Source organism: Roseiarcus fermentans (assembly GCF_003315135.1).
Lineage (GTDB): Bacteria > Pseudomonadota > Alphaproteobacteria > Rhizobiales > Beijerinckiaceae > Roseiarcus > Roseiarcus fermentans.
The window spans coordinates 1-97,926 of sequence record NZ_QNRK01000026.1 but is presented as its reverse complement, the minus strand read 5'-3'; the positions used below and the strand labels follow the sequence as shown (position 1 = coordinate 97,926).

The window sequence follows — 97,926 nt, the reverse complement described above, 5'->3', positions numbered from 1 at the left end:
CGGGCCACAACGCCGACCTGCTGCAGCTGCGCGCCGCCGACTACGCCTATCTCACCCCCGCCATGACGCAGGCCCAGGACGTCGCCGCGGTGCTCCTGAACGCGTCGTGCGGGTCGATCGGAACGACGATCGTCGACAGCCACGGCGACCGACTGACGCTCGCCGGGATCGGCGTCGCGGCGCTGAGCGCCAACCCGGGTCTGGTGAAGTTCGTCTGACCGTCCGCTCTGCGGCGCGCCGCCCGGCCCGAAGGGTCAGCGGCGCGCGGCTCGAAGGGCGAGCGTCGCGACGGCCTCGATCCCGGCGCCGGTCGCCCGCCGTGGCCGGCTCGACCCCGGTTCGACATCGCCGTGGTTCGGCGCTAGCCTGCCAGCGACGTCGGGGGGGTCCTTGGTCCGCACTTCGCGGGAAGCGGACAGGAACGCGCCCGACCCCATCGCACGGAGGAGGGTCTATGACCGTCGCGCTCGCCCGGTCGGAGGCCTCGCTCGAGGACCGCTGGACGAAGGAGGAAGGCTGGTTCTACATGACCGGCATGCAGGCGCTGACGCGCCTGCCGATCCAGCAGCGCCTGCGCGACATCGCCGCCGGCCTGAACACCGGGGGCTACATCTCCGGCTATCGCGGCTCGCCGATGGGCCGGTTCGACATCGAACTCTGGCGCGCCGAAGCCATCCTCCGGCGCCTCAACGTCGTCTTCCGCCCCGGTCTCAACGAGGACCTCGCCGCGACCGCGATCTGGGGCGCGCAGCATGTCGCGAGCTTTCCCGGGGCGACGGTCGAGGGGGTGTTCGGGATCTGGTACGGCAAGGGCCCCGGCGTCGACCGATCCGGGGACGCGCTGCGGCACGCCAACTTCACCGGGACCTCGGCGAAGGGGGGCGCGCTCGCGCTCGCCGGCGACGACCACGGCGCTCGATCGTCGACCGCGGTCAATTTCTCCGACACGTCGTTCGTGGCGATCGGCATGCCGGTGCTCTATCCGTCGAACACCCAGGAGCTGATTGACTTCGGCCTGCACGGGATCGCGATGTCGCGCTTCTCCGGCTGCTGGGTCGGCATGAAGATCGTGACCGACGTCGCCGAAGGCGGCGGCACCGTCTACGTCGGTCCGGACGCGCCCGCGATCGTCATCCCCGAACGGCCGACCCGCCCGCCCGGCGGCGTCAGCGCGCGGACGATCGACGCGCCGCTCATGCAGGAGGAGCGGCTCTACCAGCACAAGCTTCCCGCCGCCCTCGCCTATGCGCGCGCCAACGCCCTCGATCGGATCGTCGCGCGCCCGTCGGGGGCGCGGGTCGGCGTCGTCGCCGCCGGCAAGGCGTGGCAGGATCTGCTTCAGGCGCTCGGCGCGCTCGGGCTCGGCGAGAACGGGGCGGGGCCCGGCCTTCGGCTGCTCAAGGTCGGCATGGTGTGGCCGCTCGATCCGGCGATCGTCAGGGAATTCGCCGCAGGCCTCGACCTCGTCGTGGTGATCGAGGAGAAGCGCCCGCTGCTCGAGGACCAGATCCGCGCAATCCTCTATGGAGGCGCGAACGCGCCCCGCCTCATCGGCAAGTTTTTCGACGGGCCGACGTTCGACCCGGCCCATGGCGCGCTCGCCATCCCCAATTACGGCGAGACCTCGCCCGAACTCGTGGCCGACACGCTCGTCAGGGCGCTCCGCCTGCATGACCCGGCCTCGGCGCCCGATGCGCCGCAGGCGCGGGCGAAGCCGCTCGCGAACCGCCCGGCGCCGGTGCGGGCGCCCGGCTTCTGCGCCGGCTGCCCGCACAACCGCTCGACCCGCGTGCCCGAGGGCAGCCGCGCGCTCGCCGGGATCGGATGCCACACGATGGCGATGTTCGTCAACCCGGCGCAGACCACCACGGTCTCGCACATGGGCGGCGAGGGCGCGATGTGGCTCGGCCAGCAGCCGTTCACCGCCGAGCGCCACGTGTTCGCCAATCTCGGCGACGGCACCTACGCCCATTCCGGCCTGCTCGCGATCCGGCAGGCGGTGGCGGCGAACGTGCCGATCACCTACAAGATTCTCTACAACGGCTTCGTCTCGATGACCGGCGGACAGCCGATCGAGGGCGGCATGACGCCGGCGCAGATCCTGGCCGAGCTCGCCGCCGAAGGCGTCGGCAAATTGGCGCTGGTCGCCGACGATCCCGACCGCTATCGCGGCGTCGCGCTGCCGCAGGGCGCTCTCCTCCGGCATCGCGACCGGATGGACGAGACCCAGCGCGAATTCCGCGACCACGACGGCGTTTCGGTCATCGTCTACGACCAGCCGTGCGCCACCGAACGCCGGCGCCTGCGCAAGCGCGGCAAGTGGGCCGATCCGGCGGTCCGCACCTTCATCCACCCGGACGTGTGCGAGGGCTGCGGCGACTGCGGCAAGGTTTCCAACTGCATGGCGATCGAGCCGCTCGAAACCGAGTGGGGCCGCAAGCGGGCCATCAACCAGTCGAGCTGCAACAAGGATTTTTCCTGCGTCGAAGGATTCTGCCCGAGCTTCGTCACCGTCCACGGCGGGCGCCTGCGCAAAGCCTCGCCGACCGAGCCCGCCGCGCTGCCCCCGGTTCCCGAGCCGGCGCTGCCGGAGATGGGGGAGCGCTGGAGCGTGCTCGTCGCCGGCATCGGCGGCTCGGGCGTGGTCACGGTCAGCCAGACGCTCGCGGTCGCGGCCTGGCTCGACGGCCTCTACGCCTCGAATCTCGACCTGACCGGCCTCAGCCAGAAATACGGCGCGGTCGCCGCGCACGTCCGGTTCGCGCGGGCGCCGGAGGCGCTGCACGCGACGCGGATCGCGGCGGGCGAAGCGGATGCGCTGATCGGCTGCGACCTGATCGTGGCGGCGGGCGACGAGGCCCTGAGCAAGCTCAAGCCTTCGACCCGGGCGGTGATCGACGCCGACCTGATCCCGACTTCCGAGTTCGCCCGCAATCCGGACTGGAGCGTCGACCGCGAGGCGATGCTCGAGCGCCTGACGTCAGCGCTCGCGGCGGACCGCGCGCTCGTCCTCGACGCGCAGCGCCTGGCCAAGGCGCTGATGGGAGACCCGATCGCGGCCAATCTGTTCATGCTCGGGGCCGCCTGGCAGCGCGGGCTTCTGCCGGTCAGCCGGGCGGCGATCGAACGCGCGATCGAGCTCAACGGCGTCGCGGTCGAAGCCAACGCCCGCGCCTTCGCGTGGGGACGACGGGCGGCCCACGATCCGGCCGGCGTGGACATTCTCGCCGGCGGCGGCGCGCCCGAGCCGCAGGCGGAGGCCTCCCTCGACGCGCTGATCGCGCGGCGCGCGGCGCATGTGCTGGAAGCGCGCGGGCGCGGCGACGCCGCCCGCTATCGCGCCCTCGTCGAGCGCGTGCGGGCGCGGGAAACCGCGCTCGGGCTCGGCGAGGCCCTGACCGCCGCGGCCGCCAGCTCCTGGCACAGGCTCATCGCCGTCAAGGACGAATGGGAGGTCGCGCGGCTGTTCGCCGCGCCGGCGTTCGCGGGCGCGCTCGGGCGGACGTTCGAAGGCCCCTATCGCGTGCACGCCCACATCGGCGCCTGGCCGTTCGCGCGGCGCGACCGGCAGACCGGCGCCGTGACCAAGCGCGAGGCCGGCCCGTGGGCGCTGATGGCCTTCCGCGTCATGGCGAGGCTGCGATTCCTGCGCGGCAGCCCTCTCGACCCGTTCCGGTCGAGCGCCGAACGGACGCTCGAGCGGCGCCTGATGGCCGAGTTCGAGGGCGACGTCGAGCGCACGCTCGAGCGGCTCAGCCCCGCCAACCACGCGGCCGCGGTCCGGCTGCTCAGCGTCGCCGGGACGATCCGCGGCTACGGGCGGGTGAAGGAAGCGAGCGCCGCGGAGGCCGCGACGGCGCGTGCGGCGGCGCTCAGGCAGTTCGAGGCGGAGAAGGCGGCGATGGAGATGGCGGCATGACGGTCAGCGGCAAGACGATCGTGGTGACGGGCGCGTTCGGCGCGCTGGGAAGCGCCGTCGCCGAGGCGGCGGTGCGGCAGGGGGCGTCGCTCGCGGCGCTCGACTACGCCGCGACGCCGCCGCCGGGCCTCGCCGCCCGGCTCGGGCCCGACGCGCTGATCGTCGCCGGCGCCGACCTCGTCTCGCCCGAGGCGGCCGAGCGCGCGATGGACACGGTCGCGGCGCGGTTCGGGCGGATCGACGCGCTCCTCAACATCGCCGGCGGCTTCGTCTGGGAGACGATCGCCGACGCGCCGAACGACGGCGCCTGGGACCGGATGTTCGCGATGAACCTGAAGACGGCGCTCAACGCCGCCCGCGCCGCGCTTCCCCGCCTCAAGGCGTCGGGGGCCGGACGAATCGTCAACGTCGGCGCCGGGGCCGCCGTTCATGCCGCCTCGGGCATGGCCGCTTACGCCGCGAGCAAGGCGGCTGTGCACCGGCTGACCGAAAGCCTCGCCGACGAGCTGAAGCTCGAGGGCGTGACGGTCAACGCCGTGCTGCCCTCGACCATCGACACCGCCGCCAACCGCAAGGCGATGCCCGACGCCGACTTTTCCCGCTGGGTCGCGCCCGCCGACCTCGCCGCCGTCATGCTGTTTCTGGCGTCCGACGCGGCGAGAGCGGTGACGGGGGCGCTGATCCCGGTCACCGGGAAGGCCTGAGCAAATTCGCCCCGGAGCGCCCCACGATTGGAGGGCGCGCGTCTCGCGCGCCCGGCGGCGAGACGCCGCCGCTCGACGCGACGTTCGTTCGGCGGATTGGCGGAATCTGCTCAGCGGCGTCCGGCGAGCGCGCGCCGCGGCGGGCGGCGTTCAGGCCGCGGCGGGGCCGGCGGGGGCGAGCCCGGCGACCGCGTCGCGAACTGCGATCGCCTGATCGAGGTCGCCGTTCATCAGGGCGGCGATCATCTCGGCCGCGCCGGCGTCGACGCAGCTCGCGATCCGGCGCCGGTGATCCTGCCGGTCGACCACAACCCAGGGGCCATCCTTGATCTGAACGATTGAAAAGCGCATCGCCGTCTCCATAGTCCTGTTGCTCCGCGTTCTCCCGGGAAGCTCTCAGCAAGCGCGGCGCCATCGGAAAAGGGCCGGAAACCGAGGGGTTCGGCCCGATCGGCGTTCGGGAATGCGAAGGAGCGGCCGCGAAAGCGCCGGCCGGGCTCGCAAATCGCGATTCCGATTTTTCGATGCGCAACGACCTTGCGGCTCGGGGCGCGGCGCTGCGGGCGCTGGTCCCGCGAGGCCGCCGTCCTCGCGGGACCGGCGCGATTCCGCGTCAACGACCAGTGGCGGAGTTGTTTCCCATCGAGCGGCCGGGCGCGCCGGCGGCGATTACCCGCCTGCGCCGATGCGGTGGTATCCTGCCCCCCATGCCGATTCGCCGCCTCGATCCGCTGCTCGTCGACCGCATCGCCGCGGGCGAGGTGGTCGAGCGGCCGGCTGCGGCGATGAAGGAACTGATCGAGAACGCGCTCGACGCCGGCGCGCGCACGATCGAGGCGGCCATCGAAGCGGGCGGGCGCCGTCTGATCCGCGTCGCCGACGACGGCCGCGGCATGGACGCGGCCGACCTCGCCCTCTCGGTCGAGCGCCACGCGACCTCGAAGATCCCGGACGGCGACCTGACCGCGATCGCCACCTTCGGCTTTCGCGGCGAGGCGCTGCCGTCGATCGCCTCGGTGTCGCGGCTCGAGATCCGCACCCGGACGGCGGCGGCGGCCAATGCGCTCAAGCTCGTGGTCGAGGACGGCGGCAAGAGCGCGGTCGCCCCGTGCGCCGGTCCGGTCGGCACGCGGGTCGAGGCGCGCGATCTGTTCGCCGCGACCCCGGCGCGGCTCAAATTCCTCAAGTCCGACCGCGCCGAGGCGTCAGCCGTCGCCGACGTCGTCCGCCGCCTCGCGCTCGGGCGCCCGGACGTGCGCTTTTCGTTCGCGACCGACATCGGGGCGGGGTTCGACTGGCCGGCCTGCGGCGCGGGCGAGACGGCCCTCGCCGAACGGTTGAGGCAGGCGCTCGGGCCCGATTTCGCCGCCAATTCGCTCGAGATCGACGCCGCGCGCGAGGGCGTGCGGCTCACCGGCCGGATCGGGCTGCCGACTTTCTCACGGCCGAACGCGCTGCTCCAGTACCTGTTCGTCAACGGTCGCGCGGTGCGCGACAAGACGCTGGCGGGCGCGCTGCGCGCGGCCTATCTCGATTGCCTCTCGGCCGACCGGCATTGCGTCGCGGCCCTGTTCGTCGCATGCGCCCCCGAGACGGTCGACGTCAACGTCCACCCGGCCAAGGCCGAGGTGCGCTTCCGCGACCCCGGCCTGGTGCGCGGCCTGGTCGTCGGCGGGATCCGGCAGCGGCTCGCCGAGGCGCTGCAGCGCGCCGCGAGCACCGGCGGGTCGGCGACCGTGCTCGCCATGCGTCCGCCGGCCGGATTTCGGCCCGCGGCGCCCTCCGGCGGCTGGGACTGGCGCAATTCCGCCGCGGCCCCCGCGCTGCCTCGCGGCCCGGCCGCGGCCGCGTCGTTCGCCGAGCCGGCGCAGCGCAGTTTCGCCGCCTTCGCCGAGGCCCCGGCGGTCGCCCCCGAGGGGGCGACGCAGGCGCCCGACCCGGCGGCGCCGCTCGGGGCGGCGCGGGCGCAGGTGCACAAGGCCTATATCCTCGCCGAGACCCCCGACGGCCTCGTCATCGTCGACCAGCACGCCGCGCACGAGCGGATCGTCTACGAGGCGCTGAAACGCCAGCGCGAGGGACGGGGGGTCGAGCGGCAGGCGCTGCTGCACCCGGTCGTGGTCGACCTCGATCCGGACGAAGCCGCCCGGATCGAGGCGCACGCCGACGACCTCGCCGCGCTCGGCCTCGTCGTCGAAGGGTTCGGGGCGGGCGCGATCCTGGTGCGCGAGGCGCCGGCGATCCTGTCGCAGGACGAGCTGCCGGCGCTGGTGCGCGACCTCGCCGCCGACCTCGCCGCCGAGGACGGGGCGCAGAGCCTCGCCCGCCGGCTCGACCGCTTCCTCGCGACTTTCGCCTGCCACCACTCGGTGCGCTCGGGCCGGCCGATGAAGCCCGAGGAGATGAACGCGCTCCTGCGCCAGATGGAGGCGACGCCGGGTTCCTCCACCTGCAACCACGGCCGCCCGACCTTCGTCGAGCTGAAGCTGTCCGACATCGAGCGGCTGTTCGGGCGGCGGTAGGCGCGCCTGTTCCTCTCGCGCGGGCGGGCGAGGACAGGCTCACACGAACTTCACCAGCCCCGGATTGGCCGTGAGCGTCGCCGGGGCGACGCCGACGAGCGTTAGCCGGTCGCCGGCGCTGTCGGTGAAGCTCGCGCCGCCCGAGGCCGTCGACACGTCGCCGAGCGCCGCCGCGAGCTTCTCCGCGTCCGTCATGCCCGACTGGAGGCCGGAAAACGCCGACGCCGAGAGCTGCAGACGGTCGGCGTTCGCGCCCGACGCGGCGAAGCCCTCGATGGTGACATTGCCGGAGCCCGGGCCGATGGCGAAGGTCTCGCCGGCCGGGGCGGCGCCCGCCGCGATCGTCTCGTTGGCGTGGAAGGCGAGGCTGTCGGTCTTGCCGGCGCTCGTGATCTGCTCCGCCCCGTCGCCGCGGGTGATCGTGACCGCGGCGCCTGGCTTGCCGAACAGGTCGATCTCGTCGCTCGAGCCGCCGAGGTCGAGCGCGTCGGCGACGAGATAGCTTCCCGACCGGAAGGATGTGAAGTCCGAATAGGGGCGCCCCTGTACGTTGGCGTAGGTGGTTTCCGTCAGGGGCCAGCCGGAGGTCACGGAGAAGCCCATGTCCGCCCCGTTCGCGATCGCCGCCTGCGACTGGGCCGCGGTCACGGCGAAGTTGGCGGCGGTCAGAGGCACGCTGCTGGTGAGGATGATCTGCATGTCCGGCGTCGTGTCGCCGGCGAGCGCGACCTGGACGATCGTATCTCCATCGGCTTCGGCCTGCGTGCGAATCTCGGGCCCGGCGCCGTCGAACGCGTTCGCGCCGATGAAGGCGAAGGTCTCGGGGGCGCCGCCGGGGTTGGCGTCGACGCGGCTCAGGTCGATCACGTCCTTGGCCGGATCGAAGTTGGTGATGTAGTCGGCGGCGGCCGGCGACGAGTCGCCGGTCGCCAGATAGGTGAAGATGTCGGCGCCGGACCCGGCCCACATGTTCTGCGAGGCGTAGCCGCTGACGAAATTGGTTTCGTTCGGGCCGCCGACCATCAGCGTGTTGCGCACGTCGGCGTAGAGCGTGGTGGGGGCGGTCGCGGATGCGGCGCTGACGGCCGACCCGTCGGTCGAGGCGAGGAGGGTCGCCGTCGGCACGCCGGCCGCCTGATAGGCGGCCCATGCGTCGCTGAGGCTGGTCTGATCGGCGATCACGTTGCCGCTGACCGTCGATCCGGACATCGACCCGGGAAAGAAGGTGTAATATTTCGGTCCGACGAGATAGTTGCCGGTGATCGCGATGTCGCTGAGCGCGCCCGGACCGCTGCCGTCGACCGCCGAAATGCTGGTCGCGCCATTGAGCAGGAAGTTTCCGGTCACCGTCACGTTGCTGACGGGGCCCAGTTCGCCGGTGATGCGGATGCAGTCGTTGGTGGATCCGGTGGCGGCCGGATTCTGGCTCCAGTCGATGAAATTGTCGCTGACGGTCATCGGGCTCGTGCTGTTGGAGAGCCAGATGCCGTCCGGATGGCCGGCGGCGCCGTCGTTGCCGGCTTGCGAAAAATAATTGCCGGAGATCAGGCCGCCGCCGTCGGCCCAGACGCCGTCTCCGGCCGTGTCGAGGAATGCGTTGTCGGTGATGGTCGCCGAGCCCGTCGGACTGTTGATCACGGCGAGCAGGGAAGAGGAGGGGTCGCCCACGAACGTGCAGTGGGTCACGGTCGTGTCGGTCGTCGCCGGACTCCACGCCGTGTTGTACGCGCCGATGGCGAACGAGCCTCCGGTTCCGTCGAACGTGCAGTTCTCGATGGTGACGTCGCTCGCCACCACCACGACATTCGCGGAGCCGAAATCGTATCCGTTCAGCACCGCGCCCGCCTGTTGAACGAAGACGGTATTCTTGGACGGGTCGTAATAGAACGGCTGATTCGATGAGGTCGTGGGGATCGAACTGGGCGTCTCGAGAGACGATTCGGATTGCAGATTTCCGACCTCGGTGTCGATCCCGGGAAGGGGGGCGCCAGAATCGAGGTCGCGGAGCATGTTGATCTGTGTCGCGCTATACATGATAGTATCCCTCCTGTTGACGGCATCTCGACCGATTGATGACAGTAGTTACTGGTTGTATTAAGGGTATAAGTTGACGAGTAAATTCTCGTTAGTCCTTGTAAACATGGCCTTCGCTTCCCTGTTTGATGAACAAATCAGGCGAAAATGGTGAGAGGCGGGCGGCCTTGCAGCGGAATATTGTGGTCATCCGGAGGTCTTCGTCTTCTGCGCTCGGCCGGGAAGGGCGCGACAGGCGGGATTGGCTTCGCCGGCAAGCGGTCGTCGATACGGAGACAGGCCGGCCGTCCCAAGGCCGGGGCCCGCTTCTCCGCCGGTCCTCACTCGCCGGCGCCGCAGCGCTGACGCCGGCGCGCGTCGGCGTGTCGCCGTGGCCGTCGGCGAGAGCGGCGCCGCTCGACCTCGTCGGCGAGGCGAGAAGTGTTGTGATCCGCGCCGCCGGGGGCTATTGGCGGGACGGACTTCCTGACGCCTGAGAGGACGCGACGGTGAGCGCTGACGAGCCAAAGGTGGACGAGGCCCTGGCGATCGCGCACGGGCTGAAGCCCGACGAATATGCCCGGTTCGTCGCCCTGATCGGCCGGACGCCGACCTTCACCGAGCTCGGCATCGTCTCGGCGATGTGGAACGAGCACTGCTCCTACAAGTCGTCGCGCCTGCACCTGAAGGGGCTGCCGACCAAGGCGCCCTGGGTCGTCCAGGGCCCCGGCGAGAACGCGGGCGTGATCGACATCGGCGACGGCGACGTGTGCGTGTTCAAGATGGAGTCGCACAACCACCCGTCCTACATCGAGCCCTATCAGGGCGCGGCGACCGGGGTCGGCGGAATCCTGCGTGACGTCTTCACCATGGGCGCGCGCCCGGTCGCCTGCCTCAACTTCCTGCGCTTCGGCGCGCCGGACCATCCCAGAACCCGCCATCTGGTGGCGGGCGTGGTGGCGGGGGTGGGGGGCTACGGCAATTCCTTCGGCGTTCCGACGGTCGGCGGCTCGGTCGGCTTCGACAAGGGCTACGACGGCAACATTCTGGTTAACGCCATGGCGGTCGGCGTCGCCCGCGCCGACGGTCTGTTCTACTCGGCCGCGACGGGGATTGGCAATCCGATCGTCTATCTCGGCTCGAAGACCGGACGCGACGGCATCCACGGCGCGAGCATGGCGTCGGCCGCCTTCGAGGCCGACGCCGAGGAGAAGCGGCCGACGGTGCAGGTCGGCGACCCGTTCGCCGAGAAGCTCCTGCTCGAGGCCTGCCTCGAACTGATGGCCTCGGGCGCGGTGGTGGCGATCCAGGACATGGGCGCGGCCGGGCTGACCTCGTCGGCGGTCGAGATGGGGGCCAAGGGCGACCTCGGAATCGAGCTCGACCTCGACGCCGTGCCGTGCCGCGAAGCGGCGATGACCGCCTACGAGATGCTGCTCTCCGAGAGTCAGGAGCGCATGCTGATGGTGCTGAAGCCCGAGCTCGAGGCTCAGGCCGAAGCCATCTTCATGAAATGGGGGCTTGATTTCGCGGTCATTGGCAGGACGACCGACACGAAGCGCTTTGTCGTCCGGCGCCAGGGCGAGGTGAAGGCCGACCTGCCGATCAAGGAGCTCGGCGACCAGGCCCCGCTCTACGACCGGCCGTGGACGCCGACCGCGCCGTCGGCCGTAATCGACGGGGCGGCGATCGTCCCGCCGCTTCCGACCGACGCGGCGCTCCTGAAACTTCTCGGCTCGCCGAATTTCAGCTCCAAGCGCTGGGTCACCGAGCAATACGACTCGCTGATCCTCGGCAACACGGTGCAGGGGCCGGGCGGCGGCGCGGCGGTCATCCGCCTCGGCGACGGTCCGAAGGGCCTCGCCCTCACCACCGACTGCACCGAGCGCTATTGCGCGGCGAGCCCGCGCGAAGGCGCGAAGCAGGCGGTGGCGGAGGCCTGGCGCAATCTCATCGCCGTCGGCGCGAAGCCGCTGGCGCTGACCGACAACCTCAATTTCGGCAACCCGGAGAAGCCGCAGGCGATGGGCCAGCTCGTCGGCGCCATCGCCGGCATCGCCGATGCGGCAAAGGCGCTGGACTTCCCGATCGTGTCGGGAAACGTGTCGCTCTACAACGAGACCATCGGCGTTGGCATTCCCCCGACCCCGGCGATCGGCGGCGTGGGGCTCGTCGCCGACGTCACGAAGACGGCTTCGCCGTCCTTCAAGGGCGCGGGTCACGACATTCTTTTGATTGGCGGCGTTCCGAATTGGCTCGGACGCTCCGCGTGGCTTTCGGTCGTCGCCGGCCGAGACGACGGCGCGCCGCCTCCGGTCGATCTCGCCGCTGAGCGGCGGAACGGCGAATTCGTCGCCGGCTTGATCGCGGACGGACGCGTGACCGGGGTCCAGGATCTCTCCGACGGCGGCCTCGCCGTGGCGCTCGCCGAGATGGCGATGGCGGGGGGCGTCGGGGCGACCGTTACGCTCGACGGGCCTGAGCACGCGGTCTTCTTCGGCGAAGACCAGGGCCGCTATGTCGCGACGACGGCGCCGGAGGCGACCGACGCCGTCATGGCGGCGGCGGCGCGCGCCGGCGTGGCCGTCGCCCGCATCGGCGTGACTGGGGGCGACGCGCTCGAGATCGGAGGCTCGGCGCCGATCGCGCTTGCCGCGCTCGTCGAAACTTATGAGAGTTGGTTCCCGGGACTGATGGAGCCTGGGAAGGGGAGCCGCGAATGATTCCGTTCCTCGTCGTCAAGACCCGGACAGGGCCTTCGTATATTCGAGCGGATCGCGTGATCGCGATCCATTCGAGCGAACCGAACGAGTGCGTGGTTTTGCTGACCGACGGCGTGACGATACCGGCGCTCGAACCGGCAGAGGACATTGTCGCGCGGCTCGAGGCCGAGGCGCGTGAACAAGACGACGCGCAGTTGATCAAGGAGAACAGCAATCATGGCCATGCCCCGCGTTGAGATCGAGACGATGATAAAGGCGGCGTTCCCCGACGCGCGCGTCGAGGTGAGGGCTCTTGCCGACGACGGCGACCACTACGCCGCGACCGTCGTCTCGTCCGCCTTCAAGGGCGTGAGCAAGGTCAAGCAGCACCAGATGGTCTACGCCGCGCTCAAGGGCAAGATGGGCGGCGATCTGCACGCGCTGGCGCTGACGACGTCGGAGAGTTAGCCCGGACGGGACCGATCGTCCCTCCCGCGGTCATGGGGAGGCGCGCCCGCCCTGCCGTCGCCTTCGGCTCGCCATGACGGGGGCGTCGGGCTCGTTCATTCCGCGACGCGCCGCCTGCCGGCGGGCGACCCCGCGAGCGTCCGGAAGGTCAGCGAATAGCGCAACGCCTCGACCGCCGGGATGCTGTGCTCCCACTGCGTGCGGGCGGGACCCCGCAGGACGTAGGCCGAACGCGGCGCGAGCGTCAGCGACGCGCGCGCCCAGTCCTTGCCGGACCTTCGCCGGAAGCGGAACGTGCAGGGCGCGCGCAGCGACACGCCGACCACTTCGGCGAACGCCGCGCGGTCCCGATGCCAGCCGATCGGGGCGCCGGGGGCATATTCCGTCACGAGAAGCTGCTCGAGCGCATCCGCCTCGAGCCCGGCGAAACGGGCGGCGCTGGCCCTCGCGCCTGTGAGGAAGGCCGGGATCGGCTCCCCGCGGTTGAGGCTCGCGTCGTCGAAATCGGTGCGCCAGCCGAACGACACGACCCGCCGCTTGCCCTCGAAGCCGTGAAACTGGAACGCCTGGAACGGCAGGCGCGCGATCTCCGCGACGAGCGAGCGCTCTTCGCCCGGGTCGAGGAGGTCCGGAGCATAGCGAAACCCTTCGGGCAGGCCGGGTCCCGGCGCGAACAGGGACGGTTGCGTCATCGGCGGCGGATGTGGGGTCGGCGCGCCGGAATTCAAACCCATCGCGGCCGCGTCCGCCCCGCGCCCCCCGTGCGTCGCGGCCTCGCCCGTGCTGCCACTCCGGGCATGCCCGTATCCCGCCGCCTTGCCGCGATCCTTGCGGACGACGTCGTCGGCTACTCCCGCATGATGGGAGCGGACGAGACGGGGACGGCCGCAGCGGTGCGCGAGAGCCGCGACGCCGCCGCCGCGATCCTCTCGGCGCACGGCGGCCGGATCTTCAAGACGATGGGCGACGGGTTCCTGGTCGAATTCGGCTCGGTCGTCGCAGCCGTCGCCGCCGCGCTGGCGGTGCAGGCCGAAACGGCGCGCCGCTGCGAACGGCGGCCCGAATCGCTGCGGCTGCGGTACCGGATGGGGCTGCATCTGGGCGACGTGCTCGTCGAGGGCGACGACCTCGTCGGCGACGGGGTCAACATCGCCGCGCGGCTCGAGGGGATCGCGCCGCCGGGGGCTTGTGCATCTCGGCCGCAGCGCACGAGAACGTGCTCGGACGCCTCGACGTCGAACTGCGCGACCTCGGCGACAAAGCGCTGAAGAACATCGCCCGTCCCGTTCGCGTCTATTCCGTCTGCCCGTGCGTCGCGAAGATGCTGCTGGGCCAGGACCAGGACGCGCTGGCGTGGGGCCGCAGGGCGGTGGAGACCAACCGCGGCTATCCGATGGCGCGTTTCCACTACGCGGCGGCGCTGGCGCGTAACTCCCAAGCCGGCAGCGAATAGCGCCGTCATCGCGAGCGAAGCGAAGCGATCCAGGGCCGCTGGGCCGCTGTCGCGCCCTCTGGTCGTCCCGCCGCCCTTCCTTGCGAGCAATTTCTTCCGCAGGAAGCAAGCGGCGGCATGGATTGCTTCGTCGCTTTGCTCCTCGCAATGACGGGGTTGGGAGTTACGCTGGCGCTCTGCGGACGGACGGCCGAGGCGCGCTCGGAAGTCGCGGCCGGCTTGAGGCTCGCTCCCGACCTCACCGTCGGGCGCTACCGCGCGGACGCGCTGGCCTGCAACACGGTCTATCTCGAGCAGCGCGAGCGGATTCTCGCGGGGCTGCGGCTCGCGGGCGCGCCGGAGGGGTGAGACCCTGTCCCCGTCTGCGACGCCCTGGACGCGGGAGGCTCGCGCGCAGGTGGAGAGCGGGCTTCATTGCTACGCCGTGACCGGCCGGCCCCCGGCCCGCCCGCTCGCGACAAACCTTGAATCCGGGCGCGAAGCCGACGATATCGGGGCCGGCCGCCATCATTGGCCGGTCTCGTCCTTCTGTTCCAAAAAACGAGGTTGCCCCTTGACCGCCGACGCCAAGACCCCGACCAACGAGGCTGCGACGACGCAGAGCTTCGAGGCGGACGTGTCCCGCCTGCTCCATCTCATGGTCCACTCGGTCTATTCCGACCGGGAAATCTTTGTCCGCGAGCTCGTCTCCAACGCCGCCGACGCCTGCGAGAAGCTGCGCTACGAGGCGATCGCCGCCCCGGGGCTCATCGCCGACGGCGCGCCGTTCGCGATTGTGATCGCGCTCGACAAGGACGCCAAGACCATCACCGTCTCCGACAACGGCGTCGGCATGACGCGCGAGGACCTGACTTCGGGCCTCGGCACGATCGCCCGCTCGGGCACGAAAGCCTTTCTCGACAAGCTCGCCGCCGAGGACGCGAAAAGCGAGGCGCAGGCGCTGATCGGCCAGTTCGGCATCGGCTTCTATTCCGCCTTCATGGTCGCCGACGAGGTCGTGGTCGAGACCCGGCGCGCCGGCGCGGAAGAGGCCTGGCGCTGGTCGTCGGACGGCAAGGGCTCGTTCACCGTCTCGCCCCTCGCGCTCGACGCGGCCCCCCTGCGCGGCACGCGCGTCGTCCTCCACCTCAATCCGGAAGCGGAGGAGTTTCTGGAGCCGTGGCGGGTCGAGCGGATCATCCGCGATCATTCCGGCGCGGTCGCCGTGCCGGTCGACTTCGTCGCCAAGCCCGGCGAGGAGCCGAAGCGCGTCGCCGACGGGTCGGCGATCTGGACCAAGCCCAAATCCGAGGTGACGCCGGAGCAATACGCCGAGTTCTATCGCGGCCTCTCCGGCCAGTTCGACGAGCCGGCGCTGACGCTGCACTGGCGGGCGGAAGGGCGGCACGAATACACCGTGCTCGCCTTCATCCCCGGCTCGCGCCCGTTCGACCTGTTCGATCCGGCGCGCAAAGGGCGCAACAAGCTCTATGTCCGCCGGGTGCTGATCACCGAGGACGCCGACCTCCTGCCGGGCTGGCTGCGCTTCGTCCGTCTCGTGGTCGACAGCGCCGACCTGCCGCTGAACGTGTCGCGCGAGCTGATCCAGAAGAGCGACGCCTTCGCCGCCATCCGCAAGGGGGTGACGAGCCGGGTCGTGCAGGACCTCGGCAAGCTCGCCGAGAGCGAGCCGGAAAAATTCGGGAAGGTGTGGGAGAATTTCGGCGCGGTGATCAAGGAGGGGCTGTACGAGGACCCCGAGCGGCGCGACGGCCTGTTCAAGATCGCCCGCTTCGCCACCACCGCCCATCCCGCCGGCGGGCGCACCCTCGCCGATTACGTCGCGTCGTTGCGCGAGAACCAGACCGCGATCTACTACCTCACCGGCGACGACGCCAAGCGGCTCGCCGCCAGCCCTCAGCTCGAGGGGTTTCGCGCGCGCGGCGTGGAAGTCCTGTTGCTGTCGGACGCGGTCGATTCGTTCTGGGTGTCGACGGCGGCCGGCTTCGACGGCAAGCCGTTCAAGTCCGTGAGCCAGGGCGCGGCCGACATCAAGTCGATCGCGCTCGTCGAGGGCGCGACGCCGCCGGCCGAGGCTTCGGGCGAGGTGGCGACGTTGCTCGCCTTCATCAAGCAGACGCTCGAGGGCGAGGTCGCCGAGGTGCGCGCCTCCGATCGCCTGACCGACAGCGTCGCCTGCCTGATCGCGCCCGAGTTCGGGCCGGACCGGCAGCTGGAGAAGATGCTCGCCGCGCACGGCCGCCTCGACGAGCGCACCAAGCCCATTCTCGAGGTCAACCCGAGCCACCCGCTGACCGTGTCGCTGGCGGGAAAACTGCATGCGGGCCAGGATAAGCCGCTGATCGAGGATTCCGCCCATCTCATTCTCGACGAGGCGCGGCTGCTCGAAGGCGGCCAGGTCGAGGACCCGCCGGCTTTCGCCGCGCGCCTGCGGCGGGTGCTGGAGAAGGCGCTGGGGTGACAATCGATGTGAGCGCCCTGGCCGAGTTCCGCGAGGGCCTCGTCTCATGAGCGAACTGACCGCCGACGTCGGCTTCGACCCGATTGCCGCGCCGGCGGGCCGCGTGTTGATCCTGGGAACGCTGCCCGGCGGCGAGTCGCTGAAGCGGAAGGAATATTATGCCTTTCGCTCCAACGTCTTCTGGCGGGTGATGGAGACCCTGGTCGGCGCCGCCGCCGATTCGCCGTACGAACTTCGGCGCCGGCGCCTCTGCGCGGCCGGGATCGCTGTGTGGGACGTCTGCAAGTCGGCGAAGCGGCCGGGAAGCCTCGACGCCAGGATCGACAGATCCTCAATTGTGGCGAACGATTTCGCGGCCTTTTTCGCGTCTCATCCCGACATTCGAATCATCGGCTTCAATGGGCGGACGGCTGCCCATCTCTATCAAACAAAGGTTCTCCCCGGACTGCCGTCCGCCCTTGGATCGCTGCAGCGCGTGATCTTGCCCTCGACCAGTTCCGCCAACGCGATGCGGTTCGACGACAAGATCTTGCAATGGCGCTCGGCTCTCGCGCACTGGATCGCGCCGACCAACCCATCGTGATCGGGACGCGGCTGAGGCGGGTCATGGAGAAGGCGCTGGAGCGCGGCGGGCGAGGCCACGGGAGGGTTCCGCGGGCCGCGGGGCGGTTCGCCATCCGCGGCGTCGCGCTCCCGAGTTTGCGCGATGGCGGCAAGAGATTTACGATTTTGTTTCGACAGGATGGCTTCGATGCCGAAGACGCTGAACACCCCTTACGAGACGGACGTGATCCTGTGGTCGCAGGAGCAGGCCCGCGCGCTGCGCGAGCGGGATTACTCGCAGCTCGACATCGAGCATCTGGCTGACGAGATCGAGGACGTGGGCAAGAGCGAAAAGCGCGAGCTGGCCAGCCGCATGGCGGTCCTTCTGGGCCATCTCCTGAAGTGGCGCTTCCAGTCGGAGAAGCGGAGCGCCAGCTGGCGAAACACGATCAACCTTCAGCGCAAGCGCATTGCGCTCCTGATCAAGGGAACGCCCAGCCTCGACGCGGTCATGCGCGATCCGGATTGGCGAGAGGCCATGTGGCTCGACGCCGTCGCGCAGGCGGCGCGAGAGACGGGCATCGACGAAGGCGCCTTTCCCGAGGCCTGCCCCTGGGATCCGGCCGAGACGCTGGACGCGAGTTTCTGGCCGGACGCCTGACCGTTCCGCCCAACCGTCGGGCGAGGCGCCCCGGCCATTCGGGAATGCCGTTCCCCGTTCCGCTTCGGCTCCCGAGAGGGAGAAAAACGCGCCGGCGCCTTTCCTTTCCTGCGAAAGAGGCGGCCGGCGAAACATGGAGACCTCGATGTCCGACTCCGCCACGCTTCAGGAACTCGACGAACGGATCGCGATCGCGCGCGACAATCTCAGGGAACTCACGGAGCAGGCCGCGGCCTATTCCGGCGGGGAGGACGAGGCGCGCGCCGCCGACCGGATCGCGGCGCAACAGGAGGCGCTGGACGCGCTCCTAAAGGCGCGCGAGGCGCTGGCGAAATAGGGCGCCGGCGCCGGACGGCGCGCCGGCTCCGCCGCGGCGGCGTCGGCGGCGGCGCTCGACGAGGACGCAGCCTTCGCCCGGTCGTTCAGGCCCTTGCTCCTTGGCCCCGCCCCTGCCAAATAGGCCTCGTCCGAGGGAGACGCTCCGGTGATCGCCATTCATCCCGCCTTCGCGCGCCTGGGCGACGAGAACGCCTTCGCCGTGCTGGCGAGGGCGGCGGAATTGCAGCGCCGGGGCCGCGACGTGATCAACCTCGGCATCGGCCAACCCGACTTCAAGACGCCGCCCCATATCGTCGAGGCGGCGGTCAAGGCGTTGCGCGACGGCGAGCACGGCTACACCGACGCGACCGGCGTCGCCCCCTTGCGCGAGGCCGTCTGCGCCGATCTCGACCGCCGCCTCGGCGTCGAGGTTTCGCCCGATTGCGTGATGATCACGCCGGGCGGCAAGGTCGCCATGCACATGGCGATCCTGATGTTCGGCAGGGAGGGGGCGGAGATCGTCTATCCCGACCCCGGTTTCCCGATCTACCGCTCGATGATCGAGTTCACCGGCGCGACCGCCGTTCCGCTGCGCATGCGCGAGGACAACGGCTTCGCCTTCTCGGCCGAGGAGACGCTCGCGCTGATCACGCCGCGGACGAAACTGCTGATCCTCAACTCGCCCGCCAACCCGACCGGCGGCGTGACGCCGCCCGCCGAGATCGACAGGCTGGTCGACGGCCTCGCGGCGCATCCGGACGTCGCGATCCTGTCGGACGAAATCTACGGGCGCCTCACCTATGATGGCCTCGCGCACCGCTCGCTCCTCGCTTATCCGCAGATCCGCGACCGGCTGATCCTGCTCGACGGCTGGTCGAAGACCTACGCCATGACCGGCTGGCGGCTGGGCTATTCGGTGTGGCCGCGGCCATGGCGGGAGGTCGTGCGGAAATTCGCGGTCAATTCCTGGTCCTGCGTCAATTCGGCGGCGCAGTTCGCGGGGATCGCGGCGCTCGACGGACCGCAGGACTCGGTCGAGGCGATGCGGGCCGAGTTCGACCGGCGCCGGACAGCGGTGGTCGAGGGGCTGAACCGGCTTCCGGGGGTCACGGCGATCGCGCCGAAGGGCGCGTTCTACGCCTTTCCCAACATCGCCGGAACGGGCTGGGCGGCCAAGCCGCTGGCGTCGGCGCTGCTGGAGGAAGCGGGCGTGGCGACGATCGGCGGCCCCGATTTCGGGGTCTACGGCGAAGGCTACCTGCGCCTCTCCTACGCCGCCTCGATGGAGGCGATCGAGCGCGCGCTCATACGAATGGCCGACTTCCTCGGCCGCCCGGCTTCGGCCAATGCGAGCGGGTGACTGTTTTCCAGGGGACCATCGGAACATGCGACTCGTTTTCATCGCGGCCGCCCTTTCCATCCTGGGCGCCGCCGCAGCGCCCGCCGCCGAGACGGCGCGTCCGTCGCAAACGGCCTGCGACACCGCCCGGCTCGGCGCGCGCGATCTCGCCGAATGCCTGCGCGGGGCGGCCGAAAAGGCCGAAAGGGACCTGCGCACGACGGTCGAGGCGGCGTTCAAGTCGATCGACCAGCGTCAGGGCCTGATGTCGTCGCAGAAGGGGCGCTGGCGCCGCTCGCTGACGGAGGCGCAGTCGCTCTGGGCCGGGTGGCGCGACTCGGAATGCCAGGACGTTGCGCCGTTCGAAGCCGGCATGGCGGCCAAGGGCGGCGATCCGCGGCTCGCCTGCATCATCGACGCCGACGACGCGCGAACCGCGAGCCTCAGGGCGCGTTATCCCTGACGATTTGAGAAAGGTTACCGATGACGGCGCTCGAGGGCCTGGGCTATGCGTGCGATCCGCTGGATCGCGGCGGCTATCTGCGCGAGGACGCCGCGGCGGTGGCGCGCTTGCGCGCGCGCCCCGACGCGCGCGCCGTCGTGATCGCGCGCGACATGCCGGTTTTGCGGAAGGGCGCGGCGGGCCTCGAGCCGTTCCTGCCGCTCACGGACGCCGAGGCGCTCGGGCCCGCGCGGGTCGAGGCGTTGCTCGGGCGCCTGCCCGACGGCGCGCCGGTGTTCGCAGCCCTGCTCGCCGACGACGCGGTCGTCGAGCAGTCGGACGCGAGCGACGGCTTTCTCGACCGGCGGGTGCTCGTCGTTCCCGACCGTCATGACCTGGAACTGGTCGACCTCCGGTCGCTCGCGGCCGGCGGCCTCGTTCCGGCTCCCGAGGCGAGCGTTCTCGCCTCGGCCAAGTCGCTGCTCGCCTGGCACGCGCGGCGCAGCTTCTGCTCCAATTGCGGCGCCCGGACCGAAGTCGGCGCCGGCGGCTGGCGGCGCGAGTGCCCGGCCTGCAAGATGCAGCATTTTCCCCGCACCGATCCCGTGGTCATCATGCTGGCGACCGACGGCGACGCCTGCCTGCTCGGGCGCCAGCCGCGCTTCCCCAAGGGCATGTATTCGGCGCTGGCGGGCTTTCTCGAGCCCGGCGAGACCATCGAGCAGGCCGTCCGCCGTGAAATCATGGAGGAAGCCGGGATCGCCGGCGGCGCGGTGCGCTACTTCGCCTCGCAGCCCTGGCCGTTCCCGTCGTCGCTGATGATCGGCTGCTTCGTTCAGGCCACGAGCCGGACGGTGACGGTCGATCACGTCGAGCTCGAGGACGCGCGCTGGTTTTCGCGCGACGAGGCGCTTTCGATGCTGGAGAAGCGCCACCCGAACGGGCTCGCGGCGCCGATCCCGATGGCGATCGCGCATCACTTGCTGAAGGCGTGGGCCGTTTCCGGGTGAAGGCCAGAGAATCGGCCCCGCCCGCGTATCACTGTGTCGAGTCCGGCGCACGATCCTGAAAAAGCGACAGAAGATCGCGCCGCAAACGCCTTAGGTTTCGGTATGGCATGAAATGCTGTTTCCTATGGCGTGAGCATGGAGTGCGTCTCGTGCCGCAGGAGAGCCCCAAACGCCTCCCTCCCTCAAAGCGGCGTCGTACAGCCCTTTGCACACCTCCTCACTGTAATGCCCGCGTAGCAGGCATCTTTCGTACAATTGGTGACACGATCCCGTTCCGGCCCGCGGGTTGGCCCGCGAGTCGGTCGCCGATCCCATTGCAAGTCCAAGGATGACGATACAAGCAGCGCTTCTCATCAAATTCCCATCATAGAAATGATTTTTGCCTCGGCGGAACCCGCCAACCGGACGGCCGCGCGACCGGATATTGCTGTGGCCGTTAGTCTTCCTATGCCTCTCGGACGCGCTGTCTCGTGTCAAACCTTCCGCGACCAAGGTGGTCACGCAGAGGGAGCGCGGCCTGAAAGCCACGGGCGGCTACGTGATTTTGCTCTCGGTCGGCGAGCCGGACATCGACACGCCCGACACCATCAAGGACGCGGCGATCGCGGCCAAGGACGCGGCGATCGCGGCGCGGCGAGACCAAGTGTCCGCAGGCGGGAGCGGTTGGCCGAACTGGCAGCCGCCTCCGTTAGCTCGCGTCGTTTGAATCACCCGCCTGCCTGCCCGTTACCGGAAGGCGCCGATGAAGTCGACGAAGGCGCGCAGCGGGGCAGGCAGGTGGCGGCGACCGGGATAATAGAGGAACGGTCCCGAGAACCGTTGCCACCATGGCTCCAGCACCGGCTCCAGCGCGCCGTTGTCGAAATGGGGACGCAGCCATTCCTCGAACAACTGGATGACGCCGGCGCCGGCGACCGCCGCAGCGACCGCGATGTCGATCGCCGCCCCGGCCCTGACGCTCAGCGGACCTTTCGGCTCGACCGTCACGATCTCGCCGTCGCGCTCGAATTCCCACGGCGGCGACGCGGCGCCGGGACGCGCGCGCAGGCAGGCGTGAGCGAGCAAATCGCGCGGATGATCGGGGCGGCCGCGGCGATCGAGGTAGGCGGGCGAGGCCGCCGTCGCGTAGCGCTGCTCGCGCGGGCCGATGGGAATGGCGATCATGTCTTGTTCGAGCCGCTCCTCGTAGCGGATGCCGGCATGGCAGCCGGCGGCCAGCACGTCGACGTAGCTGTCGTCGGCGATCACCTCGAGCGCGATGTCGGGATAGGCGGCGAGGAAGGGCGGCACGATGCGCGGCAGGACGAAGCGCGCAGCGACCCCCGGCACGTTGAGCCGAAGCGTTCCCGCCGGCCGGTCGCGGAACCCGTTGACGACGTCAAGCGCCGCCTCGACGTCGCGCAGCGCGGGAACCAGTCGATCGAGGAGGCGCGCGCCGGCCTCGGTCGGCGCGACGCTGCGCGTGGTGCGATTGAGGAGTCTGACGCCGAGCCGGGTCTCGAGCCGGCTCACGGCCTCGCTGAAGCCGGAAGCGCTGCCGCCGCCGCTCCGCGCCGCCTCGCGAAAGCCGCCGGCGCGGGCAACGGCGATCAGCGCGGCGAGGTCGCTGAGGTTGTCGCCCATTGTTCGCCTCTCCGAACAGGCTGTTCCGATAAGCGCCAATTATCGCACGCCCGGCGAGTCTCTATCTAGCCCTGATCGACAGGAGACGAGCGATGACCGACATCAGCAAGGCAGGAACATTCAAGCTCGGCGACCGGACCGTGAACCGGATGGGATACGGCGCCATGCAGCTTGCGGGACCCGGCGTGTTCGGGCCGCCGAAGGATCGCGACGGCGCGATTGCGGTCTTGCGCGCGGCGGTCGAGAGCGGCGTCAACCACATCGACACCAGCGATTTCTACGGCCCCCACGTCACCAATGCGCTGATTCGCGAGGCGCTTCATCCCTATCCCGACAATCTCGTCATCGTCACCAAGATCGGCGCGCGCCGCGGCGCCGACGCCTCCTGGCTGCCGGCGATGGCGGCCGACGAACTCGCGAGCGCGGTTCACGACAATCTGCGCAACCTCGGGCTCGACGGGATCGAGGTGGTCAACCTCCGCATCATGGGCTCGGTGCACGGGCCCAGCGAAGGATCGATCGAGGCGCCGCTGACGGCGCTGGCCGAGCTGCAGCGACAGGGCCTCGTGCGCCACATCGGGCTCAGCAACGTGACGGCGACGCAGGTCGCGGAAGGGCGCAAGATCGCCGATATCGTCTGCGTGCAGAACAACTACAATGTGGTCCACCGCGAGGACGACCCGCTGATCGACGAACTCGCGGGCGCGGGGACGGCCTATGCGCCGTTCTTCCCGCTCGGCGGCTTCACGCCCCTGCAGTCGACGGCGCTCTCCGACGTGGCGCGCGCGCTCGGGGCGACGCCGATGCAGGTCGCGCTCGCCTGGCTGCTCCGCCGGGCGCCCAATATTTTGCTCATTCCCGGAACCTCGTCGCTCGGGCATCTGCGCGAAAACCTCGCGGCCGCCAGTCTCGACCTTACCGACGAGGCCGCGTCCGTCCTGGACGGGATCGCGGGCGGCGCCGCGGCGGCCTGACGCAAGGCAGGCGATCGACACGGGGCCTCTTGTCGACACGCGGCGCAAAGGCCGTTGCCGCGGGGTTTCCGCCTGACTATGCTGCAGCGCTGTCTTTCGCCAGGCTAGAAAAGGTATACGGTTCCATGGCTTTCCTCTCGGACGCGCTGTCCCGTGTCAAACCTTCCGCGACCATGGTGGTCACGCAGAAGGCGCGCGACCTGAAAGCCACGGGCCGCGACGTGATCTCGCTTTCGGTCGGCGAGCCGGACTTCGACACCCCCGACAACATCAAGCAGGCGGCGATCGAAGCGATCCGGCGCGGCGAGACCAAGTATCCGCCGGTGCTCGGCATTCCCCCCTTGCGCGAGGCGATCGCGAAAAAATTCCAGCGCGAGAACGGGCTCGACTACAAGGCCGCCGACGTGATCGTCGGCACCGGCGGCAAGCAGATTTTGTACAACGCCTTTCTGGTGTCTCTCAACAAGGGCGACGAGGTGATCATCCCGGCGCCGTTCTGGGTGAGCTATCCCGACATGGTGCTGCTCAACGGCGGCGAGCCGGTGATCGTGCCGACCCGGATCGAGGACGGCTACAAGCTCACGCCCGAGGCGCTGGAGCGGGCGATCGCGCCGCGCACCAAATGGATCATCCTCAACTCGCCCTCGAACCCGTCGGGGGCGGCCTATTCCCGCGACGAACTGAAGGCGCTGACCGACGTGCTGGTCAGGCATCCGCACGTCTGGGTGCTGTCGGACGACATGTACGAGCACCTCGTCTACGGCGACTTCGTCTTCACCACCCCGGTGCAGGTCGAGCCGTCCCTGAAGTCGCGGGCGCTCACCATGAACGGCGTGTCGAAAGCCTACGCCATGACCGGCTGGCGCATCGGCTACGCCGCAGGTCCCGCTCAGCTCATCAAGGCGATGGACATGGTGCAGGGCCAGCAGACCTCGGGCGCCTGCACGATCGCGCAATGGGCCTCGGTCGAGGCGCTCAACGGGCCGCAGGATTTCATTCCTGTCCGGCGCAAGGCCTTTGAAGAGCGGCGCGACCTGGTGGTGTCGATGCTGAACCAGGCCAGGCACGTCAAGTGCCCGAAGCCGGAAGGGGCCTTCTACGTCTATCCCTCCGTCGCCGAGGCGATCGGCCTGACCGCGCCGTCGGGGAATGTGATCAAGACCGACGAGGATTTCGTGACGGAGCTTCTTCAGGAGACCGGCGTTGCGGTGGTGCACGGCTCGGCCTTCGGCGCCGGACCGAATTTTCGCGTCTCCTATGCGACCTCGCTCGCCCAGCTCGAAGACGCCTGCAAGAAGATCCAGGCCTTTACCGGGGCGCTGCGGTAGGCGGCGAGACGGTCGCCCGGGACCGGTCGGGCGACCGGCCCCGGGCGAGGCGCTAGGGACGCTTGGCCCGCATCGTTTCGAAGAGCCCGATCGTCCAGCAGACCGGGCAGCCGCGCAGCGCGACCAGCGCAACCGCGCCCGCGGCGAGCGAGGCCCACGGATGCGAGTCCTCGCCGACCGTCGCCCAAGTCAGGAGAAGCGCGGCGACCGCCCCGCGCGCCACATGGGCGGTCATGCTTGCGCTGCCGAACAGCGAATGCTCGCGTCGCCGCAAATCGATCGTCATCGGTCCTCTCCGTCCGTCAGGTAATCGCGCAAGAGAACGCGGGCGCGCCGCAGCCTGCTCTTCGTCGCCTCACGGCCGAGCCCGATGCGGGCGGAGATTTCGCCGATGGTCATCTCCTCGAAATCCCGCAACAGGACGACTTCGCGGTGCGTCGCGGGCAGCGATTCGAGCGCGGCGACGAGATCGAGCCGCAGGTCGAGCGGGGAAACGTGGGCGAGGCGTCCGCGCTCCTCGACGTCGCCGAGCTCCTCGACGCCGCGCATCAGCATCAGAGCGGGCAACATACAGAGGCGGCCGACGATTTTCATCAGCCATGCCGCAAAGGCAGCCGGACTGCGGACGGCGCCGACCCGGCGATAGACGACGATCAGCGCCTCCTGCACGACGTCTTCGAGGGCGGACGAGCTGTGACACAGCCTGCGCGCGTAGCGGCGGATGTCCGGCCGCAATTGCCCGAGCAATTGGGTGAGCGCCTGATTGTCGCCGGCCTGGGCCGCGAGCAGCAACTCCGGGGAGACGGGCATCGCCGAGGCTTACCGGTCGCCGGGGCGCTTGCGGCCCGCGACCGCGCAGGCCGGGCAATAGCCGACCAGCCCGGTCATCGCGGTGAAGGCCCCGGCGCCGACCAGCAAAATGCCCAGCATCGACATCTTCAGTCCGATCGCTCCGCACAGCGCCATCAGGGCGCCGGCCAACAGCCGGCTCCAGCGTTCGAGTCCACCGACGTTTTTCCGATACCACATTGAAAAAGTCTCCCTCGCCTTGAGCGCCCCTCGAGCAGGAGCGTTCAGAGGTCAAGAGAGCCCGCCGGCGGCTTCGGGTTCGCGCCAGTCAGAAATTGATTCGCCGCGCACGATCCGGACCATCACCGCGGCGCCGCGGTCGTCGGAGCTGCAGCGCGCCCGGTTCGGCGGGCGTCACGCCCGCGCCCGGCTGGTCATCCACCCGGTCCGAGGCCGCGCCTCACCCCGCCGCCAGCCCCGGGATCGGCACGCCGAGCGTCTGCAGGATCAGCACGACGTTGAGCGCCAGGATCGCGACCGTCCCGGTCACGGCCGCGGCCTGCATCAGGCGCGAGTTGGCGAAGGCGCCCATGATGTCGCGCCGGCTGGTGAACACCACGACCGCGATCATCGGCGCCGGCAGGGCGAGACTCAGCGCCACCTGCGAATAGACCAGCGCATCGGTGGCGTTGACGCCGAGCGCGACGACGACGAACGCCGGGACCATGGTGATCAGCCGGCGCGCCAGCACCGGGATCTTGAAGCCGACGAAGCCCTGCATCACCATCTGGCCCGCCATCGTGCCGACGGCGGAACTCGAAATGCCCGACGCGAGCAGCGAGGTCAGGAACACCGCCGCGGCGGCCGGGCCGAGGATCGGGGTCAGGGTGGCATAGGCGGTCTCGATCTCGGCCACGTCGCTGTGGCCGGCGTGAAAGGCGCTCGCCGCCATCATCACCATCGCCATGTTGACGAGACCGGCGGCGGTCAGCGCGACGATCACCTCGATATTGGAGAAGCGGACCAGCATGCGCCGCTCGCGGTCGTCGCGCGCGGCGCCGCGCACGCTGGTCAGACCCGAATGCAGGAAGATCGCGTGCGGCATCACGGTGGCGCCGACGATGCCGACGGCGAGCGTCAGCGCCGCCGCGTCCGGCAGCTGCGGCGTCACCAGGCCGCGGCCGGCGGCGGCCCAATCCACCGGCGCGATGACGAGTTCGACGAGATAGCACAGGCCTATGGTGGCGACGAAGGCGCCGATCACCATCTCCAGCGGCCGAAAACCCCAGCGCTCGATATGAAGGATGGCGAGGGTCAGGAGCGCGACGATTCCCATGCCGATCAGCATCGGAATGTGCAGGAGCAGCGACAGGCCGACCGCGCCGCCGATGAACTCGGCGAGGTCAGTCGCCATGGCGGCGAATTCGCTGATCGCCCAGAGCGCATAGACGAGCGGCTTCGGCAGCCGGTCGCGGCACAATTCCGCGAGGTTGCGCCGCGTCACGATGCCGAGCTTGGCCGACAGCGCCTGGAACAGCATGGCGATGGCGTTGGCGATCAGCACGACCCAAAGGAGCGCGTAGCCGTAGCGCGCGCCGGCCTGGATGTTGGTCGCGAAATTGCCCGGATCCATATAGGCGATCGAGGCGATCACCGCGGGGCCGACGAACAGCAGCGCCGAGAACCGCGGGCCGCGTCCGGCCAGCGTCTCCTGGATCGCCAGGCGGGTTCGATCGGTGACGGTGTCGTTCTTCAGGGTCGCATTCGTCATTGCTTCACCGGCGGCCGTTCGCCGAAGTCAAGATGGAGTCCGGACGCCGCAGGGTCAAGGGCTCGGCAGCCCCACAGCCCTCACCCCGCCGCGAGCTGCGCCTCGAGCGCGGCGAGCGTCCGATAGCAGGGCAGCACGTCGGCGACGCTGGCGACGGGCTCGCGCCCCTCGCGGATGGCGGCGAAGAATTCCCGGTCCTGCAACTCGATGCCGTTCATCGACACGTCGACCTTGCTCACGTCGATCTTTTCCTCCTTGCCGGTGAACAGGTCGTCGTAGCGGGCGATGTAAGTCGCGCTGTCGCCGATGTAGCGGAAGAAGGTGCCGAGCGGACCGTCGTTGTTGAAAGACAGGGAGAGCGTGCAGATCGCGCCGTTCTCGGCCTTGAGCTGGATGCTCATGTCCATCGCGATGCCGAGCGTGGGATGGATCGGCCCTTCGATCGCGTTCGCCTTGACGATCGAAGAGCCCGCCTGCCAGGCGAACAGGTCGACGGTATGCGCCGCGTGGTGCCAGAGCAGGTGGTCGGTCCAGCTGCGCGGCTGGCCGAGCGCGTTCATGTTGGTGCGGCGGAAGAAGTAGGTCTGCACGTCCATCTGCTGGATATGGAATTCCCCGGCGAGGATGCGCTGGCGCACGAACTGATGGCTCGGGTTGAAGCGCCGGGTGTGGCCGACCATGGCGACGAGGCCCGTCTCTTTCTGCTTCGCCGCCACCGCCTCGGCGTCCGCGAGACGGTCGGCGAGCGGGATCTCGACCTGGACGTGCTTGCCGGCGTCGAGGCACTGGAGCGCCTGGGCGGCGTGCATCTGGGTCGGCGTGGCGAGGATCACGGCGTCGAGGCCGGGCTGCTCCAGCGTCTCGGACAGCTCGGTGGTCACGTGGCCGACGCCGTAGTGTTTCGCCGCCGCCTCGGTCTTGTCGCGCTCGCGGCCGACGAGCGAGATCACCTCGACGCCGTCGATCAGCCGGATCGCGTCGAGGTGCTTGAGGCCGAAGGCGCCCGCCCCGGCGAGCGCGACTTTGATGGTCCTGGTCATATGTGCTCCCCGAGCTGGGCGCTGTTGTAGGGCGGGGTCGGCGACCCCGCCTCGGCGCGGTCAGCGACCGCGCCCTACACGGCCTCTTCCAGAATGAGATGGCCGACGGCGGTGTTGGACGCCGGCACGTGATAGAAGCGGTGCGCGACCTTCGGCTTCGGGCCGCCGGCGACGTCCGCCATCGCGCCGCGCGCGATCAGCCACATCACCAGTTCGATCCCTTCCGAGCCCGCTTCGCGCACATAGTCGATGTTCGGCATCCGCGCGAGGCCCGCGGGATCGTCGATCAGCCGGTCGAGGAAGGCGTTGTCCCATTCCCGGTTGATCAGCCCGGCGCGCGGCCCCTGGAGTTGATGGCTCATGCCGCCGGTGCCCCACACCTGGACGTTGAGGTCCTCGGGATAGCTGCGGATCGCCCGGCCGATCGCCTGCCCGAGCGCGAAGCAGCGCGCCCCCGAGGGCGCCGGGTGCACCACCACGTTGACCGCGAACGGAATCACCTTGCACGGCCATGCGTCGACCTTGCCGAACACGCAGCTCAGCGGAACCGTGAGGCCGTGGTCGACATCGATCTCGTTGACCATGGTCAGGTCGAAGTCCTGCTGGATCACCTCCGAGGCGATGTGCGCGGCGAGCTCCGGATGGCCGACGACGGTCGGCACCGGGCGGGCGCCGTAGCCCTCGTCGGCGGGCGCGAATTCCGGGCCGGTCATGATGGCGAAGGTCGGGATCATCGCCAGGCTGAAGGCGGTGGCGTGGTCGTTGTAGACCAGCACGACGACGTCGGGCTTCTGCCGCTTCATCCAGTCCTTGTCGAAGTCGTAGCCGGCGAACACCGGCTTCCAGTAGTCCTCGTGCGTCCGGCCGAGGTCGAAGGCCGCGCCGATGGCCGGGATGTGCGAGGTGTAGAGCGAGGCGGTGATGCGGGCCATGGGTCGCTTGTCCTTGTCGGGTCAAAAGGGGAGGTCAGTCCTTCCGGGGACGCTGCGCGTCGCCGTCCTCGCCGATCCTTCGGTTGCCCTCGATCGAGCGCCCCCCCTTGATCATCATCTCGCGATAGGCCTCTTCGCTCATGCCGGTCATCGAGCCCGCCATCTGCTGAAAGCTCTTGCCGTCGGTCGCGCCGATCTTCGACAGAAAGTAGATGTTGCCGCCGAGCGCCATCATCCGGTTCAGGTCGCGGTCGATCACCGCCTGCTTCTGCGCCTCGGTGAGCTTCCAGCCGTCGAGATAGGCGCGCTCGTCGGCCTTGAACTTCGCGCGGTTCTCAGCCTTCATCAGCGACATGCAGAACTGGTTCAGCCAGTACCCCTTGCGCGCCTGCTCGGCGTCGAACACGATCGTGCCGGGGATCTCGTGAAACGCCTTGTCGAGCGCCATCGTCAGACTCCTGTTTCCTCGGGCCAGTAGAGTCGCATCGGATTGTCGACGAGAAGTCGGCGCTGCAAGTCCGCCGTCGGGGCGATCGAGGGCAGGATGTCGACCAGCAGCCCGTCGTCGGGCATGTGGTCCTTGAGATTGGGGTGCGGCCAGTCGGTGCCCCAGATCACCCGCTCGGGGAAGGTCTCCACGACCTTGCGGGCGAACGGGGCGAAGTCGCGATAGGGCCGCCGCTCGCCGTTCAGCGCCGGCGGTCCCGACACCGACAGGCGCTCGGCGCCGGACACTTTCGCCCAGACGTTGGGGTTGTCGCGCATGAATTTCAGGAACAGCGCGAAGTCCGGCCCGTCGACCGGCTTGGTCACGTCCGGCCGGCCCATGTGGTCGACGACCACGGTCGTCGGCAGGGCGGTGAAGAAGTCCCAGAGTTCCGGCAGGTCGACCGCCTCGAAATAGATCACCACGTGCCAGCCGAGCCGGGCGATCCGGCCGGCGATCTCCATCAGCTCGTCCTTGGGCGTGAAGTCGACGAGGCGCTTGACGAAGTTGAACCGGACGCCGCGCACGCCCGCGTCGTGCAGGCGCTGAAGCGCCTCGTCGGTCACGCTCCGGCGCACCGTCGCGACGCCTCGGGCGCGCCCGCCGCTCGCGAGGCAGGCGTCGACCATGGCGCTGTTGTCGGCCCCGTGGCAGGTCGCCTGCACGATCACGTTGCGGGCGAAGCCGAGATGATCGCGCAGCGCGAAGAGCTGCGCCTTGCTCGCGTCGCAGGGCGTGTATTTTCGTTCCGGCGCGTAAGCGAACTCCGCCCCGGGTCCGAACACGTGGCAGTGCGAATCGACGCTGCCCGGAGGCAGGACGAAATCGGGCCGGCTCGGGCCCTCGCACCAGTCGAGCCAGCCTCTGGTCTTTTCGAACGGCCCGCTGACGGGCTTGTCTGCCTGGGTCATGAGCGTCGCCTTCAGTCGAGGTATTTCAGGCCGGCTTTGGCGAGCGGCTCGCGCATCGCGTACATGTCGAGGCCGAGCACGCCGGAGGCGAGCTTTTCCCGCTTCTCGCCTTCGTTGGCCTCGCGCGCGGCGGCCGCGGCCGCGGTCTTCTCCGCCCATTCCCTCGGAACCACCACCACCCCGTCGTCGTCGGCGACGATGGCGTCGCCGGGATTGACGAGGGCGCCGGCGCAGACCACCGGAATGTTGACCGAGCCCAGCGTCGCCTTCACCGTCCCCTTGGCGCTCACGCACTTGCTCCACACCGGGAAGCCCATCTCGGTCAGCGTCCTCACGTCGCGCACGCCCGCGTCGATGATCAGCGCCCGGGCGCCGCGCGCCTTGAAAGAGGTCGCGAGCAGGTCGCCGAAGTAGCCGTCCGTGCATTCGGCGGTGATCGCCGCCACCACCACGTCGCCGGGCTGGATCTGTTCGGCGACGACGTGCATCATCCAGTTGTCGCCCGGGTGCAGCAGCACCGTCACCGCCGCGCCGGACACCTGGGCGCCGGGATAGATCGGGCGCATGTACGGCTGCATCAGGCCGACGCGGCCCATCGCCTCGTGGACGGTCGCGACGCCGAAGCCCGCGAGCCGGTCGACCGACGCACGGTCGGCGCGTTGAATGGCGCGTCGAACGACGCCGAGCTCAGTCATGACGCTTCTCCTTGTCGGGTCGCTTATCGACCCTGGGCCTTCAGCGCGGCGTCGAGGCGCGGATAGACGCGGCGCGCGTTGCCTTCATAGACTTTGTAGCGCTCTTCGGGCGAGAGGTTCGCGGCCGCCTCGATGTAGCGCTTCGTGTCGTCGTAGTTGTGGCCGGTCTCGGGGTCGACGCCGCGCACCGCGCCGATCATCTCGCTGGCGAACAGGATGTTGTCGACCGGAATGACCGTCGTCAGCAGGTCGATCCCCGGCTGATGGTAGACGCAGGTGTCGAAAAAGACATTCTTGAGCAGGTGCTCCCCGAGCAGCGGCTTCTTCAATTCCTGCGCCAGGCCGCGGTAGCGGCCCCAGTGATAGGGCGCAGCGCCCCCGCCGTGCGGAACGACGAACCGGAGCGTCGGAAAGTCCTTGAACAGGTCGCCCTGGATGAACTGCATCACCGCCGTGGTGTCGGCGTTGATGTAGTGCGCGCCGGTGGTGTGGAAGCAGGGGTTGCAGCTGGTCGAAACGTGAACCATCGCCGGAATGTCGTATTCGACCATTTTTTCATAGATCGGATACCAGTGTCGGTCGGTGAGCGGCGGGCTCGTCCACCAGCCGCCCGACGGGTCGGGATTGAGGTTGATGGCGACGAAGCCGTAGTCCCGGACGCACCTTTCCAGCTCGGGGATGCAGGTCTTCGGATCGACGCCCGGGCTCTGCGGCAGCATCGCCGCGCCGATGAAATTGTCGGGAAAGAGCGTTGCGACCCGATGGATCAGCTCGTTGCAGATCGCGGCCCACGTCGAGCTCACGGAAAAATCGCCGATGTGATGGGCCATGAAGCTCGCGCGGGGCGAGAAGATGGTCAGATCGGCGCCGCGCTCGCGCATGAACCGGAGCTGGTTCGTCTCGATCGAGTCCCGCAGCTCGTCGTCGCTGATCTTCAGCTCGGACGGCTTCGGCATCACGGAGGGATCCTTGATCCCCGCGATCTGCCGGTTGCGCCAGTCTTCCAGCGCCTTCGGCGCCGTCGTGTAATGCCCGTGACAGTCGATGATCATGGTCCTGGATTGCCTCGCGTGTCTCTCAAGCGTTCGTTCGGCCGGAAAGGTGGGCGAGGGACCCGCGCCCGCGTCGCCGGCGACCGCCCGAGGGTCGCCCGCAGGTTCTGGAGCGTGCAGACGCCCGGCCGCGCCGGGCGTCCGCCGCGTCGCGACCATGACGCCGAGGTCGGCCCTGCTGTCCCCCTGTGTCGCCGCACCGGATCGCGTTCCTCCCTCCGTCGGCCCCGCCGAGGCCAACGCCGGCTCGGGGTCTTGGCCCAACTGCGTGCGGCGACCCGCGAATCGGCTGTCCGGCGTTCGGCCGGCGCCGCTTCAGGTTCGCCGCATGGGTGAGAAAAATCTACCCCGGCGAGCGTCTCCGCGCCAGCGCGTTGACGCCGGGCGGGCGCCGTTCGCGCGCGCAAAGATCGGACGCCTCGCCGACGCCGAAGCCGACCCCGGCGAGGCGCGGATGGTCCGATCTTTCGCCTCCCGCGCGCCTCGAGCCGGCGGCCTCGCTGCGCTCAGACCGGCTTTACCGAGACCAGCGTGATTTCGGTGCCGGTCTGCCCCGTCGTTCCGATCTGATGGCCGTCGCTGGTGAACGACCAGGCGAGATTGTTGGCGGACAGATAGGCCGCGGAATAGTTGCCCTGGAGGAAGAGGTACGAGCTCGTCTGCGTTCCATTGCTGACGCTCAGACCGCCGTCGAGCGTCCCGAAGCTCGCATTGGCGCCGAGCGCCATATGCCCCGAGGCGTAGGCGAAGTCGCGCAGGTCGATCGAATCGCCTGCAGCGAGACCGTAGACATTGCCGTAGAAAGGCGATGTCGCGTTCGGCGCGCCGTAGTTGTCGAGGATCAGGGTCCCTCCCGAGCCGCCGCCGAAATGGACGTCGTTGTCGGCCGTGGCGGCGAATTCGACCGAACCCGACCCGTTGATGTCGGTGACGCCGCCGCCGTAGACCGCGCCCTTGGCCACGATCTTGCTGCCCGCGTCGGCGATCAGCGCCCCGGCATTGTATATGGCTGTGTCGATCGTCAACCCGGCCGCCGAGTCGGATTGGATCGTTCCGCCGTTGTTGAGGAACGTCGTGGAGGTCGTGGCGTTGAAGGGGGCCGAATTGAGCGTGAGGCCGCCCGGGCCGGTCGCGTCGATGGTCGCCCCGACGGCGTTGTTGATCGTCATGGACGCGTCTCCGATCACGCCCGAGCCCTCGATCGTGTCGCCCCTGTTGTTCAGCGTCGCGCCGTTCGTCGATGACGCGCCGGGCCCGCTGAGAATGGAATTCTCCGCGCCTCCGAGAACGATCGTTCCCCCTCCCAGTAGGGTCCAGATCTGGCCGGCCGCGATGTCGACCCCCGTGGCGGCGGTCGACCCGTTGAGGTCCACCGCCCCCGCGCCCGTCCAGTGGTCGTCAACGACGAGGGTCGAATTGTTGGCGACGGTCACGGTTCCGTTGTTGAGCACTTTGTCTTCGAGGACGTCGAGAGAATCGCCGGACGTCGTGCCGACCTTGCCGCCCGACGAGATCGACAGATAGGCTTGGTGGGAGATGGCCGCGTTGTTGTCGAGGACGACGCTCCCGGAGCCAATCGTCTCGACGACGCCGCCGCCGCTGCTGACCTGGGCGCCGTTCAGCGTCAGCGCGCCGGCGCCGCTCGCGATCAGGTAACCGGCGTTGCCGAAAGCGCCGCCGATCGTCAGGCCGCCGGCGCCGGTCGTCTCGACCGTTCCGGCGCTGTAGTCGCTCGATTCGCTGCCCGCGGCGACAGCCGAACTGTCGCCCACGATCGTCAGCCCGACGGAATCGTCCGCGTTCACGACGCCGGTCGGCGCGACATACAGTCGGAGCCACGAGTCGCCGATCGTGCCCGCTCCGTTGATCGTCGCGTAATCGCTGAGTTGTTGACCTTCGAGGTTGCTGTCGATCAGGTTTTGTGCGCTGTTGGAGAGTGTGACCGTCCCGCCGTAGACGCTGGCGCCGTTGTTGAACACTTCGAGCGTCGAACCCGCGAGCGACAGGCCGCCCGCGCCGGAGTTATAAACAGACGCGTTGAGGTTGAGCGTCGAATTGTTGGCGACGGCGATCGTCCCGGCGTTCTCGATCGTCCCGGACAGGACGTCTCCGACATAGGCGTTGTTCGCCCCGACGGCCGCCGTATTTCCGGAGGTCGTGGCGATCTTTCCGCCAGACGCGACCGTGATGACGCCGTTGAGGCTGATCCCGCCGATGTTGAGCACGGCGACGGCGCCCTTTGCGACGGTCAGCGTTCCCAGGCCCTCGACGTCGGCGTCGAGCGTCAGCGCGCCAGTCCCGGTGTCCAGCAACCGGCCGTCCTGATACAGGAGGCTCGCGATCGTGAGCCCGCCCGTCCCGGTGTTTTCGAGCAGACCCTGGTTCCCGATCGCGTTCGCGCCGGTGTTGAGGACGAGCGCGGCGGCGCCGTTGGCGTTGATCACGCCGTTGTGATCGTTCAGCAGAATGAGGCCGTTTCCGCCCGTCGCGCCGGCGCCGTTGCCGATCTGGCCCGATCCGGAAATCGTCCCGTTCTTGTTTTCCAGCGTGTTCCCGCCGCCTGTCGTCGCGCCGCCAATCTGGGCGTTGCCGGACAGCGCGACGGTCGCGCCGTTGAAGAGGCCCATCCAGGGGGCGAGAACCTGCAGTCGCGCCAGGGCGCCCGTCGAACCGATGTTCAGAGTCCCGGACCCGTTGATCTCGGCCGAGTCGCCGCTGGGGCTGCCCGCTTCGCCGAAGTTCAGCGTCGCGCCGGCGCCGACGTGGATCGTTCCGAGAAGGTAGGCATTCGAATACCAGGCCGAGGTTCCGAAAACGGTGAAGACGCCGCCGGTGAGATTGAGCGTCGCGTTCGGGTCGACCTCGAGAAAATCCACAGTCTCGTTGGTCGAACTCGTGACCGTGTAGGCCACGCCGAGCGCGGGCAGATCCGCGTCGGTCGTTGCGCCGGGAACGGCGCCGCCGCTCCAGTCGCCAGCCGTCCCGAACGGACCGCCAGCCTTGTTTTTCCAGGAAGAAAGGACGCCCATGACGTTGCCTCCGACACCCGCCGAACAGGAAACTCTTCGGCAGTGGTATTTACTGTCAACAATGGTTGCTGCGCTGGAAAAAGTCAAAGCGACTCTGGTCTGTCAACATGCGGTCTCACGACGCGCTTCCCGGGCGCGCAAAGACCCCGAATTCGCGGACTGGCGACCCTGTCCCGATCGGCGGCGGCAGGCGCCTGGCGAATCTGGCCGACGGACGCCACAAGCTTTCGCTCCCCGACTCGCAACCGGCTTTCCGGCGCCCTATATGTCGAAAAATTGACGTCACGGTCGTCGTTACGGCCGCGAGCCCCCCGAACCTCCCGGACCTTCGATGACCGCGCACGCCCCAGTCCCTCAGGTCGCCCATTTCACCCTGAAGAACGGCCTCGAGGTCGTGGTCATTCCCGACCACCGCGCCCCCGTCGTCACCCACATGGTCTGGTACCGCAACGGCGCCGCCGACGATCCGCCGGGCAAGTCCGGCATCGCCCATTTCCTCGAGCACCTGATGTTCAAGGGCACCGCAGCCCACCCGAAAGGCGAGTTCTCCGAATATGTCGCCTCGATCGGCGGACAGGAGAACGCCTTCACCGGGCCCGACTTCACCGCCTATTTCCAGCAGGTCGCCAAGGAGCACCTGAAGACGTGCATGGCGTTCGAGGCCGACCGGATGACCGGCCTCGTGCTGACCGACGACGTCGTCGCGCCCGAGCGCGACGTGGTGCTGGAAGAACGCCGGATGCATTGCGACACCGATCCCGGCGCGCAGCTCGGCGAAGCGGTGCAGGCGACGCTGTTCACCCATCACCCCTACGGCGTGCCGATCATCGGCTGGAGCCACGAGATCGAGGGCCTCGGCCGCGAGGACGCGCTCGCCTATTACCAGCGCTTCTACACGCCGGAGAACGCCATTCTCGTCGTCGCCGGCGACGCCGACCCGGCCGAGACGCTGGCGCTGGCCGAGGAGACCTACGGCAAGGTCGCCTCGCGCGGCGAACCGCCCCGGCGCGTCCGCCCGCTGGAGCCGCCGTCGGTCGCCGACCGGCTCGTCACCGTGCGCGACGAGAAGGTTCAGCAGCCGAATTGGCAGCGCCATTACCTCGTCCCGTCGTGCCGCACCGCGGCGGAAGGCGAATCGGAAGCGCTCGACGTGCTCGGCCACCTGCTCGGCGGCGGCCAGACGAGTCTCCTCTATCGCGATCTGGTGATGGAGCAGAAGCTCGCGGTCTCGTCCTGGGCCTATTACCACGGCACGGCGCTCGACCAGAGCCGGTTCATCGCCAACGCGTCGCCCGCGCCCGGCGTGAGCCTCGAGGCGCTCGACAAGGCGTTCGACCGCGTGCTGGCGAAGTTCCTGGTCGAGGGCGTGGACGAGAGCGCGCTCGAGCGGGCCAAGACCCGCCTCGTCGCCGACGCGATCTACGCCCGCGACAGCCAGTCCGACCTCGCCCGCTGGTACGGCTCCTCGCTCGCGCTCGGCCAGACGATCCGCGACGTCGAGGACTGGTCGTCGAAGATCGAGGCGGTCGACGCCGAAGCGGTGCTCGCCGTCGCGCGAAAATGGCTGGTCGGCAAGCCCGCCGTCACCGGACATCTCCTGCCGCTCGAAGCCGAGGCCGCGTAAGCGGCCCGACTGACCATCCCGTTCGGAAACGCCCCATGCAAAAGCACGCCGTCGTCTCGTCGCCCGAAACCGCCGTCAACGTGAAGCCGCTGGTCACCCCGCGCGGCCTGATCGTCTGGCTGGTCGAATCCTACGCCGTTCCTCTGGTCTCGCTCGACTTCGCCATGCGCGGCGGCGCCGCGCAGGACCCGCCGGACAAGGCCGGCCTCGCCATGCTGACCGCGAGCCTGCTCGACGAGGGCGCGGGCGATCTCGATTCGCAGGCCTTCCAGAGAGCCATGGACGAGAAGGCGGTGGAGATCAGCTTTCGCAACGACCGCGAGCACATGTCGGGGCGGATGCGCACGCTGGTGAAGAACCTCGATCGCGCCGCCGAGTTGCTGCGGCTGGCGCTGAACGCGCCGCGCTTCGACGAGGAGCCTTTCTTACGGGTGCGCGAGCACGCCAACGCGCGTCTGCGCCACGACGCCAACGATCCGGCGACGCTGGCCGCGCGCGCCTGGCGGTCGAACGCCTTCCCCGGCCATCCGTACGGCTTGCCCGCCGACGGGACGCTGGAGACGCTGGCCAAGATCGAGCGCGCCGACCTCGTGGCGGCGGCGAGGCGGGTGATCGCGCGCGACAAACTGGTGATCTCGGTGGTCGGGGCGATCGACGAAAAGGGCGCGGCGGCGCTGGTCGACCGGGTGTTCGCCGAGCTGCCGGCCGCGGGCGACCTCGAGACCGTTCCCGAGGCGCCGTTCGGCGCGCTCGGGCGGATCGACACGGTGGCGCTCGACGTGCCGCAGTCGACCATCCGTTTCGGTCGCCCCGGCCTCAAGCGCGACGATCCCGATTTCATCCCGAGCCTGGTGGCGGCGCACGTGCTCGGCGGTCACGGCAACATGACCTCGCGCCTGTTCCGCGAGGTGCGCGAGAAGCGCGGCCTCGCCTACACCGTGTTCGGCGCCTTCTACGCCCTCGACCACGGCGGCTTCTTCTACGGCGGCACCACCACCAAGAACGAGCGGGCGCGCGAGAGCTTCGACGTCGCCTCGGCCGAGATCCGCGACGTGGCGCTGAACGGGCTCGGCGAGGAGGAACTCGAGAAGGGCAAGACCTATTTGATCGGCTCCTATCCGCTGCGCTTCGACACCTCGCTCAAGATCGCGGCGCAGCTGGTGCTGATCCAGCTCGAAGGCCGCGCGCCGGACTGGCTGGTCGAGCGCAACCGCCAGATCGGCGCGGTGACCGGCGCCGACGTCCGGCGCGCCGCCGCCCGCGCCTTCGGCGACGGCTCGCTGTACACGACGGTGGTCGGCAAGCCCGAGGGGTTTTGAGGGGCAAAGCGTCCGGGGCGGCGCAGGCGGGGACGCCGTCGTTGCTGGCGACCCCGATTCGAGCCGTCGCGGAGCCCGAGGCGGGTCGTCGGGAACCGCGTGGGTCTATGCCTCCCAGTCCTCGACCCCGAGCCCCGGCACGCGCTCGAATTCCGATCGGTTCGATGTGACGAGAACGGCGCCTCGGCGACGGGCCTGCGCGGCGATCAGCTCGGCGCGTCTCGCACCTCATCGCAAGCCCATGTCCGCCGAAGAACCGGGCCTTTTCGGCGCCAGGGGGAACGCGCGCGGCTTTCCTGAGGCGCGCGCGCCTCAGCCCATCATCGCCGCGCTGGCGGCCGGGCATCGCAACCGCCACGAGACGCCCTCCTCGGCGAAGCGGTACTCGACCTCGCCGCCGAGCGCCGAGCGCACGAGGCGCTCGACCAGAATCGAGCCGAAACCGCGCGTCGCCGGCGGGCTGACCGGCGGGCCGCCGCGCTCGGTCCACTCGAGCCGGAATATCGACTCGCCGTCGCGGTTCCGCTCCAGGGCCCAGACGACGTCGATCCAGCCGGCCTCGTTCGAAAGCGCCCCGTATTTCGCCGCGTTGGTCGCCAGTTCGTGGAACGCCATGCCGAGCGTCTGCGCCGCCGAGGCGGTCACCGCCACCTCGTCGCCCTTCGCCCGCACCCGCTCGTCGAGCCCGCCGAAATGGGCGAGCTGCGACGCCAGCAGGTCCTTGACCGTCACCTCGCGCCAGTCGTGGCGGACGAGAAGGTCCTGCGCGGCGGCGATCGCCTGGAGCCGCTGCTCGAACCGTTGCAGGAAGTCGCCCGGACTGCGCGCGGCGGTCTGGCGCGCCACGCTCTGAATCAGCGCCAGCGAATTCTTGGCCCGATGGTTGATCTCGTGCAGCAGCACCTGCTGCTGCGCCTCATGGCGCTTGTGCTCGCTCATGTCGGTGACGAGGGTGATGACGTGCGACGGTCGGCCGCGCGCGTCGCGCAGCAGCGACACGTGCTTGCGCGCCCACAGGACTTCGCCGTTCTCGCGCAGGTAGCGATTGTCGATCTCGAAGGCGGACCTCTCGCCGGCGACGAGCTTCGCCATCTCGGCGATCTTCTCCGGACGGTCCTCGGGATGGAGGAATTCGGCGAACGACCGTCCGACGAGGTCCTCCGCCCGGCGACCGACCATCGCGGCGTAGGCCGGGTTGCACGACACGTAGCGTCCGTCGAGATCGGCGATGGAGATCCCGGTGGCGGCGTTCTCGAACACCCCGCGGAAGCGCGCCTCGCTTTCGGCCAGAGCCTCCTCCGCGCGCTTCCGCCCGCTGATGTCCTGGACGGTTCCGAGAAAATGGGTCACGGCGCCGTCGGGCCCGCGCTGCGGGCGATAGTTGACGACGAACGTCATCGGCCGCCCGCTGACCGGGTCGATGTCCTCGACCTCCGTTCCCTCGATCGCCTCGCCCCGGGCGAGACGCGGCTCGAGCGCGCGCAGGGTCTCGACGGTAACGTCGGACAGGACCTCCTCGGCGCGCTTGCCGATCATCTCGGCGGCGGGCTTGTGGTTGATCTCCGCCAGCCGTTCGTTGACCCGCACGAAGCGGAAGTCGCGGTCGAACAGGACGATGCCGATCGGCGCGGCATTGTAGAGCGCTTCGACCTCCCGCGCGCGGGCGCTGGCGCTGGCCTCGCTCGCCCGCAGCGCCGCCTCGGCGCGCTTGAGATCCTCGATGTCGGTATTGCTGCCGAACCATTTGCGGATCCGGCCGGATGCGTCGCGCAAGGGAACCGCCAGCGTGCGGAACCATCGGTACGCGCCGTCGTGACGGCGAATGCGGAACTCGACTGCGAGGTTCAGGCCGTTGCCGGCCGCTTCGCGCCAGCGCGTCGCGGCGCGCTCCCGGTCGTCGGGGTGCAGGCGGTCCTGCCATCCGTACCCCAGTTGCTCCGCCTCCGGCGCGCCCGTGTAGGCCAGCCACTGCGGGCTGAGGTAGTCGCAGGCGCCCGTCGAATCGCAGGTCCAGACGAGCTGGGGCAGCGATTCCGCCACCTCGCGGAAATCGATCGTCGAGAGGTCGCGCGCGACGGCGAGCGGCCGCCGCTGCGTCGTGACGTCGATATGGACGCCCTGAAGGATCGGGGATCGGTCGGTCCCCCGCTCGACGACGCCGCGGTCGTGAATGTGGCGGATCGCGCCGTCGGGCCGGACGATCCGGAACTCACGCGCGAACGGTCCGCCCGCGGCGAGCAGCGCGCGCGTCGCCAGCGCGACCGCCTGACGGTCGTCGGGATGAATGAACGCATCGAATTCCACGCCGTCGGGAAGCGCGTCGAGGCCATAAAGCCGGGCCAGCTCCTCGGACCAGATCAGACGCTGTTCCGCGAACCGCCATTGGTAAGCCCCGATCCCTGGAAGGCGTATGTTTTCGATGCATAGATTCTGGTTGAACTGCATGGCGAGCGCCCGTGACCCAGTCCAAGAGATGTAAGATACCCTGGACAAGGTCAAGACGGCGCGACACTCGATAAACACTCCTCTCCGGAGCGTCACAGTCTGGACATGCCGTGAATCGGCCGCATCCGGGACGGCGGCCCGAATGAATTTGCGCCCCGGGACCTTTTACTGCGGTCGGATGGCCGGTTGTACGAGCCGCCGCTATTGCGGCGCGGCGGTCAGCGGCTCGAGCGGACGCGCGATCGCGCCGCGGGCGACGTCGGCGGCGAAGCGCCGCAACCCTTCCGGCTCGTTGCCGTTCGGATGGACGAGGACGATCGAGCCCGGCCCTGGCTTCTGGCCGATCGCCAGCCACGCGTCGGCGCCGAGGGTGACGAGATGGAAGCGGCGGACCGTCTGCATAAGCGGGTCCGAGGACACGAGGCCGGGGAAGCGGAAGAACAGCGACGGCGTCTCGCCGTTGGCGATCAGCAGCCGTTCGGTGTCGAGAATCTCGCGCTCCGGATCGACCCGCCGGCTCAGGAGGAAGTTCGAGGCGTCGGGGATCTTGCGCCGATAGGGGTGGGTGAAGGTGTGGTTGACCCAGAGGATGGCGAGTCGTCCGGAGTCGCGCTGGTCGGTCAGCCAGCGAAAGTCGGCGCCGTGGCGCTCGAGCCACAGCCCGGAGATCGACAGCGCCACCGGAGCGTGCGGGCCGGTGGTCTCGAGCTCCGCGAAAAAACCGCGATCGAGCGGACGGGCGCTCGGGCAGAGGTCGCCGGTGACGAAGGCGCCGGCGGGCGCGCCGCGGACGAGGCCCGCGTTCTCCAGAAAGCCGCGATGGGCGATCCCCGGCGCCCCGGCCGAGGCCGCGATCGCCCGGCCCATCCGGGTCGGCGCGAGTTCGTCCTCGCTCGCGTCGCGGCAGGTCCAGCACGCCGCCCGTTCGAGCCGGGTGGTCAGCGCCTCGGGGTCGGCGAGCAGCGCCAGCCTTTCGCCGCCGACCGTGAGGGTCCGGATGGCGAAGGCGCGGCGTCCGTCCTCCGAGGAGCAGACCTGAAGCGTCGGCCGGTAGTCGCCGACGGCGGCGAGACCGCCGGGGGACGGCGCAGCCTTGACGGCGCAGTCGGCGGCCGGGGCGGCGCGGGAAAGACCAGCGAGGACGGCGAGGGCGGCGAGCAAACAGAGAAAGCGGGGCAAAGGCGGGACGCGGGTTGAGGAGCGAAGGCGGGGCAGGCTTATCGGAACCAGGCGCCGGTCGCCAGCCGACGCCGAACGCCGTTGAGACATCTCCGGCCAGGCTTTCGAGCCGGAAGGGCCTTGGCTACTCCGCCGCCTTCACGGCCGGGTTGTTCGGGTGCGCGGTCCACGGCAGCGGCGCCCGCTCGTAGGCGAGGCCGGTGCGCGGATCGACCCCCTGCGTCTGGTGGTCGAGCGTGATGCAGCCCTCGACCGGACAGACGAGCACGCACAAATTGCAGCCGACGCATTCGCTCTCGTTCACCTCGAACACCCGTCCGCCGTCGAGCTTCGCCACGATCGCCTGGTGCGAGGTGTCCTCGCACACGATGTGGCAGCGACCGCACTTGATGCAAAGATCCTGATGGATGTGGGCCTTGGCGACGTAATTGAGGTTCAGATGCTGCCAGTCGGTGATCGAGGCGACCGCGCGGCCGCGAAAATCGTCGATTCGCGCGTAGCCCTTGCGGTCCATGTAGGCGGCGAGGCCCGACGTCAGCTCCTCGACGATCCGGAATCCATAGGTCATCGCCGCGGTGCAGACCTGCACCGTGCCGGCGCCGAGCGCGATGTATTCGGCGGCGTCGCGCCACGTCGTCACCCCGCCGATCGCCGAGATCGGCAGGCCTCTGGTCACGGAGTCGCGGGCGATCTCCGCCACCATCGCGAGCGCGATCGGCTTCACCGCCGGCCCGCACATGCCGCCGTGGGTGCCCTTGCCGTCGATCGCCACGTCGGGCGTCATCCGGTCGAGATCGATCCCCATGATCGAATTGACGGTGTTGATCAGCGACACCGCGTCGGCGCCGCCCTGTTTCGCCGCCCGCGCCGGCTGGCGGATGTCGGAGATGTTGGGGGTCAGCTTGACGATCACCGGCATGCGGGTGTGCGCCTTGCACCAGCGCGCGACCATCTCGACGTATTCGGGCACCTGTCCGACCGCCGAGCCCATGCCGCGCTCCGACATGCCGTGCGGGCAGCCGAAATTGAGCTCGATCCCGTCGCACTCGGTTTCCTCGACCCGGGCGAGGATCGCCTTCCACGATTCTTCGTCGCACGGCACCATCAGCGACGTCACCAGCGCCCGGTCGGGCCAGGCGCGCTTGACCTCCTTGATCTCGCGCAGATTGATCTCGAGGTCGCGGTCGGTGATCAATTCGATGTTGTTGAGCGCGATCAGCCGGCGGTCGGGGCCGTGGATGGCGCCGTAGCGCGCGCCCGACACGTTGACCACCGGCGGCCCGGCCTCCCCAAGCGTCTTCCACACCACGCCGCCCCAGCCGGCGCGGAAGGCGCGCTCGACGTTGACCTTGCGGTCGGTGGGCGGGGCGGAGGCGAGCCAGAACGGGTTCGGCGACTTGATGCCGAGAAAATCGCTGCGCAGATCGGCCATGGGACCCTCGCGTTGTTCAGGCTGCGACGCCGAGCGCCGAAAGAATGGAGCGCGCGGCCCGCTTGCCGTCCTCGACCGCGGCGACCGTCAGGTCCTCGCCGCCGAGCGCGCAGTCGCCGCCGGCCCAGACGCCGGGGACGCTGGTGCGCCGCTCGGCGTCGACCACGATGCGGCCGTCCTTCACCTCGACGCCGGCGCTGTCGAGCGCCTCGAGCGCGCCGCGCTGGCCGATGGCGGTGAACAGCATGTCGGCCTCGATGCGGAACACCGAGCCCGGCGCCGCCAGCACGCCCTCGTGCTCGTGGGTGTCCTCGAACAAGACGCCGCTGAACACGCCCGCGTGGCTCTCGATCGCCACCGGCCGCGCCCAGGTGCGAATCACCACGCCGTTGGTCTGGGCGAGCTCGCGCTCGAACCGGCTCGCCTTCATCTGCTCCTCGCCGCGCCGATAGACGATCGTCACGTTCTGAGCCCCGAGCTTCTTCGACTGCACCGCGATGTCGATCGCGGTCATGCCGCCGCCGATGACGACGACGCGGCGCCCCACCGGCAGCAGCGTCAGGTCCGGGGCCTGGCGCAGCGCGCCGATATACTCGACCGCGTCGGCGACGTTCTCGAGCTCGGCTTCGCCCGGCAGGCCGAGCTTGTTGGTCGCTCCGAGCCCCATCGCCAGGAAGGTCGCGTCGTAGTCGCGGCGAAGATCGTCGAGCCCGACGTGCTCGCCGAGCCTGACGCCGTAGAGCGCCTCGATCCCGCCGACCGAGAGAATGAACGCCGCCTCCTTCGCCGCGAAATCGTCGACCGACTTGTAGGCGGCGATGCCGTATTCGTTGAGGCCGCCCGGCTTCGGGCGCGCCTCGAAGATCGTCGATTCGACCCCCGCGAGGCTGAGCGCGTGAGCGCAGGCGAGGCCGGCCGGACCGGCGCCGACGATCGCGACCCGCTTTCCGGTCGGCGCGGCGCGGGTGAAGGGCGAGCGTCCGGTCTCGATCAGGGCGTCGGTCGCCCAGCGCTGCAGAAGCCCGATTCGGACCGGCTTGCCCTCCGCTTCCTCGCGCACGCAGGCTTCCTCGCACAAAGTCTCGGTCGGACAGACCCGCGCGCACATGCCGCCCATGATGTTGGCGTCGAAGATCGTCCGGGCCGCGCCGGCGCGGTTGTCGGCGGCGATCTGGCGGATGAACAGGGGGATGTCGATCGCGGTCGGGCAGGCCTGCTGGCACGGCGCGTCGAAGCAGAAATAGCAGCGATCGGCCTCGACCCTGGCCTCGTGCGGGCCGAGCGGCGGATGGAGGTCGGAAAAATTCGCGTCGAGGGTCTTTCGGTCCAGCCGCGCGGTGGCGACGTCGGACAGTCCCTGGGGGCGGGCGGCGATCGGCATGGCGTCTCCCGGAAAGGCCACCGCGACCGACGGGCGCGGGGCAAACCTGACCGAATGGTCAAGTCTTTCGCGGCGCGTCCCTCCTGTCAAGCGCCTGTCATCGTGGCCGCAAATCCCGCGTCCTTTTTGAGGTCGCCGCGGGCGCGCCGCGCCCGCCAACGACAGGGGCGGCGTTTCATAAAACTGTCGCCGGACCGTCGGACTGTGCGCGTTCGAAGCGGTTCGGGGTTCCGGCGGGCGGGCATGAAAATCTTCAAGGTCGTCGTCTTCGCGCTGCTGGCGCTCAACGTCGTCGTGTTTCTCTGGAACGCCCCGCAGCACGAGGCGTTCGACCAGCTCGGCTGGGTGATCCTGCTTTCGACGTTTCTGTACGAGACGTCGGCGCTGGACAAGGCCTACGCCTCGCCGCTGGAAAAGTACGGACTCTACGCCGCCCTCGCGGTCGGCTACGGCCTGGCCATTTTCGCCTGTTATTCCTATTGGTCGGCCGGCGACACGCTCGGCTTCCTGAACTCCTGCACCTGGCTCTCGGTGTGCGCCGTGCTCGCCTACGACGTCTATGCGCCGGGCGAATACGGCGGCCTCGAATGGCGCGTGCGCAACGGGGTGAAGATCGCCCTGTACGCGGCGCTCGTCGCCTACGCCGCGACCTGGGCCTGGAGGGGCTTCGTCAGCGACGGCGGCCTCAGCGGCTTCCTCGATTTCTACGACGCCGCCCTCTGGATCGTCTGCTTCGCGGTGATCGAGCTCAACGTGTTCAATTTCGAGACCAGCGAAGAGGCGCCGGCGGCGGCGCGCGTCACGGCGTCCTGACACGCCGGGGAAACCGGCGACCCGCGCCTGCGGGACCGGAATGTCGACATCGCTCGGAAATCGGCGCCCCCGGAGTCGCAGCGGTCTTGCGTTGCACCGAGCGCCTTGGCAAAGTCCGCGCCCTCTTCGAGGCGCGTTCAGCGTCGACCGTGTATCGGAAGTCCTCACGATGAAAGTCACCATCGAGCGTTCGGTCCTGCTCAAGGCTCTGGGACACGTTCATCGTATCGTCGAGCGCCGCAACACCATTCCGATTCTCGCCAACGTGCTGATCGAGGCGGCGGACGGCAAGCTGGCGCTCAAGAGCACCGACCTCGACCTCGAGGCGACCGAGCAGGCCGCGGCGGACGTCGTCCAGCCCGGCGCGACCACGGTCCCGGCGCATGTCATCTACGACATCGTGCGCAAGCTGCCAGAGGGCGCGCAGGTGAGCCTCGAGATCGCCGGCGACACCGGGCAGCTGCTGCTGCGCTCCGGCCGTTCCCGCTTCTACCTGCAGGCGCTGCCGGCGTCCGACTTCCCCGACCTCACCTCGGGCGCCTTCTCGCATGCCTTCACCCTGCCGGCGGTCGAGCTCAAGCGCCTGATCGAGAACACCCAGTTCGCCATCTCGACCGAGGAGACGCGCTACTATCTCAATGGCATCTACCTGCACACGGCCGATGTCGGCGGGACGCCGACCCTGCGCGCGGTGGCGACCGACGGCCACCGCCTGGCGCGCGTCGATGCGCCGGCGCCGCAGGGCGCGATCGGGATGCCGGGCGTGATCGCGCCGCGCAAGGCGGTGAACGAGGTGCTGAAGCTGCTCGAGGACCCGACCCAGGACGTCAAAATCGAGATCTCCACCGCCAAGGCCCGCTTCCAGTTCGGCGACGTGGTGCTGACCACCAAGCTGATCGACGGCACCTTCCCCGACTATCAGCGCGTCATCCCGGTCGGCAACGACAAGCGTCTCGTGGTCGACAAGGATCCGTTCGAGAAGGCGGTCGACCGCGTCTCGACGCTGTCGTCCGAGCGCGGGCGCGCGATCAAGCTGTCGGTCGCCGAGGGCCGGATGACGCTCTCGGTCAACAACCCGGACTCGGGCTCGGCGAGCGAGGAGATCGAGGTCGACTACGATTCGACCCCGATCGACATCGGCTTCAACGCCCGCTACCTGCTCGACATCCTCGGCCAGCTCGCCGGCGACACGGCGCTGATCGTCATGGCCGACCCCGGCTCGCCGACCCTGATCCAGGACCGCGACGGCGCGAGCGCGCTCTACGTGCTGATGCCGCTGCGGGTGTGAACGGGCGTTCGTCCGTCCCTGCGAGGCTGAGGCTTTTCGGTCGAGATTTCAAGACATCAGCCGTCGCCGATTCGCCTCGTTCACAGGGTGTGTCCGCGAGCGACAGCGCCTTCGTCGTCCGGCATCGCGACGCGCCCGAAGGGCGACGCGGCCGTCATCGCGAGGAGCCCGAAGGGCGACGCGGCCGTCATCGCGAGGAGCCCGAAGGGCGACGCGGCGATCCAGGAGCCGTCTGCACTGCCGTCTGCCGAAGCGCTGGACTTCCTGGCGGCAGGCGTCGGCGTCCCGGACTCCTGGATCGCCACGTCGCTTCGCTCCCCGCGATGACGGCGTTCAGGCGAACCCCAGTTGGGAGAACCCCCAATGGCTTGACCTGACCGCCGCCCGACCCGCGGTGGCCGCTCGACTTTCGCACCGAAATCGCGCCGGAGGCGCCAACATGCCGTCGCTCATCCATCTCGTCGCCTTCGCGCTGGTCGCGCTCGGCCTGGTCCTGACGCCGGGACCGAACATGATCTATCTGATTTCGCGATCCATCATCCAGGGGCGCGCCGCGGGCCTGATCTCGCTCGGCGGGGTGGCGCTCGGTTTCGTCTTCTACATGCTCTGCGCGGTGTTCGGGATCACGGCGCTCGTCTTCGCCGTCCCCTACGCGTATGACGCGCTGCGCCTGACGGGCGCGGCCTATCTGGCCTGGCTCGCCTGGCAGGCGCTGCGGCCGGGCGGCCGATCCCCGTTCGAGGTCAGGGCTCTGCCGATCGACAGCCCGCGCAAACTGTTCGCGATGGGCCTCGTCACCAATCTGCTCAACCCGAAAGTCGCGATGCTCTATCTGTCGCTGCTGCCGCAATTCATCGACACGAACGCCGGCAGCGTCCTGTCGCAGTCCCTGATCCTCGGCTCGACGCAGATCGCGATCAGCGTGACCGTCAACGCCGTCATCGCGATCATGGCCGGGTCGATCGCCGCTTTCCTGAAGGCGCGGCCGTCCTGGGCGGTCGCGCAACGCTGGCTGATGGGCGGGGTGCTCGCCGGCCTCGCCGTTCGCATGGCCTCAGAAAGCCGCCGTTGAGCTCGTCGCCGGCGCTTCGGAGTCGGGCGAGGAGGTCTCACGCGCCTCTCTCTTCGGCCGCATGCGCCGCGAACCGCGCCGTCACGCTCCTGTAGCCGCGCGGGCCTAAATCGACTCCGCGGACTGGCGATTGCGCCAGGTGGGGGGTTTGGCTCGGGAAAACCTCACCCTGTCGAAGTTGCGACCCCATGGGCCGCCCCGAAAGGTCAAGAGGAGCACGTCATGGCGAAGGACAAGCATCCGGCGAGCGAGCATCATCTTCAAGCGGCCGCGCATCATCAGGCGGCGGCCCATCATCACCTTCAGGCCGCCCATCTCCACAAGATCGGCGAGCACGACGACGCGCAGGAACACGCGGACGCCGCGCACGAGCATAGCGAGGAAGGGCACAAGCACTCGACGACCGCCAAGGACCATTCCGGCGAAGCGTAAGCTTTTGCGCCGTTACTCCCAACCCCGTCATTGCGAGGAGCGAAGCGACGAAGCAACCCATGCCGCCGCTTGCCTCCTGCGGAAAAAATCGCTCCGTCTTCTGCTCGCAACGAAGGGCGGCGGGACGATCAGAGGGCGCAACAGCGGCCCAGCGGCCCTGGATCGCTTCGCTTCGCTCGCGATGACGGCGCTGTTCGCTGCCGGCTTGGGAGTTACTTTGCGCCGCTCGACCGACGGTAACTCCCAAGCCGTCCGCCGCTTTCCTCCTCCGTGAAGCGAAGCGAAACGGGGGAGGGGGACCACCCGAAGGGTGGTGGAGGGGGCCCGCTGGGCTACGGCTTCGCGGTTGCATCGCTCTGCGGTGACTAGCCCGGATCGGACCCCTTCGAAGCCGGCGCCGTATATTTTCGCTCGATCGCCTGGCGCATCGCCCTGCGCGAGCGCGCCGGATCGGCTTCCGCCGCCTCGATCCGCTCCGCTTCCGACGCCAGATCGTCGTCCTTGATCGCGTCGTGGATCCAGGTCGAGACGTCGCCCGCCTTCAGGTGATGCAGCCAGGTTCGGTCGTCGACCCCGTCCGCCATCTGCAGGAAGATCGTGAGGTTCTGAGCGCGCAAGTTGAGCGCGCCGTCGGGGCCGCGGAAATAGAAGCTCTTGTCCTCGCCGAGCTCGCCCTCGGCGTATTTGCGCGTGTGGCGCTCCATCTTGGCGGCGGGCGCGCGCGGCGCGACGAATTCCGGCGCCCGGGGCGAGGAGCGCCGCCAGAACAGCGCCTGCCCGTGTTCCGCCGGGCCCTCGGGCAGCGGCGGCGGCGCGATCGACAGGGCCCGGCAGAAGGCGGCGATCGTCTCGGCGGGCCGGGTTCCGACTGCGAACACGTCGTCGACGCGCGCGAGCGCTTCGGCCGAGACGGCTTCCGGGTCGACGGTGACCAGGACGGCGGGCAGGCTCGACAGCGCGGCGCCGGCGTTGACGTCCCGCTCGGCCGGCAGGACATGGTGGGCCTCGTCGACCAGCAGCCAGTGCGGCCGCCCGGTCCGGCCCTGCATCTCGATCGCGGCCCCGGCGAAGCCGGCGAAGGCGGCCGGGCGGTCCTCGACGCCGATGGCGAGCAGATTGACGACGACGCTGTCGCCCGGGCGATCGAGCGCCTTGAGCAATTCGGGCAGGCGCGGCGGCGACTTGGCGTCGCCGAGCGCGACCGCCGCGCGAAAGTCGGCGTAATCGCCCTCCGGGTCGAACACGACGACCTGGAAGCCGCCCGCGATCATCCCTTCGACGAGCGCGGTCGCGAGCGTCGATTTGCCGCCGCCCGAGAGCCCCGCGACCAGCGCGCCGCCGCCATGCGGGCGCAGATAGACCGGCGTCCCGTCAGGGCGGACCGCCGCCTGGACGAGGCCGCGCGCCTTGAAGGGGGCGAAGGCGTCCACATCGTCTTCGAGAAGGCGCGCGATCAGCTCCGCGACGCCCGCGCCGCGCGGGCGCTCCGTCACGAGGTCGGCCGTCTCCTTGACCGCCGGCAGGGCGTTGGCGACGGCTGCGGAAAAGCCGGAGGCCTGCATGAAGGCGTGGTCGTTCTCGGCGTCGCCGACCGCGACCACGTTGTGGGCGGAGAGGCCGAGGTCGTCGAGCGCCGCGGCAAGCCCGCTCGCCTTGTTGACGCCGGCCGGCAGGACCATCACCGCGCCCTTGTTGAACGTGATCTGCAATTCGAGCCCGAGTTCGCGAATAGCTTTCAGAACCGCGTTCTCGTGCGGCTCCCAGGTGGCGACGATCGACCGCCCGACCGACAGCGGGACGCCTTTCTCGCGCAGAGCCGCGACGAATTCCGGCGAGGGCTCGGGGGCGAGCGGCCGTTCCCGCCGGGTCGCGGGATCGAACAGCAGCGCGCCGTTCTCGGCGACGACCCGATCGAACAGGTCGAGGCGCGGACAGACGCGGACGAGGTCGGGGAGTTCGCGGCCGGTGACGAGGACGACCCTGCGGCCCGAGCGCCTGAGGCGGACGAGCGCGTCGATCGTGGCGGAATCGACGACGCCGTCGTGCGCGAGCGTGCCGTCGTAATCGGTCGCGAGACAGATGATGAACATGGAAACGCCCCTCCTGGCCCGGGGGGAACGCGCGGCGGCCGCGTTCGGTTCCGGCGGCCCGCGCCCGCGTCCTTCGGTCCCAATGTTTTTTCCCGGCGAACGCCGCTAAGGGATGCGTCCGAAGCGGCCGTGTCGCCGCGGCCGAGCGCCCGCCTTGATTCGACGTTTTCTCGTCCCCGCGGTTGTGATCGCGCTCGTCGCGGGCGCTGGGTGGGCGCTGTTCCGTCCGAGGCCGCCGGCGCCGGTCGCGTGGCAGGGCTATGCCGAGGCGGATTTCGTCAAGATCGGGCCGACCCAGGCAGGGCTCCTCACCGCGGTGCGCGTGGCGCGGGGCGACCGGGTCGTCAAGGGCCAGCCGCTGTTCACGCAGGACGACGCCGACGACCGCGCCGCGGTCGATCAGGCGCGCCGCCTGTTGCAGCAGGCGCGCGGGCAGCTCGCCAACCTCATGGCGCCGGCGAAGACGAGCGAGATCGACCAGGCCCAGGCCAATCTCGGCGACGCGCAGGCGGCGCGCGACCGGGCGCAGGAGGACCTTCGCCGCAGCGCGCAACTGCTGAAGTCCGGATCGGCGACGCAGCAGGTCGTCGATCAGCAGGACGCGGCGCTGCGCTCGGCCGAGGCGAAGGTGGCGGCGGCGACGGCGGCGCTCGCGACCGCGCAGGCGCCGATGGGCCGGCCGTCGGAGATCGAGGCGCAGAGGTCGATGGTCGACGCGCTCGAGGCGGCGCTGAAGCAGGCCCAGTGGCGGCTCGACCAGCGCTCGGTGACGGCGCCCGAGGCCGGGATCATCGCCGACGTGATCGCCTTTCCCGGCGAGACCCTCTCGGCGGGCGCGCCGGCGGTCTCGCTGCTGCCGCCCGGCAACGTGTTCGTCCGCTTCTTCATTCCCGAGCCGCAGCTCGCCAAAATCCACGTCGGAGACCGGGTGGATTTCGCCTGCGACAATTGCCCGGCTGACCTCGGCGGCGTGGTGTCGTACATCGCGCCGAGCGCGGAATACACGCCGCCCTTCATCTATTCCGAGACGAACCGCAGCAAGTTCGTGTTTCTGGCCGAGGCGCGCCCGCCGTCGGATCAGGCGAGGCTCCTCAATCCGGGCCAGCCCGTGACGGTCGCGCCCGCGGCGCAGGCGGCGGCGCCGACGGCGAGCGCGCCATGAGCGAGGCGGCCATCGACGTCCGGGGGTTGCGCAAGCGGTTCGGCGGCCTCCAGGTGGTCGAGGGCCTCGATCTCACCGTCGCCGAGGGCGAGATCTGCGGCTTCCTCGGCGCCAACGGCAGCGGCAAGACCACCACCATCCGCATGCTGTGCGGGCTCCTGAAGCCCGACGGCGGCGAAGGCCACTGCCTCGGCCACGACATCCTCCGCGAGCCGCACGCGATCCGCCGTCAGGTCGGCTACATGACCCAGCGCTTCAGCCTCTACGAGGACCTGACGGTCGCCGAGAACCTCGACTTCGTCGCGCGCGTCTACGAGATGCCGAACCGTCGCGAGGCGGTGCGACGAATTCTCGACCGGATGGAGCTCGGCCCGCGCCGCGACCAGCTCGCCGGCCAGCTCTCGGGCGGCTGGAAGCAGCGGCTCGCGCTCGCCGCCTGCGTGCTGCACGAGCCGAAACTGCTGCTGCTCGACGAGCCGACCGCCGGCGTCGACGCCAAGGCGCGACGCGAGTTCTGGGACCTGATCCACGACATGGCGGTCGAGGGCCTGACGACGCTGGTCTCGACCCACTACATGGACGAGGCCGAGCGCTGCAAACGCATCGTCTACCTGGCGCGCGGGCGCATCGTGGTCCAGGGCGCCGCGGCGACGGTCGTCGCCCAGTCGGGCCTGACCGCGTTCGAGGGCAGCGGCGACGACGTCGATCGGGTCGCGGTCGCGCTCCGTCATTCGCCGGGCGTCGAGGCCGCCGCGGTGTTCGGCCGCGCGCTGCGGGTCGCGAGCCTCGACCGCGAGGCGCTGAAGCGGGCGATCGAGACGCGCGGCGGCGCGCTCGTCTGGCGGGAGGTCGAGCCGCGCCTCGACGACGTGTTCATCCACATGTTGAGCGTCCAGGGGAAGGGCGGATGAGCAACGCCTTCTCCTTCCCGCGCCTGATCGCCCTCCTGCGCAAGGAATCGATCCAGATCCTGCGCGACAAGCTGACGCTGCGCATCATCATCCTGGTGCCGATGATCCAGCTGTTCCTGTTCGGCTATGCGATCAACTCCGACCCGAAGCATCTGCCGGCAGGGCTCCTGTCGATCGAGGATTCCAAATACACCCGCACCATCGCCGCTGCGTTGACCAACTCCGGCTATTACGAGATCCGGGTCCTGCGCAGCGAAACGGAAGCCGAGGAGGGGCTCGCGCGCGGCGAGCTGATGTTCGTCATAGAGACGCCGCCCGACTTCGACCGCGCGGTCGACCGGGGCGAGCGGCCGAGCGTGCTGATCGACGCCGACGCGACCGACCCGAGCGCGATCGGCAATGCGGTGGCCGCGCTCGATCGCGTCGTCGCCGACCTCGATCGCGACCTGCCGCCGATCCGCCAGATCGCGCCGCCGGCGCCGCCGTTCCAGTTCGTCCTGCACGCCCGCTACAATCCCGAGCAGCTCACCGTGCTCAACGTCGTTCCGGGCCTGATCTGCATCGTGCTCCTGTTCTCGACCCTGTTCGTCACCACCATGGCGATCACCAAGGAGCGCGAGCGCGGCACGATGGAGAATCTGCTGGCGATGCCGGTGCGGCCGATCGAGGTCATGATCGCCAAGATCGCGCCCTACGTGATCATCGGCTACATCCAGGTGTCGCTGATCCTGGTCGCGGCGTCGTTGTTCTTCGGCCTGCCGATCCGCGGCTCGGTGCCGCTCCTGCTCGGGGCGCTCGGGTTCTTCATCGCCGGCAATCTGGCGCTCGGCGTGACCTTCTCGACCATCTCGGCCAACCAGATGCAGGCGGTCCAGCTCGCCCAGTTCACCCTGATGCCGTCCTTCATTCTGTCCGGCTTCATGTTCCCGTTCCGCGGCATGCCGGTCTGGGCGCAGTGGCTCGGCAACCTGTTCCCGATCACCCATGCGATGCGGATCGTGCGCGCGCTCTTGCTCAAGGGCGTCGGCTGGAGCGAGATCGCGCCGGAAATCTGGCCGATGGCGCTGTTCGCCGTGGTGGTGATCGCCTTCGCGACGCTCGCCTACCGGGAGACGCTCGACTGAGGTTCGGGCGCCGCGGGAGGGGCGGCGTCTCGCCGCCTGAGCGCCTCGTCAGCCGACAGTCTCGGGCGCGCCGAAGCGGTTCGGCGCGGCGTTTCCGGGCGTCACCCACCAGACGATCAGCACGATCAGGCCGATCAGCGGGAGGAGGTGCAGAAGCTGCCACCAGCCGGACCGGTCGGTGTCGTGCAGACGCCGGACTCCGACGGCGAGCGAGGGGACGATCGTGGCGAGCCCGACGATCGTTTCGACGATCTCCCCGCCTCCGATCAGTTCGTCGTCGATGATCGCGGCGATCAGCGTCGCGATCAGGACCGCCAACATGAACCACCAGAATTCGGGACGGTTCGCCCGCCCCTGGAAATCCGCGTATTTCTTGACGAAAGCGGTTTGAACGGCAGCCTGAAACGTCATGGGGGCCCCCTCGGTTCGACGACCTGCCCCGCCTCTTGCCATTGTTGCATGACAAAACCAAGCGGGCCCCCGACCGCGGGCGCTTCCCCCGCGCCGGAGACCCGCCGGCCTCGCTTGGCCGCGATCGCCGATCGCGGCGACCGCGGTCGCCGACGGCGTCCGCAAATCACCCCGTGGCGCGCCCGACCCGGTCGAGTTCGTCGAACTCCTCGTCCGACAGTTCGATCGCCGCCGCGGCGACGTTCTCCTCGAGATGCGCCACCTTTCCCGTGCCGGGGATCGGCAGCATGACCGGGCTGCGCTTCAGGAGCCAGGCGAGCGCGATCTGGCCCGGGCTCGCCTTGCGCCGTCTGGCGATCGCGTCGAGCGCGCCGCCTTCGCGGGCGAGGTCGCCGGCGTTGAGCGGGAACCACGGGATGAAGCCGATCCCGCGCCCGGCGCATGCGTCGAGCACGGCCTCGCTCGCGCGGTCGGCGAGGTTGTAGCGGTTCTGCACCGTCGCCACCGGGAAATAGCTCGACGCCGTCTCGATGTCGGCGACGCCGACCTCCGACAGGCCCGCCGTGCGGATGACGCCGTCGGCGATCAGCGACTTGATCGCGTCGAACTGCTCGTCGGCGGGCACCTTCGGATCGATGCGATGGAGCTGCCACAGGTCGATCGCCTCGACTCCCAGCCGCCAGCGGCTCTTGTGGGCCTGCTGGATCAGGTATTCGGGGCGGCCGAGCGGGATCCAGACGTTCGGGCCGGTGCGGGCGAGGCCGCCCTTGGTGGCGATCCGGATCGATCCGTACGGGTGCAGCGCCTCGCGGATCAGGTCTTCCGAGAAATCGGGGCCGTAGGAATCGGCGGTGTCGATGAAATCGACCCCGAGATCGGGCAGGCGTTTCAGGGTGCGGATCGCTTCCTCGCGATCCTCCGGCGGGCCCCAGACGCCCTTGCCGACGATGCGCATCGCGCCGAAGCCGAGGCGAGCGACCTCGAACTGTCCGCCGATGCGGAAGTGTCCCGATTGCGCAGCGTTGACCATTGACCATCCTCCCATGCGTTGGTTGCGATGCCGGCGTTCGGCCCTTCCTCAACGCGCAAAAACAGGCTGAGGGACCGCCGGCGTCATCGCGAGGTTGAAACCGGGCGTTCGGCTGGACAAAGCGAGCGCGCCTTGGCGTCCGTTGTGGAAAAAAACCCCTGTCTCAGAGGCCTTCGCCGCCCTTTCGGGCGCGGCGCCGGCCTCGTTCTCCGCGTCCGTGAAACGCCCTGACAGCGGCGCCGTCTCGATCTCCATACCCTTACCTAGGACCCACGACGAAATCGGCAAGCGCGCCGGCCGCGGCCCGATCCGCGCGCTTGGCGGTTGTCGATCCTTCAGGGCCAGCGGGCCTCGGGCGGCATCGAGGACAAAATGGAGGCGATGTTGCCGCCGGTCTTCAGGCCGAAGATCGTGCCGCGATCATAGAGCAGGTTGAACTCGACGTAACGGCCGCGGCGGACGCATTGTTCCTCGCGCTCGCGCAGGCTCCACGGCTGCGAGGCGTTGCGCCGGACGATGTCGGAATAGACGGCGATGAAGCTGTCGCCGACGTCGCGGACGAAGGCGAAATCCGCGTCGAACGCCGAATTGTCGGAGTCGCCGGCGCTGTTCAGGTGATCGAAGAAGATGCCGCCGATCCCGCGCCGCTCGTTGCGGTGCCTGAGGAAGAAATATTCGTCGCACCAGGCCTCGAACCGGTCGGCGTCGGCGACGCCCGGGTGGCGGGCGCAGGCCGCGCGCATCGCGGCGTGGAACAGGACCGCGTCCGGATCGCTCTCGACCCGGCGCGCGTCCAGCATCGGCGTGAGATCGGCGCCGCCGCCGAACCACAGTTTCGTCGTGCGCACGAGCCGCACGTTCATGTGCACGGTCGGGACGTGCGGGCTCCACGGATGGGCGATCACCGACACGCCGGCCGCCCAGAAGCGCGGGTCGGCGGCGGCGCCGGGAATGTCCTTGGCGAACTCGGGCGGGAATGCGCCGAACACGGTCGAGCAATGCGCGCCCATCTTCTCGAACAGCCGCCCGCGCAGCATCGCCATCCGGCCGCCGCCGCCCGGCGCGCCGCCGGCGTCGGTGCGGCTCCACGGCTCGATGGCGAACCGGCCGGGCTCGCGCGGCGGGTCGACGTCGCCGAACTCCCGCTCGAGGCCCTCCATCGCCGCGACGATCCGCAATTGCAGGCCGCCGAACCAGTCGGCGGCGGCCGCGAGGCGGGGATCGGCGCCGGGTTCGGCCGCGCCGCTCATGCCCCGCGCACCCGCGCCATCATGCGCTCGACATGGGCGATCGGCGTCTCGGGCAGAATGCCGTGGCCGAGGTTGAAGACGTGGGCGCGGTCAACGAAGCCGTCGAGCACGCGGTCGATCCCTTCGTCCAGCGCCGAGCCGCCGGCGACGAGGGCGAGCGGATCGAGATTGCCCTGCAACGCGAGGCCCGGCAGCGCGGCGGCCGCGACGGCGGGCTCGACCGCGGTGTCGAGGCCGACGCAAGCGACCCCCTTCATGCCGGCGAACTTGTAGAGTTGCGTCGCCGCGCCGCGCGGGAAGGCGATCACCGGCGTGTCGGGCGCCGTCGCCTTCACCTTGGCGACCAGCGCCGCGACCGGCGCGACGCACCAGCGCTCGAACTCCGCCGGCGGCAGCACGCCCGACCAGGAATCGAAAATCTGCACCGCCTCGGCGCCCGCCTCGATCTGGCGGATCAGATAGCCTGCGGACGCATCCACCAGCCGCTCGATCAGCGCCGCGAACAACTTGGGATGGCGGTAAGCGAAGGTCCGCGCCGGCTCCTGCTCCTTGGTGCCGCGCCCGGCGATCATGTAGCTCGCCACCGTCCACGGCGCGCCGCAGAAGCCGATCAGCGCGACCTCGCTTGGCAGCGCGGTCTTCAGTCGGTCGAGCGTCTCGAACGCGGGCGAGAGCTTTTCCCAGTCCGGCTCGGCCCTGAGGCGCGAAAATCCCGCCTCGTCCGTGATCGGGTCGAGGCGCGGCCCTTCGCCGGTCTCGAACGACACCGTCTGGCCGAGCGCGTCGGGGACGACGAGAATGTCGGAGAACAGGATCGCCGCGTCGAACCCGAATCGCCGGATCGGCTGCAGCGTCGCTTCGACGGTCGAGGCCGGCGTGTAGCAGAAGTCGAGGAAGCTCGGCGCCTTGGCGCGGATCTCGCGATATTCCGGCAGGTAGCGGCCGGCCTGGCGCATCAGCCAGATCGGCGGCCGTGTCTGGCGCTCGCCCGCGAGCGCGGCGAGGAAGGGCTTTTGCGATTTTGCAGACGTCACGACAGACCCCTCATGCAGCCCGGCTGCCGGGCGAAAAGCCGGCGTTCTCGCGGACGCCCGACGGCGGCGAGACGCCGCTCCTCCGATTCCTCGCGCCTAGCCCAACCGCGGCGCCCGGGCAAGCGCGCGCTTCGGGTAAGTATCGAAACCCGATCCGCGCTCATACGTCGCCGGCCTGGGACAGGGCGCCGGGCGCGTCGAGGAACCGTCCGATCCACTGGCCGATCCGGGCGCAGTCGTGCGGCCGGCCGTAGGAGGCGATGGCCGGATCGGCCAATGCGCCGAAACGGTCCCGCCGCGCCTCGATCAGCGCCGTCGCGAACGCGGCCGGAAACTCCGGATGGAACTGGAAGGAGACGGCGTCGCCGTAGTCGAGCCCGGCATAGGGGGTGAACGCGCTGGCGAGGGTCACGCGGGCGCCGGGCGGGCGGACGACCACCTGATCCTGGTGCAGGGCGGGAACCATAACCGACGCCGCGCCGTCCATCCAGCTTGCGCGGCGCCGCGCCTCATAGCGCTGAAGCCCGAGGCCCCAGCCCTTGGGCGACTTCACCACGGCGCCGCCGAACGCTTCGGCCATCGCCTGATGGCCGAAGCACAGGCCGACGAGCTTCGCCCGCCCCTTGACCTGTCGCAGAAAGCCGATCAGCCCGGGGATCCAGGGCAGGTCGTCGTAGACCCCGGCCGCCGAACCGGTCACCACGTAGGCGTCGAAATCCGGTGTTCCGGCCGACAACGCGCCCCCCGGCACGTCGACGATTGCGGTCTCCCGATGCGGACCGAGCAGCCGTTGCACCATCGCGCCATAACCGCCGAAGCGGGCGCGAAGCGGCTCGGGCGGGGCGCCGCATTCCAGGATGCCGATCGTCATGGGCGGATTGTCGACGCCGCCGCGCCGCGCCGGGTCTGACCGAGGCGTGCGCGCAAGGCGCCGAGCCCGGCGGCCGCTACTCGGCCGCCTTCTTCATCTCGGGATAGACGCAATCCGCCGCCGGCGCCGTCGCCGCACGCCGGAACAGCGGGATGATCTTCGCCTCTTCGAAGCGCAGGCCCACCGTCTTCCACACGTCGACCAGCGCCTCGACCAGTTCGGCGACCTGCGCCTCGCTGTGGGCCGGGCCGGGGGTGATGCGCAGCCGCTCCGTGCCCGTGGGGACGGTCGGGTAGTTGATCGGCTGGATGTAGATCGCGTGCCGCTCGAGCAGCAGCTTGCTCGCCGCCTTGCACTTCTGGGCGTCGCCGACGAACACCGGCACGATGTGCGACGGGTTGTCCATGACGGGGATGCCGGCGGCGCGCAAAGCGTGCTTGGTGAGCCAGGCCATGTGCTGGTGCCGCTCGCGCTCGGCGCTCGACGTCTTGAGGTGCCGCACCGCCGCCGCCGCGCTCGCCGCCACGCTCGGAGGCAGGGTCGAGGTGAAGATGAACTGCGGGGCGTAGCTGCGCACCGCGTCCACCACCGCCGCGCTCGCCGCGATGTAGCCGCCGAGCGCGCCGAAACCCTTGGCGAGCGTGCCTTCGATGACGTCGATGCGGTGGGCGAGGCCCTCGCGCTCGCTCACCCCGCCGCCGCGCGGCCCGTACAGGCCCACGGCGTGCACCTCGTCGATGTAGCTCATTGCGCCGTACTTCTCGCACAGGTCGAGGATCGCCTCGATCGGCGCGATGTCGCCGTCCATGGAATAGAGGCTCTCGAACACGACGAGCTTTGCGCGCGCGGCGGGCTCCGCGGCCAGAAGCGCCTCGAGATGGGCGACGTCGTTGTGGCGCCACACCTTCTTCTCGCAGCCGGCGCGCCGGACGCCCTCGATCATCGAATTGTGGTTGAGCGCGTCGGACAGGATCAGGCAGTTCGGCAGCAGGCTCGCGATGGTCGAGATGCCGGCGAGATTGGAGATCCAGCCGGAGGTGAAGGCGAGGGCCGCCTGCTTGCCGTGCAGATCGGCGAGTTCGGCCTCGAGCCGCACGATCGGATGATGCGTGCCGGAGATGTTGCGGGTGCCGCCGGCGCCGGCGCCGTGGGCGCGCGCGGCCTCGACCGACGCCTCGATCACCTCGGGGTGGACGCCCATGCCGAGATAGTCGTTGGAGCACCAGACGGTGACTTCGCGCGGCCTGTCCTCCTCGCCCTCGGGGCGCCACAGGGCCAGCGGGAAGCGGCGCGCGTCGCGTTCGAGATTTGCGAATGTCCGGTAGCGCTCTTCCGCCTTCAACTGGGCGATTGCGTCGGAGAAGACCCGCTCGTAGTCCATCGTCTGCCTTTCTTGCAGGCAGCCGGCCCCTTCCGCCGTCCGCCCCTGCCTAATTCGGTATCCGCGCGGCCCGACCTTGTCCAGTCGCCTTGACACTCGGCGAGGCGCGGCGGATTGGCGCAGCGAGGCCGTTCCGGCAATCGGAGCCGGACGTGCCGGCGCATTGTAGACGCGGTCGTCGACCGCGTCGACCGCGCTTCCGCCCGGGCGGCCAGAAAAGCGTCGGCGCCCGAACATCCGCCCCGGCCACCCTCGGGCGACAGCCCGAACCGCTCGCGCCCGGCCGCGGGTCGGGCGCGAGAGGTCTTGCCGTGGCTTCCTACCGATGTCCCCGTTCGCGGGCAATCGTTCGGCCCTCTCCGTCAACGGGGAAGCCTGAGACCAATCGTTTTCGGCGTTGCGGTCCGATACGCGGTGACGAGAAGGCATGCCACCGAGCGCACGACAATTTCTTGCGGAAAATCAGAAGGCATGCTAGAGTTCAAACTGTCGGTCGCCAGGTCGGCGGCGATGCGCGCGAGGGCGAGAGTCGGGAGAAGTTTCAAAAACCATCGGCAGCGCGGCGGGAAGGGCGCGCGCGCTCGCGAACAATCCGGTTGGGGGCGCCGAAGTGACAAACTGACGTAACCGCCAAGCCTTGGGGCGCCTTGGGAATGGTGCGCGGTCGTCGACGCCGAGGCGTTCTGATGACGCTTGCCGCCGTCCTCGCGAGGAGCCCGAAGGGCGACGCGGCGATCCGGGGCCGCCTGCGCCGACGTTGCAGCGCGGCGACGTCCGGCATACGGCGGACCTTGGCCGTGCCCCCCCTGGACCGCCACGTCGCTTGGCTCCTCGCGATGACGGCGGCTTGGGAGTTACAAAGTGACAGGTTTGGGCGCCCAAGTCCCTGAAAAAATGGGTCGCCTGCCAAACCTGCACAGCGGCGCCCGCCCGTCGTGGCGGCCAGCCGGCCGCGAGAGCGGCCGTCGCGCCGCGCTACGGCAGGCGCCCGTCCCCGCACCCGGGCGGCGGGAATCGCATCTCCGGGGCCCGCCTGTCCGGCTCCTCGCGAACAAGGGCCATGGCTGTTGCCTCCATCCGCCCGGAAAGACAGCCGCAACGCCTTGGAAAGGTTCAATCCGCGCCCGAGCGCAGGTCCGCCGCCCGCGGCTACGACCGGTAGCCCGGATCGATCCTGTCCAGCTTGCGCAAGATCCCCGGCCAGGCCAGCGCGCCGCCGAGTCCGCGGGTCACCTGGGCCGACTGGGCCCGGGCGCCGTCGAGGATCGCCTGCGGGATGGGAACGAGCGCCCCGCCGCCGGACTGCGCCATGATCTGGATCTCGCACGCCCGCTCGAGCGTGAACATCGCCAGAAAGGCGTCGGCGATCGAGCCCCCGACCGTGAGCAGCCCGTGATTGCGCAGGATCAGGAACGTGTTCCTGCCGAAGTCGGCGACGAGCCGCGGCTTTTCCGCGTCGTTCAGCGCCACCCCTTCGTAGCCGTGATAGCCGAGGCTCGTCTGCACGAACAGCGACTGCTGCGAGATCGGCAGCAGGCCCTCTTTCTGGCAGGAGACCGCGACGCCCGCGGGCGTGTGGAGGTGAAGCACGCACTGAGCGTCCTCGCGCGCGGCGTGGATCGCGGAATGGATCACGAAACCGGCGGGGTTGATCGCGAACGGGCTCTCCAGAACCTTCTCGCCAGCGAGGTCGACCTTGACCAGGCTCGACGCCGTCACCTCCTCGAACATCAGGCCGTAGGGGTTGATGAGGAAGTGATGGTCCTCGCCCGGGAGGCGGGCGGAAATGTGGGTGAAGACCAGGTCGTCCCACCCGTAATGCGCGACGATCCGGTAGCAGGCGGCGAGGTCGACCCGGACGGCCCATTCCGCGGCGGAGACCCTGTCCCTGACCGAGGGAACCGCGATCCGGCCGGCCTCAATCTCCATGCCCGCTTTCCTCCCCGCTTCGTTCGCTTAGTCTCTCGGCAGGACTCCGGCCGGGAGCCGCGCCCCGAGCGTCCTGCCCGCGTCCGCCCCGAGCCGGGCGGCGTCGGCTGCGGCCGCCTCCGCCTCGATCTCGAAGCGCTCCGAACCGTCTGTCCTGAGCACCTCGCCGCGGAACCTGATTCGCCCTTCGGCGAATCGGGCGAGGCCGGCGATCGGCGTCCGGCAGGAGCCCTCGAGCACGGCCAGGAAGGCCCGCTCGGCGGCAAGCTCGGCGTAAGTGGGAGCGTGCGTGATCGGGGCGAGCGCGTCAAGCGCCCTCGCGTCGTCGCTACGGGCGGTCAAGGCGATCGCCCCCTGTCCGACAGCCGGCGTGAAGGCGTCGAGGCCGAGCGGCGCCCGGGCGCGATGGGCGAGGCCGAGCCGCTTCAGCCCCGCCATGGCGAGCAGCGTTCCCCCGATCGCGCCCGACTCCGCCTTGCGCAGCCGCGTCTCGACGTTGCCGCGCAAGAGTTCCGGCTTCAGGTCGGGCCGAAGCCGGAGCGCCTGCGCCTGACGCCGCAGCGAGGCGGCGCCCAGCGTCGCGCCCTGCGGCAGGCCCTCGATCGTGTCGGCGAAGGAGGAGATCAAGGCGTCGCGCACGTCCTCGCGGGGCAGAAAGCCGGCGAGCGCGATCCCGTCCGGGATGAGGGTCGGCAGATCCTTGGCCGAGTGAACGGCCGCGTCGATCTCGCCGGCGAGCAGGGCGATGTCGATCTCCTTGGTGAACAGGCCCTTGCCGCCCGCTTCGGCGAGCGGTCGGTCCTGGATCGCGTCGCCGCTGGTGCGGATGATGCGCAGCTCGATGTGTTCTTCCGCCCAGCCGTGCGCCTCGGCGAGCAGGCGCCGGGTCTCGTTGGCCTGGGCGAGCGCGAGCGGCGAGCCACGGGTGCCCAGCACGAAAAGCGGCGAAGTTGTCACGGAAGGTCTCCCAGGCTCGGCACGGCGCCTCTATTCGAGCAATCCTCGGCGCTGTCAAACGCGCAGCGGGCGTTCGGCTGCGTCATCCCGTCGCGTTGACCGGAACGGGGGGCAACACCTATTCTCGCTCCATCACGCGATACGAAGTCCAGTAGATGATCTCGACGCGTGACGGACCCGAGGAAATCGGGCCACATCGACGAGAGTACGCGGATCGAGGTGGCTTGCCGGCGTAAAGTTGGCTCATCCAAGAGCGGCCGGGATTCCCATCCTGGCCTTTTTTGCGTCGGGCCGCTGGCGCGCCCTCGGTCGGCGAAGACGTCACGGCGAAGGCGTGGCCGAGCCCGGGTCGTCGCCGTCGGTCTGGTCGGCGGTCTGGACCGTCGGGTTCGCCCAGGGCCCGTTGATGTCGAGGCTCAAGCGCGCGGCGCCGGGCGGCGAAGCGCCCGTTGGGTCCGACTGCGCCGCATCCATGCGCAGGCGCAAGCTGAGATCGCCGAGATCGACCGCGCCCCGCAAATCCGCCCTGAGCCCCTGGGCGACGAGCGCGCCGTCGACGAGCCTGGCGACGCCGTCGGCGATGAGAACGTTGAAAGTCGCCCGCTCGAAGGCGGTTCCGCCGCTCCTCATGTCCTTCGCCAGATCGAGGGGGCGGCGCTGGCTTCGGCGCAAGGCCTCCTCCAGATTGACGCCGGACACGACTCCGTCTTCGATCGAGATCGACGCCCTGCCGCGAAGGCCGGCGATCAGTTCCGCCGGCGAACGGCCGGCCGTCTCCACTGCGAGCTCGGCGTTGGCGTCGCCCGACACGTCCGGCCAGCCGAATTCGGCCCCGAAAGCCTTGACGTCCGCCCCTGCGAGCTTTCCGTGCATCGCGAGGCGGAAACCGGCGTCGCTGATCAGGCGCAGGTCGCCCTGCCACCGCCCGCCATAGGCGGTCGCGTCGACGATGTTCGCGGTGAGGTCTCCGTCCTTCAGCAAAGCCGACGCCGCGACGTTCTCGAAACTCACCCCGTAGATATCGAGCGCCCCCGCGGACAGCCGCAAATCGAGGTCGACGTCGCGAGGAAGCGAAAACGGCAAGGGTCTTTCGCTCCAGCGCCCGTCCGGCGCGAGCAGCGCCGCCGCCGGCCCCGACAACGGCGCGAGCGCCAGCCGCCCGGCGTCCAGCGAGCCCGACACCGTGACCCGGCCGTCGCCCCGAGCCAGACGCAGCGCGCCCTGCAGGGTCTGGCCGCCGCTCGTCACCCGCGCGTCGTCGAAGACCATGTCGCCCGGGGCGATCCGGACCTTGCCCGCGATGGCGATGTCCGAAATCCCCGTCGCCGACAGCCGGGACGCGCCGAATAGCCGCGCCACCTGTGGCAGCGCGTGGGAAGAGGCCGAAAGATCGCCGGCCGCGCCCGGCGCGGCGCCGGCCGTCAACGCCCCGACGAACGTGAACTCGCCCAGCGACGAGGCGACCGAAACCCTGAGGGCCGCCGGCTTTCCCAAGGTCGCGCGACGGGGATCGTCCAGCGAGCCCGACGCTGTCAGAGGCACGTCGCGCCACAGGGCGGACAACTCCACGCTCAGAGGCGCGCCGAGGGCGAGGCCATCGACGTGTCCCTGCAGGCTCTTGATCACGGTGTCCAGTTGTCGCTTTCGGCTCGTGACCCGCATCACCGCATCGGTGAAGCTGACGCTGCCGAGCGGCGCGAAACGACTGATCGCGAGCGCCGCCCCCGCGGGGTCGAGACTGCCCGCGAACGGCGTCCGATCGAGGTCCAGCAGGATCGTCGGCGCCGTCAGGGTCACGCCGGCGGGCGCGATCTGGCCGCGCAGAAGTGCGACGATGGACAGATCGACGCGCGCTTCCGGCGCAGACACGAGGTTTTCACCCAGATCATTGTCCAGTCTCGCGTCGACGAGGCGAAGGCTGGGCCAGGGAAAGACGCTGAACGTCGCCGCCTGAGGGGCGCTCCAGGTCAACAGGGGCGACCGCCCGAACGCCTCGTTCAAGCTCTCGACCACACGAGCGGGCGCAACCGGCCAGCGGGCGGCTCCCGCCGCTACGGCCGCCAGCGCAAAAACGCCCGCCCACATAGCGGCCCGACGCATCGTTGTCCGTCTCCGCGGCCTCGACGCGCATGCGCGCCGCCGGACGGCTTATACCGCCAAACCGAAGGCGAGGGGAAATGAGCCATTCATGAGCCGATTGTCAGTTCAGGCAGAATCCGGCGACCGCCATCGCAGGGACGGCGATGCTGGCTGCCGCGATCGCCATGATGCCGAGGCCGACGGCGACGCGCGCGTTGGGCGTCTGGGCAAGGCGTCGAAACCGGGACAGCCCGAGCGCGACCGCCGTCACCGAGGGGAGCGTTCCAAGCCCGAAGCCGGCCATCACCATGGCGCCGCGCCAGAAGTCGCCGGTCAGCATGGCGTAGAACAACGCGCCGTAAACCATGCCGCAGGGCAGGAGCCCCCAGATCAATCCCGAAGCGAACGCGCCCGACGCTCCCTGGGCGGGGCTTGCGGAGGCGAATCGGAGCCTACCGGCGATCGGCGCTGCGACACGGTCGACGATCGCGAGCGACGGAGCGAAGCCGGCGACGGAAAGCCCGATCCAGCCGAGGGCGACCGCGGCCGCCCAGCGCATGGCGAGATAGGCGCCGGCGTGATCGAAGGCGCCGTACAGCGTCGAGCCGACGGCGCCCAGGATCGCCCCGCCGGCGACATACACGACGATTCGCCCGGCGTGCGCGGCGATCAACGCGCGCGCGCGATCCGCCTCGGTCTCCCCGGAGGCGAAGGCAAACATCAGGGTCGACGCGATCGCGCCGCACATCCCGGCGCAATGCAGGCTGCTGGCGAGTCCGAGGAGGAGCCCGCCGAGGAACGTGAGACTATCGGGAGCCATCAAGGGCCGAACCTCCGGCGCCGGCCACGGAACGCCTCACCTACCGTCAAATGGCCGCGCGAGGCAACGCGCGACGCACCGGTCGTTCGAGACATTCGGCCGCATGGCCTTCGACTATTCCGCAGTCTCGAGGTCGGCCAGGAGCGCTGGCAAGTGGCCGATGTGCGCGATGACATGATCGGCGTAAGGCGCGAGCGCAGCCCGCTGCGCGGGCCCGGACAAGACGGCGACAGAAGTGGAGCCAGCCGCCTTCGCCGCCGAGAGGTCGTGCAGGGAGTCGCCGACCACCACGACCCTGGAGGCGGAAGTCCCGAGACATTCGGCGAAAGCGAGCACCATGCCCGGATCCGGCTTGCCCCCATGGCCGGAGTCGTAGCCCGCGACGAAATCGACGAACGAACCGACCCCCAACGCCTCGATCTGGCGGCGGGCGCTGGCTTCGGAGTCGTTGGTCGCAACGCCGAGCCGCAGACCCATCGCGCTCAGGGCCGAAAAGACGGCCGGCGTCTCCGTGATCGGCGTGAGCGCCCGCAGCGATTCGACCGCAGACAGGGCGTCGATCTCGGCTTTCAGAGCCGCGAGATCCGTGCGTCCCAAGGCCTGCGCCCAAGGCAGACCGTAGTCCGCCGTCGAACCGGCCACGAGCGGGGAGGAGTCGAGAAACTGCCGAGTGTCGATCGTGAACTGCAGCGCCTCGGCCTGCGCCTGCATCAAAGCCGGATCGCCGTCGGCCAGCGCGCGGATCATCGCGTAGACCGCGGGGCCCCATGTCGCGTTGAAGTCGATGAGCGTCCCGTCCTTGTCGAACAGAACGCCGGTGAATCGGCCCGATACGGTGAGCGGCACTGCGATCTCCTGCCCCTGAGGCGTGACCCGGACGCCTTGCGCGCATCCGTTAATCCCCCCTTAACGGATTTCGCTCATTCTCGTACGACAGGCGCACGAACAGAGCGCCAGGGACCTCCGGAGGAGGGCGGACGGCGATGCGGCACGACTTTGACGCGATCCCCGAAGCGGCAGGCCGGCGCAACGGGGTCGGCTCCTTGCTGACCCGCATGTATCGCGACATCGGCCTCGCCGCCGTCGCGGACGCGCTGGGACTCCTGACCGCCGAGTTCGAAGGCGATCTTGCCCAATCGATCGAGCGCGGCGTCTATTTCCTGCTTCCGACGGCGCCCGCCCTGCGTATCGACCTGGCCGCTTGAAGCGGCCCGAGGTTCGTCGCCGCCTCAGCGATCCTCCCAACCCGGAGAGAGAATGATCGGGTCGTCATCGACGACATCGGTCTTGAGGCGACGGCCATTGGCGCGGCGTTTCCGGAGGCGGGGACGGCGCGAAGTCAGCGCGGCGCCTCTCCGCCGGGGGTGCGGCGTCCGGCAGGCGAGGGCGACGCGAGGTACGTTCACACGCGCCTCCGACGCCTCGCTCCGGCCCGCGAGCGCCGGCAAGCCGAGACAATCGACCCATTCTAGCCATTGGGCTTCCATCGCAGCGAGGTCGTCGCCCGCGCCGAGCACGATGGACAGGTCTGGGTCGCTGTGGGTCAGCTTCACCTCGTAATGGAAGCGGCCGCACTCGAGCGCACCGATCCGCAACGCCACGCCGCGATACGCCCGGCATGACAGGCGGATCGTCATCGATACGCCCGCGACCGCGCGGCGAATAGTCACCGCCTCCCGCCCTACTTCCACAATCCGGCGGCGGTCGTCGGAACGCGGATCACGGGTCTCGATCGACAAGCATTCCGAGGGCCTGGGCAGCGAGTTCACGATCATTTGTCCGCATGTTGTTCGACCACGCGGGAAGTATCGCTCCGGTTTCTTCGCAGAAAGCCTAACGCCCGTGGTTAAGGCGCTGTGAAAAGGCGATCTCGAGACCGTTTTAGCGTCTCGTGGCGATCGAATCGTCAAGCCGATCGCTCAACTTTGATCGGTCGGCGGGGGCCCGTCGCCCTTGGCCTCGGGCCGCTCGGCGAGTTCAGACCGGCGGCGCTTCATCGTCGCCGATGCCGCCGGCCTCCCGCTCCGAACCGGCGCGATGCGGACGTTCGCGCATCCGGCGGCGGGCGTCGAAGGCGGCGTGAGCGAGCGCCCGGAAAGGCGCCGCGATCTCGTTGAGGCGGTCGACTCTGGCGACTGCCCGTTCGCCCCGCGTGAGTTCACGGTCGAGTTCCGCCATCGTCTTCGACAGGCCGGGGTCCTCGTCGTCGAGCCAGACTCCGACGATTCGCGCCCATGCCAGCGCCAGGCCCTGAAGCTTGATCGCGCCCGCGGCGCCGCCCTCGAGATCAATGTCCGCCGCCTCGAGCATGAAACGCATCGACCCGAGCACGACCAGGTTCATCGCCAACGCGGCGCTCGGATCGCGCCTCAACCAGGCGTTCGTCTCCCGCAGGCCCTCGCGGTACGGCGCCATCTCCTCGAGCCGGCGCATGAGAATGTCGAACATTCGCTCGCGGGCGCCCTCGTCGCCGAGTTCCTCGACACCCTGGGCCAGCACGGCCCGGTCGATGCGCCGCGAAAGGTGAGCCAGAACCGCTCCCTTGGAAGAGAAGGAGTCGCGGAAGTCGGCGAGCGTCACTCCCGCCTCCCGGCAAATCTCGCGAATCGAGATGTCCTCGAAACGACGCTCGCCGGCGAGCGTCATCAACGCATCGACGATCTTTCCCCGAGAATCGGCCGGCTTGGCCTCGCTCTTTGCCTTGGTCGCCATGATCGTCTCCCGAGTGATGCCAAAAGACTGGTTGCCGATGGACCCGAAACCAAATCTCGCTTGCGGCGTGTCGCCGGCGGCGAGGCCTCCGCGAGCCGATCGGTTCCTCGAAACGATCGTCCTCATGTCTTGATCCGCGCAACCTGCGAAGCCGGCGATGGCCGCTCTTTCGCCGCGCTCCGGTCCGAACTCCGACGGCGCCAATCCATTGCCTCAGGTTCAGCGTAGCCGGAATACCTGTTCGGGGAAACAAATTGTACCGACTTTCCGATGAACAAAATTGCCGGAGCCTGCCCCCATGTGCGCCTGGCGCCGGCGGCGATCCGCGACGGAGCGGGAAACCAAGTCCGACGAGCGAGGGTCGGAGACGAACGAAGCGGACAGCTCCGCTCGCGGCTCGGCCATCCGCAGGAGGTGCGCCAGCGTTGGACCGGTAGGGCGGCGAGGCCGACAGGCTGGACTTCGACGCCACAGACAAGGTACTTTTGATCGGGGGGCGGTTCTTCCCTGTGGCCGGGGCGGCAAGACAGCGTCCTTGACGCGGGCTTGCGGATGACCTGGTGGACGTCTGATGAACGAGTCTGGCCGATTCCCCGCCGACATCACGCTCGCCGTGGACGGCGACGGCGTGATACGGAAGGCCGTGCCATCGCAGGCGCTTTCGGACGAGCCTCTCGACGATTGGCTCGGCCAAAGGTGGATAGAGACGGTTTTGACCGGGGCGACCGGGCCGGTCGAGAACGCGGTCGATCTGGGTCGGCGCGAAGGAGAGTCTTCGAGCTTCGTCGTGAACCAGCGGTTGCCGAGCGGCCGCGAGATTCTGCTCGAATACACGACCGTCAAACTTCCCTCGGGATCCGGTTTCATCGCGATCGGGAAGAATTTCCAGGCGATCTCCGACCTCAGGACTCGTCTCGCCGCCGTTCAGTTGGAGCGGGAGCAGGATTACTGGAAGCTGCGTGAGGTCGAGACCCGCTACCGCGCCTTGCTCGACGCCGCGTCCGAGGCGGTCGCGTTGGTGCGCGTCGGGACCTTGCGCGTGGTCGAGTCCAATGCGCTCGCGGCGAAAGCGTTCGGCCTGGTTCCGGGCGCCGAGTTCTTTCCCGATCTGCCGGAGCGCGATCGCAAGGCGCTCGATGGCCTGCTCGAGACCGCGCGAATGACGGGCCGTGCGCCGCGCATCGTCCTCCACCACGCCGCTGATGCGCCGCTGAGCCTGCGCGCCTCGACGCTGACGAGCGAAGCGGGGACGTTCTATCTGCTGCAGGTGAGCCGGCTGACCGATTCCGGCTTCGAGACGGCGTCGTCCGGCGAACCGCCGGCCTGGTCGCTCGAGTCCCTCGTCCGCCGCTTGCCGCAGGCCTTTCTCGTCGTCGATCGGAACGGCGTCGTCAGATCGGCGAATCACGCGTTTCTCGACCTCGTCCAGGCCGAGTTCGAGACTGCGGTGCTGGGGAAGAGCGCGAACCGCTGGCTCTCCCTGCCGGGAGGAGGCCTTCGGCGAATCCTCGACCGCATCGAGCAGCGCGGCGTCGTCCAATCCATGCGCGCCACCGTGATGGGCGAGCGTGGCGGGACCGCCGAGGTCGACATCTTCGCCGCCGGCGATCGCGACGATCGTCCGAACGCCTTCGCGCTGATCGTTCGCGAGGCCCTTGCCGACGCCGCGGCAGGGGCCTCGCCGCCGGACCCGTCCGGATCGTCGCTTGGAAAGGCGGTCCGCTCCTCGGTGGAGGCTATCGAGCGCCAGCGCTTGTCGGAAGCCCTGGCGAGATCGGGGGGAAACCGGACCCTGGCCGCCGAGAGCCTGGGCATCAGCCGCCAGAGCCTGCACGCCAAGCTCAGGAAATACGCATTGTGACATTCGGCCGTCCGGGTTCGGCCGGAGGGACGGCGGCGCCTAGCCCGCCATCTTCCCCGCCTGGGCGTGCGCCGCGCGGGCGGCCCGCTCCATCAGCGGATGGAGACCGTCGTCCGCATGCAGCACTGCGAGCGCCGCCGCGGTGGTGCCGCCAGGCGACGTGACGTTGCGGCGCAGCACCGAAGGCGGCGTTTCGCGCTCGCGGCGCATCAGTTCCCCGGCGCCCTCGACGGTGCCGCGCGCGAGGCTCATCGCCAGGTCCGGGGCCAGGCCGAGCGCTTCGGCGGCCTTGGCCAGAGCCTCGGTGAGGGCGAACACATAGGCCGGACCGCCGCCCGAGATCGCCGTCACCACGTCGATCGCCCCCTCCTCGTCGAGCCAGTGGAAGACGCCGACGGCGCCGAGCAGCCGCTCGGTCCATCGTCGCTGCTCGTCCGTGACCTCGGGGCTCGGGTACGCCGCGGTCACCCCTCGCCCGATCGCCGCCGGCGTATTGGGCATGGCGCGCACGACCGACCGGACGCCCGGGAACCGCTCGCGGAGATTGGCGATCGTCTTGCCGGCGAGGATCGACAGGACGAGCGTGTCCGCGCCGGCCAGCGGGACGACCTGCGGCGCGACGGCGTCGAGGGCCTGGGGCTTGATCGCGAGCGCGAGCACGTCCGCCCCGCGCGGTTCGGGCGGGTTCAGCGCCGCGCCGGTATCGGCGGCGAGCCGGGCGATGGCGTCGGACGGATTCGGCTCGAGGATGGTCAGGGACGAGGCCGGCAGGCCGCCGGCGAGCCAGCCGGCCGCCATGGCGCCGCCCATCTTGCCCGCCCCCACCAGGACGAGTCGCTCGGGCCAGTCTTTCGTCATCGTCGTCCTCTCTCGGCTTCGCGGGTTTCTGGAACCTCCTATCAATCTTTCGCGTTATGCGAAGCAGCTTTTGCTGGACCGTCAGGGTCGGTCCGCTTCTCCCGCAAGCGTTCGCAGGAAGCGTGGCGCCATGACATCACGGCGGAAAAAGCGCGGAAATGTGATGGATTCGGCCTAGCCAAGCCGGGCGGTTTTGGTTAAGGCCGGTTTGAGCGCAGGGGCGTGGTAACTTTCGCTAAACCGTTTCCATTTACGGTAAGCGAAGCGTTAATCGATGGCGAACGGGGTCGGCATGAAGACGAACGGGCTCTTTCTGTGTGCGGCGCTGGGGATCGCCGCCTTGGCGAGCGGCTGCCAGTCGGTGCTGCAATCGGGCCTCCCCGACCCGAAGCTGAGCGACCGCGACCGGCAGATGATGGCGCTCGCCGAGCCGGACGAGAAGAACATCCCGGTCGTGCGCAACATCGTCGAGTACCAGACGAAAGAGAAGCCCGGCACGATCATCGTCGATTCCGGACCGAAGTACCTCTATTACGTCCTGCCCAACAACCAGGCGATCCAGTACCGGGTGGCGACCGGCTCCGAGGCCGCCGGCTGGACCGGGCGCGCGACCGTCGGCGCGATGAAGGAATGGCCGACCTGGATGCCGACCGCTTCGATCATGGAGCGCTGGCCACAATTTCAGGTCTACAAGCAGCACGGGCCGCTCGAGGGCCGCTGGGACAACCCGCTCGGCGCCCGCGCGCTCTATCTGTTCCAGGGCAACACCGATACGCTCTATCGCATCCACGGCACCAACGAGCCGTCGGAGATCGGGCAGGCCGTGTCGTCGGGCTGCATCCGCATGCGCGACCTCGATGTGATCGACCTCTACAACCGCGTCCATGTCGGCACGCCGGTGGTGGTGCTGTAGGCGCCGTCGCAACCCGCGGGCGGCCTTGCTGGATCCGGCAAGGCGGCCCTCGCCGAGCCGGTTTCGAGCCTTTTCAACGCTTTGCAGCGGATTTTCCGGGCGAGAGTCCCTTCTGAGACGCGCTCGGGGAGCGACGTCATTGGGGACCGAAGGCGGCGCCATTCCGCCGGACGCTTCGTCGCTGGGCCCATCACACAGGCGGCCGCGAAAGCGGCGGTCCGCTCCGGTCGTCGCTGTGGCGGAACGTGATCCTCGGGCAAAGCGCGAGGGTCCGAACCGGGTCCAGTCATTTCCGGGCCGGTTTCGAGCCTTTTCAGCGCCTTGCAGAAGAATTTCCGGGCGACCGCGACGCCCCGCGTCGTCATGTCGGCGATCCCCCCGGCCTCGTCGTCCTTCCGGCACGCGCGGGAGGGCGTCGAACCAGGACGACGCCCAATCAGGGCAGAGCCGGCGTCTCGCGTTTTGTGGCTTTTCAAGACGTTGCGCGCGGATAAGGTTCCCATCGTAACTCCCAAGCCGGTGGCCAACAGCGCCGTCATCGCGAGCGAAGCGAAGCGATCCAGGGCCGCTGGGCCGCTGTCGCGCCCTCTGGTCGTCCAGCCGCCCTTGGTTGCGAGCAGAAGACGGAGCGATTTTTTCCGCAGGAGGCAAGCGGCGGCATGGGTTGCTTCGTCGCTTTGCTCCTCGCAATGACGGGGTTGGGAGCTACTTCCCATCGCGACACCCAAGCCCGGCGTACCAGCGGCGGTCACGGCGCTCAACGGGAGCGGCGGCGTCTCGCCGCCGGGGTGCGCGAGACGCGCACCCTCCCAGGGCGCGCGCCAAGGCTCGGCAGTTCCTTCCCATCGTAACTCGCGAGCTGGTTGTGTGCGAGGAGCGGACAGGGCGCGCCCCGGGAGGGGCGGCGTCCCGCCGCCCGGGTGCGCGAGACGCGCCGCGTATCCGGCGGAAGCCGCAGAAAAGGCTGTGCTCAGGCATGGTTGCGTCATGTGCGGAGGATACCGGTTTTTCGTAAAATCTGCAATATAAGATTCTCATGCTTCAGTTTTCCAGCTAAGTCTCGCCCGTAGGGCGTATCGAGGCGCCTGTGCAGGGGCTCGCGCTGCGCTTCCCTCGTCCGATGGGGTTCGGCCGTTCCCGTCTTCGATCGACTCCCGCTGCGGCGAAGGCGGCGACGCCGCATGCCGGGAAGGAGCAGGATCGCACCATAGTGTCGACAAGCCGATCGTCTAATGTGTGGCTGAGGCCTGCGCGATCGCCGGAACGGCCGCCTGCACAAGGGCCGAACGAGGCTGCCGCGCACGCGACGACGGTCGGGATTGCTCGTCGCCGGGCGTATGCTCCGGCGTCGGGCGCGAGCTACAGGCTGACGCCATGGCGAAACTGCTGTCGGTCAATGTCGGCCTGCCGCGCGATGTTGCGTGGAGAGGCATGACGGTGCGCACCGGCGTCTGGAAAGCGCCAGCGCCCGGACGTCGTCGTGTCGGTCGGTTGACTGTCGAGGGAGACGGTCAGGGGGATCTCGCCGGGCACGGCGGCGAGCATCGCGCGGCGCTGGTCTATCAGATCGAGTCCTACCGCTTCTGGCAGGGGGAGCTCGCTCGGTCCGACTTCGTCTACGGGCAGTTCGGCGAGAACTTCACCGTTGAAGACTTGCCCGACGACGGCGTCTGCATCGGCGATCGCTATGCGATCGGGAGCGCCGTGTTCGAGGTCGCGGCGCCCAGGGTCACCTGCTATCGCGTCGGCATTCGCATGAACGAGCCGCGCATGCCGGCGCTGCTCACGTCCAGCGGGCGGCCGGGATTCTATTTCCGTGTCGTGAAGGAGGGGGAGGTCGGCGCCGGCGACGCGATCGTGAAAGTCGCGGAGGGCGAGACGCGGATGTCGATAGCCGAGGTCAACGCGCTGCTCTATTCCCCTCGACATCCGCGCGACCGGCTGGAACGCGCGGCGCAGACGCCTGCGCTCTCGCCCGGCTGGCGCGCGTCGTTCGTCAAGTTGCTGAACAGTCGGTCGGACGGCAATGCCGGACTGGCGCCCGCGTCGGCCGGTCGCCCGGCCGCGCCCGGCTTCCGGCCGCTGACGGTGATGGCGATCGAGCGGGAATCGGCCGACGTCGTGTCGCTGACGCTGCACGGGCGCCCCGGCGAACCGCTGCCGCAGGCGCTGCCCGGCCAGTACGTCGTGCTGCGCCTTCGACCGCGCGTCGGCGGCGCGCCGCTCACTCGCAGCTACTCGCTGTCGGGGCCCGTCTCGACGGATCGCTATCGGATCAGCGTGAAGATCGAGCCCAACGGCGTGGGGGGCGCGTATCTCGGGGACCAGGTGCGGGCAGGCGACAGCGTCGAAGTCAGCGCGCCGCGCGGGACCTTCATCCTGCAGCCGGGCGAAGGGCCGATTGCGCTTCTCAGCGCCGGGGTCGGAGCGACGCCGGTCCTGGCGATGCTTCACGCCCTCGCGTCGGCGGGTTCGAGCCGTCCCGTGCTGTGGCTGCACGCCGCACGCGACGGAAAGCACTTTCCGTTCGCTGCCGAAGTTCGAAGCCTTCTCTCGCGTCTGGCGCACGGCCGCAGCTACGTCTGCTTCAGCCGGCCCGAGGCCGACGACCGGCTCGGAGCGGACTTCGACGCCGCGGGCCATCTCTCCTCCTCGGCGTTCGAGACAGTCGGTCTGACGCCGGACGCCGACGTCTACCTGTGCGGTCCGGGCCGTTTCATGGCGGACATGAGGGCGGCGCTGTCGCAGTTCGGAGTTCGCCCGGACCGCGTTCGGCTTGAGACCTTCGACGGCGGCGAATCGCTGACGCCGGGCGTCGTCGGCGCTGTGAGGAAGTCTCCGCATCCGCCGCCGGCGGGCTTCGAAACCGGTCCCCTCGTCTCGTTCGCGCGCAGCGGCGTAGCCGCCCGCTGGAATCCGTCGGCCTACGCAAGCGTCCTCGAACTGGCCGAGGCGTGCGACGTCCCGGCGCGCTGGGCGTGTCGAACCGGCGTCTGCCACACCTGCGAGAGCGGTCTCGTCTCGGGCGAGGTCGACTACCAGCCTCGGCCGCTCGACCTGCCGGCGCCCGGCAACCTTCTGATCTGCTGTTCGCGCCCGGTCGGCGACGTCGTTGTCGATCTTTGAGGACGGGTGGCGACGACCGCGGATCGATCGGACAGCCCGGCGGGCCGGGGAGCGCCGGGCTTCTCGTTCGCCGTCCGGACCCGCCGGCGCAATCGCAGCGCCGGCGGACGGCGTCATGAGCGACGCGTCATCGCCGAACGCCTCAGTCGCACGACCGCGTTGTCGAGCGCACTCAGGAAATGGGAACGATCGCGCTGGCCGAAGGCCTTGGGCCCCGATGTCGTCTGCCCGGTCGAGCGCAGGTGGTCCATCAGGTCGCGCGTCGCCAGCGCCATGCCGATCGAGCTTTCGCTGAAGCGCTTTCCGTTCGGCGCCAAGACGTCGGCGCCCGCTTTCACGCATCGGCTCGCCAGCGGAACGTCGGAGGTGACGACGATCGCGTCCGCCCCGGCCCGCTCGGCGATCCAGTCGTCCGCGGCGTCCGGTCCCGTTCCGACCACCACCCGCTCGATATCCGGCGCACGCGGGACCGCGATCGGGCTGTTTGCGACAACGAAAACCGTCAGCCCGTAACGGGCCGCGACACGGTAGACCTCGTCCTTCACCGGACAGGCGTCGGCGTCGACGAAGATGCGCAACTTTGGTCCGGCCGCTTCCATGGAGGGGCTGTAGGCGATCGGTCCGACCGGATCAAATGGCGGCGCCCGGCCGCATGGCCGCGATGCGGCCGGCGCGGGCGACGACCGCCCGTCGCCCCGTCCGCCGTCAGGGGCCGCCCACGCGAACGTCGAAGCGCAGTTACTCCCAACCCCGTCATTGCGAGGAGCGAAGCGACGAAGCAACCCATGCCGCCGCTTGCCTCCTGCGGAAAAAATCGCTCCGTCTTCTGCTCGCAACGAAGGGCGGCTGGACGACCAGAAGGCGCGACAGCGGCCCAGCGGCCCTGGATCGCTTCCCCCCGGGCTCTTCGACCCGGGGGTCGCTCGCGATGACGGCGCTGTTCGCTGCCGGCTTGGGAGTTACGAAGCGCAACGACGACGCTATTACCTGGATCGTCGCCCCGACCCCGCGGGACCGCCACGTCCCGGGGCGCTGGAGCGCGCTCCCGCCGCGCTTACGGTTTCGCGTTCCGCGGCGCGCCGTCACCGAAGCCGGAGCCCGCCCTCGCGAGAGCGCCATAAACCCGCCGACGGCGGAACCGGGCGAGGGCGCGAGGCGCGGACGTTCGCCAGGCAGCCCAGCAAGAACCTGATCGCTTTCCCGTGAAGCTCATTCCTCGTCTACGAAGGCCCTCAGCGCCGCGGGGGCGCCGATCGTCATGCCTCGGTAGCCGGGCGCGATCAGCCCGCGCGCCTTGAGCCGTTGCACCATCGCGCCAGCGGAGTTGCGCGAGAGGTTGGCGGCCCCGGCAAGGTCGTGCTGCGTCACGAGAACATCAACCGGCTCGCTGTCGCGGGAACTGGCGAACCGAACTGCGCCGAGCCTCAAGAGCACCGCTGCGCAGCGCCGCTCGCTATCCCGGATCAGGAGGTCGGCGGCGACGGTCTGCGAGACGTCGCCGTAGATGATCGACAGTTGCATCAGATGCCGCCACCATTCGGGTCGCTCGACGAGCAGCGCTTTGACAGCGGCTTGAGGAACTTGCGCGAGCCAGACCGGCGTCCTGGCGTCGGCGACGAGCCGTCGGGGCCGACCGGTCAGGATGGGGACGTAGCCGAACCAAAACACCGGATGGGCAAGATGCATGAGCGGCGTGTCCGCGCGGCCGAGGATCGTTCGGATTGCGATGACGCCGCGCGCCAGCCCGATCAATTCGCCGTCGTCCTCGCCGCCCGCCTGGATCGGAGCGCCAGCGTCGAAGCGCCGCCAGTCCGAGCGCGACAGGATCGCCTGTTGGAATTCGGCGGGCGCGGCGCTGAGCCAGCCGTTGGTCTTCAGGAGTTCCATGCCCTCTTGGCGATCCATGACGAGGGCTCCTGGCAAGACGAATTGATGCGTCTGCGCCCTTGAATTACCCAATTTTGGGCGCCGCGAATACCACGCTCATGATAACGGGACTTTTCCCCAGCGCCGAACGATGGCGCGGGGTGCGGCCCAATCAGACGACGCGGACCCGTTCGAAGCGGACGCGTGACAGGCGGAGGACGCCATGACTGGACATAGGCGACGACGGTCGGCGCGCAGCGCCCTGGCCGTGGGAATTCTGGGGTTGTTTGGTTCCTCGTGCGGCGCTGCGGACGCCGCCGTTCGCATCGAGGGACAGGTTCAGATCGGCGGCGGAGCCGTCGCCGGGTCCACGGTCGGCCTCTGGGCCGCGAGCGCGAACGCGCCATCGCGACTCGCGCAGGTCACGACCGACGCCGAGGGGCGGTTTGTCGTTTCTGTCGATGCGGCGCCGAATGGCGCTTCGAGCCTTTACCTCATCGCGAGCGGCGGCGCCCCCGCCGTCGCCAAACCCGGCGGCGACAGCAAGGGACTCGAACTCCTGGCCGTCCTCGGGAGCGACCCGCCGCCCAGGGTTGTCATCAACGAACTGACGACCGTGGCGTCCGCCTTCACCAACGCCCGATTCCTCGACGGCGAGTCGATCTCCGGCAATCCGCTCGGCCTGAAGATCGCCGCCGGGAACGTGCCGAACCTCGTCGATCTCGCGACCGGCGGATGGGGCAAGGCGCTGCTCGATCCGATCAACAGCACGCAAACGACCACGCTCGCCACCTTCGACACGCTCGGCTCGCTGATCACCGCCTACGCGGTGCTCGGCGACGCGGACTGGCGCGGCCGCCTGTTCAAGGCTGCGACCCCGACCGCCGGCCCGCAGCCGAAGAACACCCTCGAGGCGATGGTCGGCGTCGCGAGGGAGTCGTGGGCGGACCCGAAGGGCCTCTTCGGGTTGTTCGCCGAAGCCTATCCTCAGCCTGCGGATGGGGCGCGCCGCGCGGCGCCGTTCCTGCCCTACCTCCTGTACGCCCCGGACGACTTTTCGCTCATGCTCGCCTTTGCCGGCGGCGGAATGTACGCGAACGGCCGCTTCATGTTCGACGCGGATGGGAACCTGTGGAGCGGGCAGAACTGGATGCCAGGCTCGCAGTCCGGGGCGGTCAACAGCATCGGCGGCGGCGTCCTCGAGATGGCGCCCAACGGAAAGCCGCTCTCGCCGCCGATCACCGGTTTCACCGGCATGGGACTCGACGGCGTCGGTTGGGGAACGGCCGTGACCAGGGACAAGGTGTGGGTGACGAGTTTCAACGGCAAGCTGCTGGTCATGGATTTCGACGGCAAGCCGGTCGCGACCGAGCAGGACCTGCCGTTCAAGCAGAAGTTGCGGGGCCTGATGGGCATAGGCGTGGCGGACAACGGCGACGTCTGGATCGCCGACGGATCGGACGATCAGCTTCTGTTCTTTCCGGAAGGCCGCATCAAGGACGGCCGGATCGTCAAGGTCGCCGGCCTCAGATCGCCTTTCGACATCGTCATCGATCCGCAAAACCGCGTCTGGGTCAGCAACGCGCAGTCGGACACGATCGTCCGGTTCCCGGCCGACGACCCGACGAAGACCGAGACCTTCCGCGCCGGCATCAGCGTCCGCGCGCTGGCGATGGATTCGAAGGCCAACGTCTGGGTGACGAGCAACATGTCGCCGGACTTTCCGATTCCCAGGATGCCGGACCACGCCTCGATCATGACGCAGTTCGAGATTCTCGGAAAGGCGCTGTTGACGTATCCGAAGCCAACCGGCGTGGTGAACCTGATCCTCCCGGACGGGACCCAGGTCGCGCCGAAGGGCTTCGACGGCGGCGGGGCGATCGACGTGCCGTGGGGCGTGAACATCGACGGCAATGACGACGTCTGGGTCGGCAATCTCGGGCCTTACCCGCTCGGGCGCAGCGTCGTGCTGATGGCCGGCGTCGACACGCAGGGGCACAAGCCGGGAACCAGGCCCGGCGACGTCCTGCATGTGTTCAAGGGCGGCAGCATCCAGATGCTGACGGACGTGGCGATCGACCCTGCCGGCGACGTCTGGGCCGCGAACAACTGGAACGATCCCGTCGCGGCGACGTCGGACAACCCCAACCGCGCCACCTCGACCTGGGGCGGCGGCTCGGGCCTGACCGTCATCTACGGTGTCGCCGCGCCGGTGAAGCCGCCCCGCATCGGCGTGACGAGGGGGTTCTGACGGAGCCGAGCGATGGATATGTGACCACGGCCGCCATCGTCACCGCCAACTGGGAGATGCCGGGAACGAAGTGCGCGGTTCCGATCGGCGGCGGCGCAGGCCCGTGAAGATCGGAAAGCTGCCGATCAGTTTCAGTCTCGCCGCCGACTACAATCTGGTGAAGACGGAATACGACGCGAACCGGCAGCGGCGCACGCAGCTGGCCTTTTATCGTCCGAAGCGGCGCTCGACGACGGTTCCGCGAGGGCGAAGTCCGAAAGACAGCCGGGACGATGTCCGAGCAGAAGGGCGGGCGCTTCGGCGGCAGAAAGCCCGCCGCCGCCGCGCTCGCGCCGCCCCTCAGCGGAACGGCGGCTCGTCGAAGCTGCGCAGCTTGCGCGAGTGCAGGCTCTCGTCGATGCTCTGGAGCAGCCCGAGCGCGGCGATGCCGATCTGCAGGTGCTCGGCGATCGCCCGCTCGTAAAAGGCGTTGGCGGCGCCGGGCAGCTTGATCTCGCCGTGCAGCGGCTTGTCGGACACGCACAACAGCGTCCCGTAGGGCACGCGCATGCGAAAACCCTGGGTGGCGATGGTCGCCGATTCCATGTCGACCGCGATGGCGCGCGAGATGTTGATCAGCCGCCGCTCCTTCGACCAGCGCAGCTCCCAGTTGCGGTCGTCGTTGGTGACGACGGTGCCGGTGCGCAGGCGCCGCTTCAGCGCCTCGCCCTTCTCGCCGGTCACCTGGGCCACCGCCTGCTGCAGGGCGACCTGCACCTCCGCGATCGCCGGGATCGGCATCATCAGCGGCACCGCGTCGTCGAGAATGTTGTCGCGTCTGAGGTAGGCGTGCGCCAGCACATAGTCGCCGATCTGTTGCGACTGGCGCAGGCCGGCGCAATGGCCGACCATCAGCCAGCAATGCGGGCGCAGCACGGCGATGTGGTCGGTGATGTTCTTGGCGTTCGCCGGCCCGACGCCGATGTTGACCAGCGTGACGCCGCGCCCGTCGGCGCGGACGAGATGGTAGGCCGGCATCTGGAACCGGTGCCAGGCCACGCCCATCGCCCGGATCTCGGCCTCCTCGGGCGTGAGCGAGCGGTCGATGGCGACGTTGCCGGGCAGCACGACCTTCTCGACCGTCGGATCGGCGTGGAGTTGCTTGAGACCCCAGTGGACGAACTGGTCGACGTAGCGGTGGTAGTTGGTCAAGAGCACCCACGGCTGCATCGAGCGCCAGTCGGAGCCGGTGTAATGCACGAGTCGGCGCAGCGAATAGTCGATCCGCGGCGCGTCGAACAGCGCCAGCGGGCGTTCGTGGTCGTGGATGAACTCGCCGTCGGCGGTCTCGTCGCCGATGGTGGCGAGCGAGGGAACCGGAAAATAGCGGGCGAGCTCGGCCGCGTCGGCGCCGCCGCGCGTCAGCTCGTCGCCGCTCTCGATCACGTAGGGGTAGGGGATCTCCTGGTCGCCGATCCCGACCTCGATGTGGGCGCCGTATTCGGACACCAGCGGCTCGAGCTGCTCGATGAGATAGGGGCGGAAGTCGGCCGGCTGCGTCACCGTGACCGAATAGACGCCGGCCTCGCTGAACTTGCCGTAAGCGCGCGGATTGACCGGCGGCGGACCGCTCGGCTCGTAGATCAGGCGCAGCTCCGGATAGCGGAACTGCGCCCGGGTCGCGGCCGAGGGCGCTTCGCCGGTCTTGAGAAAGCGCTCGACCGCCGCCCGCAGCGCCTGCGTCGCCTCCTCGTACAGCCGGACGAGGCGATCGACCGCCTCCGCCGGCGTCGCGACGCGCTCGAATGCGCTCTTGGCGATTGTCTGCGACAGGGTCTTGGCCATCCGCGCGTCCTCCGCCGCGATCAGTCGCGGGCGGCGATGCAGGCGATCTCGACGGTATAGGCGGGCGCGGCGAGCCTCGCCTCGACCGTCGCCCGCGCCGGCGTGTGGCCCGCCGGGACCCAGCCGTCCCACACGGCGTTCATCTCGGCGAAGGTCGCGATGTCGGCGAGGTAGATCGTCGCCGACACAATCTTCGTCTTGTCCGAGCCGGCCTCGGCGAGCAGGCGATCGATCGCCTCGAGGATCTCCTTCGTCTGGTCCGAGACGCTGCCGCCCTTCGCCTGGTCGGCGACCTGGCCCGCGAGATAGACCGTGTCGCCGTGGACGACGGCCTGCGACATGCGCGGGCCGGGCCGAAGTCTGTCGATGCTCATCCGGTCAACTCCTCCGTTCGCGCGTCAGACCTGCTCGACGCCCGGAACGGCGCCGAGGAAGTCGCGCTTGCCGATCTCGACCCCGGCGGCGCGCAGGAGGTCGTAGGCGGTCACCAGGTGAAAATAGAAGTTCGGCAGGACGTAGTGCATGAGATAAGTATCGCCCCTCATCTTGAATTTGTTCGGCCCGGCCGGAAACACGACGTCGCTCGCCGCGGCGGCGTCGATCGCCTGCCGGTCGAGCGTCGCGAGATAGTCGAGCGTCCGGCCGATTCTCGCGCGCAACTCGGCCAAGGTCGTCTCCGTGTCCTCGAAGACGGGCGCCGCCACGCCGACGAGGCGCGAAGGCGCGTTCTTGGCGTGGTCGCAAAAGATCTGCACCTGCCGGACGAACGGCAGCATGTCCGGGGCGAGCCGCAGGCCGAGGTAGTTGGTCGGATCGAAGTTGCGCGCCTGCGCATGCGATTCGGCCTTGTCGAGAATGACGAGGAACGCCCTGAGGGACGTTTCGAACGCGACGACGCTGGACTGGTGCAGGGAAAGGGTCATGAGCCTCGGGTTTCTGGCGTGAGGAGGATCGGTCCGCGACGCGGACCAGGCATGCATGCAGGAGGCTCGTGACGTTTTCAACTCGCCGCCGGCGGCGCCTGTCCCTCGATCAGGGGCAGGCTCGGGTCGAAGCAGGCCCAGCTCGGCGCCGACTTCGTCCAGATGACGGCGCCCGGCGGGGCGAGCTCCGGGTCGTCGAGCGTTCCTGCGCGCACGACGATCTGATGCGGGCGCGGCTCGGCTTCGCTGAACACCGGCGTGCCGCATCGCGCGCAGAAGCGGCGGTGCATGACGGAGCCGCTGTCGGCCGTGGAGACATAGTCGGTCAGCGGCCCCGAGACCGTCACCGCCTCGCTGGCGAAGATGGCGTTGACCGTCCCGCTGCCGGCCCCGAGTCTCTGGCAGACGCGGCACCAGCACTGGCGCACGCCGATCGGCGCCTCGGCTTCGATCGCGAATCGGACCGCCCCGCACAGACATCCGCCCGTAATCGCCACTGTCCGCTCCGTCATGTTCACCCGCGACCATAGGCGCAAACGCCGGATCTTGCCAACGGTCCGGAATTTGCTGCATGACAGGGGTCGCGGGGAGACGCGCCCGCCGCGCGACAAGATGTCGGGTTTGCGACACGGGGGCCACGGGCTGTAGGAAACGGTGAGGAGATGCAGGCGAGCAGCAGTCCCGAGAAACAGGCGACCGACGGATACATCCGCCGCAGGCTGACGGCTGCGGGGGTTCGCCCCACGCGTCAGCGGGTCGACCTCGGCCGCGTGATCTTCGGCGGCGGCGACTGGCACTTCACCGCGGAAACGATCTATCAGCAGACGCGCGCGATCCGCTTCGCGCCGACGCTCGGCACCATCTACAACACGCTCAACGAGTTCGCGCGCTGCGGGCTCCTGCGTGAGATCGCTATCTACGACGCTAAGCTGTGGTACGACACCAAGACCGGGCCGCACTTCCATTTCTACCGCGAGGATACCGAAGCGCTGTCCGACATCCCGGACGCGTGGCTGCCGACGATCGACATTCCGGCCCCCGAGGGCATGGAGATCACCGCCATCGACGTGATCGTGCGGCTGAAGACGATCTGAACGCGGCGGGGCCTCCGCTCCGCAGGCGGCGATATGCCGCATTGCGCCCGCCCCCGCCGCCCGGATGCTCCGATCGTCGGGCGGGATCGGTCGCATGCGGACTTTCGGCGCCCTCGGACACCGCGCTTTCGCCATGGTCTGGATGGCGAACGCCGTGGCGCTCTGCGGCATCGCGACCTTCGACGCCGCCTGCGCCTGGCTGATGACGTCGCTCGACCCCGAACCCGTCATGGTGTCGCTGGTTCAGACCGCGACCGTCCTGCCGATGTTCCTGCTGACGCTGGTCGGCGGCGCGCTCGCCGACGTCGTCAGGCCGCGGCGCTTTCTGATCGCCAACACGGCGCTGATCGCCCTCGTCGTCGCGGCCTTCGCCGCGGTCGTGGCCAGCGGGCGCGCCACCTCCGCGTCCCTGCTGGCGACGATCTTCGTGCTCAGCGGGGCATGGGCGCTGAACGCGCCGGCGTGGCTCGCGATCATTCCCGAAGCGGCGCCGCCGGAGGAGCTGGAATCGGCGATCGCCGCGAACGGACTGGCCTACACCCTCAGCCGCCTCGCCGGGCCGCCGGCGTTCGGCCTCGCCACCGCGATTGCCGGCGCGTCGGCCCCGTTCTGGGCGTTTTTCGCCTGCAATGCGGCGGCGATCGCCCTCCTGCTCGCCGGGCGGGCGCCGCAACGGTCCGAGGCGAGACCGCCGCCCGAGCGCGTCTGGCGCGCGATCGGCGTCGGCCTGCGCCACGCCCTTCACAACCGCCGCCTGCATGGCCCCCTCCTGCGCGCGCTGGCCTTCTTCGCCTTCGCCAGCGCTTCCGCTGCGCTCCTTCCCGTCGTCGCGCGCCAGGCGCTCGGGCGGCCCGGCTTCTATGCGGCGCTGTTGTCGGCGGGCGCGCTCGGCGCCATCGGCGGCTCGCTCGCCTTCGTCGCGCTGAGGCGTCGGGTCGGGCTCGATCGGGTCGTCGACCTCGGCTGCGTCCTCGTCTCCGCCGCGCTGGTTCTGTTCGGCGCCTCGCGCAGCGTTCCCGTTCTGCTCGCGGCGAGCCTCGTGGCCGGGTTCGCCGGAATCCTCGCGCTGACCGGCCTCACCATCGCAGCCCAGCAGGTCCTGCCGACCTGGGTGCGCGGCCGGGGGCTCTCGGTCCTGTTGACCGTGGCGTTCGGCTCGGTGACCGTCGGCAGCGCCGGCTGGGGGACGCTCGCGAGCGTCGACGACCCCGCTCATGCGCTCCTCGCCGCTGCCGCGGGGCTGGCGCTGACGCTGCCGCTGACCGCGCGCCTGCGGCTCGGCGGCGCGGCCGCGGTCGATCTCGCGCCGTCGCTGCACTATCGCAGGATCGACCTCGCGCGGGCGGTCGAGGACGACGAGGGGCCGGTTCTGGTGATCGTCGACTATCGCGTCGGCCCGGCCGAGCGCGCCGCCTTTGTCGACGCCATTGCGGAGGTCGGGCGCGAGCGCCGGCGGGACGGCGCGACGCGTTGGGGCGCCTTTCAGGACGTCGAGGACGACGGGCGCTGGGTGGAGACCTTCTCGCTCGACTCCTGGTCCGACCTCCGCCGCCTTCGCGAACGGGTGACGAGGGCCGATCGGCAGGTCGAGCGGCGAATCGAGGCGATGCTGCAGGCGCCGCGGACGGTCCGCTTTCACGTCGCGCCTCAGCGGCGGCGCAACCCGCCGTTCGTCGAGGCCGCGTCCGTTCAGGCGGTCGTGCGCGCCCTGCGCCGGACCTGACGCGCTTAGCGCCGCCGCCCCGTCAGCCCCAGAGGCCGGCGACGCCGGAATAGACCCCGAACACCACCGTCGCCGCGATGATCGCGCCGACGAGCCCGGCGTAGCCGCCCTTCAGCCGGTAGGGCGCCGGAAGCCTGCGGGCGAGCAGGAACAGGAAGCCGAGCACGATCGGCAGCAGGAGGGCGTTCATCACCTGAACGCCGACGCTGAGCGAGACGAGGTTCACGCCGGAGCCCACGATCGTCGCGCACACGATCAGCGCGACGGCGTAGAAGCCGTAGAAGCACGGCGCCTCGCTCGGTTCGTCCTCGAGCTTGTGCTTCGCGCCCAGAACCTCGGCCAGCGCGCGCGCCGCCGTCAGCGTCACGACGATCGCCGCCACCGTCGACGCTCCGACCATGCCGAGACAGAACAGGAGCTTGCCCGCGAAGCCGCCGAGGAACGGGGTGATCGCCCCGACGATGTCCTCGACCGTGTCGAGCGCGTGGTCGCCGCCCGCCTTGTTGAGCGTCGCCGCCGTCGCGACCAGCACCGAGGCCATGATGACCTGGGTGACGACCGCGCCGATCGCCGTGTCGAGCTTGGCCGAACCGAGATCCTTGACCGTTATCCCCTTCTCGACGATCGACGCCTGCTGGAAGAACACCATCCACGGCATGATCACGGCGCCGATGTTGGCCGAGACCAGAAAGAGATACTTCGGATCGGCGATGGGAATGGTCACCGCGCCGGACGCCATCTCGGTCAGGCCGGGATGGGCGAGCATCGCGACCAGAAGAAACACGAGTTCGAAGGCGCCGACCGCGATCGCGATCCGCTCGACCGTCGCGTAGCCGTGCATCAGCGCCATCGCCAGCATCGCCACGACCACCAGCGCCAGCGTGACCGACGTCGGGACGCCGATGAGATTGCCGACGCCGGTGAGGCCGGCGAATTCCGTCAGCAGCGCGCCGAGGCAGGTCACGATCAGCGTCGCGACCGAGAGCCACGCCCAGCCGCGGCCGAAATGCTTCTTGATCAGCGCCGCATGACCCTGGCCGGTCACCGCGCCGAGACGGACGGTGAGTTCCTGAACGACGTACAGGATCGGAATCAGGACAATCTGCAGGAGCAACAGATTGTAGCCCCACTGCGCGCCGCTCTGCGCCGCCGTGATGACGCTGCCGGCGTCGGTGTCGGCGAGCATCACGACGATGCCCGGGCCGGCCACGGCGAGAAAACGCCGCCAGCGGACGGGGGACGAAGCAATCACGTCGGTGCTCATCGAAGGAGGCCTTTGGCGCGAGAAGGAAGGACCATGTCGGCTTGGTGAACGACCCCGCCCTCGTAAGCAATCCTCCTGCCTGCAAATCGGAAGTGTTTCAAATGGTGAAGGCGCGGCATACCGCCGCGCCTCGGGCATTGAAAAGTCACAGGAACTCGGCGAGTTCAGACGTTCTTCGGCCGCCGGGGGCGCCGTCGCGTCCGCCGGACGTCTAAGAGTGCGACGGCTTCTTGCCGAAGTCGCCGAGCGAGATGTAGACGATGAGCGCGAGCGCCGCGAACGCCGCGAGCACCGCGACCCAGATCAGCAGCGGATAGCCGAACATGAAAACCAGCGCCGCGAGAACCACGACGACCACGAGCAGCACGACGACCGCGATATTGCCGGAATCCATGTCAACCTCATCTCACGTCTGATTGCAGACTTGGGGCCACACGGGATCGCGGGCGCACGCTTTTCCGTGACGAGGCGCGGAAGGTCAATGGTCCCAAAGCAGGGAGGCTGGTTCGAGGCGAGGGCGCGTGCGTCCGATCGCCGCGCCGGCGCGCCCCTCACGCGAGGAGCGCGCTCAGCCTCAGCGCGACGTGCAGCTCGAGGCCCTCGACCGGGTCGTCCCAGCCGCCCGTCATCTCGCGCAGCGCGTCGAGGCGCTGCCGAACCGTGTTGATGTGCAGACCGAGCGTCTCCGCCGTGCGCTTGATGTTGTGCTGGGCGTCGAAATAGACCAGCAGCGTGCGTTCGAGTTCGCTCTTCTGCCGCGGCGCCTTGGCGGCGATCCGGCCGAGCACCTGCTCCGCGTAGGCGGCGAGGCGCGCCGCGTCGGCGACCTCGAACAGCTTGGCGAACAGGTTGACTTCGCGCTGGTTCACGAAGCGGTCGAGCGCCTTCATCTTGCGCAGCACCTGAAGGGCGCGGTTGACCCGGCCGAAATGGTCGGCCGCCTCCGCCAGATCGCCGAACGGCTCCGACAGGACGCCTCCGGTTGCGCCCTCGCCCTGAGCCTTCGAAAGACTGTGCAGAAAGGTCTGCATCGCTGCGACGGGGCCGATGGCGAGGTAGGCGTCGTCGAACAGATCGACCAGCACGCAGACGCTCGTGGCGCATTCGCGGACGCGTGCGGTCTGGGAGGCCCGATCCATGCCCGACATCGCGATGACGGCGAGCTGGACGGGCTGGTCGGCGCGCAGCCCGAGGCGGTCGCGCGCCGCCGAGATGGTCGAGGGGTCGGGCGGCCGCACCAGCACCAGATGGCGAAGCAGCGCCGAGGAGGCGATCAGCCTTTCCGTTTCGCGCCGCTCGTTCCAGAGCTTGGCGATGGAGAGAGCCACCGCGCTGCGCTCCAGGTTGCGAACCTCGATGGCGTCGAGCTCGCCCGGGTGGCACATCACCAGACTGTCGCGGCGGCCGTCGCCGCCGTGGAGCGCGATCGCCCGGCACTGCTCGTCGCCGCGCTCGAGCATGACGACCGAGCGGCCGGACTGCCGCGACTGCGCGTTGGCGCGCATGAGCAGCGCGAGGTCGATCCGCCCCGCCCTGAGTTCGTCCGCCAGGACGGCGTTGTAGCCCGGGCTCGCGAACTCGTCCTGGATCCGGAACGCGTCGTCGTACAGAAAGACCACGCCGCTGATCCGGTTCGACATCTTCTCGAGGAAGCGCCGGATCTCGGCGCCCGAGGCGAGAAGGTCGGTCAATTCGTCGTGCGCCACCGCCGACGCCTCGACCTTCTGGATGTGGTCGATCAGCGCGCTGCGGCTGCGCTCGGCTTCGGCGAGCGCCTCCGACAGCATGGCGAAGGCGTTGGCGTTCTGCATCGCCACGCCCGCGTGCAGGGCGAAGGCGCCGAGCAGCGACGTCTCCGGGCCGTCGAGCTTGCGGGCGTGGCGATTGGCGACGAACAGAAGGCCGTGGACCTTGTTCTCCCAGAGAATCGGGAACCCGGCGAGCGCTTTGATCTTCTCGTCCTCGAAGATGCGATCGAGATGCGTCGCGTGCGGGAAGCGCTGGTCGCTCAGGTAGTCCTGCGTCTCGAAGAAGCTCTTCGACTTCATCACCAGGCTGACCGCCCCGTAATCGATGCGGCTGGTCATCGCGGCGGTCGCCGGCGACAGATGGCCCTCGGCCGTCACGACGCGGAAGACGCCGGACTCGTCGTCGAGCACCGTCACCCAGGCCAGGTCCGCGCCGACGAGGGTTCGCGCGCGGACGACGATCGTCCGCAGCAGATCCTGCAAGGTCAACGTGCTGGAGAGGTCGTGGGTGGTGTCGATCAGGACGTTGAGACCGCGCTCGGACAGCGCGTTGTCCTTCAGGAGCCTGCGAATGGCCGCGACATGGCGGCGGAACTCCTCGACCGCCGCGCCGTCGGCGTCGCCGGACGCCGCCTCGAGCGCCGCGACGAGGCCGTCGAGATCGGAATCGCCGCCCCCGAGCGCGACGGTCTCCAGAACCTTGGCGGCGGCGGCCAGGCTGTTCGCAGACACCCGTTCTTCTCCCGCTGGCGACGTTCGCGCCGAGGGCGACGCCGTGATGGCGCGCCTGCGCCTTGCGAGAGACATTGGCGCTTTCGCGTCGGCGCGAGCAATCCCGCCCCGTCAGTGGATCGCGGCCTGGAGAACCTTCTCGGCCGTCGCCTCCGAGCGCACGAACTCGGCGGCGATGGTGCCGCTCTTGGCGACCAGGATGCGGTCGGACAGGTCCAGGATCTCGGGCAGGTAGGACGAAATGACGACAACGCCCGCGCCGGAGCGGGCGAGATCCCGGATGATCGTGTGGATCTCGGCGATGGCGCCGACGTCCACCCCGCGCGTCGGCTCGTCGAAAATGATCAACCGCGGCTGCTGCGCCAGCGACTTGGCGATGACGACCTTCTGCTGGTTGCCGCCCGACAGGTGGAGCACCGGCTGATCCGACCCGGTTGCGCGGATCGACAGCCTCGTCCGCCATTCCTGGGCGAGCGCGCGCATCGTCGGCGCCGGCGCGATCCAGCGTCTGCGGCCGAATTTGGCGAGCCATCCCAGTCCGATGTTCTCGGAGACGCCGAGCGTCTCGAAGAAGCCGTCGAGCTTGCGGTCCTCGCTGACGTAGGCGACGCCGTCGGCGATCGCTTCGGCCGGCGATCCGTAGCGAACCTCGCGGCCGTTCAGCCAGATCCGGCCGCCGCCGAAATTGCGCTTGGTGTGGCCGACGACGACTCTCGCCGCTTCGCTCCGTCCCGAGCCGATCAGGCCCGCGATTCCGGTGATTTCCCCGGGAAAGACGGAAAAGGACATGTTGTTGACCATCGCGCCCATGCGCAGGTTCTCGACCTGCAGGACGGGCGCCGCCGCCGGCGGAGGGCGCCGCGCCGCCGCCGTCGGGTCGCGTTTGGCGAGGTCCTCGCCGATCATGTGCCGGATGAGGCCGGCGCGGTCGAAGTCGGCCGCGGGGCCGGTGACCATCAACCGCCCGTTCCGGAGAACGGTGACGCGGTCGGCGTGAGCGAGCGCCTCCTCGAGCGCATGCGAGATGAAGATCATGGCGACCCCGCGCCGGCGCAACGCCTTCATCAGGTCGAACAGATGTTCCGTCTCCTCCGGCGTCAGCGACGCCGTCGGCTCGTCGAAGATGATCACCCGGGCGTCGTTCAGCACCGCGCGGGCGATCTCGACCATCTGACGCTTGGCGGCGGACAGGGCGCCTGCCAGTTGCGACGCGTCGACGTTGAAGTTCAGCCGCTGCAGCGCCTGGCGGGCCGTGTTTCTAACCTTGCGCACCGAGTTGAAGGCGCGCTCGCGGCCGAGCACCATGTTCTGCGCCACCGTCAGCTGCGGCACCAGGCTCGTCTCCTGGAACACCATCGAGATGCCGAGCCGGCTCGCGTCCTTGGGCGCCGAGAAGGCGACCGGCGCGTCGTCGATGCGCAGCACGCCCTCGGTCGGCGGCATGACGCCGGCGATCAGCTTGCACAACGTCGACTTGCCTGCGCCGTTCTCGCCGACGAGCGCGTGGATCTCGCCCGGATAGAGGTCGAAGTTCGCGGCCTCGAGCGCCGCGATCGCGCCATAGCGCTTGGTGACGTTCTCGAGCGCGACGATGGGGCGACGGCTCATGCCGGGGCTCCTGTGGGACCGAGGTTCAGGAGTTCCCCGCTCGCCTTGCTGACGGCGACGAGGTCCCCGTTCCAGACGACGGCGTCGGAAACGGCGTGGCGGCGCCCGTCGGCGCGCGAATGCGCCGAGCCGACCGGCATGAGCGCGTCGCTGAGTTCGATCACCAGCCCGTAGGAGAAGGACGGCGCCCACGGTTTGATCGCGCCGAACAGCCGCGTCGCCCCGAGTTCGATCGGAAAGTCGGGGCTGAATTCCGGGTGGATGCGCGGTCCGATCCAGTAGCGCGGCGGGATGGTCGCCTTCATCGCGTCGACGAAGCCCTTTTCCGTCTTGAGGAACTCGACCAGCGGGTCGCGCCGCGAGAGGCACGTCATCAGGTAGCCGGACGCGGTCTTGCGCAGCCTGCCGAGATAGCCGGGATAGCCGGCCTGGCGCGTCTCGCCGGAGGAGTCGACGATCCGGGCGCGCTCGAATTCCGTGACGATCAGCGCCCCGCCGCCGTCGCGGGCGAGGCCCATCGGGCAGTGGAGTCCGCCCGCGAGGACGCGCGGCGCGCCGTCGCGCCGGAGCGCCACCAGCTTTCCGCGCGCCGCATCGTCCCAGGGCGCGACCGAGAGCAGCGGCTCGTCGGCGGTATAGCCGTGGTCGACCACGGCAAGCTCGTCTTCGGACAGGAACAGCGCGTCGGCCACGGCCGCGAGCTCGGGCGCCGCCCACCCTTTCACGGTCAGGCCGGACTCGTCGCACACCCGCAGCGCGCCGCCGAGCGTCCCGACCGCGACGAGGCCGCCAGGGCTGCTGCACAGCGCCGTGACCGGCCGCTCGAATTGGGCGAAGGCCTGCGGCGCCTCGCCCCATTTCCGCAGTGCGAACACCGCGGCGCCCGAGGAGAAGAGCAGCCGCCCGTCGGCGCCGACCGAGACCGCCTCGGGCGCTTCGACTGGGACCCCTCGCGCCTCCTCGAGCCGGTTGTTCGGCCCGAGCACGCCCTCGAGCGTCATCGACGGCGACTTCCGCCTGTCACGCCACAGTCTCACCGCTCGGCCTTTCCCCAGTAGCTGGCCGGTCCCGTCCAGGACGGGTCGGCCGCCGCCAGCCGGATGCGGCCGATCTTGTTGTTGGTGACGCCGCCGAGATAGAGCGCCCCTTTATGCTCCCGCATCGAGGTGATCATGTAGAGCGGGCCGCCCGGTTCGTCCCAGTAGGCGTCGACGACCCGGCCGGCGGCGTCGATCTTGAGGACGCCGCCGATGTTGAGGTTGCCGAACAGCCAGTGGGTCGGCGCGACCGCGCGCGTCATGCGGCGGCGCACGCCCGGAAAGCGCATGGCGAGATCGGTCACCGGATTGCGCATGCCGGCGAGCGCGATCCAGTAGCCGCCGTCGGAAGCGCGGTTGACGTTGTCGGGATAGCCGGGCAGGCCGTGAACGAACACCCGCGGCCCGGCCCGCATGTCGGCGAGATCGAAGATCAGCAGGGAGCAGGTCCACGTGCTCGCGACCAGCAGGTGGCGACCGTCGTGGGTCAGGCAGACGCCGTTCGGGAACACCAGATTGTCGCACACCGTGCGGGTCTTGCGCGTCTTCGGGTCCCAGCTCAGCAGGCGGCCGTTCGGCCGGCCTTCGAGCAGGTCGAGCCCCCAGCTCTCGATGTCGTAGCGCTTGGTCGCGTCGGAGAAATAGATCGTCCCGTCCGGGGCGACATCGAGGTCGTCGGCCATCCGGATGGTCGTGTCGTCCTGGATGGTGAACAGGCTGCGCTGGGTCTGGTCGGTCAGGAGCTCGACCTGGCGCTGCCGGTCGACGCGCACGAGGCCCATGCCGGCGACGCAGACGAGGATGCGGCCCTCGCGGTCGAGCGCCAGCCCGAGCGGCCGCCCGCCGATCTGGGCGAAGGTCTCGACCTCGTCGTAGCCGGGCGCCGCGATGCGGACGAGACGCCCGTCGCGCGTCCCGCAAAAGAGATGGTCGTCGGCGTCGAGGATCACGTCCTCCGGGCCGTCGATCAGCCCGGCGGCGAGAATGTCGGCGCCGGCGAGCTTGGCCGCGATCTCGCCCGGCAGCAGGCCTTTCGCCCCGGCGACCGCGTCGACCTCGAAGGCGACCGGGTCGACGTAGGTCGAGGCCAGCAGACGGTGCTTGTGCTTCCTGAACTTGGTGTCGATCGACAGGATCACGATCAGGATCGCGCCCATGGCGAGCTGGACGAAATCGCCGCGCAGGCCGGCGTTGAGGAGGGCGTTGTTGAGGATGTAGATGGTGGCGAAGCCGATCAGCACCGCAACCGTCGAGCCGCGGCCGGGGACGAAACCGCCGAGCCCGACCACCAGCGCGGTGAGGGCGAAGAACTCCATGCCGACGCCGGTGTCCGAGGCGACGGCGTTCTCGCGCGCGGCGTAGAGGAACCCGGCGAGGCCGACGATCACGCCGCCGAGCGTGTAGGCCAGGAAGATCGTGGCCTTGACCCGGATGCCGCCGTGCCGCGCCGCCTTGCGGTTGCCGCCGACCGCCAGAACGTGCCAGCCGAAGCGGGACTGGCGGAACATCACCAGCACGGCGACGGCCACCAGAATGAGCGCCCAGAAGTTGACCGGAACGCCCAGGACCCGCTCCGAGCCGATCCAGTCCCAGACCTCGTCGGTCCGGGCGCTCGAGGAAATGGCGACCAGCTGCCCTTGCGAGGCGAGCGTGTAGACGCCGCGCACCGTGATCATGGTCCCGAGCGTCGTCAGCAGCGCGCCGCAGCCGGCGAGCCCGGCGAGCGCCCCGTTGACCACGCCGACCGCCGCGCCGGAGGCGAGGCTCGCCGCCAGCACGATGGGGACGGGCAGGTTCAGCACATGGAAGCAATAGAGGGCGGCGAACGCCGACATGGCGAAATTGGAGCCGACCGACAGGTCGATGCCGCCGGCGGCGACGACCACGAACAGCGCCAGGACGACGAGCCCGCCGTCCGACCCGTAGAGCGCCAGATTACGCAGATTGTCGATGGTGAAATAGCCGTGGCTGGTCAGCCCGACGCCGAAGATCACGCACAGGAACGCGACGAACGGCACGGTGCTCTCGACCCATCCCTTGGACAGGATTTCCGAGAGAACGCGCCGCGGGGAGACGACGAAATAAGGCGTGCGCGCCTTCGGCGCCGCCGCGAACTCGAACTGGGCCGACAAGGCGCAAATCTCCGGGAGGGACGCAGGACCCCTGGTCAGGGGCCCTGCGCGTGGGGGTTACTTCTTGGGCGGCATCTTCCAGCACAGGCTCGGATCGTAGTCGGGACCGGCCTTGATCACCTTGAGCGGCGATTCCGCGATCAGCATCGCGCCGCCCGGAGCGGCGGCGCCCTGCAGCAGAAGGTCGATCATCGTGCCGGCGTCCCGCCCCTGGCCGTCGGCGTCATAGCTCCATTCGGCCGAGAGCGTCCCGTTCTCGATCGCCTTGCACGCCTCGCCCTGCTCGCCGCCGCCGGTGGCGTAGACGAGCACCTTGCCCGACAGGCCGGCGTCCTTGACCGCGTTGCCGGCGCCGATCGTGTGGACGTCCCAGTGGCCGAAGATCGCGCACAGGTCCGGGTTCTGCTGCAACACCGTCGCGGTGATCTGGCGCGCCTTCTCCGGCTCCCAGTCCGAGGCCTGGTTCGACACCACCTTGATCTCCGGATGGTCCTTGAACACCTTGAACGCCGCCTCGTTCATCATCACGCTGTCGGCTGCGGTGAGCTGGCCGGGAATGATCGCGACCTTGCCCGACTTGCCGCTGCCGGCGCCGCATTCCTTGACGATGTCCTGAGCGATCTCCGTGCCGATGCGGGTCCAGTTGGCGCCGACGAAGGCGTTGGAAGGCTGATTGGACTGGAGGTTGATCTGCAGCACCTTGATGCCGGCGGCCTGTGCCTGCTTGATCTGGCGGGCGAGCAGCTGCACCGTCGGGTTGTGCACCACCAGGACGTCGGGTTTCTCGCTGATCGCCTTGGCGAGCAGTTCGGACATCGCGCCCGTGTTGAAGGCGGCGTCGCGGACGTCGAAGCTGTAGCCGTGGGTCGCGGCATGCTCGCGCATCCGGCGCGCCCAGCCTTCGGTGAGGGTGATGCCCATGGAAATCGGCACGAAGATCACCTTCTTGCCGGCCATGTCGCTGGCGGCGTCCGCCCGCGCCGCGGCCGTCGCGCCGAGCGCCACGCAGGCGCCGAGCGCGAAGGCGGCAATCGTCCCCATCAGCCTGTTTCTTCCGGTATTCGACATCGGTTTCCTCCCTGGTGCGCCCAACATGATTCACAGATCGCCGGCGGTATCGGTCTCTGCGTCTCTCGGGTTGAGATAATTGTCGACGAAAATCGCCGCCATCAGGATGACGCCCTTGAGCATGTCCTGGGTCTGGGTGCTGAAGTCGTAGAGCGTCATGCCGTTGCGCAGCACCGCGATCAGCGCGGCGCCGACGAGCAGGTTGCGCACGCCGCCGCGTCCGCCGCGCAGCGGAATGCCGCCGAGCACGACCACCAGGATCACTTCGAACAGCAGGCTGCCGTTGGTGACGATGCGAAAATCGACCGTCCCGCTCGCCGACGCGATCACCAGCCCGGCGAGCAGCGCCGCGAGCGCCGAATAGACGTAGACGAAGACGATGGTGTTGCGCACCGGCAGGCCGGACAGCCGCGCCGCCTGGAAATTGTCGCCCATGCCGTAGATGATGCGCCCGGTGGTGGAAAAGCGCAGGACCAGTCCCGTCACGACCAGCGCCACGATCATCAGCGCGACCGGGGCGGTCAGTCCCGGCAGGAGGTCGGACTTGAAGAACACGACCGCGGGGTTCGACTTGGGCAGGATCAGGAGGTAGTCGCCGCGCAGCACGCCGAAGCGGAACAGGCCGGTCATGAACATGGCGGTCGCCAGGGTCGCCAGCATGGCGGGGATCTCGACGAAGGCGATCAGCCAGCCGTTGACGAAGCCGATCAGCGCCATCGCCAGGACCGCGAGGGCGAGCGCCGCCGCCGCGGGAAGGCCGGCGTTGATCAGCGTGCTGAAGGTCGTGGCGCCGGCCACCATCGCCGCGATCTGCGACAGGTCGAGGCCGCGGGAGATGACCACGACCGCCATTCCGCAAGCCAGGATCACCAGCGACGTCGAGTTGGACAGGATGACGGAGAGGTTGCCGAGGCTGGCGAAGCCGGGGATGGTCGTCGAGAACAGGACGATCAGCGCCAGCGCGACGCCGAGCACGATCGGCTCGAGCAGGCTGCGCCGGGCCTTGCGCCCCATCGGAACGGCTGCGTTGGCGGTCGCGTCAGTCATGGAAGTTCACCTTGTCGGCGCCCTTCGTCTGCAGGATCTCGCGCGCCTCGGCCGGGGTGGCGATGTCGAGCGACAACTCCTCGAGGATCCTGCGGATCTTGAGAACCTGCGCGGCGCAGGAGGGCGCGAGCAGGCCGCGGCTCAGGAACAGGCTGTCTTCGAGCCCGACCCGGACATGGCCGCCCATGATCGCGCCCATCGTCACCAGCGACATCTGGTGACGGCCGGCGCCGAGCACGGAGAATTCGTAGTTGCGCCGGCCGAACAGGCGGTCGGCGGCGCTGCGCATCAGGAACAGGCTCTCGGGCTCCGGCCCGAGGCCGCCGAGAACGCCGAGCGCGCACTGGATGAACAGGGGGCCCCTGACCAGGCCCTCCTCTACGCAATGCGCGAGATTGTGCAGATGCCCGACATCGTAGCACTCGAACTCGAAGCGCGCCCCGCGCTGATCGCCGAGTTCGCCCAGGATGGCCTTGATGTCGCGGAAGGTGTTCTTGAACACCCGGTCGTCGGAGCCCTCGACGTAGGGTTTCTCCCAGGCGTGCTTCCAGCCGACGACGCCGCGCGCCGCCTTGTGGAAGGCGAAATTCATCGAGCCCATGTTGAGCGAGCACAATTCCGGCCGCGCCTTGAGCGGATAGGCGAGCCGCTCCTCGAGCGTCATCGGCGCGCCGCCGCCGCCGGTGGTGAAATTGAGGATGGCGTCGGTCTCGGCGGCGATCTGGGGCACGAATTCGCGGAAGACGGCGGGATCGGGCGTCGGGCTGCCGTCGGGGTTGCGCGCGTGGAGATGCAGGACGGCGGCGCCGGCGCGGGCCGCCTCGATCGCCTGCGCGGCGATCTGGGCCGGCGTCACCGGCAGGTATTCGGACATCGACGGCGTGTGCGCCGACCCGGTCACCGCGCAGGTGATGACGACCTTGCGCCGTCCCTGCGTAGGCCGCCGGTCGCCCTGCGCGATGTCAAAGATATTCGACATTGCCGTCGACGCTGATGGCCTGGCCGGTGATGTTGCGGGCGAGATCGGAGGACAGGAACAGGGCGAGGTTGGCGACGTCCTCCGCCTGGACCATGCGGCGCAGCGAGATCTTGCCGAGGTAGGAGTCGCGCACCGCGTCGAAGCCGGCCCCCTCGGCGGCGGCGCGCGCGGCGATCACCCGGTCCATGCGCGGGCCCTCGACCACGCCGGGCAGGATGGCGTTGGCGCGGACGCCGTCGGGGCCGAGCTCGACCGCGAGCGACTTGACGAGGCCGACGATCGCCCATTTGGTCGCGGCGTAGGGCGTTCGATTGCCGTAGCCGAGGCGACCGGCGACCGAGCTCATCGCCACCACGCCGGGGTTGCGCGTCGAGCCGCGCAGCAGCGGCACGCAGCGGTTCAGAAAGTAGAAGTGCGACTTGAGGTTGATGTCGATCGTGCGCTCGACGTCGCCGTCCGAGAGGCTGTCGATCACGCCGGTCGGGCCCGCGACGCCGACGTTGTTGACGAGAACGTCGAGGCCGCCGAAGCGGGCGCCCACGTCGGCTGCGGCGCGATCGGCGTCCTGCGGCGAGGACGCGTCCCCCGCCGTGGCGGAAAGGCCCGGGATTTGCGAGACCGTGTCGGCGACCGCGGCCTCGTCGACGTCGGTGATGTGGACATGGGCGCCGCCGGCGGCGAAAGCCTGGGCTATGGCCCGCCCGATCCCGCTCGCTCCGGCGGTGACCAGCACGCGCAGATCGCGCACCACGATGGCGCGCGGCGTCGCCCCTTCGGACATGGACGTCTCTCCCTCAGGCGCAATCGACTCGCGCCTTGACGCCGGACACTAGCGCGGGGCGGATGGCGAATGGAATGGCTCGGAACGCCATTCAGCTGGGAAAGATATGGATCTTTCGCACACGGGGACATCGCCCCGACTTCACCGCTCGGGCGATGCGCAGAACCGCCACGAGAATGACGAGGCCGGTCGCGGAACCCTGCCGACGTCGCGGCCCGCCTCCCGTCACCAGGCGGTGTAACCCCCGTCGACGGCCACGACGGCGCCGGTCATCAGGCTCGCCGCATCGGAAGCGAGAAACAGCACGACGGAAGCGACCTCGTCGACCTCTCCCACGCGCGACAGGGGCGTTCCATCGATCCATACGTCGAACATCGGCTTGTTCTGCTTGGCGTAGGCGAGGAGCGGCGTGTTGATGTAGGTGGGCGCAACCGCGTTCACCCGGACTCCGCGGGCCGCCCATTCCGCGGCGAGCGACTTCGTCAGGTGATGAACGCCGGCCTTGGAAGCGTTGTATTGCGCCTGCGGCTGCGGCTTGTTGACGATCGAGCCGGACATCGAGCCGATATTCACGATCGAGCCGCGGCCCGCGGCCAGCATGGGCCGGCCAAAAGCCCGGCAGCACCAGAACAGGCCGTTGAGATTGACATCGATGACGTCGAGCCAGTCGCCGTTCGACATGTCTTCCGCGCGGATGTCGGATCGGGCGATGCCGGCGTTGCAGACCAGGACGTCGACGCGGCCCTTGTCGCGCATCACGGATTGCGCAGCGGCGTCGACCGATCCGGAATCCGTGACGTCCATCTCCACGAAACCGGTCTGGTAACCCTTCCCCGCCATCGCCGTCCGGGCCGACTCGGCGCCCGCAGGGTTCTTGTCGGCGACATAGACGTACGCTCCGGCCTCGCTCAGCGCCTCGACGCAGGCGAGCCCGATCCCTTGCGCGCCCCCCGTCACCACCGCCACCCGACCGTCCAGTTTGAACCGATTGAGATACATCGCGTCGTTCTCCGCCTCGAGACGAAACCGCCTCACTCGCCGTAGGGGGTCCAGATGGTTTTGATCTGGGTGGCGCGGCGCAGGAACGGCCGGCCTTCGGCCCTTGGCCAATCGACCAGCGTGGCCTGGGTCCAGGTCGCCTTGAGGTTGCCGGCGGAGG

General features: G+C 69.3%; 86 protein-coding genes and 2 pseudogenes. 36 read left to right on the top strand and 52 right to left on the bottom strand.

Annotated elements, in window-relative coordinates:
- The 3 genes from DFR50_RS32225 to DFR50_RS21280 form a co-directional block, all read left to right on the top strand.
- The coding region (locus DFR50_RS32225) for a hypothetical protein (RefSeq protein WP_170153318.1) at nt 1-218 on the top strand (218 nt) is incomplete at its 5' end.
- 236 nt (nt 219-454) lie between these two features.
- A complete protein-coding gene (locus DFR50_RS21285) occupies nt 455-3,919 on the top strand; it encodes an indolepyruvate ferredoxin oxidoreductase family protein (protein WP_113891280.1) in 3,465 nt (1,154 codons plus the stop codon).
- On the top strand, nt 3,916-4,623 hold the full coding sequence (locus tag DFR50_RS21280; RefSeq protein WP_113891279.1) for an SDR family NAD(P)-dependent oxidoreductase: 708 nt from the start codon (nt 3,916-3,918) through the stop codon (nt 4,621-4,623). The genes DFR50_RS21285 and DFR50_RS21280 overlap by 4 nt, the downstream gene beginning before the upstream one ends.
- A gap of 150 nt (nt 4,624-4,773) precedes the next feature.
- Here the strand turns inward: DFR50_RS21280 and DFR50_RS21275 are convergent, their stop codons facing one another.
- The gene (locus DFR50_RS21275) at nt 4,774-4,974 is read right to left on the bottom strand and encodes a hypothetical protein (RefSeq protein WP_147262835.1); all 201 of its coding nucleotides are present in this window, start codon (nt 4,972-4,974) and stop codon (nt 4,774-4,776) included.
- 356 nt (nt 4,975-5,330) lie between these two features.
- Here DFR50_RS21275 and mutL point away from each other — a divergent pair, with 356 nt between their 5' ends.
- Nucleotides 5,331-7,145 carry a DNA mismatch repair endonuclease MutL gene (mutL, locus tag DFR50_RS21270; RefSeq protein ID WP_113891277.1) on the top strand — a complete coding sequence of 605 codons (1,815 nt, stop codon included), beginning with the start codon at nt 5,331-5,333 and terminating at the stop codon, nt 7,143-7,145.
- 39 nt (nt 7,146-7,184) lie between these two features.
- Here mutL and DFR50_RS21265 read toward each other — a convergent pair whose 3' ends face one another.
- Nucleotides 7,185-9,179, bottom strand: a complete 1,995-nt coding sequence (locus DFR50_RS21265) for a M10 family metallopeptidase C-terminal domain-containing protein (protein WP_113891276.1) — start codon at nt 9,177-9,179, stop codon at nt 7,185-7,187.
- A gap of 488 nt (nt 9,180-9,667) precedes the next feature.
- Here DFR50_RS21265 and purL point away from each other — a divergent pair, with 488 nt between their 5' ends.
- From purL to DFR50_RS21250, 3 genes are read left to right on the top strand one after another with little or no spacing between them, the layout of a single operon-like run.
- Nucleotides 9,668-11,881, top strand: coding sequence for a phosphoribosylformylglycinamidine synthase subunit PurL (gene purL / locus DFR50_RS21260; RefSeq protein WP_113891275.1), 2,214 nt, complete (start codon nt 9,668-9,670; stop codon nt 11,879-11,881).
- Nucleotides 11,878-12,117 carry a hypothetical protein gene (locus tag DFR50_RS21255; protein ID WP_113891274.1) on the top strand — a complete coding sequence of 80 codons (240 nt, stop codon included), beginning with the start codon at nt 11,878-11,880 and terminating at the stop codon, nt 12,115-12,117. The genes purL and DFR50_RS21255 overlap by 4 nt, the downstream gene beginning before the upstream one ends.
- Nucleotides 12,098-12,328 (top strand): BolA/IbaG family iron-sulfur metabolism protein, encoded by a 231-nt coding sequence (locus tag DFR50_RS21250; RefSeq protein ID WP_113891273.1) that lies wholly within the window; start codon nt 12,098-12,100, stop codon nt 12,326-12,328. The genes DFR50_RS21255 and DFR50_RS21250 overlap by 20 nt, the downstream gene beginning before the upstream one ends.
- A gap of 95 nt (nt 12,329-12,423) precedes the next feature.
- Here DFR50_RS21250 and DFR50_RS21245 read toward each other — a convergent pair whose 3' ends face one another.
- On the bottom strand, nt 12,424-13,062 hold the full coding sequence (locus tag DFR50_RS21245; protein ID WP_425376085.1) for an alpha-ketoglutarate-dependent dioxygenase AlkB: 639 nt from the start codon (nt 13,060-13,062) through the stop codon (nt 12,424-12,426).
- Nucleotides 13,063-13,125: 63 nt separating this feature from the next.
- On the opposite strand from DFR50_RS21245, the gene DFR50_RS21240 reads away from it, so the two are divergent.
- From DFR50_RS21240 to DFR50_RS21190, 11 genes and pseudogenes are all read left to right on the top strand, one after another.
- Nucleotides 13,126-13,596, top strand: a complete 471-nt coding sequence (locus tag DFR50_RS21240; protein WP_170153317.1) for an adenylate/guanylate cyclase domain-containing protein — start codon at nt 13,126-13,128, stop codon at nt 13,594-13,596.
- The gene (locus DFR50_RS21235) at nt 13,545-13,781 is read left to right on the top strand and encodes a hypothetical protein (protein ID WP_113891270.1); all 237 of its coding nucleotides are present in this window, start codon (nt 13,545-13,547) and stop codon (nt 13,779-13,781) included. The genes DFR50_RS21240 and DFR50_RS21235 overlap by 52 nt, the downstream gene beginning before the upstream one ends.
- 117 nt (nt 13,782-13,898) lie before the next feature.
- Nucleotides 13,899-14,129 carry a hypothetical protein gene (locus tag DFR50_RS21230; protein WP_113891269.1) on the top strand — a complete coding sequence of 77 codons (231 nt, stop codon included), beginning with the start codon at nt 13,899-13,901 and terminating at the stop codon, nt 14,127-14,129.
- Between the two features lie 205 nt (nt 14,130-14,334).
- Nucleotides 14,335-16,242, top strand: a complete 1,908-nt coding sequence (gene htpG, locus DFR50_RS21225; protein ID WP_245428014.1) for a molecular chaperone HtpG — start codon at nt 14,335-14,337, stop codon at nt 16,240-16,242.
- Between the two features lie 46 nt (nt 16,243-16,288).
- The gene (locus tag DFR50_RS21220; RefSeq protein ID WP_113891268.1) at nt 16,289-16,825 is read left to right on the top strand and encodes a DNA-deoxyinosine glycosylase; all 537 of its coding nucleotides are present in this window, start codon (nt 16,289-16,291) and stop codon (nt 16,823-16,825) included.
- 168 nt (nt 16,826-16,993) lie between these two features.
- Nucleotides 16,994-17,446 (top strand): DUF29 domain-containing protein, encoded by a 453-nt coding sequence (locus tag DFR50_RS21215; protein WP_245428013.1) that lies wholly within the window; start codon nt 16,994-16,996, stop codon nt 17,444-17,446.
- Between the two features lie 145 nt (nt 17,447-17,591).
- Entirely contained in the window at nt 17,592-17,783 is a 192-nt protein-coding gene (locus tag DFR50_RS21210; protein ID WP_113891283.1) for a hypothetical protein, read from the top strand.
- A gap of 147 nt (nt 17,784-17,930) precedes the next feature.
- The gene (locus DFR50_RS21205; protein WP_113891267.1) at nt 17,931-19,124 is read left to right on the top strand and encodes a pyridoxal phosphate-dependent aminotransferase; all 1,194 of its coding nucleotides are present in this window, start codon (nt 17,931-17,933) and stop codon (nt 19,122-19,124) included.
- 25 nt (nt 19,125-19,149) lie between these two features.
- Entirely contained in the window at nt 19,150-19,566 is a 417-nt protein-coding gene (locus tag DFR50_RS21200; protein WP_170153316.1) for a lysozyme inhibitor LprI family protein, read from the top strand.
- 20 nt (nt 19,567-19,586) lie between these two features.
- Nucleotides 19,587-20,555 (top strand): NAD(+) diphosphatase, encoded by a 969-nt coding sequence (nudC, locus tag DFR50_RS21195; RefSeq protein WP_113891265.1) that lies wholly within the window; start codon nt 19,587-19,589, stop codon nt 20,553-20,555.
- 427 nt (nt 20,556-20,982) lie between these two features.
- A pseudogene (locus DFR50_RS21190) lies at nt 20,983-21,165 on the top strand (aspartate transaminase); the annotation flags it as partial.
- 116 nt (nt 21,166-21,281) lie between these two features.
- Here DFR50_RS21190 and DFR50_RS21185 read toward each other — a convergent pair.
- Nucleotides 21,282-22,178 (bottom strand): LysR substrate-binding domain-containing protein, encoded by an 897-nt coding sequence (locus DFR50_RS21185; RefSeq protein WP_113891264.1) that lies wholly within the window; start codon nt 22,176-22,178, stop codon nt 21,282-21,284.
- A gap of 92 nt (nt 22,179-22,270) precedes the next feature.
- On the opposite strand from DFR50_RS21185, the gene DFR50_RS21180 reads away from it, so the two are divergent.
- Both DFR50_RS21180 and DFR50_RS21175 read left to right on the top strand, forming a co-directional pair.
- A complete protein-coding gene (locus DFR50_RS21180; protein WP_113891263.1) occupies nt 22,271-23,152 on the top strand; it encodes an aldo/keto reductase family oxidoreductase in 882 nt (293 codons plus the stop codon).
- Nucleotides 23,153-23,277: 125 nt separating this feature from the next.
- Nucleotides 23,278-24,480 carry a pyridoxal phosphate-dependent aminotransferase gene (locus tag DFR50_RS21175; RefSeq protein WP_113891262.1) on the top strand — a complete coding sequence of 401 codons (1,203 nt, stop codon included), beginning with the start codon at nt 23,278-23,280 and terminating at the stop codon, nt 24,478-24,480.
- 52 nt (nt 24,481-24,532) lie between these two features.
- Here DFR50_RS21175 and DFR50_RS21170 read toward each other — a convergent pair whose 3' ends face one another.
- From DFR50_RS21170 to DFR50_RS21120, 11 genes are all read right to left on the bottom strand, one after another.
- Nucleotides 24,533-24,766: a hypothetical protein gene (locus DFR50_RS21170; protein ID WP_113891261.1), complete on the bottom strand. Its 234-nt coding sequence runs from the start codon at nt 24,764-24,766 to the stop codon at nt 24,533-24,535.
- Complete coding sequence (locus tag DFR50_RS21165) at nt 24,763-25,290, bottom strand: RNA polymerase sigma factor (RefSeq protein ID WP_113891260.1); 528 nt, start codon at nt 25,288-25,290, stop codon at nt 24,763-24,765. The genes DFR50_RS21170 and DFR50_RS21165 overlap by 4 nt, the downstream gene beginning before the upstream one ends.
- A gap of 9 nt (nt 25,291-25,299) precedes the next feature.
- A complete protein-coding gene (locus DFR50_RS21160; protein ID WP_113891259.1) occupies nt 25,300-25,509 on the bottom strand; it encodes a YgaP family membrane protein in 210 nt (69 codons plus the stop codon).
- Nucleotides 25,510-25,729: 220 nt separating this feature from the next.
- Nucleotides 25,730-27,040 carry an Nramp family divalent metal transporter gene (locus DFR50_RS21155; protein ID WP_113891258.1) on the bottom strand — a complete coding sequence of 437 codons (1,311 nt, stop codon included), beginning with the start codon at nt 27,038-27,040 and terminating at the stop codon, nt 25,730-25,732.
- 80 nt (nt 27,041-27,120) lie between these two features.
- Nucleotides 27,121-28,080, bottom strand: coding sequence for a Gfo/Idh/MocA family oxidoreductase (locus tag DFR50_RS21150; RefSeq protein ID WP_113891257.1), 960 nt, complete (start codon nt 28,078-28,080; stop codon nt 27,121-27,123).
- A 74-nt stretch (nt 28,081-28,154) separates the two neighbouring features.
- Nucleotides 28,155-29,012, bottom strand: a complete 858-nt coding sequence (locus DFR50_RS21145; protein ID WP_113891256.1) for a class III extradiol dioxygenase subunit beta — start codon at nt 29,010-29,012, stop codon at nt 28,155-28,157.
- Nucleotides 29,013-29,046: 34 nt separating this feature from the next.
- On the bottom strand, nt 29,047-29,460 hold the full coding sequence (gene ligA, locus DFR50_RS21140; protein WP_113891255.1) for a protocatechuate 4,5-dioxygenase subunit alpha: 414 nt from the start codon (nt 29,458-29,460) through the stop codon (nt 29,047-29,049).
- Between the two features lie 2 nt (nt 29,461-29,462).
- Entirely contained in the window at nt 29,463-30,410 is a 948-nt protein-coding gene (locus tag DFR50_RS21135) for an amidohydrolase family protein (protein ID WP_113891254.1), read from the bottom strand.
- Nucleotides 30,411-30,421: 11 nt separating this feature from the next.
- Entirely contained in the window at nt 30,422-31,105 is a 684-nt protein-coding gene (ligK, locus tag DFR50_RS21130; protein WP_113891253.1) for a 4-carboxy-4-hydroxy-2-oxoadipate aldolase/oxaloacetate decarboxylase, read from the bottom strand.
- 23 nt (nt 31,106-31,128) lie between these two features.
- Complete coding sequence (locus tag DFR50_RS21125) at nt 31,129-32,157, bottom strand: amidohydrolase family protein (RefSeq protein ID WP_113891252.1); 1,029 nt, start codon at nt 32,155-32,157, stop codon at nt 31,129-31,131.
- A gap of 506 nt (nt 32,158-32,663) precedes the next feature.
- Nucleotides 32,664-35,186 (bottom strand): beta strand repeat-containing protein, encoded by a 2,523-nt coding sequence (locus DFR50_RS21120; protein WP_113891251.1) that lies wholly within the window; start codon nt 35,184-35,186, stop codon nt 32,664-32,666.
- Nucleotides 35,187-35,517: 331 nt separating this feature from the next.
- Here DFR50_RS21120 and DFR50_RS21115 point away from each other — a divergent pair, with 331 nt between their 5' ends.
- Nucleotides 35,518-36,810 (top strand): M16 family metallopeptidase, encoded by a 1,293-nt coding sequence (locus DFR50_RS21115; protein WP_113891250.1) that lies wholly within the window; start codon nt 35,518-35,520, stop codon nt 36,808-36,810.
- 35 nt (nt 36,811-36,845) lie between these two features.
- Nucleotides 36,846-38,129: a M16 family metallopeptidase gene (locus tag DFR50_RS21110; protein ID WP_113891249.1), complete on the top strand. Its 1,284-nt coding sequence runs from the start codon at nt 36,846-36,848 to the stop codon at nt 38,127-38,129.
- Between the two features lie 312 nt (nt 38,130-38,441).
- On the opposite strand, the gene DFR50_RS21100 is transcribed toward DFR50_RS21110, so the two are convergent.
- From DFR50_RS21100 to DFR50_RS21085, 4 genes and pseudogenes are all read right to left on the bottom strand, one after another.
- Complete coding sequence (locus DFR50_RS21100; protein ID WP_113891248.1) at nt 38,442-40,574, bottom strand: PAS domain-containing sensor histidine kinase; 2,133 nt, start codon at nt 40,572-40,574, stop codon at nt 38,442-38,444.
- Between the two features lie 201 nt (nt 40,575-40,775).
- Nucleotides 40,776-41,753, bottom strand: coding sequence for a polysaccharide deacetylase family protein (locus DFR50_RS21095; RefSeq protein ID WP_210208991.1), 978 nt, complete (start codon nt 41,751-41,753; stop codon nt 40,776-40,778).
- 124 nt (nt 41,754-41,877) lie between these two features.
- Nucleotides 41,878-43,185, bottom strand: coding sequence for an NAD-dependent dihydropyrimidine dehydrogenase subunit PreA (gene preA / locus DFR50_RS21090; RefSeq protein ID WP_113891246.1), 1,308 nt, complete (start codon nt 43,183-43,185; stop codon nt 41,878-41,880).
- Nucleotides 43,186-43,188: 3 nt separating this feature from the next.
- Nucleotides 43,189-44,566, bottom strand: a pseudogene (locus DFR50_RS21085) (NAD(P)-dependent oxidoreductase); the annotation flags it as partial.
- Between the two features lie 243 nt (nt 44,567-44,809).
- Between DFR50_RS21085 and DFR50_RS21080 the strand changes: the two are divergent.
- Nucleotides 44,810-45,379 (top strand): hypothetical protein, encoded by a 570-nt coding sequence (locus DFR50_RS21080; protein ID WP_113891244.1) that lies wholly within the window; start codon nt 44,810-44,812, stop codon nt 45,377-45,379.
- A 169-nt stretch (nt 45,380-45,548) separates the two neighbouring features.
- On the top strand, nt 45,549-46,667 hold the full coding sequence (dnaN, locus tag DFR50_RS21075) for a DNA polymerase III subunit beta (protein ID WP_113891243.1): 1,119 nt from the start codon (nt 45,549-45,551) through the stop codon (nt 46,665-46,667).
- An 80-nt stretch (nt 46,668-46,747) separates the two neighbouring features.
- Here dnaN and DFR50_RS21070 read toward each other — a convergent pair whose 3' ends face one another.
- Complete coding sequence (locus tag DFR50_RS21070; protein ID WP_113891242.1) at nt 46,748-46,972, bottom strand: hypothetical protein; 225 nt, start codon at nt 46,970-46,972, stop codon at nt 46,748-46,750.
- Nucleotides 46,973-47,106: 134 nt separating this feature from the next.
- On the opposite strand from DFR50_RS21070, the gene DFR50_RS21065 reads away from it, so the two are divergent.
- Both DFR50_RS21065 and DFR50_RS21060 read left to right on the top strand, forming a co-directional pair.
- Nucleotides 47,107-47,739 carry a LysE family translocator gene (locus tag DFR50_RS21065; protein ID WP_113891241.1) on the top strand — a complete coding sequence of 211 codons (633 nt, stop codon included), beginning with the start codon at nt 47,107-47,109 and terminating at the stop codon, nt 47,737-47,739.
- A 222-nt stretch (nt 47,740-47,961) separates the two neighbouring features.
- Complete coding sequence (locus tag DFR50_RS21060) at nt 47,962-48,171, top strand: hypothetical protein (RefSeq protein WP_113891240.1); 210 nt, start codon at nt 47,962-47,964, stop codon at nt 48,169-48,171.
- A gap of 365 nt (nt 48,172-48,536) precedes the next feature.
- Here DFR50_RS21060 and DFR50_RS21055 read toward each other — a convergent pair whose 3' ends face one another.
- Nucleotides 48,537-50,261 carry an HAD family hydrolase gene (locus DFR50_RS21055; protein WP_113891239.1) on the bottom strand — a complete coding sequence of 575 codons (1,725 nt, stop codon included), beginning with the start codon at nt 50,259-50,261 and terminating at the stop codon, nt 48,537-48,539.
- Nucleotides 50,262-50,415: 154 nt separating this feature from the next.
- On the opposite strand from DFR50_RS21055, the gene DFR50_RS21050 reads away from it, so the two are divergent.
- From DFR50_RS21050 to DFR50_RS21040, 3 genes are read left to right on the top strand one after another with little or no spacing between them, the layout of a single operon-like run.
- Entirely contained in the window at nt 50,416-51,423 is a 1,008-nt protein-coding gene (locus tag DFR50_RS21050) for an HlyD family secretion protein (RefSeq protein WP_170153315.1), read from the top strand.
- On the top strand, nt 51,420-52,334 hold the full coding sequence (locus DFR50_RS21045; RefSeq protein WP_113891237.1) for an ABC transporter ATP-binding protein: 915 nt from the start codon (nt 51,420-51,422) through the stop codon (nt 52,332-52,334). The genes DFR50_RS21050 and DFR50_RS21045 overlap by 4 nt, the downstream gene beginning before the upstream one ends.
- Entirely contained in the window at nt 52,331-53,458 is a 1,128-nt protein-coding gene (locus DFR50_RS21040) for an ABC transporter permease (RefSeq protein ID WP_113891236.1), read from the top strand. Before DFR50_RS21045 ends, DFR50_RS21040 begins: the two co-directional genes overlap by 4 nt.
- A 48-nt stretch (nt 53,459-53,506) precedes the next feature.
- Here DFR50_RS21040 and DFR50_RS21035 read toward each other — a convergent pair whose 3' ends face one another.
- The 11 genes from DFR50_RS21035 to DFR50_RS20975 form a co-directional block, all read right to left on the bottom strand.
- The gene (locus DFR50_RS21035) at nt 53,507-53,869 is read right to left on the bottom strand and encodes a DUF805 domain-containing protein (protein ID WP_113891235.1); all 363 of its coding nucleotides are present in this window, start codon (nt 53,867-53,869) and stop codon (nt 53,507-53,509) included.
- Between the two features lie 166 nt (nt 53,870-54,035).
- Nucleotides 54,036-54,899: an aldo/keto reductase gene (locus DFR50_RS21030; RefSeq protein ID WP_113891234.1), complete on the bottom strand. Its 864-nt coding sequence runs from the start codon at nt 54,897-54,899 to the stop codon at nt 54,036-54,038.
- Between the two features lie 335 nt (nt 54,900-55,234).
- A complete protein-coding gene (hemF, locus tag DFR50_RS21020) occupies nt 55,235-56,149 on the bottom strand; it encodes an oxygen-dependent coproporphyrinogen oxidase (protein ID WP_113891232.1) in 915 nt (304 codons plus the stop codon).
- Entirely contained in the window at nt 56,146-57,183 is a 1,038-nt protein-coding gene (hemE, locus tag DFR50_RS21015; protein ID WP_113891231.1) for a uroporphyrinogen decarboxylase, read from the bottom strand. The genes hemF and hemE overlap by 4 nt, the downstream gene beginning before the upstream one ends.
- Nucleotides 57,184-57,343: 160 nt before the next feature.
- The gene (locus DFR50_RS21010; RefSeq protein ID WP_113891230.1) at nt 57,344-58,054 is read right to left on the bottom strand and encodes a glutamine amidotransferase-related protein; all 711 of its coding nucleotides are present in this window, start codon (nt 58,052-58,054) and stop codon (nt 57,344-57,346) included.
- A gap of 76 nt (nt 58,055-58,130) precedes the next feature.
- Nucleotides 58,131-59,435, bottom strand: a complete 1,305-nt coding sequence (gene hemA / locus DFR50_RS21005; protein WP_113891229.1) for a 5-aminolevulinate synthase — start codon at nt 59,433-59,435, stop codon at nt 58,131-58,133.
- Nucleotides 59,436-60,584: 1,149 nt separating this feature from the next.
- On the bottom strand, nt 60,585-61,364 hold the full coding sequence (locus DFR50_RS20995) for a class II aldolase/adducin family protein (RefSeq protein ID WP_113891227.1): 780 nt from the start codon (nt 61,362-61,364) through the stop codon (nt 60,585-60,587).
- 27 nt (nt 61,365-61,391) lie between these two features.
- Nucleotides 61,392-62,321: a hydroxymethylbilane synthase gene (gene hemC / locus DFR50_RS20990; protein WP_113891226.1), complete on the bottom strand. Its 930-nt coding sequence runs from the start codon at nt 62,319-62,321 to the stop codon at nt 61,392-61,394.
- A 321-nt stretch (nt 62,322-62,642) separates the two neighbouring features.
- Entirely contained in the window at nt 62,643-64,421 is a 1,779-nt protein-coding gene (locus DFR50_RS20985) for an AsmA family protein (RefSeq protein WP_113891225.1), read from the bottom strand.
- A gap of 100 nt (nt 64,422-64,521) precedes the next feature.
- The gene (locus tag DFR50_RS20980; protein WP_113891224.1) at nt 64,522-65,220 is read right to left on the bottom strand and encodes a sulfite exporter TauE/SafE family protein; all 699 of its coding nucleotides are present in this window, start codon (nt 65,218-65,220) and stop codon (nt 64,522-64,524) included.
- 114 nt (nt 65,221-65,334) lie between these two features.
- The gene (locus DFR50_RS20975; protein ID WP_113891223.1) at nt 65,335-66,066 is read right to left on the bottom strand and encodes an HAD family hydrolase; all 732 of its coding nucleotides are present in this window, start codon (nt 66,064-66,066) and stop codon (nt 65,335-65,337) included.
- Nucleotides 66,067-66,203: 137 nt separating this feature from the next.
- Here DFR50_RS20975 and DFR50_RS20970 point away from each other — a divergent pair, with 137 nt between their 5' ends.
- Entirely contained in the window at nt 66,204-66,425 is a 222-nt protein-coding gene (locus DFR50_RS20970) for a hypothetical protein (RefSeq protein WP_113891222.1), read from the top strand.
- Between the two features lie 24 nt (nt 66,426-66,449).
- On the opposite strand, the gene DFR50_RS20965 is transcribed toward DFR50_RS20970, so the two are convergent.
- Nucleotides 66,450-66,959: a DUF6101 family protein gene (locus DFR50_RS20965; protein WP_147262834.1), complete on the bottom strand. Its 510-nt coding sequence runs from the start codon at nt 66,957-66,959 to the stop codon at nt 66,450-66,452.
- A 238-nt stretch (nt 66,960-67,197) separates the two neighbouring features.
- Complete coding sequence (locus tag DFR50_RS20960; protein ID WP_147262833.1) at nt 67,198-67,932, bottom strand: TetR/AcrR family transcriptional regulator; 735 nt, start codon at nt 67,930-67,932, stop codon at nt 67,198-67,200.
- A gap of 571 nt (nt 67,933-68,503) precedes the next feature.
- On the opposite strand from DFR50_RS20960, the gene ppsR reads away from it, so the two are divergent.
- Entirely contained in the window at nt 68,504-69,793 is a 1,290-nt protein-coding gene (gene ppsR / locus DFR50_RS20955) for a transcriptional regulator PpsR (RefSeq protein WP_113891219.1), read from the top strand.
- 39 nt (nt 69,794-69,832) lie between these two features.
- Here the strand turns inward: ppsR and proC are convergent, their stop codons facing one another.
- On the bottom strand, nt 69,833-70,651 hold the full coding sequence (gene proC, locus DFR50_RS20950) for a pyrroline-5-carboxylate reductase (RefSeq protein ID WP_113891218.1): 819 nt from the start codon (nt 70,649-70,651) through the stop codon (nt 69,833-69,835).
- Between the two features lie 274 nt (nt 70,652-70,925).
- Between proC and DFR50_RS20945 the strand changes: the two genes are divergently transcribed.
- Together DFR50_RS20945 and DFR50_RS20940 are read left to right on the top strand one after the other, a co-directional pair.
- Nucleotides 70,926-71,564: a L,D-transpeptidase gene (locus tag DFR50_RS20945; protein ID WP_245428012.1), complete on the top strand. Its 639-nt coding sequence runs from the start codon at nt 70,926-70,928 to the stop codon at nt 71,562-71,564.
- Nucleotides 71,565-72,938: 1,374 nt separating this feature from the next.
- Entirely contained in the window at nt 72,939-74,690 is a 1,752-nt protein-coding gene (locus DFR50_RS20940; protein WP_113891217.1) for an MOSC and FAD-binding oxidoreductase domain-containing protein, read from the top strand.
- A gap of 113 nt (nt 74,691-74,803) precedes the next feature.
- On the opposite strand, the gene DFR50_RS20935 is transcribed toward DFR50_RS20940, so the two are convergent.
- Nucleotides 74,804-75,289, bottom strand: a complete 486-nt coding sequence (locus DFR50_RS20935; RefSeq protein WP_113891216.1) for a YaiI/YqxD family protein — start codon at nt 75,287-75,289, stop codon at nt 74,804-74,806.
- 610 nt (nt 75,290-75,899) lie between these two features.
- On the bottom strand, nt 75,900-76,595 hold the full coding sequence (locus DFR50_RS20930) for a Crp/Fnr family transcriptional regulator (RefSeq protein ID WP_113891215.1): 696 nt from the start codon (nt 76,593-76,595) through the stop codon (nt 75,900-75,902).
- Nucleotides 76,596-76,779: 184 nt separating this feature from the next.
- Between DFR50_RS20930 and DFR50_RS20925 the strand changes: the two genes are divergently transcribed.
- Nucleotides 76,780-78,807 (top strand): NHL repeat-containing protein, encoded by a 2,028-nt coding sequence (locus DFR50_RS20925; RefSeq protein ID WP_147262832.1) that lies wholly within the window; start codon nt 76,780-76,782, stop codon nt 78,805-78,807.
- Between the two features lie 339 nt (nt 78,808-79,146).
- Here the strand turns inward: DFR50_RS20925 and DFR50_RS20920 are convergent, their stop codons facing one another.
- From DFR50_RS20920 to DFR50_RS20905, 4 genes are all read right to left on the bottom strand, one after another.
- Complete coding sequence (locus DFR50_RS20920) at nt 79,147-80,631, bottom strand: AMP nucleosidase (RefSeq protein ID WP_113891213.1); 1,485 nt, start codon at nt 80,629-80,631, stop codon at nt 79,147-79,149.
- Nucleotides 80,632-80,651: 20 nt separating this feature from the next.
- On the bottom strand, nt 80,652-81,005 hold the full coding sequence (locus DFR50_RS20915; RefSeq protein ID WP_113891212.1) for a RidA family protein: 354 nt from the start codon (nt 81,003-81,005) through the stop codon (nt 80,652-80,654).
- Between the two features lie 24 nt (nt 81,006-81,029).
- Complete coding sequence (locus DFR50_RS20910) at nt 81,030-81,554, bottom strand: DUF1993 domain-containing protein (protein WP_113891211.1); 525 nt, start codon at nt 81,552-81,554, stop codon at nt 81,030-81,032.
- Nucleotides 81,555-81,631: 77 nt separating this feature from the next.
- A complete protein-coding gene (locus tag DFR50_RS20905; protein WP_210208990.1) occupies nt 81,632-82,066 on the bottom strand; it encodes a GFA family protein in 435 nt (144 codons plus the stop codon).
- 150 nt (nt 82,067-82,216) lie between these two features.
- Between DFR50_RS20905 and DFR50_RS20900 the strand changes: the two genes are divergently transcribed.
- Nucleotides 82,217-82,648, top strand: coding sequence for a Fur family transcriptional regulator (locus DFR50_RS20900; protein WP_113891209.1), 432 nt, complete (start codon nt 82,217-82,219; stop codon nt 82,646-82,648).
- 94 nt (nt 82,649-82,742) lie between these two features.
- Nucleotides 82,743-84,371 (top strand): MFS transporter, encoded by a 1,629-nt coding sequence (locus DFR50_RS20895; protein WP_170153314.1) that lies wholly within the window; start codon nt 82,743-82,745, stop codon nt 84,369-84,371.
- Nucleotides 84,372-84,393: 22 nt separating this feature from the next.
- Here DFR50_RS20895 and DFR50_RS20890 read toward each other — a convergent pair whose 3' ends face one another.
- The 11 genes from DFR50_RS20890 to DFR50_RS20840 all read right to left on the bottom strand — a co-directional run bounded on the left by DFR50_RS20890 (nt 84,394) and on the right by DFR50_RS20840 (nt 97,766).
- The gene (locus DFR50_RS20890) at nt 84,394-85,635 is read right to left on the bottom strand and encodes an NRAMP family divalent metal transporter (RefSeq protein WP_245428010.1); all 1,242 of its coding nucleotides are present in this window, start codon (nt 85,633-85,635) and stop codon (nt 84,394-84,396) included.
- A gap of 211 nt (nt 85,636-85,846) precedes the next feature.
- Nucleotides 85,847-86,029, bottom strand: coding sequence for a hypothetical protein (locus tag DFR50_RS20885; protein ID WP_113891207.1), 183 nt, complete (start codon nt 86,027-86,029; stop codon nt 85,847-85,849).
- A gap of 157 nt (nt 86,030-86,186) precedes the next feature.
- Complete coding sequence (locus DFR50_RS20880) at nt 86,187-88,115, bottom strand: helix-turn-helix domain-containing protein (protein WP_170153313.1); 1,929 nt, start codon at nt 88,113-88,115, stop codon at nt 86,187-86,189.
- 111 nt (nt 88,116-88,226) lie between these two features.
- Nucleotides 88,227-89,723: a sugar ABC transporter ATP-binding protein gene (locus DFR50_RS20875; protein WP_113891205.1), complete on the bottom strand. Its 1,497-nt coding sequence runs from the start codon at nt 89,721-89,723 to the stop codon at nt 88,227-88,229.
- Complete coding sequence (locus DFR50_RS20870) at nt 89,720-90,724, bottom strand: SMP-30/gluconolactonase/LRE family protein (RefSeq protein ID WP_113891204.1); 1,005 nt, start codon at nt 90,722-90,724, stop codon at nt 89,720-89,722. Before DFR50_RS20870 ends, DFR50_RS20875 begins: the two co-directional genes overlap by 4 nt.
- Nucleotides 90,725-90,756: 32 nt before the next feature.
- Nucleotides 90,757-92,892, bottom strand: a complete 2,136-nt coding sequence (locus DFR50_RS20865; protein ID WP_113891203.1) for an ABC transporter permease — start codon at nt 92,890-92,892, stop codon at nt 90,757-90,759.
- A 57-nt stretch (nt 92,893-92,949) separates the two neighbouring features.
- The gene (locus tag DFR50_RS20860) at nt 92,950-93,933 is read right to left on the bottom strand and encodes a sugar ABC transporter substrate-binding protein (RefSeq protein WP_170153312.1); all 984 of its coding nucleotides are present in this window, start codon (nt 93,931-93,933) and stop codon (nt 92,950-92,952) included.
- A gap of 57 nt (nt 93,934-93,990) precedes the next feature.
- Nucleotides 93,991-95,007, bottom strand: coding sequence for an ABC transporter permease (locus tag DFR50_RS20855; RefSeq protein ID WP_113891201.1), 1,017 nt, complete (start codon nt 95,005-95,007; stop codon nt 93,991-93,993).
- On the bottom strand, nt 95,000-95,986 hold the full coding sequence (gene kce, locus DFR50_RS20850) for a 3,5-dioxohexanoate:acetyl-CoA acetone transferase (protein ID WP_113891200.1): 987 nt from the start codon (nt 95,984-95,986) through the stop codon (nt 95,000-95,002). The genes DFR50_RS20855 and kce overlap by 8 nt, the downstream gene beginning before the upstream one ends.
- On the bottom strand, nt 95,970-96,767 hold the full coding sequence (locus DFR50_RS20845; protein ID WP_113891199.1) for an SDR family oxidoreductase: 798 nt from the start codon (nt 96,765-96,767) through the stop codon (nt 95,970-95,972). Before DFR50_RS20845 ends, kce begins: the two co-directional genes overlap by 17 nt.
- 225 nt (nt 96,768-96,992) lie before the next feature.
- Complete coding sequence (locus DFR50_RS20840; RefSeq protein WP_113891198.1) at nt 96,993-97,766, bottom strand: SDR family NAD(P)-dependent oxidoreductase; 774 nt, start codon at nt 97,764-97,766, stop codon at nt 96,993-96,995.
- Nucleotides 97,767-97,926 lie beyond the last annotated feature (160 nt).

Bases quoted from the DNA above. Each gene is read 5' to 3' on its own strand.
- DFR50_RS21285 (WP_113891280.1), top strand. From the start codon at position 455: ATGACCGTCGCGCTCGCCCGGTCGGAGGCCTCGCTCGAGGACCGCTGG.
- DFR50_RS21280 (WP_113891279.1), top strand. From the start codon at position 3,916: ATGACGGTCAGCGGCAAGACGATCGTGGTGACGGGCGCGTTCGGCGCG.
- DFR50_RS21275 (WP_147262835.1), bottom strand. From the start codon at position 4,974: ATGCGCTTTTCAATCGTTCAGATCAAGGATGGCCCCTGGGTTGTGGTC.
- mutL (WP_113891277.1), top strand. From the start codon at position 5,331: ATGCCGATTCGCCGCCTCGATCCGCTGCTCGTCGACCGCATCGCCGCG.
- DFR50_RS21265 (WP_113891276.1), bottom strand. From the start codon at position 9,179: ATGTATAGCGCGACACAGATCAACATGCTCCGCGACCTCGATTCTGGC.
- DFR50_RS21255 (WP_113891274.1), top strand. From the start codon at position 11,878: ATGATTCCGTTCCTCGTCGTCAAGACCCGGACAGGGCCTTCGTATATT.
- DFR50_RS21250 (WP_113891273.1), top strand. From the start codon at position 12,098: ATGGCCATGCCCCGCGTTGAGATCGAGACGATGATAAAGGCGGCGTTC.
- DFR50_RS21245 (WP_425376085.1), bottom strand. From the start codon at position 13,062: ATGGGTTTGAATTCCGGCGCGCCGACCCCACATCCGCCGCCGATGACG.
- DFR50_RS21240 (WP_170153317.1), top strand. From the start codon at position 13,126: ATGCCCGTATCCCGCCGCCTTGCCGCGATCCTTGCGGACGACGTCGTC.
- DFR50_RS21230 (WP_113891269.1), top strand. From the start codon at position 13,899: ATGGATTGCTTCGTCGCTTTGCTCCTCGCAATGACGGGGTTGGGAGTT.
- DFR50_RS21220 (WP_113891268.1), top strand. From the start codon at position 16,289: ATGAGCGAACTGACCGCCGACGTCGGCTTCGACCCGATTGCCGCGCCG.
- DFR50_RS21215 (WP_245428013.1), top strand. From the start codon at position 16,994: ATGCCGAAGACGCTGAACACCCCTTACGAGACGGACGTGATCCTGTGG.
- DFR50_RS21210 (WP_113891283.1), top strand. From the start codon at position 17,592: ATGTCCGACTCCGCCACGCTTCAGGAACTCGACGAACGGATCGCGATC.
- DFR50_RS21200 (WP_170153316.1), top strand. From the start codon at position 19,150: ATGCGACTCGTTTTCATCGCGGCCGCCCTTTCCATCCTGGGCGCCGCC.
- nudC (WP_113891265.1), top strand. From the start codon at position 19,587: ATGACGGCGCTCGAGGGCCTGGGCTATGCGTGCGATCCGCTGGATCGC.
- DFR50_RS21185 (WP_113891264.1), bottom strand. From the start codon at position 22,178: ATGGGCGACAACCTCAGCGACCTCGCCGCGCTGATCGCCGTTGCCCGC.
- DFR50_RS21180 (WP_113891263.1), top strand. From the start codon at position 22,271: ATGACCGACATCAGCAAGGCAGGAACATTCAAGCTCGGCGACCGGACC.
- DFR50_RS21175 (WP_113891262.1), top strand. From the start codon at position 23,278: ATGGCTTTCCTCTCGGACGCGCTGTCCCGTGTCAAACCTTCCGCGACC.
- DFR50_RS21170 (WP_113891261.1), bottom strand. From the start codon at position 24,766: ATGACGATCGATTTGCGGCGACGCGAGCATTCGCTGTTCGGCAGCGCA.
- DFR50_RS21165 (WP_113891260.1), bottom strand. From the start codon at position 25,290: ATGCCCGTCTCCCCGGAGTTGCTGCTCGCGGCCCAGGCCGGCGACAAT.
- DFR50_RS21160 (WP_113891259.1), bottom strand. From the start codon at position 25,509: ATGTGGTATCGGAAAAACGTCGGTGGACTCGAACGCTGGAGCCGGCTG.
- DFR50_RS21155 (WP_113891258.1), bottom strand. From the start codon at position 27,040: ATGACGAATGCGACCCTGAAGAACGACACCGTCACCGATCGAACCCGC.
- DFR50_RS21150 (WP_113891257.1), bottom strand. From the start codon at position 28,080: ATGACCAGGACCATCAAAGTCGCGCTCGCCGGGGCGGGCGCCTTCGGC.
- DFR50_RS21145 (WP_113891256.1), bottom strand. From the start codon at position 29,012: ATGGCCCGCATCACCGCCTCGCTCTACACCTCGCACATCCCGGCCATC.
- ligA (WP_113891255.1), bottom strand. From the start codon at position 29,460: ATGGCGCTCGACAAGGCGTTTCACGAGATCCCCGGCACGATCGTGTTC.
- DFR50_RS21135 (WP_113891254.1), bottom strand. From the start codon at position 30,410: ATGACCCAGGCAGACAAGCCCGTCAGCGGGCCGTTCGAAAAGACCAGA.
- ligK (WP_113891253.1), bottom strand. From the start codon at position 31,105: ATGACTGAGCTCGGCGTCGTTCGACGCGCCATTCAACGCGCCGACCGT.
- DFR50_RS21125 (WP_113891252.1), bottom strand. From the start codon at position 32,157: ATGATCATCGACTGTCACGGGCATTACACGACGGCGCCGAAGGCGCTG.
- DFR50_RS21120 (WP_113891251.1), bottom strand. From the start codon at position 35,186: ATGGGCGTCCTTTCTTCCTGGAAAAACAAGGCTGGCGGTCCGTTCGGG.
- DFR50_RS21115 (WP_113891250.1), top strand. From the start codon at position 35,518: ATGACCGCGCACGCCCCAGTCCCTCAGGTCGCCCATTTCACCCTGAAG.
- DFR50_RS21110 (WP_113891249.1), top strand. From the start codon at position 36,846: ATGCAAAAGCACGCCGTCGTCTCGTCGCCCGAAACCGCCGTCAACGTG.
- DFR50_RS21100 (WP_113891248.1), bottom strand. From the start codon at position 40,574: ATGCAGTTCAACCAGAATCTATGCATCGAAAACATACGCCTTCCAGGG.
- preA (WP_113891246.1), bottom strand. From the start codon at position 43,185: ATGGCCGATCTGCGCAGCGATTTTCTCGGCATCAAGTCGCCGAACCCG.
- DFR50_RS21080 (WP_113891244.1), top strand. From the start codon at position 44,810: ATGAAAATCTTCAAGGTCGTCGTCTTCGCGCTGCTGGCGCTCAACGTC.
- dnaN (WP_113891243.1), top strand. From the start codon at position 45,549: ATGAAAGTCACCATCGAGCGTTCGGTCCTGCTCAAGGCTCTGGGACAC.
- DFR50_RS21065 (WP_113891241.1), top strand. From the start codon at position 47,107: ATGCCGTCGCTCATCCATCTCGTCGCCTTCGCGCTGGTCGCGCTCGGC.
- DFR50_RS21060 (WP_113891240.1), top strand. From the start codon at position 47,962: ATGGCGAAGGACAAGCATCCGGCGAGCGAGCATCATCTTCAAGCGGCC.
- DFR50_RS21055 (WP_113891239.1), bottom strand. From the start codon at position 50,261: ATGTTCATCATCTGTCTCGCGACCGATTACGACGGCACGCTCGCGCAC.
- DFR50_RS21045 (WP_113891237.1), top strand. From the start codon at position 51,420: ATGAGCGAGGCGGCCATCGACGTCCGGGGGTTGCGCAAGCGGTTCGGC.
- DFR50_RS21040 (WP_113891236.1), top strand. From the start codon at position 52,331: ATGAGCAACGCCTTCTCCTTCCCGCGCCTGATCGCCCTCCTGCGCAAG.
- DFR50_RS21035 (WP_113891235.1), bottom strand. From the start codon at position 53,869: ATGACGTTTCAGGCTGCCGTTCAAACCGCTTTCGTCAAGAAATACGCG.
- DFR50_RS21030 (WP_113891234.1), bottom strand. From the start codon at position 54,899: ATGGTCAACGCTGCGCAATCGGGACACTTCCGCATCGGCGGACAGTTC.
- hemF (WP_113891232.1), bottom strand. From the start codon at position 56,149: ATGAGCGGCGCGGCCGAACCCGGCGCCGATCCCCGCCTCGCGGCCGCC.
- DFR50_RS21010 (WP_113891230.1), bottom strand. From the start codon at position 58,054: ATGACGATCGGCATCCTGGAATGCGGCGCCCCGCCCGAGCCGCTTCGC.
- hemA (WP_113891229.1), bottom strand. From the start codon at position 59,435: ATGGACTACGAGCGGGTCTTCTCCGACGCAATCGCCCAGTTGAAGGCG.
- DFR50_RS20995 (WP_113891227.1), bottom strand. From the start codon at position 61,364: ATGGAGATTGAGGCCGGCCGGATCGCGGTTCCCTCGGTCAGGGACAGG.
- DFR50_RS20985 (WP_113891225.1), bottom strand. From the start codon at position 64,421: ATGCGTCGGGCCGCTATGTGGGCGGGCGTTTTTGCGCTGGCGGCCGTA.
- DFR50_RS20980 (WP_113891224.1), bottom strand. From the start codon at position 65,220: ATGGCTCCCGATAGTCTCACGTTCCTCGGCGGGCTCCTCCTCGGACTC.
- DFR50_RS20970 (WP_113891222.1), top strand. From the start codon at position 66,204: ATGCGGCACGACTTTGACGCGATCCCCGAAGCGGCAGGCCGGCGCAAC.
- DFR50_RS20960 (WP_147262833.1), bottom strand. From the start codon at position 67,932: ATGGCGACCAAGGCAAAGAGCGAGGCCAAGCCGGCCGATTCTCGGGGA.
- ppsR (WP_113891219.1), top strand. From the start codon at position 68,504: ATGAACGAGTCTGGCCGATTCCCCGCCGACATCACGCTCGCCGTGGAC.
- proC (WP_113891218.1), bottom strand. From the start codon at position 70,651: ATGACGAAAGACTGGCCCGAGCGACTCGTCCTGGTGGGGGCGGGCAAG.
- DFR50_RS20945 (WP_245428012.1), top strand. From the start codon at position 70,926: ATGGCGAACGGGGTCGGCATGAAGACGAACGGGCTCTTTCTGTGTGCG.
- DFR50_RS20940 (WP_113891217.1), top strand. From the start codon at position 72,939: ATGGCGAAACTGCTGTCGGTCAATGTCGGCCTGCCGCGCGATGTTGCG.
- DFR50_RS20935 (WP_113891216.1), bottom strand. From the start codon at position 75,289: ATGGAAGCGGCCGGACCAAAGTTGCGCATCTTCGTCGACGCCGACGCC.
- DFR50_RS20930 (WP_113891215.1), bottom strand. From the start codon at position 76,595: ATGGATCGCCAAGAGGGCATGGAACTCCTGAAGACCAACGGCTGGCTC.
- DFR50_RS20925 (WP_147262832.1), top strand. From the start codon at position 76,780: ATGACTGGACATAGGCGACGACGGTCGGCGCGCAGCGCCCTGGCCGTG.
- DFR50_RS20920 (WP_113891213.1), bottom strand. From the start codon at position 80,631: ATGGCCAAGACCCTGTCGCAGACAATCGCCAAGAGCGCATTCGAGCGC.
- DFR50_RS20915 (WP_113891212.1), bottom strand. From the start codon at position 81,005: ATGAGCATCGACAGACTTCGGCCCGGCCCGCGCATGTCGCAGGCCGTC.
- DFR50_RS20910 (WP_113891211.1), bottom strand. From the start codon at position 81,554: ATGACCCTTTCCCTGCACCAGTCCAGCGTCGTCGCGTTCGAAACGTCC.
- DFR50_RS20905 (WP_210208990.1), bottom strand. From the start codon at position 82,066: ATGACGGAGCGGACAGTGGCGATTACGGGCGGATGTCTGTGCGGGGCG.
- DFR50_RS20900 (WP_113891209.1), top strand. From the start codon at position 82,217: ATGCAGGCGAGCAGCAGTCCCGAGAAACAGGCGACCGACGGATACATC.
- DFR50_RS20895 (WP_170153314.1), top strand. From the start codon at position 82,743: ATGCGGACTTTCGGCGCCCTCGGACACCGCGCTTTCGCCATGGTCTGG.
- DFR50_RS20890 (WP_245428010.1), bottom strand. From the start codon at position 85,635: ATGAGCACCGACGTGATTGCTTCGTCCCCCGTCCGCTGGCGGCGTTTT.
- DFR50_RS20885 (WP_113891207.1), bottom strand. From the start codon at position 86,029: ATGGATTCCGGCAATATCGCGGTCGTCGTGCTGCTCGTGGTCGTCGTG.
- DFR50_RS20875 (WP_113891205.1), bottom strand. From the start codon at position 89,723: ATGAGCCGTCGCCCCATCGTCGCGCTCGAGAACGTCACCAAGCGCTAT.
- DFR50_RS20870 (WP_113891204.1), bottom strand. From the start codon at position 90,724: ATGACGCTCGAGGGCGTGCTCGGGCCGAACAACCGGCTCGAGGAGGCG.
- DFR50_RS20860 (WP_170153312.1), bottom strand. From the start codon at position 93,933: ATGGGGACGATTGCCGCCTTCGCGCTCGGCGCCTGCGTGGCGCTCGGC.
- DFR50_RS20855 (WP_113891201.1), bottom strand. From the start codon at position 95,007: ATGACTGACGCGACCGCCAACGCAGCCGTTCCGATGGGGCGCAAGGCC.
- kce (WP_113891200.1), bottom strand. From the start codon at position 95,986: ATGTCGAATATCTTTGACATCGCGCAGGGCGACCGGCGGCCTACGCAG.
- DFR50_RS20845 (WP_113891199.1), bottom strand. From the start codon at position 96,767: ATGTCCGAAGGGGCGACGCCGCGCGCCATCGTGGTGCGCGATCTGCGC.
- DFR50_RS20840 (WP_113891198.1), bottom strand. From the start codon at position 97,766: ATGTATCTCAATCGGTTCAAACTGGACGGTCGGGTGGCGGTGGTGACG.